General features: G+C 63.6%; 104 protein-coding genes, 5 tRNA genes and 2 pseudogenes (2 of these 111 running past the window's edge). 44 read left to right on the top strand and 67 right to left on the bottom strand.

What is annotated here, in order from left to right; all coding sequences use genetic code 11:
• From ubiA to PCE31107_RS06700, 6 genes are all read right to left on the bottom strand, one after another.
• A protein-coding gene (gene ubiA / locus PCE31107_RS06725; protein ID WP_150607324.1) for a 4-hydroxybenzoate octaprenyltransferase crosses the window boundary here: on the bottom strand, positions 1-601 show its 5' portion. 272 nt of this gene lie to the left of the window's left edge; the window shows 601 of its 873 coding nt (coding positions 1-601); its start codon is at positions 599-601; the stop codon falls past the left edge of the window.
• Positions 602-677: 76 nt separating this feature from the next.
• Positions 678-2,021 (bottom strand): 4Fe-4S binding protein, encoded by a 1,344-nt coding sequence (locus PCE31107_RS06720; RefSeq protein ID WP_130027952.1) that lies wholly within the window; start codon positions 2,019-2,021, stop codon positions 678-680.
• Between the two features lie 196 nt (positions 2,022-2,217).
• Complete coding sequence (locus tag PCE31107_RS06715) at positions 2,218-3,054, bottom strand: FTR1 family iron permease (protein ID WP_130026901.1); 837 nt, start codon at positions 3,052-3,054, stop codon at positions 2,218-2,220.
• A gap of 58 nt (positions 3,055-3,112) precedes the next feature.
• Positions 3,113-3,436 (bottom strand): cupredoxin domain-containing protein, encoded by a 324-nt coding sequence (locus PCE31107_RS06710; protein ID WP_246181757.1) that lies wholly within the window; start codon positions 3,434-3,436, stop codon positions 3,113-3,115.
• A 100-nt stretch (positions 3,437-3,536) separates the two neighbouring features.
• Positions 3,537-4,160 (bottom strand): iron transporter, encoded by a 624-nt coding sequence (locus PCE31107_RS06705; protein WP_150607320.1) that lies wholly within the window; start codon positions 4,158-4,160, stop codon positions 3,537-3,539.
• Between the two features lie 189 nt (positions 4,161-4,349).
• On the bottom strand, positions 4,350-4,811 hold the full coding sequence (locus PCE31107_RS06700) for an Lrp/AsnC family transcriptional regulator (RefSeq protein ID WP_017235837.1): 462 nt from the start codon (positions 4,809-4,811) through the stop codon (positions 4,350-4,352).
• A gap of 423 nt (positions 4,812-5,234) precedes the next feature.
• Here PCE31107_RS06700 and PCE31107_RS06695 point away from each other — a divergent pair, with 423 nt between their 5' ends.
• The 5 genes from PCE31107_RS06695 to PCE31107_RS23785 all read left to right on the top strand — a co-directional run bounded on the left by PCE31107_RS06695 (position 5,235) and on the right by PCE31107_RS23785 (position 8,871).
• A complete protein-coding gene (locus PCE31107_RS06695; protein ID WP_130026905.1) occupies positions 5,235-6,050 on the top strand; it encodes an amino acid ABC transporter permease in 816 nt (271 codons plus the stop codon).
• On the top strand, positions 6,047-6,700 hold the full coding sequence (locus PCE31107_RS06690) for an amino acid ABC transporter permease (protein WP_017232991.1): 654 nt from the start codon (positions 6,047-6,049) through the stop codon (positions 6,698-6,700). The genes PCE31107_RS06695 and PCE31107_RS06690 overlap by 4 nt, the downstream gene beginning before the upstream one ends.
• Positions 6,684-7,412, top strand: coding sequence for an amino acid ABC transporter ATP-binding protein (locus PCE31107_RS06685; protein WP_017232990.1), 729 nt, complete (start codon positions 6,684-6,686; stop codon positions 7,410-7,412). Before PCE31107_RS06690 ends, PCE31107_RS06685 begins: the two co-directional genes overlap by 17 nt.
• 43 nt (positions 7,413-7,455) lie before the next feature.
• The gene (locus PCE31107_RS06680) at positions 7,456-8,253 is read left to right on the top strand and encodes a transporter substrate-binding domain-containing protein (protein WP_150607318.1); all 798 of its coding nucleotides are present in this window, start codon (positions 7,456-7,458) and stop codon (positions 8,251-8,253) included.
• A 159-nt stretch (positions 8,254-8,412) separates the two neighbouring features.
• The gene (locus PCE31107_RS23785) at positions 8,413-8,871 is read left to right on the top strand and encodes a c-type cytochrome (RefSeq protein WP_281352557.1); all 459 of its coding nucleotides are present in this window, start codon (positions 8,413-8,415) and stop codon (positions 8,869-8,871) included.
• A 30-nt stretch (positions 8,872-8,901) separates the two neighbouring features.
• Here PCE31107_RS23785 and PCE31107_RS06670 read toward each other — a convergent pair whose 3' ends face one another.
• From PCE31107_RS06670 to PCE31107_RS06655, 4 genes are all read right to left on the bottom strand, one after another.
• Positions 8,902-10,389, bottom strand: coding sequence for a SulP family inorganic anion transporter (locus PCE31107_RS06670; RefSeq protein ID WP_150607316.1), 1,488 nt, complete (start codon positions 10,387-10,389; stop codon positions 8,902-8,904).
• A 73-nt stretch (positions 10,390-10,462) separates the two neighbouring features.
• Positions 10,463-11,812 (bottom strand): glucarate dehydratase, encoded by a 1,350-nt coding sequence (gudD, locus tag PCE31107_RS06665; RefSeq protein WP_130026907.1) that lies wholly within the window; start codon positions 11,810-11,812, stop codon positions 10,463-10,465.
• Positions 11,813-11,858: 46 nt separating this feature from the next.
• A complete protein-coding gene (locus tag PCE31107_RS06660; RefSeq protein WP_150607314.1) occupies positions 11,859-12,941 on the bottom strand; it encodes an SMP-30/gluconolactonase/LRE family protein in 1,083 nt (360 codons plus the stop codon).
• Positions 12,942-12,980: 39 nt separating this feature from the next.
• On the bottom strand, positions 12,981-14,402 hold the full coding sequence (locus PCE31107_RS06655) for an MFS transporter (protein WP_281352556.1): 1,422 nt from the start codon (positions 14,400-14,402) through the stop codon (positions 12,981-12,983).
• Positions 14,403-14,570: 168 nt separating this feature from the next.
• Between PCE31107_RS06655 and PCE31107_RS06650 the strand changes: the two genes are divergently transcribed.
• The 3 genes and pseudogenes from PCE31107_RS06650 (at position 14,571) to PCE31107_RS06640 (ending at position 16,275) form a co-directional block, all read left to right on the top strand.
• A complete protein-coding gene (locus PCE31107_RS06650; RefSeq protein WP_150607312.1) occupies positions 14,571-15,608 on the top strand; it encodes a LacI family DNA-binding transcriptional regulator in 1,038 nt (345 codons plus the stop codon).
• A gap of 58 nt (positions 15,609-15,666) precedes the next feature.
• Positions 15,667-15,753 (top strand): annotated as a pseudogene (locus PCE31107_RS06645) (LysR family transcriptional regulator); the annotation flags it as partial.
• 129 nt (positions 15,754-15,882) lie between these two features.
• Entirely contained in the window at positions 15,883-16,275 is a 393-nt protein-coding gene (locus PCE31107_RS06640) for a hypothetical protein (protein WP_150607310.1), read from the top strand.
• Positions 16,276-16,310: 35 nt separating this feature from the next.
• Here the strand turns inward: PCE31107_RS06640 and PCE31107_RS06635 are convergent, their stop codons facing one another.
• Positions 16,311-17,084: a hypothetical protein gene (locus PCE31107_RS06635; protein WP_150607634.1), complete on the bottom strand. Its 774-nt coding sequence runs from the start codon at positions 17,082-17,084 to the stop codon at positions 16,311-16,313.
• A gap of 123 nt (positions 17,085-17,207) precedes the next feature.
• The gene (locus PCE31107_RS06630; RefSeq protein ID WP_130026916.1) at positions 17,208-18,269 is read right to left on the bottom strand and encodes a DMT family transporter; all 1,062 of its coding nucleotides are present in this window, start codon (positions 18,267-18,269) and stop codon (positions 17,208-17,210) included.
• 129 nt (positions 18,270-18,398) lie between these two features.
• On the opposite strand from PCE31107_RS06630, the gene PCE31107_RS06625 reads away from it, so the two are divergent.
• Positions 18,399-19,379 (top strand): chromate resistance protein ChrB domain-containing protein, encoded by a 981-nt coding sequence (locus PCE31107_RS06625; RefSeq protein WP_150607308.1) that lies wholly within the window; start codon positions 18,399-18,401, stop codon positions 19,377-19,379.
• Positions 19,376-20,560, top strand: coding sequence for a chromate transporter (locus PCE31107_RS06620; protein WP_130026917.1), 1,185 nt, complete (start codon positions 19,376-19,378; stop codon positions 20,558-20,560). The genes PCE31107_RS06625 and PCE31107_RS06620 overlap by 4 nt, the downstream gene beginning before the upstream one ends.
• A 48-nt stretch (positions 20,561-20,608) precedes the next feature.
• Here PCE31107_RS06620 and katG read toward each other — a convergent pair whose 3' ends face one another.
• On the bottom strand, positions 20,609-22,783 hold the full coding sequence (gene katG / locus PCE31107_RS06615) for a catalase/peroxidase HPI (protein ID WP_130026918.1): 2,175 nt from the start codon (positions 22,781-22,783) through the stop codon (positions 20,609-20,611).
• Between the two features lie 525 nt (positions 22,784-23,308).
• Here katG and pdeR point away from each other — a divergent pair.
• A complete protein-coding gene (pdeR, locus tag PCE31107_RS06610) occupies positions 23,309-25,312 on the top strand; it encodes a cyclic di-GMP phosphodiesterase (protein ID WP_150607306.1) in 2,004 nt (667 codons plus the stop codon).
• Between the two features lie 40 nt (positions 25,313-25,352).
• Here pdeR and PCE31107_RS06605 read toward each other — a convergent pair whose 3' ends face one another.
• Entirely contained in the window at positions 25,353-26,222 is an 870-nt protein-coding gene (locus tag PCE31107_RS06605) for a crotonase/enoyl-CoA hydratase family protein (RefSeq protein ID WP_150607304.1), read from the bottom strand.
• A gap of 470 nt (positions 26,223-26,692) precedes the next feature.
• Between PCE31107_RS06605 and PCE31107_RS06600 the strand changes: the two genes are divergently transcribed.
• Positions 26,693-27,304 (top strand): DUF2239 family protein, encoded by a 612-nt coding sequence (locus tag PCE31107_RS06600; RefSeq protein WP_150607302.1) that lies wholly within the window; start codon positions 26,693-26,695, stop codon positions 27,302-27,304.
• A 360-nt stretch (positions 27,305-27,664) separates the two neighbouring features.
• Here the strand turns inward: PCE31107_RS06600 and PCE31107_RS06595 are convergent.
• A tRNA-Leu gene (locus PCE31107_RS06595) sits at positions 27,665-27,749 on the bottom strand.
• Positions 27,750-27,842: 93 nt separating this feature from the next.
• Here PCE31107_RS06595 and PCE31107_RS06590 point away from each other — a divergent pair.
• From PCE31107_RS06590 to PCE31107_RS06575, 4 genes are all read left to right on the top strand, one after another.
• Complete coding sequence (locus PCE31107_RS06590; protein ID WP_150607300.1) at positions 27,843-28,046, top strand: hypothetical protein; 204 nt, start codon at positions 27,843-27,845, stop codon at positions 28,044-28,046.
• A 227-nt stretch (positions 28,047-28,273) separates the two neighbouring features.
• Positions 28,274-29,482 (top strand): ergothioneine biosynthesis protein EgtB, encoded by a 1,209-nt coding sequence (egtB, locus tag PCE31107_RS06585; RefSeq protein WP_150607632.1) that lies wholly within the window; start codon positions 28,274-28,276, stop codon positions 29,480-29,482.
• Positions 29,482-30,465: an L-histidine N(alpha)-methyltransferase gene (egtD, locus tag PCE31107_RS06580; RefSeq protein ID WP_150607298.1), complete on the top strand. Its 984-nt coding sequence runs from the start codon at positions 29,482-29,484 to the stop codon at positions 30,463-30,465. Before egtB ends, egtD begins: the two co-directional genes overlap by 1 nt.
• Before the next feature lie 434 nt (positions 30,466-30,899).
• Positions 30,900-31,727 carry a DUF4088 family protein gene (locus PCE31107_RS06575; protein ID WP_150607296.1) on the top strand — a complete coding sequence of 276 codons (828 nt, stop codon included), beginning with the start codon at positions 30,900-30,902 and terminating at the stop codon, positions 31,725-31,727.
• A gap of 48 nt (positions 31,728-31,775) precedes the next feature.
• Here PCE31107_RS06575 and PCE31107_RS06570 read toward each other — a convergent pair whose 3' ends face one another.
• Both PCE31107_RS06570 and PCE31107_RS06565 read right to left on the bottom strand, forming a co-directional pair.
• Entirely contained in the window at positions 31,776-32,669 is an 894-nt protein-coding gene (locus PCE31107_RS06570; RefSeq protein ID WP_150607294.1) for a DMT family transporter, read from the bottom strand.
• A 102-nt stretch (positions 32,670-32,771) separates the two neighbouring features.
• Positions 32,772-33,752, bottom strand: coding sequence for a hypothetical protein (locus PCE31107_RS06565; RefSeq protein ID WP_150607292.1), 981 nt, complete (start codon positions 33,750-33,752; stop codon positions 32,772-32,774).
• Positions 33,753-34,534: 782 nt separating this feature from the next.
• Here PCE31107_RS06565 and PCE31107_RS06560 point away from each other — a divergent pair.
• On the top strand, positions 34,535-35,011 hold the full coding sequence (locus tag PCE31107_RS06560; RefSeq protein WP_150607290.1) for a nitrate reductase associated protein: 477 nt from the start codon (positions 34,535-34,537) through the stop codon (positions 35,009-35,011).
• A gap of 17 nt (positions 35,012-35,028) precedes the next feature.
• Here PCE31107_RS06560 and garD read toward each other — a convergent pair whose 3' ends face one another.
• On the bottom strand, positions 35,029-36,636 hold the full coding sequence (gene garD, locus PCE31107_RS06555; RefSeq protein WP_150607630.1) for a galactarate dehydratase: 1,608 nt from the start codon (positions 36,634-36,636) through the stop codon (positions 35,029-35,031).
• 386 nt (positions 36,637-37,022) lie between these two features.
• Between garD and kdgD the strand changes: the two genes are divergently transcribed.
• Together kdgD and PCE31107_RS06545 are read left to right on the top strand one after the other, a co-directional pair.
• On the top strand, positions 37,023-37,934 hold the full coding sequence (gene kdgD, locus PCE31107_RS06550; protein ID WP_017232956.1) for a 5-dehydro-4-deoxyglucarate dehydratase: 912 nt from the start codon (positions 37,023-37,025) through the stop codon (positions 37,932-37,934).
• An 11-nt stretch (positions 37,935-37,945) separates the two neighbouring features.
• On the top strand, positions 37,946-39,520 hold the full coding sequence (locus PCE31107_RS06545; RefSeq protein WP_150607288.1) for an aldehyde dehydrogenase (NADP(+)): 1,575 nt from the start codon (positions 37,946-37,948) through the stop codon (positions 39,518-39,520).
• 144 nt (positions 39,521-39,664) lie between these two features.
• Here PCE31107_RS06545 and PCE31107_RS06540 read toward each other — a convergent pair whose 3' ends face one another.
• The 7 genes from PCE31107_RS06540 to PCE31107_RS06510 all read right to left on the bottom strand — a co-directional run bounded on the left by PCE31107_RS06540 (position 39,665) and on the right by PCE31107_RS06510 (position 46,121).
• Positions 39,665-40,660 carry an anti-sigma factor gene (locus PCE31107_RS06540; protein ID WP_174966567.1) on the bottom strand — a complete coding sequence of 332 codons (996 nt, stop codon included), beginning with the start codon at positions 40,658-40,660 and terminating at the stop codon, positions 39,665-39,667.
• Positions 40,660-41,223: an RNA polymerase sigma factor gene (locus PCE31107_RS06535; protein WP_130026927.1), complete on the bottom strand. Its 564-nt coding sequence runs from the start codon at positions 41,221-41,223 to the stop codon at positions 40,660-40,662. The genes PCE31107_RS06540 and PCE31107_RS06535 overlap by 1 nt, the downstream gene beginning before the upstream one ends.
• A gap of 176 nt (positions 41,224-41,399) precedes the next feature.
• A complete protein-coding gene (locus tag PCE31107_RS06530; RefSeq protein WP_240756055.1) occupies positions 41,400-41,792 on the bottom strand; it encodes a COG4315 family predicted lipoprotein in 393 nt (130 codons plus the stop codon).
• Positions 41,793-42,010: 218 nt separating this feature from the next.
• Positions 42,011-42,853 (bottom strand): ABC transporter permease, encoded by an 843-nt coding sequence (locus PCE31107_RS06525; RefSeq protein ID WP_240756333.1) that lies wholly within the window; start codon positions 42,851-42,853, stop codon positions 42,011-42,013.
• A 110-nt stretch (positions 42,854-42,963) separates the two neighbouring features.
• Positions 42,964-43,845, bottom strand: coding sequence for an ABC transporter permease (locus PCE31107_RS06520; RefSeq protein ID WP_150607286.1), 882 nt, complete (start codon positions 43,843-43,845; stop codon positions 42,964-42,966).
• Entirely contained in the window at positions 43,842-44,924 is a 1,083-nt protein-coding gene (locus PCE31107_RS06515) for an ABC transporter ATP-binding protein (protein WP_150607284.1), read from the bottom strand. Before PCE31107_RS06515 ends, PCE31107_RS06520 begins: the two co-directional genes overlap by 4 nt.
• 21 nt (positions 44,925-44,945) lie before the next feature.
• Complete coding sequence (locus PCE31107_RS06510) at positions 44,946-46,121, bottom strand: ABC transporter substrate-binding protein (RefSeq protein WP_150607282.1); 1,176 nt, start codon at positions 46,119-46,121, stop codon at positions 44,946-44,948.
• Positions 46,122-46,432: 311 nt separating this feature from the next.
• Between PCE31107_RS06510 and PCE31107_RS06505 the strand changes: the two genes are divergently transcribed.
• From PCE31107_RS06505 to PCE31107_RS06495, 3 genes are all read left to right on the top strand, one after another.
• A complete protein-coding gene (locus PCE31107_RS06505) occupies positions 46,433-47,716 on the top strand; it encodes a glucarate dehydratase family protein (RefSeq protein ID WP_150607280.1) in 1,284 nt (427 codons plus the stop codon).
• 66 nt (positions 47,717-47,782) lie between these two features.
• Positions 47,783-48,958: a porin gene (locus tag PCE31107_RS06500; protein ID WP_246181739.1), complete on the top strand. Its 1,176-nt coding sequence runs from the start codon at positions 47,783-47,785 to the stop codon at positions 48,956-48,958.
• Between the two features lie 237 nt (positions 48,959-49,195).
• On the top strand, positions 49,196-49,942 hold the full coding sequence (locus PCE31107_RS06495; RefSeq protein WP_130026933.1) for a FadR/GntR family transcriptional regulator: 747 nt from the start codon (positions 49,196-49,198) through the stop codon (positions 49,940-49,942).
• Between the two features lie 251 nt (positions 49,943-50,193).
• Here the strand turns inward: PCE31107_RS06495 and PCE31107_RS06490 are convergent, their stop codons facing one another.
• Together PCE31107_RS06490 and PCE31107_RS06485 are read right to left on the bottom strand one after the other, a co-directional pair.
• On the bottom strand, positions 50,194-50,838 hold the full coding sequence (locus tag PCE31107_RS06490) for a trimeric intracellular cation channel family protein (RefSeq protein WP_150607278.1): 645 nt from the start codon (positions 50,836-50,838) through the stop codon (positions 50,194-50,196).
• The gene (locus PCE31107_RS06485; RefSeq protein ID WP_150607276.1) at positions 50,835-52,103 is read right to left on the bottom strand and encodes a M20 family metallopeptidase; all 1,269 of its coding nucleotides are present in this window, start codon (positions 52,101-52,103) and stop codon (positions 50,835-50,837) included. The genes PCE31107_RS06490 and PCE31107_RS06485 overlap by 4 nt, the downstream gene beginning before the upstream one ends.
• Before the next feature lie 319 nt (positions 52,104-52,422).
• On the opposite strand from PCE31107_RS06485, the gene PCE31107_RS06480 reads away from it, so the two are divergent.
• Positions 52,423-53,628: an MFS transporter gene (locus PCE31107_RS06480; RefSeq protein WP_150607274.1), complete on the top strand. Its 1,206-nt coding sequence runs from the start codon at positions 52,423-52,425 to the stop codon at positions 53,626-53,628.
• Between the two features lie 92 nt (positions 53,629-53,720).
• Here the strand turns inward: PCE31107_RS06480 and dctA are convergent, their stop codons facing one another.
• Positions 53,721-55,037: a C4-dicarboxylate transporter DctA gene (gene dctA, locus PCE31107_RS06475; RefSeq protein ID WP_150607272.1), complete on the bottom strand. Its 1,317-nt coding sequence runs from the start codon at positions 55,035-55,037 to the stop codon at positions 53,721-53,723.
• Between the two features lie 159 nt (positions 55,038-55,196).
• Complete coding sequence (locus tag PCE31107_RS06470; protein WP_150607270.1) at positions 55,197-56,363, bottom strand: mandelate racemase/muconate lactonizing enzyme family protein; 1,167 nt, start codon at positions 56,361-56,363, stop codon at positions 55,197-55,199.
• 116 nt (positions 56,364-56,479) lie between these two features.
• On the opposite strand from PCE31107_RS06470, the gene PCE31107_RS06465 reads away from it, so the two are divergent.
• Positions 56,480-57,385 carry a LysR family transcriptional regulator gene (locus PCE31107_RS06465; protein ID WP_150607268.1) on the top strand — a complete coding sequence of 302 codons (906 nt, stop codon included), beginning with the start codon at positions 56,480-56,482 and terminating at the stop codon, positions 57,383-57,385.
• Between the two features lie 96 nt (positions 57,386-57,481).
• Here PCE31107_RS06465 and PCE31107_RS06460 read toward each other — a convergent pair whose 3' ends face one another.
• A complete protein-coding gene (locus PCE31107_RS06460) occupies positions 57,482-58,447 on the bottom strand; it encodes a GlxA family transcriptional regulator (RefSeq protein WP_150607266.1) in 966 nt (321 codons plus the stop codon).
• Between the two features lie 233 nt (positions 58,448-58,680).
• Here PCE31107_RS06460 and PCE31107_RS06455 point away from each other — a divergent pair, with 233 nt between their 5' ends.
• The 4 genes from PCE31107_RS06455 to PCE31107_RS06440 are packed head-to-tail and all read left to right on the top strand — an operon-like array spanning position 58,681 to position 61,832.
• Positions 58,681-59,340, top strand: a complete 660-nt coding sequence (locus tag PCE31107_RS06455; protein WP_130027960.1) for an HD domain-containing protein — start codon at positions 58,681-58,683, stop codon at positions 59,338-59,340.
• 38 nt (positions 59,341-59,378) lie between these two features.
• Positions 59,379-60,074, top strand: a complete 696-nt coding sequence (locus PCE31107_RS06450) for an alpha/beta fold hydrolase (RefSeq protein ID WP_150607264.1) — start codon at positions 59,379-59,381, stop codon at positions 60,072-60,074.
• Between the two features lie 52 nt (positions 60,075-60,126).
• Positions 60,127-61,029, top strand: coding sequence for an alpha/beta fold hydrolase (locus tag PCE31107_RS06445; protein ID WP_150607262.1), 903 nt, complete (start codon positions 60,127-60,129; stop codon positions 61,027-61,029).
• Between the two features lie 41 nt (positions 61,030-61,070).
• A complete protein-coding gene (locus PCE31107_RS06440) occupies positions 61,071-61,832 on the top strand; it encodes an MBL fold metallo-hydrolase (protein WP_150607260.1) in 762 nt (253 codons plus the stop codon).
• Positions 61,833-61,967: 135 nt separating this feature from the next.
• Here PCE31107_RS06440 and PCE31107_RS06435 read toward each other — a convergent pair whose 3' ends face one another.
• The 4 genes from PCE31107_RS06435 to pgsA form a co-directional block, all read right to left on the bottom strand.
• On the bottom strand, positions 61,968-62,621 hold the full coding sequence (locus tag PCE31107_RS06435; protein WP_150607626.1) for a glutathione S-transferase family protein: 654 nt from the start codon (positions 62,619-62,621) through the stop codon (positions 61,968-61,970).
• 199 nt (positions 62,622-62,820) lie between these two features.
• A tRNA-Cys gene (locus PCE31107_RS06430) sits at positions 62,821-62,894 on the bottom strand.
• A 113-nt stretch (positions 62,895-63,007) separates the two neighbouring features.
• Positions 63,008-63,083: transfer RNA gene (locus PCE31107_RS06425), tRNA-Gly, on the bottom strand.
• A 177-nt stretch (positions 63,084-63,260) separates the two neighbouring features.
• Entirely contained in the window at positions 63,261-63,854 is a 594-nt protein-coding gene (gene pgsA / locus PCE31107_RS06420) for a CDP-diacylglycerol--glycerol-3-phosphate 3-phosphatidyltransferase (protein ID WP_026131696.1), read from the bottom strand.
• Between the two features lie 194 nt (positions 63,855-64,048).
• Here pgsA and kch point away from each other — a divergent pair, with 194 nt between their 5' ends.
• Complete coding sequence (gene kch / locus PCE31107_RS06415; RefSeq protein ID WP_150607624.1) at positions 64,049-65,257, top strand: voltage-gated potassium channel protein; 1,209 nt, start codon at positions 64,049-64,051, stop codon at positions 65,255-65,257.
• Positions 65,258-65,270: 13 nt separating this feature from the next.
• Here kch and uvrC read toward each other — a convergent pair whose 3' ends face one another.
• Positions 65,271-67,490, bottom strand: a complete 2,220-nt coding sequence (gene uvrC, locus PCE31107_RS06410; RefSeq protein WP_240756058.1) for an excinuclease ABC subunit UvrC — start codon at positions 67,488-67,490, stop codon at positions 65,271-65,273.
• 151 nt (positions 67,491-67,641) lie between these two features.
• Here uvrC and earP point away from each other — a divergent pair, with 151 nt between their 5' ends.
• Both earP and efp read left to right on the top strand, forming a co-directional pair.
• Entirely contained in the window at positions 67,642-68,877 is a 1,236-nt protein-coding gene (earP, locus tag PCE31107_RS06405; RefSeq protein ID WP_425494714.1) for an elongation factor P maturation arginine rhamnosyltransferase EarP, read from the top strand.
• A 139-nt stretch (positions 68,878-69,016) separates the two neighbouring features.
• Positions 69,017-69,574, top strand: a complete 558-nt coding sequence (efp, locus tag PCE31107_RS06400; RefSeq protein WP_017232520.1) for an elongation factor P — start codon at positions 69,017-69,019, stop codon at positions 69,572-69,574.
• Positions 69,575-69,697: 123 nt separating this feature from the next.
• Here the strand turns inward: efp and nagZ are convergent, their stop codons facing one another.
• From nagZ to PCE31107_RS06295, 21 genes and pseudogenes are all read right to left on the bottom strand, one after another.
• Complete coding sequence (gene nagZ, locus PCE31107_RS06395) at positions 69,698-70,732, bottom strand: beta-N-acetylhexosaminidase (protein WP_130026944.1); 1,035 nt, start codon at positions 70,730-70,732, stop codon at positions 69,698-69,700.
• On the bottom strand, positions 70,729-71,247 hold the full coding sequence (gene acpS / locus PCE31107_RS06390) for a holo-ACP synthase (protein WP_281352555.1): 519 nt from the start codon (positions 71,245-71,247) through the stop codon (positions 70,729-70,731). Before acpS ends, nagZ begins: the two co-directional genes overlap by 4 nt.
• 37 nt (positions 71,248-71,284) lie before the next feature.
• The gene (pdxJ, locus tag PCE31107_RS06385) at positions 71,285-72,046 is read right to left on the bottom strand and encodes a pyridoxine 5'-phosphate synthase (protein ID WP_150607256.1); all 762 of its coding nucleotides are present in this window, start codon (positions 72,044-72,046) and stop codon (positions 71,285-71,287) included.
• The gene (gene recO, locus PCE31107_RS06380) at positions 72,043-73,056 is read right to left on the bottom strand and encodes a DNA repair protein RecO (protein ID WP_150607254.1); all 1,014 of its coding nucleotides are present in this window, start codon (positions 73,054-73,056) and stop codon (positions 72,043-72,045) included. Before recO ends, pdxJ begins: the two co-directional genes overlap by 4 nt.
• A complete protein-coding gene (era, locus tag PCE31107_RS06375; RefSeq protein ID WP_130026946.1) occupies positions 73,043-73,936 on the bottom strand; it encodes a GTPase Era in 894 nt (297 codons plus the stop codon). The genes recO and era overlap by 14 nt, the downstream gene beginning before the upstream one ends.
• A 59-nt stretch (positions 73,937-73,995) precedes the next feature.
• A pseudogene (gene rnc / locus PCE31107_RS06370) lies at positions 73,996-74,922 on the bottom strand (ribonuclease III); the annotation flags it as partial.
• A 279-nt stretch (positions 74,923-75,201) separates the two neighbouring features.
• Positions 75,202-76,116, bottom strand: coding sequence for a signal peptidase I (gene lepB / locus PCE31107_RS06365; protein ID WP_017232513.1), 915 nt, complete (start codon positions 76,114-76,116; stop codon positions 75,202-75,204).
• 18 nt (positions 76,117-76,134) lie between these two features.
• Entirely contained in the window at positions 76,135-77,940 is a 1,806-nt protein-coding gene (gene lepA, locus PCE31107_RS06360; RefSeq protein ID WP_130026949.1) for a translation elongation factor 4, read from the bottom strand.
• A gap of 199 nt (positions 77,941-78,139) precedes the next feature.
• Complete coding sequence (locus tag PCE31107_RS06355) at positions 78,140-78,385, bottom strand: glutaredoxin family protein (RefSeq protein WP_150607250.1); 246 nt, start codon at positions 78,383-78,385, stop codon at positions 78,140-78,142.
• 12 nt (positions 78,386-78,397) lie between these two features.
• Positions 78,398-79,885 (bottom strand): DegQ family serine endoprotease, encoded by a 1,488-nt coding sequence (locus PCE31107_RS06350; protein ID WP_150607248.1) that lies wholly within the window; start codon positions 79,883-79,885, stop codon positions 78,398-78,400.
• 130 nt (positions 79,886-80,015) lie between these two features.
• A complete protein-coding gene (locus tag PCE31107_RS06345) occupies positions 80,016-81,074 on the bottom strand; it encodes a MucB/RseB C-terminal domain-containing protein (RefSeq protein WP_150607246.1) in 1,059 nt (352 codons plus the stop codon).
• Positions 81,075-81,770, bottom strand: a complete 696-nt coding sequence (locus PCE31107_RS06340) for a sigma-E factor negative regulatory protein (protein WP_017232508.1) — start codon at positions 81,768-81,770, stop codon at positions 81,075-81,077.
• A 38-nt stretch (positions 81,771-81,808) separates the two neighbouring features.
• Positions 81,809-82,408, bottom strand: coding sequence for an RNA polymerase sigma factor RpoE (gene rpoE / locus PCE31107_RS06335; RefSeq protein WP_017232507.1), 600 nt, complete (start codon positions 82,406-82,408; stop codon positions 81,809-81,811).
• 167 nt (positions 82,409-82,575) lie between these two features.
• Positions 82,576-83,814, bottom strand: a complete 1,239-nt coding sequence (gene fabF / locus PCE31107_RS06330) for a beta-ketoacyl-ACP synthase II (RefSeq protein ID WP_150607244.1) — start codon at positions 83,812-83,814, stop codon at positions 82,576-82,578.
• A 147-nt stretch (positions 83,815-83,961) separates the two neighbouring features.
• Complete coding sequence (gene acpP / locus PCE31107_RS06325) at positions 83,962-84,201, bottom strand: acyl carrier protein (RefSeq protein ID WP_017232505.1); 240 nt, start codon at positions 84,199-84,201, stop codon at positions 83,962-83,964.
• Positions 84,202-84,337: 136 nt separating this feature from the next.
• Entirely contained in the window at positions 84,338-85,087 is a 750-nt protein-coding gene (fabG, locus tag PCE31107_RS06320; protein WP_017232504.1) for a 3-oxoacyl-ACP reductase FabG, read from the bottom strand.
• A 24-nt stretch (positions 85,088-85,111) separates the two neighbouring features.
• Positions 85,112-86,041, bottom strand: coding sequence for an ACP S-malonyltransferase (gene fabD, locus PCE31107_RS06315; protein WP_130026954.1), 930 nt, complete (start codon positions 86,039-86,041; stop codon positions 85,112-85,114).
• 140 nt (positions 86,042-86,181) lie between these two features.
• Positions 86,182-87,171, bottom strand: coding sequence for a beta-ketoacyl-ACP synthase III (locus PCE31107_RS06310; RefSeq protein WP_130026955.1), 990 nt, complete (start codon positions 87,169-87,171; stop codon positions 86,182-86,184).
• Positions 87,172-87,210: 39 nt separating this feature from the next.
• Entirely contained in the window at positions 87,211-88,263 is a 1,053-nt protein-coding gene (gene plsX, locus PCE31107_RS06305) for a phosphate acyltransferase PlsX (RefSeq protein ID WP_150607242.1), read from the bottom strand.
• A gap of 120 nt (positions 88,264-88,383) precedes the next feature.
• Positions 88,384-88,563, bottom strand: a complete 180-nt coding sequence (gene rpmF / locus PCE31107_RS06300; RefSeq protein ID WP_017232500.1) for a 50S ribosomal protein L32 — start codon at positions 88,561-88,563, stop codon at positions 88,384-88,386.
• A gap of 128 nt (positions 88,564-88,691) precedes the next feature.
• Positions 88,692-89,294, bottom strand: a complete 603-nt coding sequence (locus PCE31107_RS06295) for a YceD family protein (RefSeq protein WP_150607240.1) — start codon at positions 89,292-89,294, stop codon at positions 88,692-88,694.
• Between the two features lie 179 nt (positions 89,295-89,473).
• Here PCE31107_RS06295 and PCE31107_RS06290 point away from each other — a divergent pair, with 179 nt between their 5' ends.
• Both PCE31107_RS06290 and PCE31107_RS06285 read left to right on the top strand, forming a co-directional pair.
• Complete coding sequence (locus PCE31107_RS06290; protein ID WP_150607238.1) at positions 89,474-90,100, top strand: Maf-like protein; 627 nt, start codon at positions 89,474-89,476, stop codon at positions 90,098-90,100.
• Positions 90,097-90,813, top strand: a complete 717-nt coding sequence (locus PCE31107_RS06285; RefSeq protein ID WP_150607236.1) for an SAM-dependent methyltransferase — start codon at positions 90,097-90,099, stop codon at positions 90,811-90,813. The genes PCE31107_RS06290 and PCE31107_RS06285 overlap by 4 nt, the downstream gene beginning before the upstream one ends.
• 90 nt (positions 90,814-90,903) lie before the next feature.
• Here the strand turns inward: PCE31107_RS06285 and PCE31107_RS06280 are convergent, their stop codons facing one another.
• The 4 genes from PCE31107_RS06280 to PCE31107_RS06265 form a co-directional block, all read right to left on the bottom strand.
• Positions 90,904-91,959 (bottom strand): S49 family peptidase, encoded by a 1,056-nt coding sequence (locus PCE31107_RS06280; RefSeq protein ID WP_150607234.1) that lies wholly within the window; start codon positions 91,957-91,959, stop codon positions 90,904-90,906.
• A gap of 76 nt (positions 91,960-92,035) precedes the next feature.
• Positions 92,036-92,452 (bottom strand): Rieske (2Fe-2S) protein, encoded by a 417-nt coding sequence (locus PCE31107_RS06275; protein WP_150607232.1) that lies wholly within the window; start codon positions 92,450-92,452, stop codon positions 92,036-92,038.
• A complete protein-coding gene (locus tag PCE31107_RS06270; protein ID WP_017232494.1) occupies positions 92,449-93,111 on the bottom strand; it encodes an HAD family hydrolase in 663 nt (220 codons plus the stop codon). The genes PCE31107_RS06275 and PCE31107_RS06270 overlap by 4 nt, the downstream gene beginning before the upstream one ends.
• Positions 93,098-94,102, bottom strand: coding sequence for an RluA family pseudouridine synthase (locus tag PCE31107_RS06265; protein WP_130027968.1), 1,005 nt, complete (start codon positions 94,100-94,102; stop codon positions 93,098-93,100). The genes PCE31107_RS06270 and PCE31107_RS06265 overlap by 14 nt, the downstream gene beginning before the upstream one ends.
• A gap of 621 nt (positions 94,103-94,723) precedes the next feature.
• Between PCE31107_RS06265 and PCE31107_RS06260 the strand changes: the two genes are divergently transcribed.
• The 7 genes from PCE31107_RS06260 to PCE31107_RS06230 all read left to right on the top strand — a co-directional run bounded on the left by PCE31107_RS06260 (position 94,724) and on the right by PCE31107_RS06230 (position 103,419).
• Positions 94,724-97,975 (top strand): Rne/Rng family ribonuclease, encoded by a 3,252-nt coding sequence (locus tag PCE31107_RS06260; protein ID WP_150607230.1) that lies wholly within the window; start codon positions 94,724-94,726, stop codon positions 97,973-97,975.
• Between the two features lie 297 nt (positions 97,976-98,272).
• A complete protein-coding gene (moaA, locus tag PCE31107_RS06255) occupies positions 98,273-99,400 on the top strand; it encodes a GTP 3',8-cyclase MoaA (RefSeq protein ID WP_150607228.1) in 1,128 nt (375 codons plus the stop codon).
• A 193-nt stretch (positions 99,401-99,593) separates the two neighbouring features.
• On the top strand, positions 99,594-100,352 hold the full coding sequence (locus PCE31107_RS06250; protein WP_150607226.1) for a hypothetical protein: 759 nt from the start codon (positions 99,594-99,596) through the stop codon (positions 100,350-100,352).
• A 41-nt stretch (positions 100,353-100,393) separates the two neighbouring features.
• The gene (gene mobA, locus PCE31107_RS06245; RefSeq protein WP_150607224.1) at positions 100,394-101,041 is read left to right on the top strand and encodes a molybdenum cofactor guanylyltransferase MobA; all 648 of its coding nucleotides are present in this window, start codon (positions 100,394-100,396) and stop codon (positions 101,039-101,041) included.
• 86 nt (positions 101,042-101,127) lie between these two features.
• Positions 101,128-102,411: a molybdopterin molybdotransferase MoeA gene (gene moeA / locus PCE31107_RS06240; RefSeq protein ID WP_150607222.1), complete on the top strand. Its 1,284-nt coding sequence runs from the start codon at positions 101,128-101,130 to the stop codon at positions 102,409-102,411.
• Between the two features lie 102 nt (positions 102,412-102,513).
• The gene (locus tag PCE31107_RS06235; protein ID WP_150607221.1) at positions 102,514-102,798 is read left to right on the top strand and encodes a hypothetical protein; all 285 of its coding nucleotides are present in this window, start codon (positions 102,514-102,516) and stop codon (positions 102,796-102,798) included.
• Between the two features lie 114 nt (positions 102,799-102,912).
• Complete coding sequence (locus PCE31107_RS06230; RefSeq protein ID WP_150607220.1) at positions 102,913-103,419, top strand: GNAT family N-acetyltransferase; 507 nt, start codon at positions 102,913-102,915, stop codon at positions 103,417-103,419.
• 118 nt (positions 103,420-103,537) lie between these two features.
• Here the strand turns inward: PCE31107_RS06230 and PCE31107_RS06225 are convergent, their stop codons facing one another.
• From PCE31107_RS06225 to pncB, 5 genes are all read right to left on the bottom strand, one after another.
• Positions 103,538-104,992: a DNA recombination protein RmuC gene (locus tag PCE31107_RS06225; protein ID WP_150607622.1), complete on the bottom strand. Its 1,455-nt coding sequence runs from the start codon at positions 104,990-104,992 to the stop codon at positions 103,538-103,540.
• A gap of 87 nt (positions 104,993-105,079) precedes the next feature.
• The gene (locus PCE31107_RS06220) at positions 105,080-106,072 is read right to left on the bottom strand and encodes a 2-hydroxyacid dehydrogenase (RefSeq protein ID WP_150607218.1); all 993 of its coding nucleotides are present in this window, start codon (positions 106,070-106,072) and stop codon (positions 105,080-105,082) included.
• A gap of 38 nt (positions 106,073-106,110) precedes the next feature.
• On the bottom strand, positions 106,111-107,529 hold the full coding sequence (locus PCE31107_RS06215) for a sodium:proton antiporter (RefSeq protein ID WP_150607216.1): 1,419 nt from the start codon (positions 107,527-107,529) through the stop codon (positions 106,111-106,113).
• 246 nt (positions 107,530-107,775) lie between these two features.
• Complete coding sequence (locus tag PCE31107_RS06210) at positions 107,776-108,438, bottom strand: LutC/YkgG family protein (RefSeq protein WP_150607214.1); 663 nt, start codon at positions 108,436-108,438, stop codon at positions 107,776-107,778.
• 190 nt (positions 108,439-108,628) lie between these two features.
• Positions 108,629-109,822 (bottom strand): nicotinate phosphoribosyltransferase, encoded by a 1,194-nt coding sequence (gene pncB / locus PCE31107_RS06205; RefSeq protein ID WP_150607212.1) that lies wholly within the window; start codon positions 109,820-109,822, stop codon positions 108,629-108,631.
• A 262-nt stretch (positions 109,823-110,084) separates the two neighbouring features.
• Between pncB and fdxA the strand changes: the two genes are divergently transcribed.
• The 3 genes from fdxA to PCE31107_RS06190 all read left to right on the top strand — a co-directional run bounded on the left by fdxA (position 110,085) and on the right by PCE31107_RS06190 (position 110,749).
• Positions 110,085-110,408 carry a ferredoxin FdxA gene (gene fdxA, locus PCE31107_RS06200; RefSeq protein ID WP_130026966.1) on the top strand — a complete coding sequence of 108 codons (324 nt, stop codon included), beginning with the start codon at positions 110,085-110,087 and terminating at the stop codon, positions 110,406-110,408.
• Positions 110,409-110,511: 103 nt separating this feature from the next.
• Positions 110,512-110,587 (top strand) — tRNA-Asn (locus PCE31107_RS06195).
• A gap of 86 nt (positions 110,588-110,673) precedes the next feature.
• Positions 110,674-110,749: transfer RNA gene (locus tag PCE31107_RS06190), tRNA-Asn, on the top strand.
• A 154-nt stretch (positions 110,750-110,903) separates the two neighbouring features.
• Here the strand turns inward: PCE31107_RS06190 and oxlT are convergent.
• Together oxlT and PCE31107_RS06180 are read right to left on the bottom strand one after the other, a co-directional pair.
• Positions 110,904-112,229 (bottom strand): oxalate/formate MFS antiporter, encoded by a 1,326-nt coding sequence (gene oxlT / locus PCE31107_RS06185; RefSeq protein ID WP_130026967.1) that lies wholly within the window; start codon positions 112,227-112,229, stop codon positions 110,904-110,906.
• 994 nt (positions 112,230-113,223) lie between these two features.
• Complete coding sequence (locus PCE31107_RS06180; protein ID WP_165385359.1) at positions 113,224-114,030, bottom strand: FadR/GntR family transcriptional regulator; 807 nt, start codon at positions 114,028-114,030, stop codon at positions 113,224-113,226.
• 368 nt (positions 114,031-114,398) lie between these two features.
• Here PCE31107_RS06180 and PCE31107_RS06175 point away from each other — a divergent pair, with 368 nt between their 5' ends.
• Positions 114,399-114,887, top strand: the start of a protein-coding gene (locus PCE31107_RS06175) for an FAD-linked oxidase C-terminal domain-containing protein (RefSeq protein ID WP_150607210.1). 1,008 nt of this gene lie beyond the right edge of the window; the window shows 489 of its 1,497 coding nt (coding positions 1-489); the start codon lies at positions 114,399-114,401; its stop codon lies beyond the right edge, outside the window.

Genomic DNA, 114,887 nt, shown 5'->3' with positions numbered 1-114,887 from the left:
CCGACGTCTTGATGCCGATCTTCAGATCGTCGTCGCGATCGACCATCGCGTATTCGGTGTCGTAGGCGACCGACCAGAACACATTCGAGAGTAGCAGCACCCACGCGATAACCGGCACCTGGTCCTGTACCGCGGCGAAGGCCATTGGAATACCGAAACCGAAGGCCACGCCGAGATATGCTTGCGGAATCGCCAGAAAGCGCTTGGTGAACGGATAGGTGCCCGCCACGAACAAGGCCGGGATCGAGAGCCACTTGGTCAGCGCGTTGAGCGGCAGGATCAGCAAAAAGCTCGCCAGCGCAAGCGTGGCCGCCACGGCCACTGCTTCCCAGGCACGAATGCGTCCCGACGTGATCGGCCGCTCCTTCGTGCGTTTGACGTACCTGTCGAAGTCGCGGTCGGCGTAATCGTTGATGGCGCAACCCGCCGAGCGCATGAGGAAGGTGCCCAGTGTAAAGATCGCGAGCAGCCAGAGGTCGGGATGCCCATTCGACGCGATCCACAGCGCCGCAAGCGTTGGCCACAGCAGCAGCACGGTGCCGATCGGCTTATCGAGACGAACGAGGCGGAAATACAGCGGGAGACGTTGAGCGAGCAACATGAGCGTTACACAGAAAGACCGGTGGCGCCATTGTAGGCCACCGACCTGAGGCGCGACAATCGACGCGCCCCGGGCGTCACCAGATCCAGAACATCAACAGCCAGAGCCAGTTGACCAGCGCCAGTGCCGCCACGACACCCGCCATTCCGGCCAGACGCCGCCCCAGCGAGCGCGCATGCCGCCCGGTCACGCGCCAGCCAAGCCACAGGCTCCACAACGTGGTCGCGGCGAGGATCGCAGCGCGCACATCGTTCGCCCAGTACACCGGCAGATGCTCGGCGCGCAGCAGGCTGATCGTCGTGGCCGACAGACCGATGAACACCCCGGCCCCGGCAATCGGAATCAGCGACTGCACCAGGTGATTGAATCGCGACGTCTGCCACGGCCCCATCGCCCGGTTTGCCAGCGCGAAGATCGTCGTGAAGGCCAAGCCCAGCAGCAGGCCGTTGCCGAGGATGTACGTGACGACCATGCCTCCGTCGAGCCACGAGAAGACGTCGCTCTGCGCCGGGTAGTTGGTAAAGACGAACCACGGCGCGTTCGTCGCGAACGGCCACATGATGTCGCGGTCGATGAGCCACGTGGCGAGCATTGTCTTGGTCGCCACGAACCACGGATTCACCGTCCAGTGGAAGGCGCCGATGGCCACGCCAAGCAGGCCATACATGACGAGCACGCTGTCCCACACACTGTTGTTCTCCGTCGCGCCGAACTTCACGATCTCGTCGCTCGGCGAGCGGCCCGTGAGCGCGATGGCGTCGCGATGCCCGGCGCAGCGCCCGCACATATGGCATTGCGCGCCGCCCTTCATGTTGCGCAGCGGCACGAGCGGCGCGCAATTGACCGGGATGATCTTGTGGCCGTTGGTGTGATACGAGCGACGCCACGCGTCTTCGTCGACCTTGAAGTGGAACGGCGCCAGACGCGCGAGCAGCGAGAACACGCCGTTGACCGGGCACAGGTACTTGCACCACACGCGTTTGTCGCGTCCGTAGAAATAGCCGATCACCATCGCACCGAGGGTGGAACCGCCGAGCACCAGCAACACGGCCTTCGGATATTGGTAGACGCTGACCATCTGGCCGTAGAGCGTGGTGCCCGCAAAGGCCACGAACGGCCAGCCGCCCCAGCGCATCCAGCGCGGAATGGCGCGACCGCGTCCGTGACGGCTCGCGAATTCCGAGAGCGTGCCTTCCGGGCACAGCACCCCGCACCATACGCGGCCCATCAAGACCATGCTGATGAGCACGAACGGCCACCAGATGCCCCAGAAAGTGAACTGCGCGAAGACCGTGAGGTTATTGAGGATGTGCGCCGTCTCGTCGGGCAGCGGCAACATGACCGGCACCCCGATGAGGAACACGTACACGAGCACGATGCCCCACTGCACGCCACGAATCAGCTTGCCGTGGCGTTGCATCCAAAGCCCTGCGCGGGCCAGTCGGTTCGGGACAGGTATGGCGATGCTCATGCTCAACTCGTACGTCGGGAGAACAACCTTGTCAGGCTGGCGGATCTTGCGAATGCCGGGGCGCTTGTGACGCCGGCATCGGCCTGTCCAAACAGGCCGTTGTCGTGCACCGGCGAGATTTGCGCCGCCGATGCCTGCGGCCCGCTCAAGCGGGCTTGGCCTGCTTGAGCGGCCCGTCTGCCCGCTTGAGCAAGGCCCAGACGAACAGCCAATAGATGCCGTACACCAACAGATTCATGCCCGACGGATGGGCGCGATAGCCGGTCAACGTGGCGACGAGACTGCCGAACGGGCTGGTGTCGTCGAGCAGTGCCGAGGTATCCCACAGTTGATCGACCAGCGTCGGCACCAGTTCGAGCGAGATCAGGCGATCGAGCCCGGACTCCAGCAGCCCGGCGGCGAGGAACAGCAGCATGATTTCGGTCACGCGAAAGAACAGGCGCCACGAGAAGATCTTCCCGCCCAGTTGCAGCAGCCAGAACGTGGCGAGTGCCAGGGCGAAGCCGATCAGCACCGCGAGCCACATCGATGGCGGCACGCTGCCTTGCTGGCCGAAGCCAATGCCGTACAGGAAGATGGTCGTCTCGCTGCCTTCGCGGGCAATGGCCAGCGCCACCAGCACGAGCACGCCCCACCAGGTGCCCTGATCCTGGTTCTTGCGCAGCGACGATTCCATGTCGCGTTTGAGCGTTCGCCCGTGGCGCTTCATCCAGAAGACCATCTGCACGATCAGCACGCAGGCGACCAGCACCATGGCCGTCTGGAAGTAGTCCTGCGCGTCGCCCGAGAGAACCTCGGTAAAACCAACGAGAGCGCCGCCCAGCGCCACGGCCGCCGCAATCCCGAGCGCCACACCGCCCCACAGATAAGGCAGTCCGCGCCTGGCACCGTGCTCCGGGTTGGCCAGCCAGGCATGGAGAATGCCGACAACCAGCAATGCCTCGACGCTTTCGCGCCAGACGATGAACATGACCTGACCCATCGTTTGATTCCTCTCGTGATGCGTGTCTTACCGACTATCCAGAACGACTTCCGCCCGCTTACCTGGCAACGATCACGCCTTGTGCCTGCGGGTGAAAATCGTCGAAAAACTTATACTCGCCCGGCTGCAGCGGCGCGATCACCACGAACGATTGCGCGCCCGGTGCCAACACCTTTTCCTTGCGAAGTTGCAGACTCTCGAACTCGACAGCGTTCGTGCCGGTGTTGTGCACTTCAATCTTGATGCGCTTGCCGGCCGGCACCTCGATGCGCGCCGGGTTGAGCTTGCCGTTGTTCATTTCCAGCCTGAAGGTTGGCAAGTCGTCCGCGCGAGCGAGCGACGGCCCCGCCAGCACGAACAAAGTCGCCACCACGGCTGTCATCGTGGCCAGCAGGCGCGCGATGCGCTGATTCATTCTTCCGCTCCAAACGAAAACAGCGCCGGCCCGCAGGCCAACGCCGAGTCAAATTCATGCGGGCGACTCAGTACCCGCCCTTCTTGCCAATTCCCGAGAAAGTGAAATCCACTTCCTTGGTCACCGGCTTGAACCACGGACCCACGCCGGTTTCCTTGTCGACGTGACGGCCAAAGCACCACGGCCCCATGCCACCGTGTGACGCATGGGCGTCGGCGGCAGGCATGCCGCGCATCTTGCAGCCGAACGCCTGCAGCGTGCCCGGTGCGTTGACGACCATCGTCAGCTTGTACTTGCCGACACCGGCCAGCTTGACGTTATCGCCGTAGTGCGGACCATCGCTTGCGACCATCGGCATCATCAACCCTTCGATGGATGCGCCCTCGGGGGTCTTGCCGTCGCTCTTCATCTTTTGCAGCTTGTACGTGATTTCCAGACCGGGAATCCAGTCGCCTTCGGCGTAACCGTTCGGGTTCTTGGCAATCGCATGAATATCCGCTTCGAGGTGGATGTCCGACTTCGCAGCGTCGCGCATCATGCCGGCCGGTTCCATCGAGATCGGCTGGAGATACACCGTGTTGATCTCCATGCCCGCCACATTCAGCGGCTTACCAATGGGAAATTCGGCGGCATTCGCCAGGGTGGCCGCACCGACGAACAGCGCCGCGGCGACGAGGGATTTCACGCGCATACACACTCCAGATTGACAAAGAAGTTAATGCAAACAATTCTCAGTAATTTTAGCACTAACGCATTCGTCAGACAAACCACGAAGTCAAGGCAAGACGGGGATGAACGGGAAATTCGGGCACCGCGCGAGCGCCGGCGGGCGCGCGGCGCGATTCTTGGCCGACGTTTACGAAAAATTACCGGGGGATGCTCAGGGCAGCACGCCCCCCCGGTCGATCTTGCGGGCGAGCACGACCGACGTTGTCGTCCGGGTGACGCCGTCGATCTCGCCGATGGTGTCGAGCAGCGCGTCGAGCTGGTCTGCCGACGCCGCGTGCAGCCATGCCACGTAATCGAACTCGCCGCTGACGGTGCACAGCAGGTGAATCTCGGGCATCTTGTTCAGGCGCCGTAGCACGTCGCGCCCGGAGCGCGGTTGCACGCTGATGCCGACACAGGCCTGTAACCCGCCTCCGGCGGCGTCTTGCCCGAGTCGTACCGTATAGCCGGCGATCACGCCCGCCTGCTCAAGCCGCGCCAGGCGGGCCACCACGGTCGTGCGCGCCACGCCAAGACGGCGCGCCAGGTTGGCCGTACTCTCGCGCGCATTGACCCGCAGCAGGGCGAGCAGGTTACGGTCGAGTTCGTCGAGGGCGGTCGCGGACAGCGTCATCGGATTTCGCCTTGAATGTCACGGTCGGAATGGCAATGCGCGATTATAGAACCAGGAACCGCGCCGCCGCGCCCGGCGCCTCCCTACTGCCCAGCTGTCCGATGCCCCCCCCCGACAGAAAGAGATACGATGACACGCAGAAAAAATCCGTCCTCATCAACCCGTCGTTGAGGCCACCTCACACCGCGTGCGGCGCCTTACCCAACCGGCCAGAATCCCCTTTAACCCTTGCCCCGACAGGGCGATAGCCAAGGGTATCCCCCCAATCCTCCACTCTTGACAACGTCGAGCCGCGATGCGCAAAATCGCATCACTTATATGACGACGTACAAGAAAGACCCACCACAGTGATTGCGGGTGTCATGGCCGCGATGGACTGCCTGGCGCGTCGGCCCCGAACGTCACCGGAGACAGGCGCTCGCCATGCATTTCTCGTTGAATTTCGCCCCGCTGCTCCCCTATTGGCCAGTGTTTCTGGACGGCGCGTGGCTCACGCTGAAGATGACGGTGATTTCAGTTGTCCTCGGCACCGTCGTCGGCACGCTCGTGGCCTTTGCCAAGCGCAGCCGCCACCGCTGGCTCTCCCGCCTGTGCGGCATCTATATCGAAGCGGTGCGCAACACACCGTTCCTCGTCCAGATCTTTCTGCTGTATTTCGGCCTGGCCAGCGTGGGCGTACACATGCCGACGTTCGCCGCGTCGGTCATTGCGATGGTGATCAACATCGGCGCGTACGCGGCGGAGATCATTCGCGCGGGGCTCGAATCGGTGCCGCGCGGTCAGATCGAGGCCGCCGAGTGCCTGGGGCTGCCGAAATGGCGCATCGCGTGGCACGTCATGCTGCAACCGTCCATCGAAAAGGTCTATCCGGCGCTGACCACCCAGTTCATTTTGATGATGCAGGCCTCGGCCATGGCGTCGCAGATTTCCGCCGAGGAACTGACGGCCGTGGCGAATACCGTGCAGTCGGACACGTTCCGCTCGCTCGAAACCTATATCGTCGTGGCCGCCCTCTACCTGTGCCTCTCGCTGCTGGTCAAGCTCGTGGCGTGGGCCGCCGGCGAGTACTTCTTCAAGCGCCGCCGCATCGTGCGACGCGCCGCCGCGCAGACCGCTCAGGCCGCACGCCGTCGGGCGGCCGCGTCGCGCGCCGCCGGCCTGAACGCCCCGGGCAACGCCGGCACGCCGGGCGCTTCAGGCAAATCCGGTACCAACGCCGCGCAACGGAGCGCCTCATGATGGGCAATTTTTCCTGGACCTATTTCAACTATCTGGTGCAGTCCATCGGCTGGACACTCGTACTCTCGCTCATCGCATTCGTCCTCGGCAGTGCGGGCGGCTTTGTCGTGATGCTCGGACGCATCTCGCCGCGCCGGTGGCTGCGCTTGCCTGCGCAAGTGTTCATCGAGGCGATTCAGGGCATTCCGCTGCTGATCCTGCTGTTCATCGTCTACTTCGGCCTGTCGGTGTATGGCTTCGAGTTACCGGCCATCGTGGCAGCCGCGCTGGCATTGATGGTGTACACCAGCGCCTACCTGGGCGACATCTGGCGCGGTTGCGTCGAAGCGATGCCGCGGGCGCAGTGGGAGGCCGCGGAGTGCCTGTCGCTCTCGCGCTGGCAGACGCTGCGTCTGGTCATCATTCCGCAGGCGGTGCGCCTGTCGTTGCCGCCGACCATCGGCTTCCTGGTGCAGATCATCAAGATGACGTCGCTCGCGTCGGTGATCGGCTTCGTGGAGCTCACGCGCGCCGGACAGATCATCAACAACTCGATTTTCCAACCCTTCCTCGTGTTCTCGCTGGTCGGGGTGTTTTATTTCGTGCTGTGCTACCCGCTCTCGCGCTGGAGCGCATCACTGGAGGACAAGCTCAATGTCGGCAATCGTTAAGGTCAACCAGATTCACAAGCGCTTCGGCGACAACCCGGTGCTCAAGGGCGTGTCATTCGAAGTGGAGCGCGGCCAGATGGTGGCGGTCATCGGCGCCAGCGGCTCGGGCAAGAGTACGGCCCTGCGCTGCATCGATCGTCTGGAGACCATCGACGAAGGCTCCATCGAAGTGTGCGGCATTCGCGTGGAAGATCCGCACATCGACCTGCATCAATTGCGCCGCGAAGTCGGCATCGTCTTCCAGAGCTACAACCTGTTCCCGCACCTGAACGTGCGCGAAAACATCATGCTCGCGCTGCGGCACGTCAAGCGCATGGCGCGCAGCGAAGCGCAAGACGTCGCCAAGCGCGTGCTCGATCAGGTGGGACTGTCGGACAAAGCCGAGAGCTATCCCGAGCAACTCTCGGGCGGCCAGCAGCAGCGCGTGGCCATTGCGCGCTCGCTCGCCATGTCGCCGAAGGTCATGCTGTTCGACGAAGTGACGTCGGCGCTCGACCCGCAGCTCACGGGCGAGGTGCTGCGCGTCATGGAAGACCTCGCGGCGAACGGCATGACGATGGTGCTCGTCACGCACGAAATGGCATTCGCCAAGCGCGTCGCCGACCAGATCATCTACATGCATCAGGGCAAGGTGTGGGAAGTCGGTCCGGGCGACATGCTCGACAACCCGCAAACGCCCGAACTGCGCGCGTTCCTCGCCAACGGCCTGTAGTCCGGCCACGCAAGACAATCCATTACTCCAAGGAGACATCCGCATGAAACTCAAGACGTTCCTCACCCAAGCTTGCGCCGCCGCTCTGCTCGGCGCCGTGGCGCACGCTGCCCTCGCCGACCAGCTCGACGACATCAAGAAGGCAGGCAAGATCCGCGTCGCCATCGCCATGGGCACGCCGCTGTACTCGTACGCCGACGCCAACCTGCAACCGGTGGGCTCGGACGTCGAAACGGCCAAGCTGCTGGCACAGGATCTGGGGGTGAAGCTCGACATTGTGTCCGTGACGAACGCCGCGCGCATCCCCACGCTGCAGTCGAACCGCGCCGATATCGTGGTGGCCGATCTCGCGATCTCGCCGGAGCGTGAGAAGGTGATCGATTTTTCGATGCCGTACGCGGTCATCTCGATCATCGTCGGCGGCCCCAAGAGCATGGTCATCAAGGGCTATGACGACCTGAACGGCAAGCGCATCGGCCTTACGCGCGCGACCGTGAACGACACGCTCACCACGCAACACGCCAAGGGCGCGCAGATCGTGCGCTACGAAGACGACGCGACGCTCATTACGTCGATGGTGACCGGTCAGGTCGACATCTTCTCGAGCACGCCGTCGAATCTCGGCGAGATGCAAAAGCGCGCCCCGGACAAGAACCTCGAACTGAAGTTCGCGCAGACGGAATTCAATCTGGGCATCGCGCTCAACAAGAATCAGCCGGCGCTCAAGGATTGGATCAACAATTGGGTGAAGGCCAATCTGAAGAACGGCAAGCTCAACGCGATCTACAAGAAGTACCACGGTCGCGATCTGCCGGAGAGCGTGATCAAGGGCGCGGCGTAAGACCGCTGCCGCCCGCGGCGAATGACCGTCGATGCCCTGGCGTCGACGGCCGCGACACGATGTCGCACCGCCTTCGCACGGGAATCGCTGGTCGCGCCGGAGGGAACGCGGTAAGTTAGCGGCTTGCCTTCGACCCGTTCCCCGGCTGCACGCCCTCCGATGACTGCCCGCTCCGCTTTCCCGATCTTCGCTGTCCCGCGTGTCGTACGACTCGCGCCACTCCCGCTTGTCGCCCGCCGACGCCGCGTTGCGCCAACGCTCGCGCTGCTCGGCGCGCTGAGCGCGCTCGCATCGCCCGCCATGGCCGCTGGCGACGTGGAAGCCGGCAAGGCAATGTTTGCGGCACGCTGTGCGTCGTGCCATGCGGTCGGCCCCATGGCGACGTCGGGCTTCGGCCCGCAACTCAACCGCGTTGTCAACCGCCGCGCGGGCAGCCTGCCGGACTACGATTACTCGACGGCGATGAAGCAGTCCGGCATTGTCTGGGACGACAAGGCACTCGCCACCTTCATTGCCAATCCAGGCAAAACCGTGCCGGGAACGAAGATGCGCTTCTGGGGCATCGGAAATGAGCGCAAGGTGGCCGACTTGCTGGCCTACCTGCACACGTTCAAGTAACGCGCGACGGCCATAGCCCGCAAGCGTGCCTCAGGCCTCGACGAGGTTCACACCGGCTCGTTCCAGCAGGCGTTGATTGCGCGACGAAAGGTTGACGAAGCGCACGTTTCGACCCGACGTCCGATAACGCTCCCTGAGCGTCTCGAACGCCACGATGGCCGAGTGATCCGCCACATGCAGCGACCGGCAATCCACAACGATCCGGCGGACATCTGACAACGGCTGGAACAGGTCCTGGAAATTGGCGGTCGACGCAAAGAACAGCGTGCCATGAAGCACATAGGTACGGGCGTCGTCGCCGTTCTCTTGCACTTCGGCACGAATATCGCGGGCATGCTGCCAGGCGAAATTGAGTGCAGCGATAACAATGCCACACATCACCGCGACGGCCAGATCCGTGAACACGGTGATGACCGTCACCGCGACGATCACAAGAGCGTCGTTTCGAGGCACTTTGCCGAGTACGCGAAGTGAGCCCCAGGCGAACGTCTGCTGGGCGACGACGAACATCACCCCGACGAGCGCGGCCAGCGGAATGCGCTCGATGAGCGGTGACAGGCAAAGCACGAACAGCAGGATCATGATGCCAGCCGTCGCTCCCGAGACGCGGCTGCGCCCGCCCGAACTCAGGTTAATCATGGTCTGCCCGATCATGGCGCAACCGCCCATGCCCCCGAACATTCCAGATACGACATTCGACACGCCGAGCGCGAGGCATTCTCGATTCGGACGGCCGCGCGTTTGCGTGATCTCGTCGGTGAGATTAAAGGTGAGCAGCGTCTCCAGCAAACCGACCATCGCCATGAGCGAAGCGTAGGGGAAGACGATCCGCAACGTCTCCAGATCGAAAGGCACTTGCGGCAGATGGAGCGACGGGAGTGTCCCGGCAATGTGCGCCATGTCGCCGAGCGTACGCGTGGGCAGGTGCAGTCCTTGGCTGAAGAGCCCGACGCCAACGATGGCGACGAGCGCGGGCGGCACGGCCTTCGTGAGGCGTGGCAGCCCATAGACGATCAGCATCGTGAGCGCAACCAGCGCGCACATGATTGCCAGCGGTGTGCCTTGCAGCCAGACGTCGCCTTGCGGCGTGGCGCGCTTGAAATGTTCCAGTTGCGCCATGGCGATGACAATCGCGAGCCCATTCACGAAACCGATCATCACCGGGTGCGGCACCATGCGAATCAGCTTGCCGAGACGCAACAGGCCGAAGAGCATCATGAGCACGCCGCCCAGAACGACGGTCGCCAGCAGATATTGCACGCCGTGTTGGACGACGAGTGCGACGATGACCACCGCCATCGATCCGGCGGCCCCCGAGATCATGCCGGGACGACCGCCGAAGATGGCGGTGAGCGCGCACATGATGAAGGCCCCGTAGAGGCCCATGAGCGGATTGACTTGAGCGACCAGCGCGAAGGCGATGCACTCGGGCACTAGCGCGAACGCCGTGGTCAGACCGGCAAGTACATTACCGGGGAGATTCGGGAGCCACTGCTCCCGAAGTGTTTGAGACTTCATAAAATAGCGTTCCGCATGGGACGCGCATTTTACCAGCCTCTGATGTTTTCCACCGATGCTCGAGCGAAGTGCCTCAGCGCACGAGGCACGGACGCTTGTTGTCGAACGTCCAGTTCGGAATCAGGTACTGCATCGCGACCCCGTCGTCGCGCGCACCGAGGCCATGCTGCTGATACAGCGCGTGCGCCTTCTCGACTTCATCCATGTCGAGTTCGACACCGAGGCCCGGCACTTCCGGCACCTTCACTTTGCCACCGACGATCTGCAACGGATCGCGCGTGAGGCGCTGGCCGTCCTGCCAGATCCAGTGCGTATCTATCGCGGTGATCTTGCCGGGCGCGGCGGCGGCAACGTGCGTGAACATGGCCAGCGACACGTCGAAGTGATTGTTCGAGTGCGAGCCCCACGTGAGGCCCCAGTCGTTGCACATCTGCGCAACACGCACCGAGCCCTGCATCGTCCAGAAATGCGGGTCGGCCAGCGGAATGTCGACAGATTGCAGTTGAATCGCATGGCCCATCTGACGCCAGTCGGTCGCGATCATGTTGGTCGCGGTCGGCAGGCCGGTCGCTCGACGGAACTCGGCCATCACTTCGCGGCCGGAATAACCATTTTCCGCACCGCATGGGTCTTCTGCATAGGCGAGAACGTCGTGCTTGTCACGACACAGACGGATCGCTTCGGCGAGCGACCAGGCGCCGTTTGGATCGAGCGTCACGCGCGCTTCCGGGAAGCACTCCGCGAGCGCGGTGGCCGCTTCCATTTCCGCGTCGCCTGAGAGCACGCCGCCCTTGAGCTTGAAATCGTTGAAGCCATAACGCGCCTTCGCGGCCTGCGCCAGACGCACCACCGCTTCCGGCGTCAGTGCGACTTCCGTGCGCAGACGCTCCCAATCGTCGCGCCCTTGCGCACCCGAGGCATACGGTAGATCGGTCTTGTTACGATCGCCGACGTAGAACAGGTAGCCGAGCATCTCCACCTCGTCGCGTTGCTGGCCTTCGCCGAGCAAGGCGGCGACCGGCACGCCAAGATGCTGGCCGAGCAGGTCGAGCAGCGCCGCTTCGAGCGCGGTGACGGCGTGGATCGTGGTGCGCAGGTCGAAAGTCTGCAGACCGCGACCGCCCGCGTCGCGATCGGCGAACGCGGTACGCACGCGGTTCAGAATCGCCTGCAGGTTGCCGATCGATTGACCGACGACGTAGGCACGCGCATCGTCGATCGTCTTGCGGATGGTCTCGCCGCCCGGCACTTCGCCGACCCCCGTGTGCCCCGCGCTGTCCGTCAGGATCACGATATTGCGCGTGAAGAACGGGCCGTGCGCGCCCGAAAGATTCATCAGCATGCTGTCGCGCCCGGCGACGGGAATGACGCGCAGTTCGGTGACGGTAGGCGTGGCGTTGACGCGAGTGAGAGTCGTGGACATAAACGAAGTACCAGTAGTTGAGGGAAGCAGGCGAGCGTCGTGACGATCAGACGGCGCCCTCGGCTTCCACGTAAAGCGAATAAAGCGAATGCGAACTTGCCATATACAGCCGGTTGTTCTTCGGGCCGCCGAACGTCAAGTTCGCGCAGCGTTCCGGCAATCGGATAAAACCGATCGGCTGGCCGTTCGGGTTGAAAACCTTCACCCCGTCGAGGTCGGCGGAACTGACACCGGCGCGTCCGTCAGAGCCCCAGCCGCACCACAGGTTGCCGTCCGTATCGACCGCGAAGCCGTCGAGGGCGCCGGCACCGTCGGCATCGAACAGCTTTGTCTTGTTCGACAACGTGACGCCGTTTGCGCCGACGTCGTATTGCCACATGACACGGCTCGGCGTCGCCCGGCTATCGATCACATAGAGCTTCGACTCGTCTGGTGAGAACGCCAGGCCGTTCGGCCCGGCGAGGTCGGTGATCATCGCCTGCAACTCTCCGCCCGGCGAAAGACGATAGACCGATGGCGGCAGTTCGGGCGTCGCCTTCTCGCCTTCCCAGTGCCCGGCAATGCCGAAGGGCGGATCGGTAAACCAGATGGCGCCGTTCGACTGGCAGACGACATCGTTTGGCGAGTTCAGGCGCTTGCCCTGATAGCCGTGCGCGAGCACCGTGATCTTGCCGCTGTGCTCCGTTCGCGTGACGCGCCGCGTAAGATGCTCGCACGTGACGAGTCGCCCTTGCCGGTCGCGGGTGTTCCCGTTGCTCTGATTCGACGGCTGGCGAAAGACACCCCAATGCCCGGTCACTTCGTCATAGCGCATCATGCGATTGTTGGGGATGTCGCTCAAGACGAGGTAGCGTGCTGCGGGGAAGTACACGGGCCCTTCGGCCCAGCGCATCCCGGTCCCCAACTGCTCGACCGCGCTGCTGTAGAGCCGGTATTTCGCGAAGCTCGGATCGAGAATTTCGATGGCGACGTCCGGGTAGCGCGTGCTCGGCTCGAATGCCACCCGATGTGCATCGGGCGACCCGCCGAGCGGCTGCGCACCGGCGAAGGCGTCGGCCGTCGCCATGGCGCTCGACGATGCGGCCTCGATGAACGAACCTTGCTCGTGCAATCCGCGGGCGGTATTCAATCGAATCTCCTTGCGATGGGACCGGTAGCCAGATACGTGTTACGCCGCCAGCTCGAAGCGCTCGATCTTGCCCACGACGAACAGATAGCACACGATTGCAATCAGCGCATTGGCGCTCACGAAGACCAGTGCCGCCGCGAACGACCCCGTGTCTTGCACGAGATATCCGATCACGATCGGTGTCGTGATACCTGCCGTGTTACCGAACGTATTGAAGAGGCCCGCGCACAGTCCACTTGCTTGCTTCGGCGCCGTATCCGACACAACGGCCCAGCCCAGCGCGCCGATGCCCTTGCCGAAGAACGCCGCCGCCATGATGCCGACCACGACCCATTGGTTGTCCACGTAGTTGCAGGCGATCATGCAAGTCGACAGCAGCAGCCCGACGACAATGGGCACCTTGCGCGCGGTCGACGTCGAGAAACCATGCTTCATCATCCGGTCCGACACCACGCCGCCGAGCAAGCCGCCGAGGAAGCCGGCGATCGCCGGGATCGACGACACGAAGCCCGCCTTCAGGATCGACATATGGCGCTCCTGCACGAGGTAGATCGGGAACCACGTCAGGAAGAAATAGGTGAGCGTCGTGATGCAGTATTGCGCGATGAACACGCCAAGCATCATGCGGCTCTTTAGCAGTTGCCTGAAAATCTTGCGCCCCTGCATCCCGTCGTTCGAACCCGCCGTCGCGACGCGACGCTGCGCGACGACTTGTTTGTCTTCGAGGTCGATCATCGCGCCGTGATCGGCAATGAAGCGGACTTCCGCGTCGTTCGCGAGCGGGTGTTGGCGCGGCGCATAGATGGTCTTCAGCCAGACGCCAGTGAGCACAATGCCCAGCGCGCCCATCACATAGAACACGTACTGCCAACCGTACGCATGCGTGATCCAGCCCATGAGCGGCGTGAACAGCACGGCGGCGAAATACTGCGACGAATTGAAGATGGCCGACGCCGTGCCCCGCTCGGCCGTCGGGAACCACGTGGCGGTCATGCGCGAATTGCCCGGGAATGCTGGCGCCTCGGCCGCCCCGACGAGAAAGCGCAGCGCGAACAGCGTGATGACCGCCATCGCGATCGGCAAACCCGCGACCAATCCCTGCAGCGCCGTCACCAGCGACCAGAAGAAGATACTGCAGGCATAGACCCGCTTGGTACCGAAGCGATCGAGCAGCCAGCCACCGGGAATCTGCGCGGCGACATAGGCCCATGCGAACGACGAGAACAGGTAGCCCATCGCGACCGGCGAAATGCCAAGTTGGTGCTGTATGGCCGTGCCCGTAATGGAGAGCGTTCCCCGATCGGCGTAGTTGACCGTCGTGATCAGGAAAAGCATGAAAACGACCAGGTAGCGCGCCTTGCTTTGCCCCGCATAACGGCCATCGACGCCGCCGGCCGTCACAGCCGCCGCGCCAAGCGCCTCATCCCGAGCCAGGGCCGCCCGCGTTACGCCATTTTCCATCATCGTCTCCGAAATGTTGTGTGATGTCCTATGTGTTGGAAGCATATGTTAGCGCAAACAGTCCGGAAATTCGGGTTTTCCCGGGATTTATACATACGACGTCGTATGTCATTGAGTCCTCTAATCGCGTTCTCTTATCGATAGAATGGATGAACACAGGGAGCCGCGATGGAAGAGCACTACAGGCCGACCGCCAGTCGGCCGCCTCAGACGAACGACAACGTGACGTTGGAAGACGTTGCACGCCTGGCCGGCGTTACGGCGATGACGGTGTCACGCACGCTGAAGCGACCCGAACTCGTGCGCGAAACAACGCGGCAACGGGTGCTCGACGCCGTTCGCGTGACCGGCTACGTGCCAAACCTGCTGGCGGGCGCGCTTGCCACGAACCGGAGCCACCTCGTGGCGTTGCTATTGCCGACAATTGCGACATCGATCTTCACGGAACTGGTGCAGACGATGATGTCGACGCTGGCGGCGTCGGGCTATGAAACGCTGCTGGGGCTAACGGACTACCGTCGCGAGCGTGAAGAGCAACTCGTGCACACCTTGCTCGGCCGTCGACCGGATGCGATCGTCCTGACCGGCACAGACCACTCCCGCGTCACACGCGAGCGATTGCTCAAGACGAACGTGCCGATCGTGGAAGTGTGGGACCTGGCCGACGACCCCATCGACATGCTGGTCGGTTTCTCGCACGAAGCCGTTGGCCGCGCGGTGGTCAGTCACCTGCTGAAGAAATCGTACCGGCGGTTCGCCCTGATGTCAGCCGACGATCCGCGCGGAATGCGCCGTAGTATCAGCATCGTGGAGGCATTGAAGGCGCACGGAATGGACGACGTGCCGTTGGAAGTCCTGCCCGCGCCGGCAACACTGCAAGCAGGGCGTGAAGGCTTTGTACGCTTGCTCGACAAAGGATTGCCGGACGTGATTGTGTGCAGCACTGACATGCTTGCGCAGGGCATTCTCGCCGAGGCGGCAAGTCGCGGCATCGGCGTTCCGCAGCAGGTGGCGGTGATGGGTTTCGGCGATCTGAGCACCGCCGCCCACGTCCATCCGTCCTTGTCGACGGTCCGCATCGACGGGGCGATGATCGGACGCCTTGCCGCCGAGGCCCTGCTGCAGCGACTGGACGGGACCCCGCCCTTCAAAGAAACGCTGCGTGTCGATACAGGGTTCACGATCATCGATCGAGAGAGCACGTGAGCAGCGCGTTATCCAATCGCCTGATGCGCCCGACTCACCGGACGTTAGGAAAGTCGACATGAATTTCAGGTCCTTGCAGTGTTTCGTCGTTCTTGCCGAGGAGCTGAACTTCAGCCGCGCGGCGGAGCGCTTGCATATCGCGCAAGGTTGCTTCGACCGCTCGTGGGTCGCTGACCAGCGTGACCGAATGATGAACGGCTGACAGCTTGCCGAACCCAGGCGAACGCGCGCATGATGGCGCGTTCGCCGCCTCATCGACACGACAATACCCACCATGCCCGCCCCTCTGGACACCGCCACCCTGATCGATCTTGCACGACGCGCGCAAGCCAAGACTCCCGGTCCGTGTGCGTGCACGAAAACGCCGCTCGACGGCTGGCAATCCCAGCCGGTTTCCCTCGACGAAACGCTATTGCGGGAGATCGGCACCTTGCTCGCGGAAGATGCTCCGGAACCGACCGTTGCCGAATACCTGCCGGGCAAGTCGACGTACTGGGCGGACGATGCGCCGATCGCCCCGCGCTACTTCCCATACAACCGCTGCAGCGTGTGGGAATGCACGTCGTGCGCTCGGCTGTATCTGCGCTACACGGAAGGCGGTGGTTATTTCGTCGATCGACGGATTCGCGCACTGCGTCTGGCCTTGATCGAAGACGTCCCGCTATAGGCAGCGCTGGCGCGCAGCAGCCGACCCCGTTGGCATCATCGAATGCCGTCGGTCAACGCGTGACCCGATGCGTCCGCGCGGCGCCACTGACCTGATTCCGGGCAGACCTCGACCCTGTCGCCATGGCGCCGCACTTGCTCGTCATTGACCGTCGTCGGGCCCGATGGGTCGACGTCGAAGGCGACGCGCAGGGCGCGTGCGACATCGGGATCCTCGATCGGAAATTCCCAGGTCAGGAATACCTGCGTGCCATCTTGATCTGCGGGGAAGTCGTCGGCATCGAAGGCGTGGCGGCCGCGTTGAATCACCCCGTGCGGCTGGCAGGTGTCGAATATCAGCACCGTCCCACGGGTCAAAGGAATGCGAAGGTCCAATCTGGGGAAATGAACGTCCTGCCCCTTGTCTTCGCTCAGGAACAAATTGCAGAAGGCCGCACCGCCGTACTGTTCTCCGTCGTGGTGATACCTCGCACCACGGCAGGCCATAAGCGCGACGTCCTTCGACGCGAGCGACCCGGGCAAGCCAAGCGTGTTCGTCCAATCGGACGCGGCCTGCACAAAGTGCGAGTAGTTCGGCCAGCGCGCACGCGCGCGCGCCAGCGGCATCACATCGACATCCCCGGCGCCCAGCGTCATGCGCAACGATAACTCCCGCGTCCAATCGGCGAGCAGGCGCGTTGGCAGCTCAGGTACGTCGACAGTGCCCGACAGCACAACGTCGCTCACACCCCGGCTGCGGATGGCATCACCACTCCAAAAGTACGAAGTGAGGTGGTTTGGGGTGTGAGGTTGCGGAGCGTTTCGGCGCATCGTCAAGGTAATGAAGAAAAGGACCGGAATGCGCCGCGCACCGGACGGCCGCTTCCACAACATGCATGGCGCGATCCCGAGGTGTCGCTGCATGTTGCCCCGACTTCGGACTGACCCCGCCGGCTAGTGTCGATGCCGGTGATGGATGTCGGGAAAATGCGCATGCGAATGCGTGATGGGTAGATGTGCGTGCGCGTGCGTGTGCGGCGCATCGCCGGCATAAGGAAAGTCGTGTTCGTGCTGATGATGTTCGTCATGGCGGTGACGATGCGTATGCTCGAGCCGCTCGTGCGTATGCGCATGTTCGTGCCGCTCACGCACATGCAGCCAGATACCGACCGCCATGAGTCCGGCAGCCAACGAAAAAGTCAGATCAGGCCATGCGGGCCAGATGATCAGAGAAAGTATGACGCCGAACAGCGGCGCCACCGAAAAGTAAGCCCCGGTACGCGCGGTCCCGAGATTGCGCAGCGCGACCACGAACAGCACGAGACTGATTCCGTAACCGGCAAGCCCTGTCGCCATGGCCGCGGCCACTGTCCCTGGCGACGGCAGCGAAGCACCCGCCGCGAACGCAATGCCAAGATTCACCGGACCGGCCGCCACTCCTTTCAGACATGCGATCACCATCGCGTCGTTTGCCGAGACCTTGCGCGTGAGGTTGTTGTCGATAGCCCAGCACGTACACGCACCGACGATCAACAGCGCGCCCACCGGCAAACCCACCCCGCCAGGGTGCCATGAGAGAAGCACGCCGCCCGCGACGATCGCCACCATGCCGAGCAAAACCTGGAGGTCCACGTTTTCCCGGAAAACCACCCAGGCAATGACGGCCGTCAGCACGCCCTCGAGGTTCAACAGCAGCGAACTCGTTGCCGCCGGGGTGCTCGACAGCCCGAGCATCAGCAACGCGGGGCCCGCGACACCCCCCATCGCAATCGCGCCGATCAGCCACGGCAGCTCGCCCCGCTGGATGTGATGGTCCCTGCGGGCATGACGCCCACGCCCGCTCCACGCCCGCCACGCGATCCCGACGCCCAGCCCCAGGCCGCTCCCCAGATAAAACAGCCCGGCCAGCATGAATGGACTGACGGCGCCGAGCATCGCTTTGGCGAGTGGTGTCGCGGCGCCAAAAAGCGCCGCGGCAGCCAAAGCGGTGAATACCGCGCTGTATCGGGATTTCACGGTCGTCAAACCTCGCATCATCTATTGGGGGAAGTGTACTGGCCCCCAGCCGGCTCGGCGGACAAAACCTGGCCAATCACACGAAAAGTAAACTTGTAGAATATGCTACGTTAACGTAATGTCATCTACATGACACAAATTTCCACCTGGTCGCTGCTAGTGCTGTCACTGCCGACGGAAAATGCCACCGCGCGCATGCGGTACTGGCGCGCATTGAAAGCCCGGGGCTGTGCCGTTCTGCGAGACGGCGTTTATCTGCTGCCCTACAACGCCGAGCGTGAAGGCATGCTGCGCGAGCTTGCCGAATCCATCGGCGACAGCGGCGGCACCGCGCATCTGCTGCGCACCCCAAGCCTCGACGCGGCGCAGGAGGCGTACTTTCGCGGGCTGTTCGACCGCTCCGACGACTACGACAACGTCGTCCAATCGCTCGCCGAGGCGCGCAAGGCGATGTCTGCGCAGTCGCCTGCCGAGTTGGCCCGGTTGCAGCGGCGGCTGCAAAAGGACTATGAGAGCGTTGCCGCAATCGATTACTTTCCCACCGAGGCGGCCGCCCGCGCGGCAGCCGCGTGGGGGGACTTCGTCTCTCATATCGAGACGGTCCTGTCGCCGGGCGAGCCGCATGCGGCCCACCAGCCCATCGCCCCCCTCAAGCGCGAGGACTATCAGCGGCGAATCTGGGCGACACGTCGTCGCCTGTGGGTAGACCGGGTAGCGAGCGCATGGCTGATTGGTCGGTTTATCGATCTCGAGGCTCGGTTTGTGTGGCTCGAGTCGCCCAAGGCGTGTCCCGCAGACGCGCTCGGCTTCGATTTCGATGGAGCCGCCTTCACGCACGTCGACGAGCGGGTGACTTTCGAGGTTTTGCTCGCGACGTTCGGTCTCGATCACGACGCGGCGCTGCTGCGCCTTGGGCAACTGGTTCACGCCCTGGATGTCGGCGGCGAGTCCGTGCCGGAGGCCAGCGGCTTCGAAGCCGTGTTGGCCGGCACGCGCGAGGGCGCGCCCGACGATGATCAGTTGCTCGACGCGATGATGCCGGTTCTCGACGCGCTCTATGCGCACTTTGCCGCCAGCACGAAGCACAAGGAAAGCAGGAGACGCTCATGAGCACGACAACCGCCTCCGCACCAGGCTATACGCTGGGTCAGATGGTGCTTTACATGCTGCGGCTTGGCACCTTCGGTTTCGGCGGTCCCGTGGCACTGGTCGGGTACATGCATCGCGATCTTGTCGATGGGCGCGGCTGGATTACCGACGCGGACTACCGCGAGGGCTTGGCACTGGCGCAGATGATGCCCGGCCCGCTCGCCGCGCAGCTCGGCATCTATCTTGGCTACGTCCACTATCGTGTGGTCGGCGCGACGCTCGCTGGCATCGCCTTCGTCCTGCCGTCGTTTGCGATGGTGGTTCTGCTCGGATGGGCTTACGCGCACTTTGGCGGTCTGCCCTGGATGCAGGCGGTCTTCTACGGCGTCGGTGCGGCCGTCGTCGGCATCATTGCCATGAGCGCGTACAAGCTCACCACAAAGACGGTGGGCAGACACCGGCTCCTACTCGCGATCTACCTGACGCTGGCGGCCGTCACGGTGGTCACCGAATCGGAGATCGCGTGGCTTTTCATTGCGGGAGGTGTCATCAACTGGCTGGTTAAGGCACCGCCCAAATGGCTGGGCAAAGGCGGCATCAACGCAGTCGCGTTGGCGCAGTTGCCGCCGGCAAGCGGCGTAATCAGCGGTCTCGATTGGCCACTGCTTGGCCAACTCGGTCTGTTCTTCACAAAGGCCGGCGCCTTCGTGTTCGGCTCGGGGCTCGCTATCGTGCCGTTTCTATATGGCGGGGTGGTCACCGAGCACCACTGGCTCAACGACAAGCAGTTCGTCGACGCGGTCGCGGTGGCGATGATCACGCCGGGCCCCGTTGTCATTACCGTCGGCTTTATCGGGTATCTCGTGGCCGGATTGACGGGGGCGTGCGTTGCCGCGCTCGGCACATTTCTCCCCTGCTACCTCTTTACCATTCTGCCGGCGCCGTACTTCAAGAAATATGGCAAGCTGCCCGCGATCCGGGCCTTCGTCGACGGCATCACCGCGGCGGCCGTGGGCGCGATCACGGGGTCGGTCATTGTCATCGCGCGCCGCTCGATCGTCGACTGGCCCACGCTGCTGATAGCGGTCGTGACCATCGCCTTGTTATGGCGCTTCAAACGTCTGCAGGAGCCGGTGGTTGTCGTGGCGGCTGCGATCATTGGCGTGCTGATTTATCCGCTCATCCGCTCGCACGGTGTCTGAACGCCCCCCGCAGCCGTGCCCGCGCTGCGGGGGATTCCCCATCGGAAATTACGCCAAGTCGAACCGATCGGCGTTCATGACCTTCGTCCAGGCGGCGACGAAGTCCTGCACAAACTTCTCGTTGTTGTCGTCCTGTGCGTAGACCTCCGCATAGGCCCGCAGCACCGAGTTCGAGCCGAAGACCAGATCGACACGCGTGGCCGTCCATTTCACGTCGCCGGACTTGCGATCGCGGATTTCGTACAAATTGTTGTCCGCGGGCTTCCAGATGTTCGCCATGTCGGTCAGATTGACGAAGAAATCATTCGTCAATACGCCAACGCGGTTCGTAAGCACGCCATGCCGGGTGCCCGCGTGGTTGGTGCCCAGTACGCGCATGCCGCCCATCAAGGCCGTCATTTCGCACGCCGTCAGCCGCATCAACTGGGCTCGATCGAGCAGCAGTTCCTCCGGGCTCACCACATATGCCTGCTTCAGCCAATTGCGGAAACCATCCGCCACAGGCTCCAGGACGTCGAACGACGCCACATCGGTTTGCGCTTGCGTGGCATCGCCACGCCCCGGTGCAAAAGGCACGGTGACATGAGCCCCTGCCGCCTTGGCCGCCTGCTCCACACCGACGTTACCGGCCAGCACGATCACATCGGCCACGCTCGCGCCCGTCTCGGCCGCGATCTTCTCCAGCACGGCCAGCACGTTGGCCAGACGCACCGGCTCGTTGCCTTCCCAATCCTTCTGCGGTGCCAGACGGATGCGTGCGCCGTTGGCACCGCCGCGCTTGTCGGAACCTCGGAAGGTGCGCGCGCTGTCCCACGCCGTCGCCACCATATCGGCGATGCCGAGGCCGCTGGCGACGATTTTTGCCTTCACCGCAGCCACGTCGTAGTCCTTGCGGCCCGCGGGAACCGGGTCTTGCCAGATCAAGTCCTCCTTCGGTACATCCGGGCCGAGGTAGCGGGACTTCGGGCCCATGTCGCGGTGCGTCAGCTTGAACCACGCGCGGGCGAAGACTTCCGAGAAATACGCCTGATCCTGGTGGAACCGTTCCGAGATTTTCCGGTATGCCGGATCCATCTTCATGGCCATGTCGGCGTCGGTCATGATTGGCTTGTGGCGGATCGACGGATCTTCGACATCCACGGGCATGGCGTCTTCCTTGATGTCGACCGGCTCCCACTGCCAGGCACCGGCCGGCGACTTCTGCAACGCCCACTCATGGCCGAGCAGCATATCGAAATAGCCACCGTCCCACGTCGTCGGGTGCGTGGTCCAGGCCCCTTCGATGCCACTGGTGACCGTGTCGCGCCCCACACCACGGCTGACCGCGTTGATCCAGCCCAGCCCCTGCGCGTCGACATCCGCACCCTCCGGCGCCGGGCCGAGATTGGCGGCGTTGCCATTGCCATGCGTCTTGCCAACAGTGTGGCCCCCTGCGGTCAGGGCGACCGTTTCCTCGTCGTTCATCGCCATGCGCGCGAAGGTCTCGCGCACGTCACGGGCGGTCTTCAGCGGATCGGGCTTGCCATCGACGCCCTCCGGGTTCACATAGATCAACCCCATCATGACTGCCGCCAGCGGGTTTTCCAGATCACGTTCGCCGGAGTAGCGGCTGTTCGGGTTGTCGGTGGGCGCGAGCCACGCCTTTTCGGATCCCCAATAGATATCCTTTTCCGGGTGCCAGATATCTTCACGTCCGAAGCCGAAGCCGAAGGTCTTCAACCCCATCGATTCGTAAGCCAGCGTGCCGGCGAGAATGATCAGGTCCGCCCAACTCAGCTTGTTGCCGTACTTCTTCTTGATCGGCCACAGCAGACGGCGGGCTTTGTCGAGATTGGCATTGTCCGGCCAGGAATTTAGCGGCGCGAATCGCTGGTTGCCCGTGCCGCCGCCGCCTCGCCCGTCGGCGATGCGATAGGTGCCCGCCGAGTGCCAGGCCATGCGGATCATCAGGCCGCCGTAGTGCCCCCAGTCCGCCGGCCACCAGTCCTGACTGTCGGTCATCAGGGCCTTGAGATCCTTTTTGAGCGCATCGACGTCGAGCGTCTTGACGGCGTCCCGATAGTGGAACGATGCCCCCATCGGGTTGGTCTTGCTGTCGTGCTGATGCAGGATGTCGAGGTTCAGCGCCTTGGGCCACCAATCCATGTTGGACATCCCCGCCGACGTGGCGCTGCCATGCATCACCGGGCACTTGCCAGAAGCACTCGCGCTTTTGCTTTCCATTTCTCGCTCCATACGTTGCATGAAATCAGACGATCGGATCTGCATCCGGGCGCAGATACCCAAAAGTACCAGATTCGGCGAAGGTCGGCGCGGCAGCGGTTCCGGGCGCTGCGCGAAGGCGTCATGCAACACGTGGGACCGTGACGTAAGACATCACAACGGGTGAAGCAAAGCAGTACTCGCTGACGTGCGTTTGAAATACGACTTCCACCCGATCGGCGTTCGGGTTCGATAATGTCCGTTCATTGCCGACGATGAGCGGGGAAGCGCACCGACCGCACGCGAACGTCACTTGTTCCGTATGAACATTGAAACCCATAGTCATCTTTTGATAAGATGACCGACACGTAATCGTTCAATGCACCCCATGCGACCGCCCGGTCGGCGCAAGCCGGGACGCCAGCCGGCGAGAACAGATGCGCATCGCGCTTTGCCGCGAAGGGCGCAACGTATGGCGAGGCGCGTCGATGGGCATCTGTCATGGAGCGCCGTCTCACTTATGCAGTTTAAAGGCGGGTCTCGTCCATGCATGACGAAAACGACAGTGAAGTCCTCGAAGTCCACCTAGGCACGCAGAGCCCATACTGGCGCCTGGGCTTTGACAGCAACGCACTCGAGCTCTGCGCGGTTCGCGGCTTGACGAACATCGGCATCGCACTCGATGCCGCGCAGGCTGCCACGATTCGCAGCCTCACTGGCGTCACTTCGTCCTTCGAACTTGAGATCGCCCTGTTCGGCCATCCGTTGCGCCTGCACATGGTTGGCAAGAAGGTCGATGCGACCACTTGGGCCGGCACCGCGTCCGCATACTCGGACACTCGCTCTGTCGCACGCGACCTCGCGCACGGTCTCGCCTTTGCCGAACAGGTCGTCTCCGAAGTCAATTCGCTCGTCGTGGTCCTCAACCGTCAGGGCATCCTCCAGCGCTTCAATCGCCTCGCAGAAGAGGTGCTGGGCAAACGCGAGGAAGACGTCATCGGCAGGAGCGCCTTCGAACTGTTCATGACCGAAGAGCAAGGCCGGAAGTCGAGCACGAACATCACGGGCTTCTTCGAAAACGACAAGCCATTCGCTGTCGAGCGCTACATCAATACGGTCAACGGCCCGCGCCTGTATCAGTTTCGCAATAAGTTCGTGCAGAGCGGCAGCGGGCTCGACGAGCGGTTTCTGATCTGCTCGGGCGTCGACATCACCGAGGAGCGCAACGCGCAGCAGCGCCTGACCGAGCTTGCGAATACCGACGTGCTGACCGGGCTGCCGAACCGGCATGCCGTCACCGAGATGATCCGCGCCGCCCTCGCCGGCGGACCGGACGAGACGCCGCGGCAGGTCGGCATCCTGTTTCTCGATCTCGACAACTTCAAGCATGTGAACGATCACTATGGACATGTGACCGGCGACCGTCTATTGACCCAAGTGTCCGCGATCGTCAGGAACTGCCTGCCCGAATGTGCGACGCTCGCGCGTCTCGGTGGCGATGAATTCCTGGTGCTGTTCGAGCACGCAACGCTCGACATGCTCGAAGACACTGCGAAGACGATCATCGACCGGTTCGAGACGTCGGTTCGCCTGGACGTGATGGAGGTCTACACCAGTTGCTCGATCGGCATCACGCTGCATCCGCAGCATGGCGACACCATGGAAACGCTGATCCGCAACGCAGATACGGCAATGTACGTTGCGAAGGAAGCTGGAAAGCGGACGTATCGGGTGTTCACGCAGGAGATGAACCAGAAGGTCGCGAAGGCGATGTGGCTCGATACCAATCTTCGCAAGGCGCTCGAGGAAAAGCAGTTCGTATTGCACTATCAGCCGCTCGTCGACATCGCGACGGGGGATATCCAAAGTGTCGAGGCCTTGATCCGCTGGCAATCGCCGGAGCGCGGGCTGGTCGGGCCCGTTGAATTCATTCGCCATGCCGAGGAGTTCGGCCTGATCGGATCGCTCGGACGCTGGGTCATGGAAGCGGCAGCGAAACAGGCCGTTCAGTGGCAAGCGAAGGGCCTGAACATGCGCATATCGATCAATGTGTCCGCGCGTCAATTGGCCGACCTGAATGTCGCCAATCACTTCGGCGAGATTTGCGACAGCGTCGGTTTGAAACCAGGCCTGCTCGACATCGAATTGACAGAAAGCTGCTTCATCGAGGACGAGGGCCGCGTGCGCAGCCTGATGGAGCAGTTCCGAAAGCTCGGCGCACGGATTTACCTCGACGATTTCGGCACCGGCTATTCGTCACTTGCGCAGCTCGCGCGGCTGCCGTTCGATGTGATCAAGCTCGACCGCAGTTTCGTGACCAGCGTCGACAGCGACACGAATGCCCAGGCGCTCGTGTCGTCAGTATTCACGTTGGCCAAGGCGTTGGGGTTCTCGGTGGTGGCGGAAGGGGTCGAGACCGACGCTCAAGCGGCATTCCTGCGGCAAGCCGGGATCGACCGCGCGCAAGGCTATCTCTACGCGAAACCGATGCCCGCACACGATCTCGAGGCGTGGATCAACGATAAAAGAAAGCTCAGGCTTATCGCCTGAGCTTTCCCGATTCGTTACCTCACCTTACCGCCGCCGTGCCTCACGATACCACCGTGCGGAGCTTGGAAACGCGGCGGTTCTGCATCATCACCAGACGCTCCATATAGGCGAGATCCTTCGTCTCGATCGTAAACGTCGAGCGCACCCAGTCTTCGGTAATGTCCATCAGCTCCGAGCGATCCAAGGGCAGCACGCGTTGGCGCGCGCGGATCAGCGCGCGAATCCCATTCAGCTTCGGCCGGATCACGTCGATAAACGTGCGTGTCGCGAGGAACGCGTCGCCGGGCTCGAATAGCTGGTCGACAAGCCCCTTTTCCGTGAACCACTCGGCCACGTGCGACTCTCCGGTGCTGATCAGTTCCTCCGCCACGCGCATGCCGGCTCGGCGGGCGACGAGCGAATATCCGCCCATGCCGGGGAACAGATTGAACGCGATCTCCGGAAAGCCGAGCTTCACGCCTTTCTGCGCAAGGACGAAGTGATGCGCGAGCGCTGCCTCGAGTCCGCCGCCGAGCGCGCTGCCCTCGACCATCGCGATCGAGAGGGCGCCAGTGCCGTAGCCGTTGTACATCTCCCAGATGCAATCGATGCATGACCGCGCATACGCCATCAGCATGTCACGCTTGCCGGAGCGGATCGCATCGACAAAGAAGCTAAGGTCGCCGCCAACGTTGAAAAGCTCGGGCACCAGCGATCCCGTGACCCAAAAATCGATGCGCAGCCCGGATTCCCGCGCCGTACGGGCAAGGTGCATGATCTCGGTGAGAAGCCCCTGATTGAAGCACGGGCGAGGGGCGGCACGGAGCATCATCCACATGATGTTTCGGCCTTCCTCATAAAATGCGGCCATTTGCGACATGTCCCCGGCTTCGTAGAAAGGCCTGCATGACGGGTGGTTTTGGAGTTGCATGTTTTTTCCTGTGTAGCTGTGGTTTGCGGTTGAATGCCGTCGCGACAAGCCATTCGGAAACGTTGCCGAAGTGGCCGCACGGCACCGCTATTCTTGCGCGCGCACAACTATCAGAAATGCGGATTCTTTAAATTTTCGATACCTAAAAAAGTCAGCCCGCGTTGCGCAGGCTCGACCGGCAGCGGTCGAAACCGGGACACTCCCCGGACGGTCGGCTTGAGCGCCCCCACGCGTGACGCCCGCCCCACGCGACCGGATCAGGTCAACGCCCCCAACCTGCCGCTCAGGCCAATGCTTTGCGCGCCTGTGACCTGCCGCTCGGATAGCCGCCGACAGGCGTCTCATGGTCGGCATCGCCTGCGCGTACCGCTGCCTTCGATTGGCGGTCAGCACCATATTTATACCCGGATAATATTGACAATAATTTTATCCGGGTATAAATTGCAATCCTCACTCTCCGGCGGGATACCATGACACCTTCGACGCTTCCCTCCCACATCGCCTTCGTGGGTCAACGACGCATTGCCTCCGGCTCGCTTGCTGCCGTCGCACTTTCGGTAAAGCGTGCCGTGGAAAAGGCGCCTCGGACGCCGGTGCTGATCTTCGACAACGCGACTGGGCGCTCGATCGACATCGACACGCGCGGCACTGACGACGAAGTCACCGCGCGCTTCACGCAGGCGGTATCCGACGCGCCACCCGGCGACGACACCGACGGCGCAGCACCGCAGAGCGAAGCACGTGGCCGAGGGCGTCCGAAGCTCGGCGTCGTCGCGCGTGAGGTCACGCTGTTGCCTCGCCACTGGGATTGGCTCGCGACGCAGCCAGGCGGTGCATCGGTCGCGCTGCGAAAGCTGGTTGAAGACGCACGTCGCGCCAACGCCCAACGTGACGATCGCCGCGCCTCACAAGAGCGCGCCTACCACTTCATGTCGGCGCTGGCTGGCGATCTGCCCGGCTTCGAGGAAGCGGCGCGAGCGTTGTTCGCAGACGATCGTGCGCGTTTTGGGGAACGGGTCGCCGGCTGGCCGGCTGATGTGCGCGATCATGCATTCGCGCTGGGCTTTGGCGACGCATCGTGAGCGACGTTGGTTGCACAGATGGCACGGATGAATTTCACGCCGCTGAATACCGGCGCCATTGCACCGCTTACGCGCGGCCGCGACCTCGTCACGTTGCGGGTGACGGGAATGATGGGCCGGGAACGATGAGCTGGGTGTCGTGCCGCCACGGTAGGCCACGACGACAGACGATGGAGGGTTACGGTGCTGCGCGTCTCGACATGCGGCGCGGCCGCGCTCCATGCACATGATGCCGCGTCCGAGCCGGACGCCACCGTGCGTTTGCCCACGCGAATCAACGGACGCCCGCGAGTGACCGACCGAGGACGAGTGCGGAAACGTACAACTCGGCTCGCGCTTTCAGCGAAACGGATGCATGACTGGTGCCGGGGACCGGACTTGAACCGGTAAGCCCGAAGGCGGCGGATTTTAAGTCCGCTATGTTTACCAATTTCATCACCCCGGCAAGGGCACGCATTCTAACATTCCCACCGAGATACGTCAGTTGGGTATCATAGGGTCACGCACGCACTCGCTGCGCGCTAACGGAGATCGCCCCATGCTGGAGAATCTCGACCGTATCGCCCTGTCGCTCGACGCCATCGAAGCCGCCGCTCACGACCTCGCCCTGCAATCCCCCCAGAACGCACAAGCGCTGTACACCGCGCTCATGGAAATTCGCAACGCCATCGCGCTCGTTGCCCAGGAGGTCGTGCGTATCGAGCACGAACTCCGCAGCGCCACCGGCAACGGGCAATCGTGACGTTGCAAACATGGCCTTGCCCCCATGACTCACGTCAGGCACGTTAGGCTTGTCGGGTACGGCGGGCTCGCAACCGGTCTACAATAGGCAGCACGTTTCACAACACGGCGCGTCCCCCCATGGCCCTCCCCTGTTGTACGTCGCAAGCCGAGTCGCCTTCCGGCACCTCCGCCAGTCTCCCCCGCCCGCGCACCGAACGCGACGGCACTACGGGTCTCGTAGCGACCATGCCGGCATCGCTGCACGCGCGTTATGACGCCGTGCGCGCCGCCTCGGTCGCCTTTGCCCAAGGCCTGTCCGACGCCGACGCCACCGTGCAGTCGATGCCCGACGCCAGCCCCATCAAGTGGCATCTCGCCCACACCACATGGTTCTTCGAAACCTTCTTGCTGAGCGAGTCCGGCGCCCTGTCGGGCAACCGCTACCACTCCTACGATCCGCGCTTCGCCTATCTCTTCAATTCATATTACGAGGCCGCCGGTCCGCGCCATCCGCGCCCGCAACGAGGCTTGCTCTCCCGCCCCACGCTCGATGACGTGCTGCGCTATCGCCGCCATGTCGACGCCGCCATGCACGAGCGCCTGCTGCATGCCGATCTCCCGCCCGACATTCATGCACTCGTTACCCTCGGCCTGCATCACGAGGAACAGCATCAGGAGTTGATGCACACCGACTTGCTGCATCTGTTCGCGCAAAATCCGTTGCGTCCCGCGCATCGCCAGCCGGCCTGCGCCGGCGATATCGCCGGACCCCTGCAATGGATCGCCCACAGCGGCGGGCAGCATCGCGTCGGGCACGAAGGCGAATCGAGCGGACCCTTTGCGTTCGACTGCGAAACGCCGGCCCACGACATCCTGCTACGCCCTTTCGCGATCGCCTCGCGCGTGGTGACGAACGGGGAGTGGCGCGCGTTCATCGACGACGGCGGCTATCGCACGGCGGGACTCTGGCTGTCCGACGGCTGGGCGACGGTGCAACGTGAGGGGTGGGGACATCCGCTGTACTGGGAGCTGCACAACGGCGAATGGCAGTCGATGACGCTCGCCGGCATGCAACCGATCGACGACGACGCGCCCGTGCGGCACGTGAGCTATTTCGAAGCCGACGCCTTCGCGCGATGGGCCGGCAAGCGTCTGCCGACCGAATACGAGTGGGAGGTCGCGGCCACCGTGTCGCCCGCGTCGCAACCCGCCATGGCGCAACGCTTCGGCCCGGTATGGCAATGGACGGCCAGCCCTTACGTCGCCTATCCGGGATTCCGGCCGGCGGCCGGGGCCGTCGGCGAATACAACGGCAAATTCATGTGCGGACAATTCGTGCTGCGCGGGGGATCGCTCGCCACGCCGCCGGGACATGCCCGCGCCACCTATCGCAACTTCTTTTACCCGCATCAGCGCTGGCAGTTCTGCGGCCTGAGGCTCGCGGAGGATCGTTGATGTCGCAAGCCCCCCAAGCCACGCCGTTCGTTTGTCCGTCGTTGCCGGAGAATGCGTTCGCGGCGGACGTGCTCGCCGGTCTCGGCCACACGCCCAAGTCGCTGCCCAGCATCTGGCTTTACGACCGGCTCGGCAGCGAACTATTCGAAGCGATCACCGGCCTCGACGAGTATTACCAGACACGCACCGAAACGGCGCTGCTCGGCGAATGCGCCGCCGCGATTGCCGACGTCATCGGCCCGGACGCCGTCGTCGTCGAATTCGGTAGCGGCTCGAGTCGCAAGACGCCGCTGCTGCTCGACGCGCTGGTCACGCCGCGCGCCTATGTGCCCGTCGACATTGCCGACGACTTCCTCGACGACGCCGTCGCCACGCTGGCCCGCCGCTGCCCGGGCATCCCCATGCTGCCGGTGCGCGCCGACTTCACCCGGCCGTTTCGCCTGCCGCCGCAGTTGCCGACCACGCAAGGGCCGCGCCTGGGCTTCTTTCCCGGCTCGACGATCGGCAATTTCGCGCCCGGACAGGCCGCCGCCTTTCTTGCCCACGTCGGCAAGATGCTCGGGCCGCGCCGCCGGATGGTCGTCGGCGTGGATGCCTGCAAGGACCCCGCCGTGCTGCTGCCCGCCTACGACGACGCGCGCGGCGTCACCGCGCAGTTCGATCTGAACTTGCTCACGCGCATCAACCGCGAACTCGACGGCGACCTGCCGCTCGACGCCTTCCGTCACGAAGCCCGCTTCAACGCCGCCGCCAGCCGGATCGAAATGCATCTCGTTGCCCAGCGCCCTTTCCGCGCGAGCGTGCTGGGCCATCGCTTCGACTTCATGACAGGCGAGTCCATTCACACCGAGAACTCGTACAAATACGGTCAGACGGAGTTCCGTGCCCTGGCAAGCTCCGCGGGGTGGGATGTCGAGCGCGTCTGGCTCGATGCCCGCGCGCGCTTCGCCGTCTATCTGCTGCGCCCCGCAGTGGGAAGCTGAGCCGCGCACGACGCCGCGCAAAAAATCCAACCCTTATCGCTAAAGTTTTGACGTCACCATGCCGTTGATGCATGCAGACGCCTGCTGTCCGCCATGCGAAATGTGAATTTCCTGGGGAGACGGTGGAGACGCGGGGATCGCCAGCCAGGATTAGGCTAGCATTGCCGCCATGAACGCCATGGGATCCGACACGCCGGGACGTCCGCCTGTGTGTCCCCTCAAGGGCCATCTTCACAGCGCGCGGCCATGACCGCGGCGCACCGTTGACACGTATCGCTGCACATGACTTCACGCGCAATGGGGATGCACGTGGCACGAGCTTCGGCAGTAGCACCTGCGGCTCGCGGCACTGGCACAGACACTCGACTGGCTAACGCGCACCCGCTCGCGCGTCGGCTTTGCGTCGTCGCGACGGCGCCTTGGGGTCGGTCACGATGAGCCGCATTTCGCTAACCCTCTCCGACATCGCGCTGGCGGATCTGAAGAAAGACTTCGACGCGTTCGTGCGCATCTCCGCCGCCGTCGACCGTCACTTCACGCCACCGCCCTTCGACGACTTCCTGCGCGCCCGCCTGCTCGACAGCACCGTTCCGCTCACCGAAGCCGCCGTCGCACAATTGCTCGCCGGGGGGCATTACGCGTGGGCCAAGCGCACGTTCGACAAGCAGTTCCCGGACGTCGTCTCGATCATCCTGAACCAGGCGCGTCAACACGGCTTTTATTTCGTCTCTCGCCCCGAATGGACGCGCGAGGACATGTCGCGTCAAGCGAGCCGCTGGGCCGAGGGTATCGTGCGCGAAGCGAAGGGCGAGGAACGCATCGTGGAATCGCTCGCGGGCCAGATTGTCAGTTCGGCGCAAGACCTGCGCGCACTGGAAGCCGCCTTGCAGACGCCCGCTTGGCGCGCCGCCTCCGTGCTGCGCGAGCGCGTGTTCGATGCCAAGCGCAGCGTGGAGACCGCCCGTTCACTGCAAGCGCGCGAGCGACTCGGCGAACTGCGTGCACTCCTCGATCTGGCGGTGATCTACGGATCGGTTGGTGCTCAGGAGGCCGAACAGATTCTCGACTACCTGCGAGTCCTGCGCCCCGAGTTGTTCAACGACGATCCAGGCATCTTCGAGCGGCTTGCGGCCTGGCTGCGGCGTTTGCTGACGCCAGACCTGCCTCGCCCGGCCGTTGCGCCGCAAGCACCGCCGTCCGGCATGACGACCGACGCATCGCGTCAGCATTCCGACCCCCTGCAACCGCCCCTCACGCGCTGACCGCGAGGCGGCACCTGAGCCGCTCGCCGCATTGGCGCCCGTCTCCGCTCACCGGTTGAAGATCAACGCGACGCCCGCGCTCGCGATCAGCGCACCCCACCAGGCGCCTGCCGCCGGACGCTGCCGGGTGCGAATCCACATCAGCGGCAACACCACGACCGGCGTGGTCGCCGAGAGCGTCGCAATGACGCCGGTGTTGCCGTGCCCCATGCCGTAGAGCAGCAGCGTCATGCCGACGGCCACGCCGACGAAGCCCGACGCCGCCGTGAGCGCGAGCGTGCCCGGCGTGAAGGCCGAGAAGAGGTCACGCCCGCGGCGCGCGGCGAGCATCGTCAGCCCTAGCGCCGACACCCCCACACGCACCGCCGACGCGCTCACCGGATCGACGCCGGCGGCCATGACCGGTTTGGCGATGAGCGTTCCCACGGAGTGACACAGCGCCGCCACCAGGCCGATGGCGACGCCCACGCGCACATCGCCACGCACGGACTCCCAGTGATGGGCATCCTCGCGACGGCCACCGAACGCGACGGCGAGTGCCACGCCCGTCGTGACCAGCGCCACCCCGATCACCGCACGCCAGCCCAGTGCCTCGCCGAGCCAAACATAGCCGAGCACGGCGGTCATCGGGGCGTTCGTCGCGAAGATGATGGAGTTGCGGCGGGGCCCGAGACGGCCGAGCGACGTGTAGAGAATCGTGTCGCCCACGAGAATGCCGATCAGCCCCGACGCCGTGAGTCGCAGCCACTGTTCCAGCGTTAGCGACGGCCAGCCACGCTGCACCGCCACCGCGATGAGCAGCATCGCGAAGACGAGCAGCATGCGGGCGTAATTGAACGGGAAGGAACCGGCCCGGCGCACGGGCGTAATGGCGATCATGCCGCTGAAGGCCCAACAAAGGGCGGCACCGAGCGCGGCAAGGTAGGCGAGTTGGGTTGTCATGGTCAGGGGGCAGACGGCTCGCAGGCACCACCGCCCCGCGCCGTTCGGACGCCATTATACGAGTCGCATGCCCCATTCGGGGGCATGGCCCGCGCGCCGACCTCAGATATCGTCGTCCAGATGATGCAACGTGTCGAACATGACCCGATAGGCCGCCGCCACACCGTGCGCCCCGCGCAGCATGCGCAAGCGCGACGCCGCATCGGGCTCGCCCGCCTCCTCCACCCATTGCGCGAGCAACGAGGTCCCGCCGCAGACACTCGCGTCTTGCCGCGCGTGCGCTCCGACGGCCGCGAACCCTTCGGCGGCCGACGGATACCGCTGCGCGAGCGCGTCGAACTGCGCCTCGATCTCGCTGGCCGCACGCACCGCTGCCGGCGCCTGACTGAGCGCGCAACACCCCACGTAGGCGGACATGTCGCCCGCCGCGCCAATGATGAAGTCGATGAGCGCATGCGTCGCATCGAACGCACCGCTGTCGAGGAAGGTGCGGGCCGCCGGGCCACAGCGAAGGAGGCCGGCGGCAAGCATCGTCGCCTGTCCGCGCTGCTCGCGATACTGGCGCAACAGCATCGGTCGCAGCGCCGCGTCGGTGCAGCGCTCGACCGCCATGCGATTGTGCACATCCGCCCCCGCCGCGCGATGGTAGTGCTGCGCGAGAAACGCCAGCACCTGGACGTCGCTCGATTCGCCTGCCAGGAAGCGGGCCCAGAATGGCGCGGCGAAAATGCCGCGCACCCAATCGTCGCAAATGCGCCCGAACGCCGGCACGAAATTGCCCTGCGTGGCGGGCAACACCTGCACCAGCGCTTCGTCGATCAGCATCGCGAGCCAGGTGCCCGGCAACGGCGCCTCGGCGAGCAGCACACCGTGCCGCATACGATCCAGCCACATCGCGGTTTCGGCGAGCGCGCCGTGCAACGTGCACGACACCTCGTGCGACGACACGACGACGGCCTGCGCCTCGACCGTCCACCGCGCATGCGGCGACGCGATGACCCATACCGCCGTGTCGTACGCCGCCAACGCGACCGGCGCGGCCGGCAGAGGAGTGGCGACCGGTGACGCGATCGGGGCACTCATCGGACGATCGCCCCCAGCAGCGCCACCCCCGCGGGATCGATGCGCCTGACGACCTCCACGCGGAGCGTCGCCCCCCCATCGCCCAGCGACAGCCCCGGCACGTTCTGCACGGCGCCCAAACGACGGCGGGACGGGGTTCGCCCTTTGCCACGTGGCGTGTCCGGCGCGCCGCGCGCCAGCCGACGTGACGCCGGCTCAGGCATGCAGGCGGTCCCGTCGGGCGGAGACATCGCGCGACCTTGCGCCCCGACGGGCGACTCCAGGACGACGGGAAGAAAAGGAAACGGTGACGGCGGCGCATTGGACGGCATGTCGGCTCCTTTCGAAAATCGGATGGCGCGGACGCCCGCGCCTCGTGCAAGACTGCCGCGCAAGCCGCGCATGCCATGCCGGGCATGAACGCAGGCGCCTGCGGGCCAAACATCTACCATAGGAATCCCTTAGGGATACGAAAAAGAACGGAGGCTCTAGAAGTGCGCAAACCACGTAGTTCCATCGCCCTCCGGCCTCCCCGCGGGTGCGGCGTGAACGACCGTGCGCGCCCCGAGGGATGACGACGATTCGACGTCGGTCGCCATCGTGAACGGCAAATGCGGACAACGTCGCTCAATCACGCAAATTCAAGACTTTTCCCAAGAACCTAGGGGATTGATGTCGGAATGCGACGTTCCGCCGGCACGCCTTCCTCGTAGCGACGCGGGCGGCACAGCGCAGCGCACGAGAGTGCGCCCACTTGAAGTACCATGATTGTTTCCGATGCCGTGCCCCGGGGAGCGACTCTCATGCATCTTTATCAGCGTCTGCCGATCTTCGTTTTCGAGATCGAGGCCTGCGAGAACCTGACGTTCATCACGATGGCGATTCGCTTCAATCTGGATCGCAACGGTCAACATCTATCGTTGGCCGACTGGCAACGCTTGCCCGAAGCGGCACGCGAGGCGCTGGCCTCATGCAGGCCCGGCGACGAGGACTTTGCCGCGCGTCTCGACGAGATGGCGAACCAGTATCTCGGGCAAGCGGTGGCGCGCAGCGTCGACCCTGCGCCTACCGCCTGGCAGGATACGAACGCGTTGCCGCCGGGACTGCTCAAGCAGTGCGAACTGGCCGACCTGCTGCCGCCCGCGGTGGGCGACTGGGCCGCGCTCACGCCGTTCCGTCGCTATGTGCTCGCGAAGCTCTCACGGCGCGACACGCTCAATCATTGCTTTGTCCCGGCCATGCTCGAGTTCGGGCTGGCGCAAACGCCGGCCGATCTCTGAAGTGCCCCCCCCCGGGGTCAGGTCACGGGCGCCGGGTTAAAGAGGACTAGCGCGTTGTGCAGGCCCCAGCGTTCCGCCCAGGTCTTCTCGCCGCTCGCCACGGCGAGCATCAGGTGAAAGAGCTGCCAGCCGACGTCTTCGATGGTGGCTTCGCCCGTGGCGATGCGCCCGGCGTCGACATCCATCAGGTCATGCCAGCGACGGGCCAGATCGGAGCGCGTCGCCACCTTGACGACGGGCACCTCGGCCAGCCCGTAAGGCGTGCCGCGTCCGGTCGTGAAGACGTGCATGTTGATCCCCGCCGCGAGTTGCAGCGTGCCGCAGACGAAATCGCTCGCTGGCGTGGCGGCGTAAATCAGCCCGCGCTGGCGCGAGCGGTCAAGCTTGGCCCCCGGCGCGATCACGCCGTGAATCGGCCCCGTGCCGGACTTCACGATCGACCCCATCGCCTTTTCCACAATGTTCGACAACCCGCCGCGCTTGTTGCCCGGCGTGGTGTTGGCGCTGCGGTCGACGCGGCCGCGCTCGAGATAGGCGTCGTACCAGGCCATCTCGCGAATCATCGCGTCGGCCACTTCCGGGGTCGCCGCGCGTGACGTAAGTTGATCGATCCCATCGCGCACCTCGGTGACTTCGGAGAACATGACCGTCGCGCCCGCGCGCACGAGCAAATCCGTGGCGAAGCCCACCGCCGGGTTCGCCGTCACCCCGGAGAACGCGTCGCTGCCGCCGCACTGCACGCCCACCACCAGCTCCGACGCCGGCACCGTCTCGCGCTGGCGCGCGTTAAGACGCTCCAGATGCGTGCGTGCCGTTGCCAGGATCGAGTCGATCATCGACAGGAAGCCGACGTGCGCGTCGTCTTGCAGACAGACGGTATCGGGCTTGCCATCCGCATTGGCGCTGCCGATCGGAATACTGCCCGCCGGCAAGAGGCGCTCGGGCTGAAGCTTCTCGCAACCGAGGCTCACGACCATCACTTCGCCGCCGAAATTCGGGTTCGTGGAGATGTTGCGCAGCGTACGGATCGGCACGTCGGCGTCCGGCGCATCGATGGCCACGCCGCAGCCGTAGGTGTGTTCCAGCCCGACAACGTCGTCGACGTTCGGATACTGAGGCAGCAACGTCTCCTTGATCCGCTTGACGGCAAATTCGACCACGCCGGCCACGCACTGCACCGTGGTCGTGATTGCCAGGATGTTGCGGGTACCGACCGATCCGTCGGCATTGCGATAGCCCTGAAACGTGAAGCCCTCGAGCGGCGGCAGTGACGCGGGCACCCGCGTGCTGATCGGCAGGCGATCCAGCGAAGGCGCCTCGGGCATGACCAGATTGCGCTCGTTGACCCAGCTGCCCGCGGGCAGCGCACGCGCCGCATAGCCGATCACCACACCGTAGCGAATCACCGGCGCCCCTTCGGCCAGATCGCTCAGCGCGACCTTATGCCCCTGGGGCACGGCGTCCACGAGCGTGAGTCCGTCGGCAAACCGGCGACCGGCGGACAAACCGCCGTCGTTCACGACGATGGCGACATTGTCGTCCGGCTGCATCCGAATATAGCGCGGCACATCCTTCGTCCCAGACCCGCCTTCACCCGCGGCGTCCGTGCGCCCCGCGTCCGTCATTGATGCCATGTTGCTCACTCCTTCCTGTTTTCCGATGAGATGCGGCGCCTGCACGGGTTCACACATGCGATACGCCATCGACGCTGAAGACTCTCTCGGCCAGCGCGCATAACGGCGTCGAATTTCGACGTTGTCGCGCATGCCGCCACTCATGCGTCATCATACATCTAGATTCGCGCTGTGCGTACCCCTGAAGTCTGGCGGATAAATCGGGGAAATCCCCCTTCCAAGCTTTGTACGGGTTAATCCCACTGCCATTCTTTTCAACAGCCTCTTGTTCGATTTCATTACATGTTATACGATGACATATAACTCAGCGCCGAGCGCTGGTTGAGCTTCTTTCTTCCTTATCGAAAACGGCCCCGTGGCCGACAGGAACTCTTGACATGACCGCACCTCAAGAACTCAAGCAGATCGTCTCCGACGGCTTGTTGTCTTTCCCCGTCACCGACTTCGACGCGAACGGCGACTTCAACGCGCGTGGTTACGCGGCCCGACTTGAGTGGCTGGCGCCGTTCGGTGCGACGGCGCTTTTCGCGGCGGGCGGCACGGGCGAATTCTTCTCGCTTACCCCGCGCGATTACAGCGCCGTGATCAAGACGGCCGTCGACACCTGCGCAGGCAAGGTGCCGATTCTGGCAGGCGCCGGCGGCCCGACGCGTCTGGCTATCGAATACGCTCAGGAAGCCGAGCGTCTTGGCGCCAAGGGCGTGCTGCTCATGCCCCACTACCTGACCGAAGCGAGCCTGGACGGGATCGCCGCTCACGTCGAACAGGTCTGCCGTTCGGTCAACATCGGCGTGATCGTCTACAACCGTGCCAATTCGAAACTCGGCGCCGACCAACTCGAGCGACTTGCCGAGACGTGCCCGAACCTGATCGGCTTCAAGGACGGCGTGGGCGATATCGAACGCATGGTGCAGATCCGTCGCCGCATGGGCGACCGCTTCTCTTATCTGGGTGGTCTGCCGACGGCCGAAGTCTATGCCGCAGCCTACCGCGCGCTGGGCGTGCCGGTGTACTCATCGGCGGTCTTCAACTTCATTCCGAAGACGGCCATGGCGTTCTATCACGCCGTGTGCGAGAACGACGAGGCCACGATCGGCCGCCTGCTCGACACATTCTTCCTGCCGTACCTGGAAATCCGCAACCGCCGCGCGGGCTACGCCGTGAGTATCGTCAAGGCGGGCGCGAAGCTCGTCGGTCGCGATGCCGGCCCGGTGCGCGCGCCGCTGACCGACCTGCTGCCGAACGAACTCGAGATGCTCGACGCGCTGATCAAGAAGGTTGAAGGCTAAGGAGCCCACGCATGCAAATTACCGGTGAGATGTTGATCGGCCACGCCAACGTGCGGGGCAACGCGGGAACGCTCGAAGCGTTCGATCCGTCGCGCGGCGAGCAGCTGACGCCCGCGTTCGGCGCGGGCAGCGCGCAAGACGTCGAACGCGCTTGCGAGCTGGCTCGCGCCGCGTTCGACCCGTTCCGCGCATTGCCGCTCGCCAAGCGTGCCGAGTTCCTGGAGGCCGTCGCACAGGCCATTCTCGATCTGGGCGACGCACTTATCGAGCGTGCTCACGCCGAGACCGGATTGCCTGCCGCCCGCCTGCAAGGCGAGCGTGGGCGCACCGTTGGCCAACTGCGCATGTTCGCCCGCGTGGTGCGTGACGGCCACTTCCTCGACGCCATCGTCGACCCGGCGCAGCCGGCGCGCGAGCCGCTGCCGCGCAGCGACTTGCGTCTGGCCAAGATCGGCCTCGGTCCCGTGGCCGTGTTCGGCGCGAGCAACTTCCCGCTGGCGTTTTCGGTGGCGGGCGGCGACACGGCGTCGGCGTTTGCCGCGGGTTGCCCGGTGATCGTCAAGGCACATTCGGCGCACCTGGGAACATCGGAACTCGTGGCCCGCGCCATCCGCTCGGCAGTGCAGGCGCTTGGCCTGCCGGAAGGGGTGTTCTCGCTGCTCGTGGGCGAACGCGCCGTGGGCGAGGCGCTCGTCGCGCATCCGGCGATTGCCGCCGTGGGCTTTACCGGGTCACGCACCGGCGGCCTCGCGCTGCAACGCATTGCGCAGTCGCGTGCCGTACCGATTCCGGTCTATGCCGAAATGAGCAGTATCAATCCGGTGTATTTGCTGCCCGAGGCGCTGAACGCGCGCGGCGAAGCGATCGCCAAGGGTTTCGTCGACTCGCTCACGATGGGCGTCGGTCAGTTCTGCACCAACCCGGGGATGGTGCTGGGCATCGCAGGTGAAGCGCTCGATCGCTTCTGCCGCACGGCCACCGAAGCGCTCGGCGCGAAAGCCGCCGGCACGATGCTGACGCCGGGCATTCATCAGGCCTACGACAAGGGCGTGACGCGACTGGTCGACGAACCGAACGTGACGCTGCTCGCGCGCGGTCAGGCAGGGGGGGCATGCCAGGGCCAAGCCGCCCTCTTCCGCACGAGCGCCGCCGAATTCCTCGCTACGCCGGCACTGCATGAGGAAGTCTTCGGCCCGGCATCGGTCGTGATTGCCTGCGATACCGTCGAAGAGATGATCGCGATCACCGAGCGTCTGGAAGGACAGCTCACGGCGACGCTGCAACTCGACGCCGGCGATACCGAGGCAGCGCGCCGCTTGCTGCCGAGTCTGGAGCGTCGCGCCGGACGCATTCTCGCCAACGGCTTCCCGACCGGCGTCGAGGTGTGTCATGCGATGGTCCACGGCGGTCCGTTCCCGGCGACGTCGAACGCAATGTTCACGTCGGTGGGCGCCACGGCCATCGATCGGTTCCTGCGTCCGGTCTGCTATCAGGACCTGCCCGACACGCTGTTGCCCGAAGCCCTGCGCGAAGGCAATCCGCTCGGCCTGTGGCGACTTCGCGACGGCGCAATGTCGCAGGCATGACACGCCGCCCCCACGCGTAGCAAACGTCACTGCTGCAAAGACAAACGCCCTCGATTTCGAGGGCGTTTGTCTTGGGGACGACGCGTTGGGTGTGTTGAATGCGCGCGTTGAATGCGGCGCATGCGATAGATGCGCTGACCACCGCTACGACGCCGCGGGCACCTGCGTGTGCGTCGGCAACGTCACCAGACCGTACAGCGGCGCGACCTGTCCCTGAGAAAGCCCCCTGGCGACCGCCTTCAGGTTGATTGCCCCCGGCGCGCCGATCAGCGCGTAACCAAGCTGTCCCTTGCGCCACGTCACCACGCCCATCCGGTCGATCTGCTGCTCCGCCACGTCCTGATCCGGACGCGGGTCGCGCACCACGCAAAGGGCGACGGGGTCGCCCGTCTCCGGCAAGTACACCATCTGCACCAGCGTTCGATCCTGCCAGCGCAGGCGTTGAACGCTCTTGAACGTAAGCCCCTGCGAGCGCAGATCGGGCACGCTGATATCGAGTTTGTCGTCGTGACGGATATCGCCGACGGTGCGTGCGATGTCGCCATCGTCCACCCGCACCGACGCGACCGTGTCGCGTACATAGAGCTGCTGGTATTCGGCGGCGGCGCGCACCCACGTGGTGCCTTGCGGCGACTTCGGCGGCGCCGTCACCGAGGCGGTCATGAGTGCCCCGCCCCCCGTGCCCAACCGGCTCAGCGCGCCCGGCAACCAGGGCAAGGTGATCGCTGTGGCCGCTACGCCAGCCGCAAATGCGGCGAGCAGCCACCCCGCGCGCACGCGGCGGGCGGCGGGCGCATCGTTCGCCGCGGGCGGACTGAGGGACGCATCGACGGATACGGACGCGGCCGGCGACAGCGGGGTCAACGGCTTCATGGCATCGGCACCGTCTTGCGGCGTCGACATCTGCCGCTGCGCATGCGCGCGCAGCAATGCCTCTAGATGGGCGCTCAGGCTGGCAGGCACGGGCGGGATCACTTGTGCGGCGAACGTCTCCCGATACGGCAGGCGCGACGCGCGCAACGCCTCGACCGCGTCGGCCAATTCGGGCGACGCGCCAATGGCCGCTTCCACCTCGGCCCGCTCGGCGGCGGGGAGTGTGTCGTCGACGTACGCGAGCAGGCGGATATCGTCTTCGTTCATCACGCATCCTCCTCACGTGCGCCGGCGTCAGGGCCGACGTTGTCGGCACGGCGGGGTTGCCCCTTGGATTGACGGAACTGGTCGCCGACGGTGCGGCGTGCGCGTGACAAGCGGCTCATGACAGTACCGATGGGCACGTCGAGCACGAGCGCCGCCTCCTGGTAGCTCAGACCTTCGACCGCGACGAGCAGTACCACGAGCCGCTGCGCTTCGGGCAGACGGTCGACGGCGCCAAACACCTGGTGATAACTGGCCAGGTCTTCGGGCGACGACGCCTGAAGATCGGGAATCGCCTCGACGTCGGCGTCGTCCCAGGCCAGACTGCCGCGCGAGCGGACGCGACGCGCACGGATCTCGTTGATCCACGTGGTGTGCACGATGCGGTACATCCAGCTCAATGCCGAGGTACCGGGCTGCCACTGATGCACGCGCTCGAGCGCGTGCAGGCAGGCACGTTGCACGAGATCCTCGGCGTCGTGGCGATCGCCCGTGATGCGCAGGGCGAACGCCCAGAGGCGCGGCAACAAGCCAGGGAGCAAGCTGGGCAAATCCTGACCGGTCATCGGCAAATGTCCTGGCGGAGGGTGCCTGGCGTCAAGCCAGTCCGAAGCAGCGCCGGCGACGACCGTCGGCGCTTGCCGCGAAATTATACTGAGCCGCCGCGACTTTGCACTACGCCGCGTGGCCGGCCAGACCGCCAACACCCTGTACTCCCCGCCGGATCTGCGTGCGCTCCCGCTCAGGGCTTGACCACGTGCCACACGTCCTTGAAGCCGTTGCCCTTCATGTCGCCCTGGGCAGTGTCCTTCGAGAAGCGATACATCGGCTTGCCCTTGTAGGCCCATTGCATCGTGCCGTCGTCGCGCGTCACGACGGTGTAATCGCCCTCGGCCTTCGCTCCCGGCGCGGCCATCACGGGCGGCCAGGCGGCGGCACACGGGCCGTTACAGGTGCTCTTGCCGCTGCCGGCCACATCTTTGTCGAACGTGTAGACGGTACGGTTCTGGCTATCGACCATCATGCCGCCCATCGCCTTGAGCGGGGCTTCGGCATGGGCAGCGGCAGCGGCGAACAGACCGGCGGCCGCCACGATTGCGGTGAGAACGGAGGACATCGATTGACGTTGGTTCATGACATTGGCTCCTGAATGAAATGTCGGGGACGACACTCTCAGAACGCCCGGTCGCGACGCTTTATTCCGTCCGATGTCAGTGATTTTTTTGGTGCACCGCAATGCAGTGCGGTGCGAAGAAGAGAACAGCGGGGGACGGCAGTGCCATGGCAGCGTAAGCGGCACGTGCCGCACATCCCCCCGGACCCTCCCAAGGCGACGGCGGCACCCTAAACGACCTACTCTCCCTTCGGCGCTTCCTTGACGCGGCTCACGAGCTGCGTCGGACTCACGAATTGCAGCGCGATGAGCACCCACAACAGCGTGATCGCCATATAGATCATGGCCATGGCGTCGATCGACTGCGGCGCCCGCACACCGGTCGAGAACACCGCGTAGTACAGCGCGACGACGAGCGTCTGCGTGTCGGGACCCGCCGTGAAGAACGTGAGCTCGAACATCCCGATGGTGCGTACGAGCACCAGCAACCCGGCCGCGAGAATGCCCGGCACCAGCAGCGGCAGCAACACGTAGCGGAAATACTTCAGCGTGTTGGCCCCGAAGATGCGCGCGGCGGCTTCGAGATTCGGATCGATCTGCTCGATGAACGGTGTCATCACGAGAATCACGAACGGCAGCGACGGCACGAGGTTCGCAAGAATCACCCCCGCGAGCGTGCCCCCCAGCCCGACCTTGTAGAGCACCGTCGCCATCGGAATGCCGTATGTGACCGGCGGCACCATCAACGGAAGCAGGAACACCAGCATCGCGAGCTTCTTGCCGGGGAACTGCGCACGCGCCAGCGCATACGCTGCAGGCACGCCCAGCGCGATCGACAGCAGCACGACCGCACCCACGACCTCCATGGTGACCCAGAGCACATCGGCAAGCTGGAAATCGCGCCATGCCTGTGCGTACCAATGCAGCGTGAAGCCTTGCGGCAGCGGCGTGCCGAACCAGCGGGTGGCCAGCGAGTTCATCGCGACGGTGGCGATCATCAACCCCACGTTCACGAGGAAGAAGATCATCGCGCCCCACACCAGCACACGCCACAGACGCGAGCCCGGTCCTTCACGGCGCATCTTGCGTCGTGCCGTGGGGGCAGCCGCCAGCGAACTCACGGGCGAAGGCGTGGTCATGAAATCTCCGTTTTGCGCGGCCAGGGGTCCGGCCAAATGCTTGTTGGTGGCGCTCATCCCTTGCCTCCCGTGGTCGGACCGCTATAGAAGGCCCGGCGCGCGCCGAGCATCCCTGCCACGATCAGCAATTGCACGAAGCCCATCACGATCGCCACGCACGACGCCAGCGAGTAGTCGTAGCTCTCGAACGCGGCTTCATACGCTGCAATCGACACCACGCGTGTGGCCCCGGCCGGTACCCCGAGCAGCACCGCCGACGGGAACACCGAGAACGCCTGCACGAACGACAGGCACGCCGCCATCGTCAGTCCCGGCACCAGCAGCGGCAGATAGATCAGCCGGAACTGTTGCCACGGCCCGGCGCCAAGCGTGCCGGCCGCACGCGCGAGCGTCGGATCGATACCGGTTACGTACGACAGAATCAGCAGGAACGCGAACGGGAAGCCAGAGATCACCAGCGAGATCAGCACGCCCCAATAGTTGTGCGTCAGACGGACTTCGTCGCTGTAGAGATGCAGCGCATGCAATGCCTGCGGGAACCAGCCGTTCGGTCCATAGTACGTCAGCATGCCGTCGGCGATCAGTACCGTGCCGAGCGTGACGGGCACGACCAGCAGCATCGTCACGAACTTCGACGCGCGCGTACTCTTGCGCAGCGCGAACGCCGCCGGAATCGACGCGCCGACGTTGATCAACGTGGCCGGCACGGCGAGCTTGAGCGTGATGAGTACCGTCGGCCACAGCGTTGGGTCGGTGAAGAACTTCACGTAATTCGCGAAGACGCCGCCCTCCATCGGCTGAAACGACAGGAACAGACCGTAGGCGAACGGGTACACGAACATCGCGAGCAGGCACACGAGCGCCGGGGCGACGAGCCAGCCACGGCCGTCGAAGCGCGCGGCCGGCGTGAGCGACGGGGATGCGGTGGCACTCATGCGCGCTCTCCGGCGTAGACGAGCGTGCGCTCGGCCGGCACGCAAAGCGGCACGCGCTCGCCAACGGCATAGTCGCCGGGCAGGCGCGCATACAACGGACCAAAGGGCGACGCCACCCGCAACAACGAATCGCGGCCACCGTATTCGACGGTCTCCACGACCGTATCGAAAGCGTTGTCATTGGCGGCCTGTGCACGCTCAAAGTCATCGGGACGAATCGCCACGCTGACCTTGCCTTCGTTGCCGGGCGACTCCATGAGCACGCCGTCGAACGACGCACCACCGCTCGACACACGGGCGCGATCGCCCTGCGCCGACGTGATCGACACGTCGAACACGTTGCGATAGCCCATGAAGCGCGCCACATGCAGATTGCGCGGACGGCAATAAACATCGCGCGGCACACCGATCTGCTGCACGACGCCTTCCTTCATCACCACGATGCGATCGGCCATCGAGAGCGCTTCGTCCTGATCGTGCGTTACGTAGATCGTGGCGCGGTCGAGTTCGCCGTGAATGCGGCGAATTTCGGCGCGCATCTCGATGCGCAACTTCGCATCGAGGTTCGAGAGCGGCTCGTCCATCAGCACGACGGGCGGCTCGATCACGATTGCGCGAGCGATGGCCACGCGCTGCTGCTGCCCGCCCGAGAGCTGGCCCGGCAGCTTGCGCTCGTGCCCCACGAGCTGCACGAGTTGCAACGCCGCACGGGCTCGCTTCTCGATTTCCGCACGCGGCATGCCGCGCATACGCAGGCCGAAGCCCACGTTATCAAGCACGCTCATGTGTGGGAACAGCGCGTAGTTCTGAAAGACCATGCCGAAGCCGCGCTTCTCGCTCGGCAACACGTCAATGCGCTCTTCGTCGAGCCAGATCGCGCCGCCGGTCAGCGGCGTGAGTCCGGCAATACAGTTGAGCGCGGTGGATTTACCGCATCCCGAAGGCCCCAGCAGCGCGATGAATTCGCCTCGCTCGATGGTCAGGTCCAGGCCGTTCAAGGCGGCCACGGACTGACCTTCCGCGTTGGTGAAGGCGCGCGCAACGTTATCGAGGCGCAGGTGTTGAAAGTTGTGCTTCATGGACGACTCCGATCACTCCGGTCACTTCGATTTCCGCGCGCCGATCTCGGCATCCCACTTCTGGAATGCGGCGACCATCGCGGTCGCATCGAGCGGCACGGCATGCGGGAAGTCGGCGATGAGCTTCGCGTATTCCGGACGGCCATACTTCGCGATTACTTCCTGGCTCTTCGCCGGCGCGGCGGACAGCGGCACATCCTTCACGGCGGGGCCCGGGTAGAAGTAGCCGTCGTCGTAGGCGAGCGCCTGTTGCGCAGGCTCGAGCATGAAGTTGATCAGCTTGAGAATGACATCCATCTTCTCTTTGGCGACGCCCTTGGGCACGACGATGTAATGCGCATCATTGACCCACGTGAACTTGTCGAAGGCCTGCACCTTGAAGCTTGCCGGCACGATGCCCAAGGCGCGCGGGTTGATGTCCCAACCCGTCATGGTCACGGTCATGTCGCGACTGCCCTCACCCAGTTCCTTCATCACCGCCGACGTGCCGCCCGGGTAATAGGGAATGCACGTATCGAGCTCCTTCAGGAACGCCCACGTCTTGTCCCAGCCCTTGATCGGATCGTGCGGGTCCTTGTCGCCCAGCAGATACGGCAACCCCATGAGGAATGCGCGGCCCGGGCCCGAGTTGGCAGGACGTGCATAAATCAGCTTTCCAGGATTGGCCTTGCACCACGAGAGCAGTTCGGCGGCCGTCTTCGGCGGATGACTGACCTTGGCCGGGTTGTATTCAATGAGCGGTCCGGCCGGACTATACGTCACGGTAAGGCCGTAGCCCTTTGAGAGTTCCTGCATCGCACGCACGTTCGGCGAGTACTTGTCGAGCACGCCCGGCAACTTTGCGCTGTAGTCAGGCAACAGACGCTGCCAGAGGTTTTGCTGAATACCGGCGGCAAGCGCATCGGTACCCGTGAGCACGATGTCGATGTCGGAACGACCCGCTGCTTGCATGGCCTTGATCTTGCCCGGCAGTTGCGGGGCCGGCGCGTTGGTGAACGTGATCTTGGAGACGAGATCCGGATATTTGTCGCGGAAGGCCTCGAAGCCCTTCTGCGTGAGTGCGAGATTGCCTGCGACGTCCACGATGTTCAGTGCGACCGGCGCAGCGGTTGCGGTATTCGCGATGCTTCCCAATGCGGCCGCACATGCGAGTGCGCCGAGTGTGCGTTGCCAGAATCCTCTGCGGCTGAAGGCCATGCTGTCTCCTCTTCGTGTTGAATTTCTCGTAAGTCATCATATGACTTGAGTATTGAATTTGCAATCAGAAGACACCTCGAAACGTCTCAGAGATTTCCCTTAGAGATTCCTATGCGTTTGTTTATTTGCGCATTTTCAGGCGATTATAAAGGGATCTCTTGCCGTTTCTCAGGGATTTCACCGATAGAGAGACGTCCCGTCCGTCACCTAAATTACGGCCAGTCATACGATGACGTAAAAGTAGTCCATAAAACGCAATTTGCGTTTCCGTCCCTTGCCCTGCTCCCCCTGGAGCCGGAGGATGAGTCGCTGTGAAAATTCACCGCATCACGATCACCCCCATCGCCTTTCGCGACCCACCGTTGCTTAACGCGGCCGGCATTCACGAGCCGTATGCGCTGCGTTCGATCATCGAGATCGAGACCGATAACGGTCACGTGGGCCTCGGCGAAACGTACGGCGACGCGCCGGTACTGGCGTTGCTTGACAGCACCCGAGCGCACCTTATCGGCATGGATCCGTTCGACACCAACGGCTTGCGCGCGCGCGTCGCGGCGGTAGTGCGTCAGGGCGTGCGCGGTGAGCGCGTGGAATACGAACTCGCGCCGGGCACCGATCCGCGCAAGGACGCCGAGAAGATCTACGCCGCGTTCGAGGTGCCCTTCCTCGATCTGCAGGCGCGGCATCTCGGCATTCCGCTGGTCGAACTGCTCGGCGGCGCAGTCCGTCCCGAGGTGCCTTACAGCGCGTATCTGTTCTTCAAGTACGCGCAGCACATCGACATGCCGGCGACCGGCTATCCGCTCGACCCTTGGGGCGAAACGCTCAACGCCGAGCAACTCGTTGCCCAGGCGCGCACGATGATCGACGCCCACGGCTTCGGCAGCATCAAGCTCAAGGCCGGGGTGCTCGAACCGTCGGAAGAGGTGAAGTGCATCAAGGCGCTCAAGCGCGCTTTCCCGGACAAGCCGTTGCGCATCGATCCGAACGGCAACTGGTCGCTCGCCACCGCGATTGCGATGGGCCGCGAACTCGCGGGCGATCTCGAGTACTACGAAGATCCTACGCCCACGCTGGAAGGCATGGCGGAACTGCATCGCGCCACGGGCATGCCGCTCGCCACGAACATGGTCGTGACCGACCTGCGGCAGTTCCGCGAGAACGTGCGGCTCAATGGCGCGCAGATCATCCTGTCCGACCATCACTACTGGGGCGGCTTGCGCGACACGCAATTGCTCGCGCGCATGTGCGAGACGTTCGATCTCGGGCTGTCGATGCATTCCAACTCCCACCTCGGCATCAGCTTGATGGCCATGACCCATCTGGCTGCCAGCGTGCCGCGCCTGTCGTACGCCTGCGATACGCATTACCCGTGGCAAGCGCCGGACGAGGAAGTCGTGCGCGGCGGCAAGATCGCCATTCGCAATGGCGCAGTCGCCGTGACGCAGGCCCCTGGGCTTGGTCTCGAGATCGATCAGGACCAGTTAGCCAAGTTGCATGAGCAGTTTCTGCGTTGCGGAGTGCGCACTCGCAACGACGCCATTCAGATGCGCAAATACCAACCCGACTGGAGCGGCAGAGCCCCCCGTTTTTAGTTCCCCGTGAGCATGCAACAACGTTTCAAGCGAAGTCCAAGAAAACACACCACAAAAGGAGAAGTCGTGAGACATTCGAAATTGTTTGCCGGGCTTGTATTGGCCGGTCTCACCGCCGGTGCCGTACCGGCGTTCGCGCAGTCGAACGTGACGCTGTACGGGATCGTCGACGATGCCATGGCCTATAGCAGCAACCAGAACGGCAAGTCGAACACCTATCTGCGCAGCGGCAATCTGGCGGGGAGTCGCTGGGGCCTGCGCGGCACCGAAGATCTTGGCGGCGGCACCAAGGCGCTGTTCCAGTTGGAGAACGGGTTCGACATCAACAACGGCGCATTCGGCTCGTCGGGCCAGATGTTCAATCGTCAAGCCTTCGTCGGCCTGAAGAACGACCGGCTCGGCACGGTGACCATCGGCCGTCAATACACACCGTACTACCTGATGGTCGGCACCATCGGCCCGACCACCTACGTGACGGGCGCGACCGGCGCACACCCTGGCGATATCGACGGTCTCGACACCACCATCCGCATCAACAACTCGGTCACATACACGTCGCCGGTGATGTGGGGCGTGACGGCCAGCCTGCAATACGGCTTTGGCGGTCAGGCCGGTGCGTTCAGCAAGGGCAACACGTACTCCGGCGCGCTGCGCTACGACGGTGGCCCGCTCTCGCTGGCCGCCGGCTACCTGCGCCTGAACAACGTGGGCGGCGGCGGGGCGACGTGGAATGGTGCGTCGACCGGCACACCGGGTACGTCTTCCCTCAACCAGGGCTATGTCACCGCCGACGTGCTGCAGCACATCGCCGTGGCCGGCATCTACACCATCGGCAGCGTGACGCTGGGCGCGACCTACAGCAACGTGCAGTACAAGCCGGGCGCGGCGTCGCTCTTCCATGACACCGCCATCTTCAACACGGCCGGCGTACATGCGTCATGGGTCGTGTCGCCGCAGTGGCGTCTGGCGGCGGCGTACAGCTACACGGCGGCCTCGAAGGCGAACGGCATCACCGATGCCGCCACCTACCATCAGGTCTCGCTTGCGCAAGTGTATTCGCTCTCGAAGCGCACCTCGCTGTACGCGCTCGAAGCCTGGCAGCACGCCAACGGCAAGTCGCTCTCGGCCAATGCGGCGAGCATCATCAATGCCGGCCCGGCGGTTGGCGACTCGCAGAACAGCACGCCATCGGCGACGAGTTCGCAGGTCGTCGGCATGCTGGGGATCCGCGTCGATTTCTGACGCGGGTTCGTCCGTAGGAAAGCTGTCCGGGCTGTCGCCGTGCGCGTGCCGGCCCAGGCAGTCATGAGTGGTCGCGAGAAGTCGCACGAGGTGGTACTTTCGGCCGCCAATGCCTGATGCCGATTAGGGAATGGCGTTGGTGGTCGATTCTTATCGGTTGTCGTATGTATGCGACCGGCGATAAGGTAAACTGGGGGCGTTCTGTCGTCACCCATTACTCCAACCAACGCCATGTCCATGACCAGCCCGTTGCCCGCACGTCCTCGCCGCAAGTCTCGCAGCCTCACGGAAGAGGTAGTGAGCGCCTTGTCCGAGCAGATCCGCAGCGGAACGTTCCGCCCGGGCGACAAGCTGCCGACCGAGTCGGCCATCATGGAAAGCCTGGGCGTGAGCCGCACCGTGGTCCGCGAAGCGATCTCGCGACTGCAAGCCGCGCAACTGGTGGAAACGCGCCACGGCATCGGCACCTTCGTGCTCGAAGCGCCGCGCGAGAATTCATTGCAGGTCGACACCAACCGCATCCTCACGATGCTCGACGTGATGGCGATCCTGGAGCTGCGTATTTCGCTGGAAACGGAAGCGGCCGGGCTGGCGGCGAATCGCCGTACCGACACGCAGCTCAAGCTGATGCGCCAGGCGCTGGACGACTTCGAGATGCACGTGCGCCAACGCACGGGCAATGCGGTGACGGCCGACGTCGCGTTCCATCTGCAAGTGGCCAACGCTACCGGCAACCGCTATTTCCACGACATTCTCGAGCAGCTCGGCAACACGATCATTCCGCGTACGCGCGTGAATTCCGCCGAGCTCGCCGACGACGACCAGGTGTCGTATCTCAATCGCGTGAATCGCGAGCACGAAGACATCTACAACGCCATTGCGCGACACGATCCGGAAGCGGCGCGCGCGGCCATGCGCACGCACCTCACCAACAGCCGCGAGCGTCTGCGTCGCGCGCAGGAATCGGCCGGTCCGCAAGGGTAATGCCGCAGCCCGGCACGCGGCCGCGGCGCCTTTGACAGTCGACGTTTGACGTTTGACGTTCGACGTTTGACGTTTGACGTTCGACGTTTGACGTTTGACGTTCGACGTTCGACGTTCGACGTTCGACGTTTGACGTTTGACGTTTGACGTTCGACGTTCGACGTTCGACGTTCGACGTTTGACGTTTGACGTTTGACGTTCGACGTTTGACGGCCAGTTGTGTTTCGCGGTCCTGCCTGCCGGCAGCCCCGCTACTTTCCGTCGGGGCCGTCGATCACGCGCGGCTTGCCGAATACCGGCAGCCCCCAGCCGAAACGAAGTGACGCGAGACGCAGCGCGACGCAGGCAAACGTGGCAAACCACGGCGTCCACCAATCCGTCCATCCCGCATAGAAGAAACCGACTTGCACGCCCGCGCCGACAAGCGCCGCCGAGGCATAAATCTCCCGGTCCAGAATGGATGGCACGCGCGATAGCAGCACGTCGCGCATGACGCCGCCACCGACCGCGCTCACGATCCCCAGAAGAATCGCCAGTTCGGCGCTGTGACTGAAGGCCAGTGCCTTCTGCGCGCCCGAGACCGCAAACAGGCCGAGCCCGATCGCGTCGAAGAAGAGCACTGGCTGGTGCATCCGGCGCACCGGCGCGTAGGCGGCAATCACGACGGCGGATGCCAGCAACGACACCGCCAGATAGCGCCAGTTCGAGAGCCCGGTAGGCGGAATAGCGCCGATACAGAGATCGCGGATGATGCCGCCGCCGCAAGCCACCATGAACGAAACCGCCGCAATGCCGAAGAGGTCGAGGCGCCGTTGACGCGCCGCGACCGCGCCGCTGAGCGCGAAGGCGAAGGTGCCGATCAGGTCGAGAACGAGATAGACCGTGTGGGAATTCATGCCGCTGCATCGTGTTGGGCGAGCCATACGCCGGCGGCGCACAGCATGGCCTCCAACCCGGTGCGCAGCGTTGGCTCGATCACCGGCGCGAATTTCGGCGAATGATTGCTCGGAATCTCGTTGATCCGCTTCGCCGCCACGGCGCGCCGAAAGACCTCGGGATCGGTGCCGCCGACGAACCAGAAGGCATAAGGCACGTTCCATTCACGGCCGAACACGCTGAAGTCCTCGCTGGCCGCTGCGGGCTGCGTTTCATACACGCGCTCGCCGAAATGGGCTTCGAAGGCGGCAAGCAGGCGCTCGTGGGTCGCGGCATCGTTGACCGTGAGCGGGTAGCTCGACAGCGTTGTGAATTCGGGCTCGCGCGGGGCGTTTGAGGCAGCGCACTCCGCACAGCAGATACGACGGATCGCACCGAGCATGTACTCGCGCACGTCTTCGTCGAATGTGCGCACATTGAGCTTGAGCGTGGCGTCGTCGGGGATGATGTTTTCCTTCGTTCCCGCCTGCAGGGCGCCGACGGTCAACACCGCACTGTCGCGTGGCGAAATTTCGCGCGACACGATCGTCTGCAGGCGCAGCGTCGTGGACGCCGCCATGATGACCGGATCGATCGACGTCTGGGGCTGCGACCCATGCGAGCCGCGGCCGAACAGCTTGACCTTGAGACTGTCGCCGGCGGAGAGAATCGTGCCGCTTCGATAGCCGACCGTGCCCGCCGCGCCAACCATCACATGCTGGCCGAGAATCACGTCGGGCTTCGGAAAGCGCTGGGTCATCCCATCGTCCATCATGCTGCGCGCGCCGCGGGCGACTTCTTCTCCAGGCTGGAAGACGGCCATCAGGGTGCCATGCCAGGCGTCGCGATGTTCGGCCATCAGTCGCGCGATGCCCATCAGCCAGGTCACGTGCATATCGTGACCGCACGAGTGCGCGACACCGACCTCGACGCCGTCTTCATCCTTCGCGCTCACCGTGCTGGCATAGGGCAGTCCGGTGGCTTCGGCCATCGGCAGCGCGTCCATGTCGGCACGCAGCATCACCGTCGGCCCGGCGCCGTTGCGCAGCACGGCCACCACCCCGGTCACGCCCACGTTGCGCGCGACTTCATAGCCGAGCTTCTCGACGTAGTCCGCCACGATCCGTGCGGTGCGCACTTCCTGCATCGACAGTTCCGGATGCTGGTGAAGGTCCTTGTAGATCGCCTCGAGTTCCGGCAGTAGGCCGTCGATCTCGTCCGTCATCGTTTCGATCAGTGTCGACATGGTTGCCTTCCTGGGTTGCCGGCGTTCGCCGGCACAGCCGGCGGGCTCGCAAGCCGATGTTCGGTTTCGGCTTCGAGTGCGGGATTTCATTGTAGAGAAGAGTTCCGGCGCTTTCCAGCCGGCACGCGCGCACACGTCGTTCCTCGGTCGGACCCCCGGCAGGGCGACGATGCACAGCAGCAGTCGCTCCGGCGGCACGGCGATTCCGACAATTGTAATAGCCGAAAACGTGCCTGCCAGCTAACCTGCAGGTGGTTTACCCTGTGGGGGGGCAAGATCAAGCCCCCCACGCGATTCCGCCGCCCCTCGGAAATGTTCGATGTCAGCCAACCCGCGAACGAAGGTACTGCAACAGATCCCGCGAAGCGTGTGGATACTCGGTTTCGTCAGTCTGTTCATGGACATTTCATCCGAGATCATCCACAGCCTCCTGCCGATGTTTCTGATGGCAAGTCTCGGCGCGAGCGCGACGACGATCGGCCTGATCGAAGGGATCGCCGAAGCCACGGCCCCGATCGTGAAAGTGTTTTCCGGAACGCTCAGCGATTATTTGCGTAATCGCAAGTGGCTTGCGGTCCTGGGATACGGTCTCGGTGCGATCAGCAAACCGTTGTTCGCCATCGCGCCCACGATCGGGGTTGTCGTGACCGCGCGCGTGCTCGATCGTGTTGGCAAGGGCGTACGCGGTGCCCCGCGCGATGCGCTGGTGGCTGACATTACGCCCCCCCATCTACGCGGCGCGGCGTTCGGCTTGCGACAGGCACTGGACACGGTGGGCGCGTTCCTGGGACCGTTGCTGGCGGTTGTCATCATGCTCGCAGGATCGGACAACTTTCGGCTGGCCTTCTGGCTGGCCATGATCCCCGGTGTGATCGCCGTGGCGCTGCTCACGCTGGGCATTGAAGAACCCGCTCACGATCGCGGGGCCAAGCGGGTCAACCCGATTCGCTGGGAGAATGCAAAACGGCTCGGACGCGACTATTGGTGGGTCGTCGGCGTGGGCGGTGTATTTGCGCTGGCGCGATTCAGCGAAGCATTCCTGGTGCTGCGGGCCATGGACAGCGGCGTGCCTGTCGCATGGGTGCCGCTGGTGATGGTGGCGATGAACGCCGTCTATGCGCTGTCGGCCTATCCCTTCGGAAAGCTCGCCGACCAGATGAGCCACACCCGATTGCTCATCGCGGGCCTTGTGATGTTGTTCGCGGCCGACATCGTGCTCGCGCACGGCAACCATTGGACGGTACTGCTCGTAGGTGTCGCCCTTTGGGGATTGCATATGGGCATGACCCAGGGGCTGCTGGCCACGATGGTCGCCCAGACGGCGCCGGCCCAATTGCGGGGGACGGCCTTTGGTGTTTTCAACCTGGTGAGCGGCATCGTCACGCTCGGGTCGAGCGTCATTGCCGGCATGCTGTGGGATCGGGTCGGCGCCATGGCGACGTTTTACGCAGGCGCCATTTTTTGCGTGCTGACGGTGCTGTTGCTGTTGTCACGACGGGTCACCCCACGCCCCTCCATCGGTTGACGCAATGGCGGGGGAGGGAAAGCGACGTTGCTGGCCGATGCCGGTCGGTCCGCACCGGCCGCCCGTCCCTTCCGCCTCCCCTTAACGTTAGATCATGCGTGCCCTTTCACCAGACGGGCCTCGTCTGGCACCCGGTCGTCAGGCGCATCCCGATTCAGCACTGCGCGGGCCCGGTTCATGTCAAGCGCCCCCTCCCAACGCGCGACCACGATAGTGGCCACACCATTGCCGATGAGGTTCGTCACCGCGCGCGCTTCGTTCAGGAATCGGTCGACGCCGAGCAAGAGGACCAGCCCGGACACCGGAATCTTATGCATGGTCGCCAGCGTCGCGGCCAGTGCGACAAAGCCCGCGCCTGCCACGCCGGCGGACCCCTTCGACGTGAGTAGCAACACGCCGAGCAAGAGCAGTTGGTCCCAGATCGTCAAGTGCACGTTCACGGCCTGTGCCACGAAGATTGCCGCCATCGTGAGGTAAATGGCCGTGCCGTCGGCGTTGAACGTGTAGCCGGTCGGCAGCACCATCCCCACCACAGGGCGCGAACAACCGAGCTTCTCCATCTTGAAGAGCATTTGCGGCAGAACCGCTTCCGTCGACGCCGTACCCAGCGTGATCAACAGTTCGTCTTTGATGTATCGGAGATACTTCCACAGCGACAGACCACACAGACGCATCACACTGCCCAGCACGACGACAACGAACACGACCGACGTGAGATACAGGCACAACATCAGTTCGCCGAACGACGACAACGTACCGATTCCGTACTTGCCGACGGTAAAGGCCATGCCGCCGAAGGCACCGATCGGGGCGACATACATCACGATGCGAACCACGCCAAACATGCCCTGAAGGAACATGTCGAGCACATCGACGAACGGCGCCGTGCGGGGGCCGAGTTTCGCCAGCGAAATCGCGAAAAGGACCGAGAAGAAGATGATGGGCAGCATCTCGCCGTTGGCGAATGCCCCAACCACGCTGTTCGGAACGATGTTCATGAAGAAGTCGAGCATCGAATGTTGCTGCGCCGCGTGCGTGTAATTGGCGATCGCCTTGCCATCCAGGCTCGCGGGATCGATATTCATGCCCGAGCCGGGTTTGAGGAGATTGACCACCGCGAGCCCGATCAACAACGCGAAGGTCGACGCCACCTCGAAATACATGACGGCCTTGACGCCAACGCGCCCCGCCTCATGAAGGTCGGTCATGCGCGCAATGCCGACGACAACCGATGCAAAAATGATCGGTGCGAGCAGCATGCGAATCAGCTTGATGAAGAGATCTCCGAGCGGCTTGAGGTGGCTGCCGATGTCGGGGAAAAAATGCCCGACAACAACACCGGCGAGAATGCCGATCAATACTTGTACGTAGAGCCGGGACAGGTACTTCCCAATCCTTGATGCACGCATGGTTGTCTCCTGTGCGCGATAACTGCTGGATGGCATCACGCCGCTGGCCGGCTGCGGCATGCCGCGGCGGTGCAGTGCGATGTCGACGATTGTTCTGTTGGTGGATTGCACGGGCCGCGCCTTCCCTCCCGTGATGGCGCGGCGTGTGCCTCGCGAGAGTTATGCAGACAGCTTCTGCATTTCTGCATAGAGATCGGCCTTGCCTTCGAACCCAATGCCCGGCAAGTCCGGCATCGTGACGTAGCCGTTGTCGACGCGCACGCCATCGGGGAAGCCGCCGTAGGGCTGAAACAGGTCGGGGTATGACTCGTTACCGCCGAGTCCGAGTCCGGCCGCGATGTTCAGCGACATCTGGTGGCCGCCGTGCGGGATGCATCGGCTCGGCGACCATCCGTGTTCGCGCAGCATGTCGAGCGTGCGCAGGTATTCGACCAGGCCGTAGCTCAACGCGCAGTCGAATTGCAGCCAATCGCGATCGGCACGCATGCCGCCGTAACGAATCAGATTGCGGGCGTCCTGCATCGAGAACAGATCCTCGCCCGTGGCCATCGGCTTATCGTAGTAATTGCGCAACGTGGCCTGCAGCTCGAAATCCAGGGGATCGCCCGGCTCTTCATACCAGAACAAATCGTATTGCGAGAGCGCCTTGGCATAGGTCACCGCCGTATCGAGATCGAATCGACCGTTTGCGTCGACCGCCAGCTTTTGACCATCACCGAGCACGCTCAGGATCGAATCGATACGACGCAGATCCTCATCGAGCGATGCGCCGCCAATCTTCTTCTTCACGACGGTGTAGCCACGGTCGAGATAGCTGCGCATTTCGTCTTTCAGCTTCTGGTGGTCCTGCCCTGGGTAGTAATAGCCACCGGCGGCGTAGACGAAGATCTTGCGGTCCGGATGGCCGTTGCCGTAGCGATCCGCAAGCAGCTGGAACAGCGGCTTCCCCTCGATCTTCGCAACGGCGTCCCACACCGCCATGTCGATGGTGCCGATCGCCACCGAACGCTCGCCGTGCCCACCCGGTTTCTCATTGGTAAACATCGTGGCCCAGATCTTGTGGGGATCCAGGTTGTCGCCGGCGTCATTCACCAGTGACGCCGGGTCGGCTTCGAGCAAGCGGGGGATGAAGCGCTCACGCATCAACTTGCCCTGCCCGTAGCGGCCGTTGGAGTTGAAGCCATAGCCGACGACAGGTTTGCCGTCGCGGATAACGTCGGTCACGACGGCGACGAGACTCAGCGTCATCTTGCTGAAGTCGATATAGGCGTTACGGATGGGGGAGCTGATAGGTACGGTCTTTTCGCGGATATCAACGATTCTCATGGTGTCTCCTCTAGGCGCATGGCGCGTTGCGACGGCAACGTGCTGATCGAGGCGTCAGCTTATGCGTCCGCGACTAGGTTAAGATTCACCAAAAATCACATCTTTATTTACTTACAGTGAAGAATGACATCGCATCGCCGCTTGAATTCTTTGTGCTGCTGGCCCGGCACGGCAGCTTGACGGCAGCGGCGCGCGAGTTGGACCTGACGCCCCCGGCCGCCACGAAACGGCTGGCGCAGCTCGAAGCGAGACTGGGGGTGCGGCTGGTCAATCGCACGACGCGAAGCATCAGCCTGACGACGGAAGGCGAAACTTACCTGCACCATGCGACGCGCATCCTGGCCGAGATTCGAGAGATGGAGGATGCGGTATCGTCGAGCCGTTCAGTGCCGCGAGGCCTGTTGCGCGTCAACGCGCCCATGGGGTTCGGGCGCACCGTGATTGCGCCGCTCCTTTCCGAATTCGCCAAGCGGCACCCCCACGTGGAAGTGCAATTGGACGTGACGGATCGGCCGGTGGATCTCGTGGAGAGCGGGATGGATCTCGCGATCCGTTTTGGCACGCTGCCGGACAAGCGCTTGATCGCGCGACGCATCATGGTCAATCGACGATTTCTGTGTGCTTCACCGCGCTATCTGGAGCTGCACGGCACGCCGCAAAGTTTAGCCGATCTTGCGCATCACAACTGCATCGTGCATCGTCAGAACGACGATGCTTACGGCGTCTGGCGTCTCGTGTGCGACGGGCGCAACGAGGCGATGAAAGTGCACGGAACGATGTCGAGCAACGATGGTGACATCGTGTTGGGATGGGCGCTCGACGGCCATGGCATCTTGATTCGCTCCGAATGGGACCTGGCGAAATATGTTGAGAGCGGGCGACTGCGGGTGGTACTCCCCGAACACGTTCAGCCGGATGCCGATTTGTTCGTCTACTACCCGAACAAACTGAATCAGTCGGCACGCGCACGCGCGTTCATTGATTTTCTCGTTGAACGCTTTGGTCACCACGCGCTTAGGTAGTCGCGCGCCTCGGCGCGGCGACATGAGTGTTGCGCGAAACTGCCGACTAGTGAGCCGTTCAACAACGAAGGCTCAACTTCACCGGGGCAAATGCTTCTACACGGTTTTGAAGCTTCCTCGATATTGCTGAGGCGTGACGTTGAGTCGCCGCTGAAACGCGCTGCGCATATGGTCGGGACTGGTAAAACCACAGTCGAAAGCGATGGTCTTGAGGGCCGCCTCGGTGGATTCCAGAAGTTTGCGAGCTTGATCCAGGCGAACCCCTTCCACGAATTCATGCGGGGTTACGCTCAGCTCACTCACGAAGAGCCGCGCAATACTACGCGGGCTTACACCGCCGATATCAGCAAGCCGCTCGACCGGGAACGCTTCGCGGATATGTTCCATGACATAGGTTTGCACCTTGCCCAGCGGGGTTTCCGGGTCACGGGCCGAGATCAGCAGTGGGCTGAACTGAGATTGGCCTCCCTGGCGCTGCGCGATAACAACGAGCGCCTTGGCGCATGCGAGAGAAAGCGCAGGTCCGTGATCTTCGCCAACCAGAGAGAGGCTGAGGTCAATGCCCGCCGTCACGCCCGCGGAGGTCACCAAGCGATCGTCACGAGAATAGATCCGGTCATGCTCCACCCGCGCTGCAGGGAACTGCGTTGCGAGCTGCTCTGAACAAATCCAATGCGTCGTGACGGTTCGGTCATCGAGCAGTCCGGCATGGCCTAGCGCAAAAGCGCCCGTGCAAATCGAGCCATATCGCTGGGCTGCGACACCCCATCGCCTCAGCCACGCCGACAAGGCATCGTCGGGTGGACTTGCGGGAAGGTGCGGGCCGCCTGCCACCAGCACCGTGTCAAAAGCGCGGTTTGCCTGATCGAAGCTCAGATCAGCCATCATCCACATTCCGTTGGAACTGCGCAGGCGCTGTGTGCTGCTTGCCACCAGGACACATTGGTAATGGTCCTGTTCCGGCAAGAAGCCATTGGCTGCCGTGAAGACATCAAGCGGGCCGGCTACGTCAAGCGCTTGAACGCCGTCGAATATGACGACTGCAACTTCTCTCTTTGCCATCGGTACCCGTGTCCTCGCGCCAAGAATGATCCGTTTTTCGGACGCCAATTTGCCCGAAACGCCGCTGGCAGTTTATCACTCACGCTTGGCAGTTTTCCGCAGGCCAATGCAATTGCCGCCAAACCGGATTGTCGCGATGATGATTGGACCGGCTGCAAGGTCCTCATCGGGCCCCCGCCAAACCCCGCATTCATCCGATACCCGCCAAGTTCGCTACCTACGGAGAACCCATCTTGACCCACCATCATCCTGCAACGCCGGCCATCAATGGCATTGCCATTCCCGACAGCGCCTTGGCCCGGGCGATCACCGAATTTGTGCGCGATACCGAGACCGAGCTGCTCTTCAACCATTCGAGCCGGGTCTATTTCTTCGGCGCCCTCGCCGGGCAGCAACGCGGGCTGACCTTCAATCCGGAGCTGCTTTACGCGGCGACGATGTTTCACGATGTTGGTCTGATGCCGTCGCACAGCAGCGCCGACCTGCGCTTCGAAGTGGATGGGGCGAACGCCGCCCGCGACTTCCTGCAAAGCTACAAGCTCGACCCCGCCGACATTGAAAAGGTGTGGACCGGCATTGCGCTGCACACCACGCCGGGCGTACCCGAATTCATGCATCCGGTGATCGCTCTTACCACCGCAGGCGTTGAGATGGACGTGCTGGGCCTGACCTATGACCGCTATCCCGCGGACATCCGTGAGGCCGTGGTCGCCGCCTTTCCACGCACCCCCGCCTTCAAGGAAGACATCATCCAGGCCTTCTACGACGGCATCAAGCATAAGCCCGACACCACATTCGGCAACGTCAAGGCAGATGTGATCGCCGACAAGGCGCCGCATTTCCATCGCGGAAATTTCTGCTCCGTCATCCGCTGCTCACACTGGCACGGCTAAGCCGCTTCCCCCAAACCCTTTATTCAAGGAGAAATACGATGACTGTCTCTGTATCCAACTCGATCTCTAACGTAATCCTCGTTCACGGCGCCTGGGCCGATGGCTCCAGCTGGGCCAAGATCATTCCTCTGCTGGCCGCCAAGGGCATGGCCGTGACTGCCGTCCAGCTTCCGCTCACCAGTTTCGAGGCCGATGTCGCGGCGGTTGACCGTGCCATCGCGCTGGCGCAGGGCGATGTGGTGCTGGTGGGCCACAGCTATGCGGGCGCCGTGATCGGGCAAGCAGGCAACGATCCCAAGGTCAAACGGCTCGTGTACATCGACGCCTTTGCGCCCGATGCGGGGGAATCAGCCGGCTCGCTCTTCGCCCAGTTCGAAGCCGCCCCGCTCAACGACGAAATCAGGCCCGACGCGCAAGGGTTCCTGTCGCTCACCGCCAAAGGCGTCGCCACCTTGTTCGCACAAGACCTCGACTCCGCCGAGCAGACAGTCGTCCATGCCACGCAAGGCCCGATCAACGGCGCGGCGCTCGGCGGCACGCTGACACAGGCCGCATGGCGCAGTCGTCCCACGTTCTATCTGATTGGCGAAGACGATCAGGCCATCCTGCGCGTCGATCAGGAACGCATGGCCGCGCGCATGAATGCAACGGTCAAGCGTGTTGCTTCCAGCCATGTGCCGATGTTGTCGCATCCCGTTGTCGTCGCTGACTTCATCCTTCAGGCCGCCGCCTGAGATCACCACAGCCGCAATATCCGCGCTGCCAGCCTGTTTCAGGAGCCGTTTCATGAACACCTTTTCGGACACCGTCCAACTCCATGTCGAGGATCTCGGGATCAACGCGCCGGCGCTCGTGTTCCTGCATTACTGGGGCGGGTCGTCGCGCACGTGGCGGCATGTTACGCAGCGCCTCAGGCCCGCTTTTCGCACCATCGCGCTCGATCAGCGCGGCTGGGGCCAGTCGGACAAACCACCCAGCGGTTATACGCTAGCGACTCTGGCCGACGATGCCCAACGGCTGATCGAAAGTCTCGGCCTCGATCATTACCTCTTGGTCGGGCATTCGATGGGCGGCAAAGTCGCGCAACTGCTGGCATCGCGCCACCCGGCAGGACTGGCGGGACTGGTACTGGTAGCGCCATCGCCGCCATCGCCGATGCGCGTGCCGCTCGCCGTCAGGCAAGACATGGTCGGCGCCTACGATAGCCGGGAAAGCATCCTGGCCACCGTCCGGCAGATGCTGGCAGCCAGTCCGCTTCAGCCGGACGATCTGGAAACCATCGTGCAGGACAGCCTGCGCGGAGCGCCCGCTGCCAAAGTGGCATGGCCGCTGGCCGCCAGCCAGGAAGACATCAGCGCGCAAGCCGCACTGATTCGCGTTCCCACGCTCGTCATTTCAGGCGAAAAAGATCAGGTCGATCCCCCTGCCGTGCTGCAGCAGGAGTTGATGACGCGCATACCGCACGCCACTTTGCATATTTTGTCGGGCATCGGCCATCTCTCGCCCCTGGAAGCACCGGGCGACCTCTCAGACCTGATCCGGGACTTTGCCACGCCGTTGCTGGCTGCAACGCCCGCGCTGATCGAGCCTGCGGAAGCGCCTCCTGCCGACCACAACGTGATCGCGGGCACCGGGCAACGCGTCGCACCGCATCGCAGCGATGACGAAGACTTCGCCACGACACCATAGACCGCATGTCACCGTCTACTTGCCTATCCAAGGATTACGCCATGTTTCAGCCCCAGATCATTACCATTCCGATCTTGCCTTTCGGTATGGTCAACGCCCACCTCATCCGCAGCGAGGCCGGTTGTGTACTCATTGACACCGGCATTCCCGGGTCGGAGCTCAAGATCGGCAAGGTGCTCGCCGAACACGGCCTGACGTTTCGCGACATCAAGTTGATCGTTGTCACGCATGCGCATACCGATCACGCCGGCAGCGCGGCACGTGTGCGCGCATTGTCGGGCGCGCCCATTCTGGCACATCAGAATGACGCGGATTTTTACAGCCGCAAGGAGCCGATGACCTACTGCACGACGAGTTGGGTCGGCAAGCTGTTTATCAAGACGCCCGTTCCGCATGAACCGTACGACGGCTTTGTCCCGGACATCATGATGACCAACGGCCACACGGTGAACCTGCTCGACTTCGGGGTTGATGGCATCGTGCGGCATACGGGCGGCCATACGCCCGGTTCGATTGCCGTGGAGTTGTCGTCCCAGGACATGATGGTTGGCGACTTGATCGCCTCGGGCATCCTTATCGGTGGCGTGATTCGAAAGGGGCGAGCCATTCGACCGCCGTTCGAAGATGATCCCGCCACGGTGTCGCGTGAACTGATTGGGATGGTGCAGCGCGGCGGCAAGCGGTTCCACATGGGTCACGGTGGGCCTTTGGAGGTTCGCGAGGTGCTGCGCCATGCCCAAGCGCTTGCGAAGCTGGCGGGCAATCCGTGCGTGTCTGGCCAATGCGAACACCTGCATCACTAGCCCTTTCCAGCATCGGCAATGCGTGCTCGTCGAAAATGCGCTCATGCCACCGGTTCCCATGTCCACGACCGGCTGTGGATTCAACCGGGGGCCGTTCATCTTGAACGGGGACGGACAGCCACGCGATGCGTTAGCTCACACGAACGGGGCGGCGATTCCTTCCGTGTTGAGCACGCGCTGGATCGCTGGCCGCGTGAGCATTCGTTGCAAGTACTGACCGAGCGGCGGCCACTCGCGTGCCGGTTTCGCGAAGCCCCTTGTCCATCGGCAGAGCATCCATGCATAGGGATCAAGGATCGAGTATTGATCCCCCAGCAACCAAGGGCCACCGCTCGATTGAAGTTGCACCGCCAACTGTTCAAGCAACGTGCCCACCTTCGATTCAGCGTGCGTCCGCACTTGGTCCGCGCCTGCAACATTGCCGGCGTCCACCCAACGGTCCGGGTAGAAATAGATAATCAACGCTGTCTGAAGCGTATTCGTCAACCACATGAGCCACTTGTAAAACTGAGCACGTTGCGGCGTGGCCATTTTGGGTGCCATCGCGCTTTCAGGATATGCGTCTGCCAAGTGCAGGCAAATGGCGGCCGTCTCATACAGCACCATGTCGCCATCAACCAACACCGGAATCAATCCGTTGGGGTTCAGGCGCAGATAATCCGCAGATTTGTGTTCGTCGTGTTTGCGATCAACAAGCACCAATTCGAATGGCCGGCCGATTTCCTCCAGAACGATATGCGGGGCCATGCTTGCGTTGCTCGGGTAATAAAACAGTTTCGGGACGGTCATGTCTTTCATCGATATCCGATGCCGGGGTTCATTCTCAGAATATTAATGCGGCAATGCTCAACGGACCATGGTGCTGACATGGGTGAGCCGTGCGACGCTGCGAACGAGCGGCACTTGGCAGCGCACAAGCATTTGCATGGACGCGCCGGATCAACGGCGGAAAAAGAAAAAGCCCTGACAAGTCAGGGCTTTTGAATTTTGGAGGCGGGAGTCGGAATCGAACCGGCGTACACGGCTTTGCAGGCCGCTGCATGACCACTCTGCCATCCCGCCATTGGGATATGCCGCATTGTAACCGCTCGCTGTTGCCATCGAGGGCGCCCTTCGGATCGATCGCCGCGGGCTTTTCGGCAAATAAAAAGGGAAGCCAGGCTTCCCTCTGGATTTGGAGCGGGAGACGAGTCTCGAACTCGCGACCTCAACCTTGGCAAGGTTGCGCTCTACCAACTGAGCTACTCCCGCATTGTCATGCGTACTACCAATCCAACCGTTTCTTAAAACTTCGCTGCTGGGCTAGCGCCGTAGCAGCGAGAAGGAGATTATGTCTAAACCGTGATTCAGTGTCAAGCATCTGCACCGAAAATTTGTGAAGATTATTCTCTCCGACCGCGCAAATCCCGCGTCTTCAGGGAATTGCACTCACATCTTGCCCGCGCCTCGCTCTCGAATCTGCGGCCACGCGCGGCGCAGATAATACATCATCGACCACAACGTGAGAATCGCCGCCACGTAGATCAGCCATGTCCCCCAGAACCGTGAGTCGAAGTGCCACGCCCCCCAGACGACCGTGCCGTTGAACAGCAACAGCGGAATCGCCACCATCTGCGCCGCTGTCTTGACCTTGCCCAACTGATGCACCGCCACGCTGCGCGACGCGCCAATCTGCGCCATCCACTCACGCAACGCCGAAATCGTGATCTCGCGGCCAATGATGATCAACGCCACCAACGCATTGATCCGCCCCATCTGCAACAGCATCAGCAGCGCCGCCGCGACCATCAGCTTGTCCGCCACCGGGTCCAGGAACGCGCCGAACGCCGACGTCTGGTTCCAGCGCCGTGCGAGAAAGCCATCGAACCAGTCGGTCAGCGCCGCCAGCACAAACACGCCGCAGGCCACCCAATTCATCTCGACCGGCGACAACCAGGTTGGCGGCACGTAATAGACGCCGACCACCAGCGGGATCAGCACGATCCGGAGCCAGGTCAGTAATATCGGAACGTTAAAGGGCATGGCAGCATGAGTTCGGCAAACGGCGGTCGACACACGGCGCCCTCGGCAGCCGTACCAGACCCGCATTGTGCCGTGTCTGCCCCGTAGCGACAAGGCCGAGCCGCCGCGCAACGGTTGACATGTGCGTCGGTGTGCCCCTATCTTGCTTGCAACCCTCCGCCAATAGCACCGATCTCGTGAAACCGCCCTGGCCCTTGCCCACACTACGACGACCGCTGCTCTCACCCCACATCCTCATCGCGGCACTGGTCGGGATCGACGGTCTGCTGCTCGTCGCCTCCGTGCTGCTGCGCGTGCCCGGTTCACTGCTCATCGATCTCTTCGTGCGCGGCGACCTCTCGGCGCTCGAGCGCATCGAAGCCAGCCACCTGCCGCGGTTGCTCTTCGGCTTGAACGCCATCGAGCGCATCGACTTCTCGCATCTGCCCCGTGCGCTCGCCGGCCTGTCGCTCATCGCGCTCGCCTGCGGACTCGTCATCCGCGCGCGCACCGCCTGGGCCTTCACGCTCGTCATGCTCGTGCTGGCCGCCGCCATCAATTTCCACCTGAACATTCGCTTCGACCTGACGTTCGCGCTCTCGCTCGCCTGCATTGCGCTATTGCTCTGGTACTGGCGGGAATTCGACCGCGCCAGCTTCGCGGCGGCCACGCTCTACACGCTCGTCGCCGTGTTCGCGCTGCTCGTCTACGCCACGTTCGGCACCATGTATCTCGGCCACGAGTTCGCGCCGCCTGTCACCGACCTGGCCACGGCGTTCTACTTCGCCATCGTCACGATGACGACCGTCGGCTACGGCGACATCGTGCCGCACAGCGTCGACGCACGCCTGTTCACCGCCTCGGTCATCGTCTTCGGGATCAGTGTCTTCGCAACGTCGCTGACCGTCGTCATCGGCCCGCTCGTCGGCGGCAACCTAAAGAAAATTCTCTCGGGGAGGTTCACTCACGTGATACGAAAGAACCACTTCATCGTGGCCGGCGCATCGCCGCTCGCGATCAACGTGCACCACGAACTCACCAAGCGCGGCTGGCCGGTCACGGTCATCATCGCGAGCGGGAGCGATAACCCGTATCCCGAGGAGGCGGATGTCATGCACGGCGATGCCAGCGACAACACCGTGCTCACCCACGCCGGCATCGAACACGCCAAGGCCGTGCTCGCTCTGCGGGCCGACGACTCGGAGAATGCCTTCATCGTGCTCGCCGCGAAAGAGATCGCGCCAACGGTGCGCACCATCGCGTCCGTCAACGACAGCAAGCACCTGAGCAAACTCAAACGTGTTCAACCCGACATGATTTTCGCGCCCCCCGTCGTCGGCGGCGAGCTGCTCGCCCGCACGCTGTCCGGCGAGACCGTCGACAACGAGACCGTCATGCGCCTGCTGTTCCACGGCGATACGTAACGCGCGGCGCGCGTCAGTGCAGTTGGCGATAGATCTGCTCGGCGAGCGTTGTCGAAATGCCGTCGACACTGGCCAGTTCGTCCACGCTGGCCGACGCCACCCCTTGCAACCCGCCGAACCGCATCAGCAGGCGCTGACGGCGCTTCGCTCCGATGCCCTCGATCTCCTCGAGCCGTGACGTCTGGCGCGCCTTCGCGCGCTTGGCCCGCATGCCCGTGATCGCAAAACGGTGCGCCTCGTCACGAATCTGCGCGATCAGCATCAGCACAGCACTCTCGCGCCCCAATTCCAGCGGCGCACGCCCATCGGCAAAGATCAGCGTCTCAAGCCCCACTTTTCGGCCCTCGCCCTTCGCCACGCCGACCAATCGACCAATGTCGATCCCCAGTTCGACGAACACCTGGCGCGCCACCTCGACCTGCCCCTTGCCGCCGTCGATCAGCACCAGTTGCGGCAGATTGGCTTCCCCGTCGGACGCTTCGGGTGCGGCCGATGCGCCGCTAGTATCGGCAGACCCGTCGGCTTGCAGCGACGCCCCGTCGTCCGGCAGCACCCGCGTCTCGGCTTCGGCGCGCGCCACGTCCGCGGCCACGGAGGACGGATCGGCCGCATCGCTCACATGAGCGGCCGCCTCCATCAAGCGACCATACCGCCGCGTGAGCACCTGGCGCATTGCCGCATAGTCGTCGCCCGGCGTAATGCCCGCGATGTTGTAGCGCCGGTATTCGCTCGTCTGCATCTTGTGATGATGGAACACCACGCACGACGCCTGCGTCGCCTCGCCTTGCGTGTGGCTGATGTCGAAGCACTCCACCCGCAGCCGCGCCGGATCGTCGATATCGAGTCCGATGGTTTGCACCAGCTCGCGCGTGCGGGCCTGCTGACTCCCCTGCTCCGTCAACAAACGCGTGAGCGCGAGCTGTGCCCCCTGTTGCGCCATGTCGAGCCACGCGCGCCGTTGCCCCTGCGGCTGACGCACCATCGCAATGCGTCGGCCCGCCTGCTCGGACAACGCGGCGAGCAACTCGTCGCTCGGCAACGCATGGCTCACGACCAGCACCGGTGGTACCGACTGTCCCAGGTAGTGCTGCGCGACGAACGCTTCGAGCAAACGCGATTCGAGCGATGCCAACGGGGTATCCGACGGCATGTCGTTGGCGATCTCGCGCGCCTGTGTGGCGGCATCGTCCGCGTTGGCCTCGGACGTTTCCGGCGCGAGCGCCTCGTCCGGCTCGAATTCGTCGGCAATCCCGCCTTCGACACCGCGCTCCACGTGCGCCGGGAAATACGCCTTGTCGCCAAGGTGGCGTCCACCGCGCACCATCGCGAGATTCACACACGCGCGCCCGCCCGCATAGGCGACCGCGAGGATATCGGCATCGACGTCCCCGGCCGTCTCGACGGACTGCTGCTGAAGCACGCCCGAGAGCGCCTGCATCTGATTGCGCACCACGGCGGCCTGCTCGAACTGGAGCGCCTCGGCATACGTCATCATTTTCGCTTCGAGCGCACTCAGCACTTCGCTCTGACGTCCCGAGAGAAATGCCGCCGCGTTGTTCACATCGCGTGCGTAGTCTTCATCCTGAATGGCGCCCACGCAAGGCGCGCTGCACCGCGCGATCTGATGCAGCAGGCACGGCCGCGTGCGATTCGTGAAGACGGAGTCCTCGCAGGTGCGCAACTGGAAGACTTTCTGCAGGATCTGAATGCTCTCGCGCACGGCCCACGCGCTGGGGAACGGTCCGAAGTACTGTCCACGGCGATCCACCGAGCCACGGTAGTAGGCCATGCGCGGATACTTGTGCTGAGTGAGCTTGAGAAACGGATACGACTTGTCGTCGCGAAACAGGATGTTGTAACGCGGATGCAACGCCTTGATCAGATTGTTCTCAAGCAGCAGCGCTTCGGTCTCCGAGCGCGTGACAGTCGTCTCGAGCTTCGCGATGCGCGCAACCATGAGCGCAATGCGTGGGGAAAGCTGCGTCTTGTTGAAGTAGCTCGACACGCGCTTCTTCAGATTGCGAGCCTTGCCGACGTACAGCACGCTGCCCGCTGCGTCGTAGTAGCGATAGACGCCGGGCAGGTTCGGCAACTGGGCAAGCACCGTGCGGGCGTCGAACGCCTCGGTGCAGGGCTGAGCGGCATCCGCCGTCGTGGCGACCGCGGGGGCCTTGGCGGATTTGGCTTTGCGGGACTTGCGCGGCGGCGTGACGTCGTGGGCGTCTTCAGTCATGAACTCAGGCATCGGAGCGTCCCCGGGGGCGAAACCGTGCGATCGCGGCGGCACGCAAATTGTGTGCGACGGCATCGTCACGCGTCGCCAGCAGGCGCAGGGACTAGAATCCGAAGTTTAGACCAATCCGCGTTGCCGCCTCTCAATGTCCCTGCCCACTACGTTCTCGCCCGCCGCCAGTACCCTGCCTCTGGTGCCGCGCTGCGATCTGTTCTGCACTGTCGTCGACAATTTCGGCGACATCGGCGTGTGCTGGCGGCTCGCGCGGCAACTCGTGCGCGAACACGGCTGGTCGGTGCGGCTGTGGGTGGACGATCTCGCGAGCTTCCGTCATCTGCGCCCCGACATCGATCCCTCGCTGGCCCGGCAACGCTGCGACGGCGTGGACGTACGCCGCTGGGATGCCGACTTCGGCCCGATCACCGACGACAATGCACCCGGCGATATCGTCATCGAAGCGTTTGCCTGCCAGATTCCCGACGCCTGCGTTCAGGCGATGCATGTGCGCAAACAGGCGGGACACGCGCCTGTGTGGATCAACCTCGAGTACCTGAGCGCCGAAGACTGGGTCGAGGGATGTCATCTGCAAAAGTCGATACACCCGCAACTGGGGCTCGTCAAAACGTTCTTCTTCCCGGGCTTCACGGAACGCACGGGTGGGCTCGCGCGCGAACGGGAGCTGTTCTCGCGGCGGGACGCCTTTCTTGCGTCCCCCGAGCTTCGCGACGCCTGGTGGCAGCGCACGGTCGGGCTGCCCGCCGCACCGGATAACGCGTTGGTCATATCGCTCTTCGCGTATGAAAATGTCGCGCTCCCGGCGTTGCTTGCGCAGTGGGCCGCCAGCGAGACGCCCATCGTCTGCCTGGTTCCGCCAGGTCGGATCGCACCATCGGTCGGTGCCTGGCTCGGCCGGGAGGCGCTTGCGCCACGCGAATGCGCAACGCAAGGCGCGCTGACGGTGTACGGGCTGCCGTTCGTTCCGCAATCCGAGTTCGATACGCTGCTGTGGGCGTGCGATCTCAATTTCGTGCGTGGGGAAGATTCGTTCGTGCGTGCGCAATGGGCGGCGAAACCGCTCGTCTGGCATATCTACCCGCAAGACGACAACGCGCACCACGTGAAACTCGACGCGTTTCTCGACCGCTATCTGAGCGATCCGAGCGCCGACTCGCCGGCAACCGGCGCCTTGGGACACGACGCACGCGAGGCGCTGCGCACTTTCTGGCATCTCTGGAACGGCTACGCCAGCACCCCGCCCGACTGGCCGGCACTGGCCGCCGTCCTGCCCGAGCTGAATCGCCATGCACGCGAGTGGGCAAGCAGGCAGGCGGCCCTCCCCGACCTCGCGCGACAGTTGGCAAGCTTCACCGAAAATCAGGTAAAATAGCTGGTTTTTCAACGCTTTGCTGCTGAACCTGCTGCACCGGACCGTTTCCAGGCGGGCGCGGGAATCAAGCGGCGAGTGGGCGTATGGAAGCGCTCAACAAGCGGCAAATCGCTTATTTCGTCACAGGATCTCGTTTTTTATGAAAACCGCTCAAGAACTCCGCGTCGGTAACGTCGTCATGATCGACGGTGAGCCCAATGTCGTGCTGAAGACCGAATACGTCAAGTCGGGCCGCAACTCCAGCGTCGTCAAGATGAAGTACAAGAAGTTGATGGGCGAAGGCCGTGGCGAATTCGCCTACAAGGCCGACGACAAGTTCGACGTCGTTGTGCTCGACAAGAAGGAAGTGACCTACTCGTACTTCGCCGACCCGATGTACGTGTTCATGGACGCCGACTACAACCAGTACGAAGTCGAAGCCGAAAACATGGGCGACGCGATCAAGTACCTCGAAGACGGCATGAAGTGCGAAGTCGTTTTCTACAATGAAAAGGCCATCTCGGTCGACCTGCCGACCTCGCTCGTGCGCGTTGTGGAATACACCGAGCCGGCCGTCAAGGGCGATACGTCGTCGGGCCGCGTGCTGAAGAACGCCAAGATCAACGATCTGCTGGAAATCCAGGTACCGCTGTTCGTCAACACTGGCGACAAGATCGAAATCGATACGCGTACCGACGAGTACCGCAGCCGCGTCTAAGCGATTGCGACTCGGCCCGCGCCGTCCACGGACGACGCGGCACGATCCGCGACCGTCAGGCAACAAAAAAAGCGCTCTTCCCGTCAGGGTTGAGCGCTTTTTTGTTTGGCGGGCGTGTCTCGCTTACGCGCCGAACGTCTCCGTGATCAGACGCTTTGCCGCCTGATATTCCGGCTGCGCGAGCATCTTTTCCCAGCCGTGCACCTTGCCGCGGCCCTGCAGATGCTTGATGCGGCGCTGAGACGCGGTATCGGGCACCGACTTCATTTCATGCAGCAATCGGTCCGCCTTTTCCGGACTGTTGCAGATGAGGACCATGTCGCAGCCGGCGGCCATGGCGGCGTGCGCCGCCGTCACGACATCGCCGGCAGCGCTCGCCCCCTGCATCGACAGGTCGTCGCTGAAAATCACTCCGTCGAACGCGTACTTGCCGCGCAGGATTTCCTTGAGCCACTTGGCCGAGAATCCGGCGGGGTTCGGATCGACCTGCGGGTAAATCACGTGCGCCGGCATGACCGCCGCCAGCGACATGCCGAGCCAGTCATACGGTTGCGCATCGACGCTGAGGATCTCGTCGAGCGAGCGCTCGTCGACCGGAATTTCGTGGTGCGAGTCGGCCGCCACGAAACCATGCCCCGGGAAGTGCTTGCCGCAGTTCGCCATCCCGGCGAGCAGCAGGCCGTGATTGAGGCTCTTGGCCAGCATGGCCACCACGCGCGGGTCGGCGTCAAACGCACGATCGCCGATGACCGCCGACGTTCCGTAGTCCAGGTCCAGCACGGGCGTGAAGCTCAGGTCGATATCGCACGCGCGCAATTCGGACGCCAGCACATAGCCGACGGCCGTCGCCACGCGCGTAGCCTTGAACACGTCGTCGTGCCAGAGCTTGCCCAGCTTGCCCATGGCCGGCAGGTGCGTGAAGCCATCGGTACGAAAGCGCTGCACGCGCCCGCCCTCATGATCGACAGCGATCACGATGTCGTCGCGCAGGTCGCGAATCTGCTTCGTGAGCGCACACAGTTGCGCGCGATCGTCAAAGTTGCGGGCGAACAGGATCACCCCTCCGGTCAACGGATGGTCGATGCGACGGACGTCGTCTTCGCTGAGGGTCAGCCCGACGACGTCCAGCATCACCGGGCCCGGCCTGCGCTTCGTCATTGCGTTTTCTCCGATGCAATATTGCGAATGTTGCCTACATTACGTGATGCGATCGCAAAGGCGACCGCATACTCTTTCTCGTCCGTGATCGAAATCTCGATCGACAGTTGCCGCTCGGCCAGCCACTGCACCAACTCGCCCGACGCCACCACGACCGGCTTGCCAGATGGCGCATTGAGCGTTTGCACGGCACGCCACGTCATCGGCCACCGCATACCCAGCCCGATGGCCTTCGACACGGCCTCTTTCGCCGCGAAGCGCGTGCACAGATACGCGAGTCCGCGCACGGCGGACCGGCTCTGACGCGCGTGATAAACCTTGAGTTCCTCGGGCCCCAGCACGCGCTCGGCGAACCGCCCGTGGGTGCGCGTCATGACGCCGACAACACGGCTGATCTGGAGGATGTCCGTGCCTACGCCGTAAATCACCGTGCCCCCGGACTCAGGGCCAGCGGCACGCTCGCCTGGCGGCGGCACGTCGGGGGACGAAGGCGACGGCATCGTCGGATCGCTCATGGGCAGCGCCTGATGGTGGGAGGAAAGGCGTCGTGACTCAGCCGCGCGCCGCAATGCGGCTGGCGACCATGATGGCCTTCATCTCGCGCACGGCGTTCTCCCAGCCCGCGAAGAGGGCGTGGGCGACGATCGCGTGTCCGATGTTCAGTTCGGAAATGCCTTCAATCGCGGCGATCGGCTGCACATTTTCATAATGCAAGCCATGTCCGGCGTTGACGCGCAGGCCCAACGACAGACCGAGTGCGACGGCACGTTCGATGCGAGCGAACTCGGCCTCGCGCGTGGCCTCGTCGTGCGCCTCCGCGTAGCGGCCGGTGTGCAGCTCGACCACCGGCGCGCCCATGCGCGCCGCCGCGCGGATCGGCGCTTCGTCCGGATCGATGAACAGCGACACACGGCTACCCGCTTCGCCGAGTTGCTGCGTCGCGGCAGCCACACGGTCGTACTGACCGACTACGTCCAGCCCGCCTTCGGTCGTCAGTTCCTGACGACGCTCCGGCACCAGGCAAACGTCGTGCGGCTTGGTGCGGCATGCGATCGCCAGCATCTCGTCCGTCACGGCACACTCGAGGTTCATCCGCGTGAGCAGCTTGTCGCGCAGATTCGCCACATCGCTGTCGCGAATATGACGACGGTCTTCACGCAGGTGCAGCGTGATGACATCGGCGCCCGCCGCTTCAGCCAGCAATGCCGCCCTGACCGGGTCGGGGTAGGCCGTACCGCGCGCGTTGCGCACCGTGGCGACGTGATCGATGTTCACCCCGAGGTCGATGGGGTTGCCGTGGAAGAAGAGGCTCATAGTTTTTGCAGGTCGAGCAGGATCTGCCGCGTGTTGAGCGGAACGCCGCCCAAGTGGTGGTTGAGAAGAAAGCGCATGAGCAGCTTGCTTTGCTGTACGGTCTGCACCCGGGAATAATCGTCTTGCTCCATGTCGAGCAACGTCTGCCCGATGACGACCGGCCAGTCCGACGGTTCATCGCCGCCCGCTGGGCGTACCCCCCGGTCGGGATGAAACACGTAGCGGCGCTCGGGCGCGACCTTGCCGCGCGTCTGCGTGCAGCGGTCGAACGCCACGGCGTAACCGGTCTCACGCAGCAGCACGCGCTCGAATGCCCGCAGGATGATGCCCGCCGGCTCGCCATGCGCGAGATGATGCAGCGTGGTCAGATAGTGCTGGAAGAGTTTGTCATGCGGATCGTCGCGCGCGCAGAACTTCACCAGCAATTCGTTCAGGTAGAACCCGCTGAGCAGCGCATCGCCTTCAAGCGGACGCAATCCGCCAACCCACTCGGCCTTGGTCAGCGTACGCAGCTCTGCCTTGCCAAGCCAGGCGAGCGAGAGCGGCTGAAACGTCTGGAGTACGCCACGCAGCGCCGAGTGCGGACGTTTGGCACCCTTCGCCACGAGCGCAACACGTCCGTGGTCGCGCGTGAGCACGTCGATGATCAGGCTGGTTTCGCGGTAGGGATAGCTGTGCAGCACAAAGCCGGGCTGCTCGGTCACGCGGCTTTGCTCGCGCTCGGCCGCCCGGGCGGGCGATGGCGCACGGCGCACGCGTTTCGCTTCGCGCTTGACGGTATCGGTGGCGGCTTCAGCGTGCTGGAACGCATCCGACGCATCGTCGTCGACAGTCCGTGCGCGCGCGCTGCGCGCCTGGCGAGCCGGTCGCGCCCCAATCGCCCCGGCGTGCGAGGCACGAAGGACAGACGTCAGCGGCGCACCGGCAGCCGACACACTGCTTGCCGCCAGCGTCACATCGTCCGGCGGTGCAATATCGTCACGTAAGGTGTCAGGTTCACTCGTAGCCATACGCCCGCAGGCCGGCCTCGTTGTCGGCCCAGCCACCCTTCACCTTGATCCAGACTTCCAGGTACACGGGCCCGTCGAAGAGCTTCGCCATATCGAGACGGGCATCGGTGGAAATCTGTTTGAGCTTCGCCCCCTTGTTGCCGATGATCATCGCCTTGTGGCTGTCGCGATCGACCAGAATCGTTGCGAACACGCGGCGCAGATCCCCTTCCTGCTCGAATTTGTCGATGATCACCGTGCTTGTGTAGGGCAGCTCGTCGCCCGTCCAGCGGAACACCTTCTCACGCAGAATCTCGGCCGCCATGAACCGCTCGCTTCGGTCGGTGAGATCGTCTTCGCCATAGATCGGCTCGCCTTCGAGCAGGTACGGACGCAACACCCCGAGCAACCGATGGGTGTCATCCGGACGCTTCGCGGACAGCGGCACGATCTCGCGGAAGTCGCGCAGGTCGCCCACCCTTTTCAGGAACGGCAGAATTTCCGCTCGGTCGGCAATACGATCGAACTTGTTGACGATGAGCAGCACCGGGGTGTTGTCGGGCAGCAGCTTGAGCACCTTCTCGTCGTCCGGGCCGAAGTTGCCCGCTTCAATGACGAACATGACGACATCGACGCTGGAAAGCGTGGAGGTCACGGCGCGATTGAGCGATCGGTTCAGCGCGGTGGCGTGACGCGTCTGAAATCCCGGTGTGTCGACGAAGATGTATTGCGCATCGTCCGTGGTGCAAATGCCGGTAATGCGATGCCGCGTCGTCTGCGCCTTGCGCGAGGTGATGCTGATCTTCTGACCGACGAGGGCGTTGAGCAGTGTCGATTTGCCGACGTTCGGACGCCCGACGATCGCCACGGTCCCGCAGCGAAAATCCGTCTTATCGTTCATGTTTGGAAACTCTCTTGAAAGGGGGCGGCGCATCGCGCTCTCCCCCTGAATGGGGCTCAGGCGGCGGCCGGGGGTTGCTTGGCGGCGTCCGACTTCTCGGCTGCAGGTTTTTCGGCGGACTTGTCGATGGGCTTATCCGCGGGCGCTGTCGGCGTGCGAGCGGCACCGTTGCCAACGGGCGCCGTCATGGCCGGCGCAGCGCGCATCTGCCCGACGCTCTCCGCCATTTTTGCCTCGGATGCCGCAGCCTTCGCCGCCCGCTTCTTCGCGGCCTTGGCGCTCTTCTCGGCCTTCGGTTTGGCCAGCGCCGGCATCTTCTGCACTTCCTCCAGCGCCTTCTTGGCGGCCGCCTGCTCGGCCGCGCGTCGGCTCGCGCCCGATCCGCCGGCCTTGATGTCGAGCTTCGGCACCGTGCACTCCACCTCGAACTGCTGGTTGTGCGCGGCGCCGTGCGTGGCGGTCACCGTGTACTGCGGCAGCGCAATCTTGTGGCCTTGCAGGTATTCCTGGAGCAGCGTCTTGGCGTCCTTGCCGAGCGTTTTCGGATCGACATGTTCAAGCACGGGCGTGTACAAGCGCTCGATCACGGCATACGCCGCCTCGAACCCGCCATCGAGATACATTGCCCCGAACAGCGCTTCGAGGGTATCGGCCAGAATCGACGGGCGACGGAAACCACCGCTCTTGAGTTCGCCCTCGCCCAGGCGCAGAAATTCGGAGACGCCCAGTGTCTGCGCGATTTCGTACAAGGATTGCTGCTTGACGAGATTGGCGCGCACACGCGAGAGGTCGCCTTCGTCGAGCTTGCCGTAGCGACGGAACAGGATCGCTGCGACCGAACAGTTGAGGATGGAATCGCCAAGAAACTCCAACCGCTCATTATTGGCGGCACTATGGCTACGGTGCGTCAGTGCTTGGCAAAGCAATTCCGCATCGTGGAAGCGGTACTGGAGACGTTCTTCCAGTGAGTTCAGAGATTGAGGCATGGCGCAAGTATAGCGCGACGCTCCCGCCCCGGCGCGCGCCGTCGCCAAGAAACGACGGGCCGGACCGCCTTGCGGCGGGCTTTTCGGACTCGCGAGAGGGGGGTGGGATCGGACATTTCCGGGGTGACGAAACGTCGATCTCCCCCGTGCCCTCTGCCCGTCGCAACAATTAATTCTAAATTAAAAATAATAATGCGGAAATCAGCTTTTTATTGCCAATTTCCGCATCAATCGAACCATCGCCCCGGGGGGCGGTGGTCTCCCCGTCGATCGGCAAGCTTACTGGAAGCCGCCCAAGCGCTTGAGGTTCGAGAAATTCATCCAGATGAAGAAGGCCCGGCCCACGATGTTTTGCTCGGGCACGAAGCCCCAGTAGCGGCTGTCCGCGCTATTGTCGCGGTTATCGCCCATCATGAAGTAGTTGCCCTCCGGCACCTTGCAGATCACGCCTTGGCTGTTGTACTGGCAGTTCTGCTTGTTCGGAAAGTCGTCGGCGCCCAGGATATACGGCGGCACGTTCGGGTCGTTCAGAATGCGGTGCTTCACGCCGCCCACCGTCTCTTCGAACTGCTTGAAGTAGGCGATGTGCTCCTCGTCGAAGTAGTCCGGCATGGCGGTCTCCGACACTGGCTGGCCGTTCACCGTGAGCTTCTTGTTCTCGTAGGCCACCACGTCGCCCGGCAGGCCGATCACGCGCTTGATGTAGTCCATCGACTCATCTTTCGGGTAGCGAAACACCATCACGTCGCCCCGCTTGGGTTCACCGATCGAGATGATCTTCTTGTTGACCACCGGCAGGCGAATACCGTAGTCGAACTTGTTCACGAGGATGAAGTCGCCCACGAGCAGCGTCGGAATCATGGAGCCCGACGGAATCTTGAACGGTTCGACCACGAACGAGCGCAGCACGAACACCGCGAGAATCACGGGGAAGAAGCTCGCCGAATACTCGAGCCACCATGGCTGACGCAGCTTGTCGTCGCGCACTTTCGCACGCGCACTTGCGATCACGCCGCTATCCTGTGAGCCGGAGCCCTGGATGCCAGACCCCTGCGTGGCAAGCTGCTGTTGATCGAATTGCGCCAAGGCGTCCTGTGCTGCCCGGCGGCGCGCCGGTTGAAACACCAACTTGTCGGCCAACCAGGCCACCCCGGTCACCAGCACCAGGACAAAAAGAATCAGGGCGAAATTCATGCGGGACCTGTCGCTTCGTTATTTGTCTTCGACTTGCAAAATGGCAAGGAACGCTTCCTGAGGAATCTCGACACTCCCCACCTGCTTCATGCGCTTCTTACCTTCCTTCTGTTTCTCAAGCAGCTTCTTCTTGCGCGAGATGTCGCCACCATAGCACTTGGCCAGCACGTTCTTGCGCAAAGCCTTGATGTTCTCACGGGCAATGATGTTTGCGCCGATGGCCGCCTGAATCGCCACATCGTACATCTGGCGCGGAATGATTTCGCGCATCTTCGACGCGACCTGCGCGCCGCGACGGCGGCTCTCCGAACGGTGCACGATGATCGACAGTGCGTCGATCTTGTCGCCGTTGATCAGCATGTCGACCTTGACGACGTCCGACGTGCGGTACTCCTTGAACTCATAGTCCATCGACGCGTAACCGCGCGACACCGACTTCAGACGATCGAAGAAGTCGAGCACGATCTCGGCCATCGGAATTTCGTAAATGAGGCGCACCTGACGGCCGTGGTATTGCATATCGATCTGCACGCCGCGCTTTTGCTGACACAGCGTCACCACCGAGCCGACATACTCCTGCGGCATGTACAGGTTGACCGTGACGATCGGCTCGCGCACTTCTTCAATGCGGCCCGGATCCGGCATCTTCGACGGGTTTTCCACCGTGGTCACCGTGCCATCGCGCTCGACCACCTCATAGATCACGGTCGGCGCCGTGGTGATGAGGTCCATGTCGAACTCGCGCTCCAGGCGCTCCTGCACGATTTCCATGTGCAGCAGACCCAGGAAGCCGCAACGGAAACCGAATCCCAGTGCCTGCGAAACTTCCGGTTCGTATTGCAGCGAGGCGTCGTTGAGCTTGAGCTTTTCGAGCGATTCGCGCAGCGCGTCGTACTGGTTTGCCTCGACCGGGTAGAGGCCGGCGAACACCTGCGGCTTGACTTCCTTGAAGCCCGGAAGCGCCTCGGGCGCCGGCTTGGTCGTGGTCGTCAGCGCATGCGTGACGGTATCGCCGACCTTCGCGGCGCCCAGTTCCTTGATGCCCGAGATGATGAAGCCCACCTGGCCGGCCGACAGCGACGGGCGTGGCTGCGACTTCGGCGTGAAGACCCCCACTTGCTCGACCGGGTAGGTCGCGCCCGTGGCCATCAACTGAATTTTTTCCTTCGGCTTGAGCGTGCCGTTGACGATGCGCACCAGCATGACCACGCCCACGTAGTTATCGAACCACGAGTCGATGATCAACGCTTGCAGCGGAGCGGCGGCATCGCCCTTGGGCGGCGGAACCTTGGCGATGAGCGCTTCGAGCACCTCTTCCACGCCGAAGCCGGTTTTCGCGGAGCAGCGCACGGCGTCGGTTGCCTCGATACCGATCACGTCCTCGATCTCCTGGATCGCGTTCTCCGGTTCGGCCGATGGCAGGTCAATCTTGTTGAGCACCGGCACGACTTCCACGCCCAGCTCGATCGCCGTGTAGCAGTTCGCCACGGTCTGCGCTTCCACGCCCTGAGAGGCATCCACCACGAGCAGTGCGCCCTCGCATGCGGAGAGCGAGCGGCTCACCTCGTAAGAGAAGTCGACGTGGCCCGGCGTATCGATGAGGTTCAGGTTGTACACCTTGCCGTCACGCGCCTTGTATTCCAGGGCAGCCGTTTGTGCCTTGATGGTGATGCCACGCTCTCGCTCGAGATCCATCGAGTCGAGGACCCGGGATTCCATTTCACGATCGGACAGACCGCCGCTCAACTGGATGATGCGATCGGCCAGGGTCGATTTCCCGTGGTCGATGTGGGCGATGATCGAAAAATTGCGGATATGGTCCATGAGGCGAGGCTAGAGAAGAGTCGGTGCCATCGGATTCGGCTCGGCAGCGACTTTCGAGAGAATCGGCAAACACGATATTTTAGCCGAAAGCGTGGCGATGCCGTCCGGAATCGCATGCATCACGGCAGTCCATCGGAATTGGCGGGAAGCTTGGGACGATCGGGCGTCGTTCGAGGCAGGGATGGGATAGAGCGAAACGTCAACCTGAGCGCAATGCGGCGGTGACCGCCGCTGCGTCGAAACGATACCGGCACAACTCGCGCTCGCCGAGCGCAAGCACCGGCACGATCTCGTCGTATTGCGCTTCCAGCGCCGGGTCACTGTCGACATCGATGACGGTGACGGAGAAATTCCACGCCGGACGCATCGCTTCGAGCGCCGCAAGCATGTCATCGCAAAGATGACACCACTTGCGGCCATAGAGCGTCAGCGCCGGCGCGTGCATGAGACAGCGATGTTACTTGCCGGGCGTGCGCGGACGCAGCGGCACGAATTGCGTGGCATCGCCGCGACGCACGAGGATCGGCACGAGGCGCTTCGGATCGAGCGCCTTGACCACCTCCTCAAATTGCTTCGCGCTGACGATGTCTGCATCGCCCACGCGCAGGATGATGTCACCCTGCTGCAAACCGGCCCGCCCTGCGGAACCTTCGGCCAGTTCGACCTGCACGCCACCGCGCAGCTTCATGTCCTTCTTCTGCGATTCGGTCAGGTCGGAGACCACCAGGCCCAGCGCATTCGGGTGGGGCGTGTCGGCACTCCCGCTCTGCGCCTTGGACGCCTTCGGCGTATCCGTATCGGCTTCCGCGACGGTGATGCGCAAGTCCTGATTCTTGCCCTTGCGCAGCACCTGCAGCATCGCGCTCGACCCGGGCTTGGTCTCGCCGACCATGCGCGGCAGGTCGGTCGCATGATCAACGGCCCGGCCCTCGAACTTCATGATGATGTCACCCGGCTGCACCCCCGCCTTCTCGGCCGGACTACCCGGCTCGATGCTGCGCACCAGCGCGCCTTGCGCCCGCGGCAGCCCCAGCGAATCGGCAACCTCCTTGCTGACCTCGCTGATCGCCACGCCGATCCGGCCGCGCACGACCTTGCCGCTCTTCTTGAGCTGGTCGGCTACGCGCATGACTTCATCGATCGGGATCGCGAACGAAATGCCCATGAAGCCACCGGTCTGGCTATAGATCATCGAGTTGATGCCGACCACCTCGCCGCGCATGTTGATGAGCGGCCCCCCCGAATTGCCCGGGTTCACGGCCACGTCCGTCTGAATGAACGGCAGGTAATCGCCGGTATCGCGGCCCTTGGCCGATACGATGCCCGCCGTTACCGTATTGTCGAGACCGAACGGCGAACCGATCGCCACCACCCATTCGCCAACGCGCAGTTTGTTCGAGTCGCCTACCGGCACGGTCGGCAGGTCCTTGGCGTCGACCTTGACCACGGCGACGTCGGTGCGCTTGTCCGCACCCATCAGCTTCGCCTTGAACTCGCGCTTGTCGGTGAGGGTAACGTAGATACTTTCGGCGCCATCGACCACGTGCGCGTTGGTCAGGATGTAGCCGTCGGCCGAGACGATGAAGCCCGATCCGACGCCGCTGTTCTGCTCTTCATCCGGCTGCGGCTGGCCGCGTCGGGGCGTACCGCCTTTCGGGCCCGGCTGCTGCGGCAGGGGCACACCGAAGAAGCGGCGGAACAGCTCGGCCATGTCGCCGTCCATGCCGGGCGGCAAGCCGCTCTGACTGCGGCTGACGCGCTCGGTCGTCCGAATGTTCACGACGGCCGGGCCGACCCGGTCAACCAACTGGGTGAAATCGGGAAGATTACTGACGAGTGGCGCCGCCGACCCTGAGGCCGGGGCGGCAAAAGCAGCAGGTGCCCCCGCCAATTGCGCGGCAATGGCGCCGCCAAGGATGACACGAAGCAGGAAGGTCTTCTTCATTGGAAGATCGTGGTGCGCGATAGTCTCGGAATGCTTGAAGGCAGCCCGGCCCCCCGACAGGGCATTGCGTCTGTCGGTGCCTCGCTGCCCGGACCGCACCGTCACCGGTTGCGGCCCACCCGACAGCCGGTCACTTCGCCGGCTGTTTGTACTCGATGCTGGAGGCGAACTGCTGCAAGGTTGCCTGCGGCACTTCGCCAAGCAAGGTCAGCCAGTAGTCACCGAAGCGCTTGATCAGAATGTTCGTCGCGCCGGCGCTGCCGTGGCCTTCCTTGCGCTCTCGCGTGGCCGGTTCGATAAATACCGAAAGTCCGGCCATGCCGTCTGAATATACCACCTGCTGGACTTCCAGCGGTTTGCCGTCGGCCGTCGATCGCATGGTGCGGCGCACTTCGCGCACCGCCTTGAACCCCGGCACCTTCTTGTCGACGTCGATGCTCCAGCCGGCATCGGACAGATGCATCGGCACGATTTGCGGCTTGATGACGTGCCAGCCGTGCGTTGCCTGGATGGCGTGCACGATGCGCGCCTTCTCACTCGGCACACCGATCGAGATCTGCGAGAATGCCGCCTGCTCGAGCAAATGGCCTTCGGCGTCGAGGGTCTGGGCGCGCAGCAACAGGCCGGTGTTGCGATCGGCCCACAACCGGTAGCCGAAGCGGTACTCGTCCTTTGGCGTGAGTTCGATCACCATGCAGTCAAAGCCCGCCATGCGCTCATTCGGCAGCAGCTTCGGTGCGTAGTAGTCGAGCACGTCGCGATTGGGCGTGGCGAGCAAGGCAGGGAACGAGTCCTTGCTCTCGCGCTTTTCCAGAAACACGGTCTTCTGCTCGGGAATGAGCGTGTAGACATCGTCGTTCTGTCGAAGAATGCGGCGCTGGCGTCCGTCCAGCGTCTCAAGCGCTTCGTACTCGTTACCCTTCTCGGCGAAGTGACTGATCTTCGACGAGCGCATGGTCGAACCACGCTGATAAACGAACGTACCGATGTAGTTCTGCGTCTGCGCCGCGCGGTGGATCTTGTTGAGCCACGCGCCGACTTCGCGCCGCTCGATCAGCGGGTCGTTCGTCGGCGCGGCAGCCTGGGCCCACGCCTGCGATTGCAGCGTGGTCGCCAGCAGCAAGGCGAACAGGAAGAAGGTGCGCCCGAGGGGCGCACGCGGCAAGGATTCGATACTCAGGCGCTGCATTTATTCGTCCGCTTGCGCCGAGGCTCGCATATAAGGGGAAACGCCCTGGCCGATCGGCGTCGGGGCATATTGCTGATGTGCCGCCAGATACTGGTCAAGCCGCGCATCGCGCAACACGATCAGATCGTTCGGTGCCCCCGCACTCGCCCCGTTGGCCGCCACGGCGGCTTGCGACGGTTGCGACAGCGTAACGCGCGTGAGGTTACTTCCGCCAGCGGCCGGCGTTGCGGCTTGAGCCAACACCTGCGGCTGCGTGCCGCCGGCGGGGTGATCCTGTAGGCGCGGCACCACAACCCATGACAGCGCCGCCACGGCCGCCGCGGCAGCCGCCGTTGGCAGCACGCGGCGTACGCGCAGGAATGGATTGATACGGGTGACGCGCGAGCCCGCGGTCTTGGCGCCCTGTGCGGCGCTTGCCTGGGCGTCGGCCAGTGCGGCCGGCGCGAGGAGGTGAGGCTCGGTTTCGAGGCGCGCCGAGAAGGCCGCCATGAAGGCCGACTCCGACCGCGGCAACGTCAACTCATCGGAACGCAGGGCGTCTCCAATCAAGTGGTAGTCGTCCCACAAAGGCCGGCCGGAAGCGTCAGCCTCATCCAGCAGGGCAGCCAGCTCGTCCGAATCGAATTCCCCGTCCACCAACGCGGAAATTCGCTCGGCTTGCAGCCCCCGCTGCGTTTGCACCGTCGCTGATCCCATGATATCCCCTAACGAAAATAACTTCCCCGGCGGCGCGCTCACCAGCGCTTGCCGTCAGGCGTGTCCAGCAGCGGCCTGAGCCGGCTGGCAATCGCTTCACGCGCCCGGAAAATTCGCGAACGGACCGTTCCGATCGGGCACCCCATGGCTTCGGCGATCTCTTCGTAGCTCAACCCCTCGATTTCCCGCAGGGTAATGGCCGTTCGAAGCTCATCGGGCAAAGCCTCCATCGCCGCGTTGACCGTTTGAGCAATCTGCTTGCTCATCAGCAACGACTCAGGCGTGTTGATATCCCTTAGTTGATCAGCCTCGGCAAAAGTTTCCGCTTCTTCAGCGTTCGCTTCAGTCGAAGTCGGTGCACGGCGTCCCTGCGTTGCCAGGTGGTTCTTTGCCGTGTTGACAGCAATACGATACAGCCAGGTATAGAACGCCGACTCGCCGCGAAACTGCGGCAAGGCACGGTAGGCCTTGATGAAGGCCTCCTGCGTCACATCCTCGACCTCGGCGGCGTCGCGCACGAGCCGCGATACGAGGCGGATGATCTTGCGGTGATATTTCGCGACCAGCAGCTCGAAGGCGGCTTTGTCGCCTTTTTGCACGCGCTCGACGAGCGCCTGGTCGATTTCTCGTTCACTCACCTGATTGGGATCCGTATTTTCTCTGGCGGCCAGGCCCCGGTCGGGCCTGATGGCTCCACGGCAGCACGGGCCACCGCGGCGGGAAGTGTCTGTTACGCCGCACGCCCGGGCACACTCACCGGAGCGTGGGTCAGCGGAACGGGACGCCTGCGCGGCGTCCCGCGAACCTAGACTCGCTGGAAGACCAGCGTGCCGTTAGTCCCGCCGAATCCGAAAGAGTTCTTCAATGCGACATCAATTTTCAGATCGCGCGCCACGTTTGCGCAGTAATCCAGGTCGCAAGCGGGGTCCTGATTGAAGATGTTGATCGTCGGCGGCGACTTCTGGTGATGAACGGCCAGCACGGTAAACACCGACTCCAGGCCGCCCGCGCCCCCCAACAGATGACCGGTCATCGACTTGGTCGAGTTCACCACGACCTGCTTGGCGGCATCGCCCATCAGGCGCTTGACGGCAACCGTCTCGGCGATATCGCCCAGCGGGGTCGACGTGCCGTGCGCGTTCACATAGTTCACGGTATCGGCATTGATGCCGGCATCGCGCAGCGCGTTGGTCATGGCGCGCAGGGCGCCGTCGCCGTCCTCGCACGGAGCGGTCATGTGATACGCGTCGGCACTCATGCCGAAGCCCTTCAGCTCGGCGTAGATCTTCGCGCCGCGCGCCTTGGCGTGCTCGTACTCTTCGACCATCATCACGCCAGCGCCCTCGCCCAGCACGAAGCCGTCGCGATCCTTGTCCCACGGACGGCTCGCCGTCGCCGGGTCGTCGTTGCGCGTCGACAGCGCGGTCATCGCGGCAAAACCGCCGATCCCCAGCGGCGACACCGTCGATTCGGCGCCACCGGCAAGCACCGCATCGGCATCGCCGTACTGGATCATGCGCGCAGCCTGACCGATACAGTGCAGACCGGTCGTGCAGGCGGTGACGATCGCGAGGTTCGGCCCCTTCAGGCCGTACTTGATCGACAGGTGGCCCGAGATCATGTTGATGATCGAGCCCGGCACGAAGAACGGGGAAATCTTGCGCGGGCCGCCTTTGAGCAAATCGTCATGCGTGTCTTCGATCATCGGCAGACCGCCAATGCCCGAACCGACCAGCACGCCAATACGTTCCGCGTTTGCTTCAGTGACGGTGAGGCCACTGTCTTCGAACGCCTGAATGCCTGCGGCGAGGCCGTAATGGATAAACGTATCCATGCGGCGCGCTTCTTTGGCCGACAAATACTCTTCGGTCTTGAAGTTTTTCACTTCGCCGGCGAATTGCACTTTGAATTCGCTCGCATCGAACTTCGTGATGTTGGCGATGCCCGAACGGCCTGCGACCAGATTCTCCCAACCCTCGGCAACAGTGTTGCCGACCGGCGAGATCAGGCCCAGACCGGTAATGACGACGCGACGACGACTCACGATACTCCCCTTCTTCTGCTGGGTCTTACAAAACAAAAGCCACAGAGGCGACAGGGATCGACCCTGTGCTCCCTGCGGCTGACAGGCATGCCTGGCGCCGGGAACCGGTCGGCACCCCGGCCGTCCAGGCGATCCTCCGCGGGCCTCTTAGGCCTTGGAATTGCCTTGAACGTAATCGATGGCTTGCTGCACCGTGGTGATCTTTTCGGCTTGCTCGTCCGGGATTTCCGTCTCGAACTCTTCTTCCAGTGCCATCACCAGCTCAACCGTGTCGAGCGAGTCGGCGCCGAGATCGTTCACAAAGCTGGATTCGTTCTTGACGTCAGCTTCGTTCACACCAAGTTGTTCGGCGACGATCTTCTTGACGCGTTGCTCAATGTTATCCATTCAAACCCTCCGGGGTAGTTAGTTCAGACAAGTGCGCGCATTTTAACAGGTTTGCCAAGCAAAGTTAGCCTGCGCCAAATAATGTTCAATATCGCTCAAAATTGCGCATTATCAGCACAATTCCCACGAAATTCCCTTAATTCATGAACATGCCACCGTTCACGTGCAGCGTCGTCCCGGTGATGTAACCCGCCTGCGGCGACGCGAGAAACGCCACGGCATTGGCGATGTCTTCCGGCGCGCCGAGGCGGCCCAGCGGAATCCGTGCCTTGAGCGCCTCGTGCTGCGCTTCGCCCAGCGCCTTGGTCATATCGGTGTCGATGAAGCCCGGGGCGACACAGTTGACGGTGATGTTTCGGCTGCCGATCTCGGCGGCCAGCGAACGAGCCATCCCGGCAACGCCCGCCTTGGCGGCCGCGTAATTGGCCTGCCCCGGGTTGCCCGCCGAACCGACGACCGACGTCACGTTGATGATGCGGCCGCTGCGCGCCTTCATCATCGGCTTGATGACCGCTCGCGACAGACGGAAGATCGCCTTGAGGTTCGTGTCGATCACGTCGTCCCACTCGTCGTCCTTCATCCGCATGGCGAGATTATCGCGCGTGATGCCGGCGTTATTGACGAGGACGTCGAGCTTGCCGTACTGCTTGAGGATGTCGTCGAGTGCCGCAGCCACGCCTTCGGCGTCGGTCACATTCAGGACGATGCCTTTGCCCGTCACACCGGCCTCGCTGAAGTACGCGGTAATGCCCTGCGCACCGGCTTCGCTGGTGGCGGTGCCCACAACCGTCGCGCCCTGGCGAGCGAGTTCGAGGGCAATGGCACGACCGATGCCGCGCGAAGCGCCGGTCACCAGCGCCACGTGGTTATCGAGTTGCTTGCTCATGAGAGAGATACCCTTGACTGTGTCTTACGAGAGTTGCACGCGCACGTCGCCGAGCGACGCCGGATCGGTGATCGCCAGCCCGGTGAGCGTGCCGTCGATGCGCTTGGTCAGGCCGCTCAACACCTTGCCCGGACCGCACTCGACGACTTGGGTCACCCCCTGCGCCGCGAGCCACTTGACGGATTCGACCCAGCGCACCGGGGCCGCGGCCTGACGCACCAATGCGTCCTTGATGCGGGCCACGTCGGTTTCGACGGCGACATCGACGTTGTTGACGAGCGGAATCTGCGGCGCGCTGAACGTCACGTCGGCCAGATATTCACGCAGACGATCCGACGCCGGCTTGAGCAGCGACGAGTGGAACGGCGCCGACACCGGCAGCACGAGCGCGCGCTTTGCCCCGGCGGCCTTCGCCAGTTCGCAGGCTTTCTCCACGCCCGCCTTCGCACCGGCGATCACGACCTGTGCCGGGGCGTTGAAATTGACGGCCTCAACGACGCCCGCGGCCGATGCTTCGGCGCAGACGTTGCGAACGGTGTCGTCATCCAGTCCCAGAATGGCCGCCATGCCCCCTTGCCCGACGGGCACGGCCTCCTGCATCGCTTGCGCGCGAAAACGAACGAGCGGCACGGCATCCTTGAACGCGATTACGCCCGCGGCGACCAGCGCCGTGTATTCACCTAGGCTGTGGCCTGCAACGAACGCGGGCTTGGCACCGCCCTCGGCCAACCATGCGCGGTACATCGCGTAGGCGGCGGTGAGCATCACCGGCTGAGTGTTGGTCGTCAGATTGAGGTCTTCGGCCGGGCCGGCGGCGATCAGCTTGCCCATATCCTGCCCAAGGGCATCCGAAGCTTCGGCAAGGGTCTCGCGCACTACCGCGTTGTCCGCGAAGGCATCGAGCATGCCCACCGATTGGGAACCTTGTCCCGGGAAAACGAAAGCGAATGTCATAGCGCCTGGTTTTGCAGTCAGATTCAGAAACATTGCGGCACCCTGTCGCGCACCGATCTGGCGGCGTGGGGCGCACTACCCCACGCGGCGCCCTGAAGGCCCATCGTCAGGTCCGCGTGGCGCCTTGGCGCCGGGTCCACTTACATGCGGAACAGCACGGCGCCCCACGTAAAGCCGCCGCCCACGCCTTCGATCATGACGTTCTGGCCCGGCTTGATGCGCCCGTCACGAACCGCGACGTCGAGCGCCAGCGGAATCGACGCGGCAGACGTATTGCCGTGCTGGTCGACGGTCACGACCATCTTCTCTTCCGGCAGTCCAAGCTTGCGGGCCGTGCTCGTCATGATGCGCAGGTTGGCCTGGTGCGGAATCAGCCAGTCGATCGCCGACGCCGCCAAACCGGCCTTCTCGAGGGCTTCGAGGGCTACTTTTTCCAGCACGCGCACCGCCAGCTTGAACACGGCCTGGCCATCCATATAGAGGAACGCTTCGCCCTGCACCGCGCCGCCGCTCACATTACCCGGCACGCACAGAATGTTCGCGTGGCTGCCGTCCGCATGCAGCGCGCTTGCCAGAATGCCCGGCTCGCTGGACGCCTGCAACACGACCGCGCCCGCACCGTCGCCGAACAGCACGCAGGTCGTACGGTCCGTGAAATCGAGAATGCGCGAGAAGGTCTCGGCACCGATCACGAGGACGTTGCGGTACGCACCGGTGCGAATGAAGTTGTCGGCCGTCGCCATGGCGTAGGCAAAGCCGGAGCAAACCGCCTGAATGTCGAACGCCGCGCAGCCGTTGTCGATGCCGAGCTTGTTCTGCACGAGGCAGGCGGTGCTCGGAAACACGAAATCCGGCGTCGACGTGGCGACGATGATGAGGTCGAGCTGGTTGGCGCTCAGGCCGGCCATGTCGAGCGCGCGCCTGGCGGCTTCCACCGCCATGTCGCTGCTCGTTTGATCGGGCGCGGCGAAATGGCGGGCCTGGATACCGGTGCGAGCAACGATCCACTCGTCGCTCGTCTCGATGCCACGGGTGGCCAGCTCGTCGGCCAACTGCTGATTGGTCACGCGGCGCGCCGGCAGGTAGCTGCCGGTACCAACGACGCGGGAATGAATCGCGGACTGAGTCATCTTATGATCGGTTAGAGCGCCGGAGCGAGGCCGCCGGCGTCAGAGCGCCGGAATGGCGCCCACCGGCTTGTTGTCCTGGAGCTGGGTCTGATTCTCATGCATGGCGCGCGACAAACGGTCGAGCACGCCGTTGCGAACTGCATCATAGCCGCGTTTGATGGCCCATTCAAACGAGTAGGCATCGGCGGAGCCATGGCTCTTGATCACGAGCGCACGCAACCCGAGCAATGCTGCCCCGTTGTAACGGCGATGATCGACGCGGCTTTTGAAGCGGGAGAGAATCGGCAGCGCAACGACAGCGATCACCTTCGTCCACCACGTACGGGTGAATTCTTCGCGGATCATGTCGCCGAGCATTTGTGCCAGGCCTTCGGAAGTCTTGAGGGCAACATTGCCCACGAATCCGTCGCACACGACGATGTCGGTCGTGCCGCGATAGATATCGTTGCCCTCCACGTTGCCGTAGAAGTTCAGCGTGGAGCCGCGCAGCAGCTCGCCCGCCTGCCGGATGACGTCGTTGCCCTTGATGACTTCTTCGCCAATATTGAGCAGGCCGATCGACGGACGCTCCTTGCCATCGACCGCCGCGACGAGCGCATGGCCCATCTCGGCGAATTGCAGCAAGTGGGTTGGCTCGCAATCGACGTTCGCGCCGAGATCGAGCATGGTGGTGTAACCACCCTTCTGGTTCGGCAGCACGGTGGCGATGGCGGGCCGCTCGATGCCCGGCAGCGTCTTGAGCACATAGCGCGAGACGGCCATCAACGCGCCGGTATTGCCGGCGGATACGCAGGCTTGCGCGCGCGCGTCCTTGACCAGGTTGAGCGCCACACGCATCGAGGAGTCTTTCTTCCTGCGCAGGGCGGTCTCGACGGAGTCGTCCATCGCGACCACTTCGGTCGCGTTGACCACGGACAGGCGCGGGTGATCCGTCGCGCGCAACTTTGCGAGTTGCGCGTTAATGATCTCCTGCTGTCCGACCAGCACAAGTTCGACATCGTCGGTGGACTGCACGAAGCGAACCGCGGCCGGCACCGTCACCGATGGGCCGTGATCTCCGCCCATGCAATCGATCGTCAGGGTGACTGTCATGTCGACGTGATTGGCTTGCGGTACAGGTAACAAAAAAAGCGGCAGGATAAGTGCCGCTTTTGCCACATCGGACGATCAAACAGCGCCATGATGGGCGCGTATCGCCTGGAGGGCCGAGTTTTAGTCGTTCTTGGTCTTGATGACCTTGCGACCACGGTAGAAACCGTTCGGCGAGATGTGGTGACGCATATGCGTCTCACCCGACGTCGGCTCGACGGCGGTCGCCGGCGCGGTCAGGAAATCGTGCGAACGGTGCATGCCGCGCTTCGACGGCGACTTCTTGTTCTGTTGAACGGCCATGATAACTCCTCAAAATATCGCGAAATTTTAACACAGTTCGAGCGCCGCCCTACGGTGTCGGCCTGTCGGCCCGACCTGTGCGACTAACGCAAACTTGTACTTTGGTGCGCCGGAGACCCGGCCGCACGTTACTTTCCGTCCTTGTCCGGCGAGCGCTTGAGCGCTGCCAGCGCCGCGAACGGAGACGGCTTATCCTCCTCTTCGGGCGGCGGCGCGGGTTCGGTCAACCCGTCGTCGCCCGTGGCCAGACTTTCGTGCACATTCGGACACACCTCATGCTTGGGCACGATCGGCAAAGCCAACAGCAATTCTTCCTCGATCAGCTCGCGCAAATCGAAATGTTTGGAGCCGACCAACGCCTCGAACTCATCTTCATCGAGGGGCCGGGCTTCCGCGGCTGCTTCGTCACGCACAACCTCGAAGGTCGTCTCCGAATCGAGCGGCTCCTGGTACGGCGTGAGACATCGCTGGCATTCGAGCCACATCGGGCCTTCGACCGACAGCGTCAGGAACTGCGCCACCGTGGGCTTCCCGTCGGCACGCAGCACCTGCTTCTCGACGCCTTCGGCGCGCCAGTGGAACACGCCCTGGGCGCGCCCCGACGCCGAGACTTCGGCAGGCACTTCGGTTACCATGCGCGGCAATGCCGCAAGTTGCACGTCACCTTCCGCCACCCGGCCGGTACGCGCGAATTCGAACAGATCGACGATATATTCGTTCATCACGCTCATCCTTGCCTTAGGCGCATCTGAGCGCGTTTTCAACGTCCCCTGCCACTCGCAGCGCCTTGATCCAACACCGTTTCCGGACGTTTGGACCCGTACCGCGCAGACTGGCGGGACCGAGCGCCAGATTGCAAAAGCCGTGAATTCTAAATAGTTTTTCGTTTCTCGTCAAACACTTAAACCTGATGACCGCACACCCCCCGCCACCCGTGATCCTGGCCTCCGGATCGCGCTATCGACGTGAGTTGCTCGAGCGCCTGCGCGTGCCCTTTACGGTCGACGTCCCGGACATTGACGAAACGCCCGCCCCCGGCGAGACGCCGCGCGATACCTCGCTGCGCCTGGCCCGTCAGAAGGCCCAGGCGGTGGCCGGGCGCCGACCGGGCGCCATCGTCATCGGCGCCGACCAGGTCGCGACGTTCGAAGGCCGCCAGATCGGCAAACCCGGCAATTTCGAGAACGCCATGACACAGTTGCGCGACATGCGCGGCAAGGTCGTCGAGTTTCACTCCGCCCTGTGCGTGCACGATGCCCGCAACGGCGAAAGTCAGGCCAAAGATGTCGTGACACGGGTGAAGTTCCGCAATCTGCCCGACGAGGTGCTCGCCGCCTATCTTCATGCAGAGACACCCTACGACTGCGCCGGCGCCGCCAAATCCGAAGGGCTGGGCATCATGCTGCTCGAAACCATCGAGAATGACGACCCGACCGCGCTCATCGGCTTGCCGCTGATTGCGCTCACGACCATGTTGATGAACACCGGCATTCGCTTGCCAGGCCCCGGCCCCAGCGCAGCAGGAGCGCCAGCATGAGCGGCACGCTGTATCTGATCCCGAATACGCTCGGCACGAACACCCGCGGCGGCCTGCCGGCGGTATTGCCTGAAGACGTCCGCAACGTGACGGCCGGCCTGACGTATTTTGTCGGCGAACAGGCCAAGAGCACGCGAGCATTCCTCAAATTGGTCGGAGTGTCCACGCCGATTCAGGAAATCGATATTCGCGAGTTGAACGTCAACACGCCGGCAGCGGCCATCGATGCGCTCCTCGCGCCGATGCTCGCCGGTGTCGATGGCGGCCTCGTCTCGGAGGCCGGCTGCCCGGCCGTGGCGGACCCGGGTGCGCTGCTGGTGCGACGGGCGCACGAGAAAGGGGTGCGCGTGGTGCCGTTCGTCGGCCCGAGTTCGATCCTGCTCGCCTTGATGGCCAGCGGACTGAACGGGCAGAGTTTCGCCTTCCACGGCTACCTGCCAACGGACGCGGCCGATCGTGCGAAGCGCTTGCGCGAACTCGAACAACGCTCGCGCAAGGAGAAGCAGACGCAAATCTTCATCGAGACGCCCTATCGCAACAAGGCCATGCTCGACGCGCTGCTGCAGACCTGCGACGCCTCCACCCTGCTGTGCGTCGCGGTCGACGTCACGCAGGACGGCGAGCAGATTGTCACGCACCGGATCAAGGGATGGCCTCAGGCGAGTATCGATCTGCACAAGCGCCCCGCCATTTTCCTATTTCTGGGCCAGTAACGCCTGATATCGGCCTCAGTAAAAGACAACGCCACGGAGAGCTTCCGTGGCGTTATCGCTTGCGTGCTTGCGTTCCGCGGTGCGTCGGCGTTACTTGAGCGAGAGGGTCGCGCCCATCATCATCGTCTTCATCGCCGCGGCACCCACGGCCGCACCGAAACGTCGCGCCACGCGCTCAGGCAAGTTTTCCTTGACGGTGTAGTCGACGAGATTCGGCGCCTTGAGTACGTCGCGGGCCACCGAATCGACCGTCCCGAGGCCGTCCGACAAACCCAGCTCGATCGAACGCTGGCCGGTCCAGAAAAGACCGCTGAACAGATCCGGGTCGTCCTTCAGTCGATTGCCGCGCCCCCTCTTCACCGCGCCGATGAACTGCTGATGGACCTGCTCGAGCATATCGAGGGCATACGTCTTCTGTTGATCCGTCTGCGGCGAGAATGGGTCAAGGAACCCCTTGTTACGCCCTGCCGTCAGCAATCGCCGCTCGATGCCGAGCTTGTCCATCAACCCGGTGAAACCGAAGCCATCCATCAACACGCCGATGGAACCGACGATGCTCGCCTTGTCGACGTAGATCTTGTCGGCGGCCGCCGCAACGTAGTAGCCACCCGAGGCACAAATCTCTTCGACCACGACATACAGCGGCTTCTTCGGGTACTTCGCCCGCAAACGCATGATGTCGTCATAGATCATCCCGGCCTGAACCGGGCTGCCGCCAGGGCTGTTGATGCGCAGAATCACGCCCGCCGCCGACGAGTCTTCGAACGCCGATTCGAGCGCCGCGTTGATCTTCCGGGCACTCGCCTGACCGTCGGGTGCGATCTCGCCGCTCAGCGTGACCAGCGCGGTATGTCTGCCGGAGCCGGCGCCGACCGTCGCCGTACCGCCATCGAAATCGGAAATCGACCAGATGACAAGCGCGACGATCGCCAGCACCAGCAGCCGGAAGAAGATTTTCCAGCGGCGCGACGCGCGTTGCTCGCGAATGCCGGCCATCAACACCTTTTCCAGCATTTCGCGCTCCCAGAGCTTCACCTCGCCCGGATCGCGGCCCGCGCCGCCCCCCGCTGCCGACGACGACCGCCCACCGGGCGGAGGAAAACCAGGTTCGGTGCGGGGTGAATCAGGCGGCAGGGCGTCAGCCATAAAGTATCCAGAGAACTTGGGGTAAAAGGCGAAAACTGCGGGCGAAAACGGCGATTGAAACCAGGATGTCGTGTCGTCAGTGTGCCGACGGTCCGGGCGCTTCGATGTACGCATCGGGCCACCAGACGACGGTCGTGTGAGCGGCATCGCCCCCGTTCGGGTCAGCCGACCGCTCCTCCACGCGCACGGGCTGCAGCGCACCGCCGCGACACGGGCCGCCAACGCAATGCCCCGTATCGGGCTCATAGGTTGCGCCGTGCGTCGCGCACATCAAGTATAAGCCGGACGTTTCGAAGAACTGCCCCTCAGACCAGTCGAGTTCCATCGGCACATGGGCGCACTGATTGAGATAGGCGTAGACGTGCCCGCCATAGCGAATCACGAACGCCGGAGTACGACGACCGCTCACGCATACCTCGAAACGCACGCCGCGCCCCCCATCCTCGAGCGCGGCGCCCGCGCAGATCGGCAGCGGCACGACGGACTCGCTCACACGCGCTCCAGCAGCCAGTCGCGCAGCTCGGCCACGCTCCCGGCGCAATACGCGGGCTCCAGCGCCACCAGTTGCTCGCGCGGATGCGCACCGCCGTAAGCCACGGCCACGGCGGACGTTCCTGCACTGTGCGCCATCTGCAAATCGTGCGTGGTATCGCCGATCATGACCGTGCGACGCAGGTCCTGACCGAGTTCGCGCGTCAGCTCTTGCAGCATGGCCGGATGCGGTTTCGAAAATGTCTCATCGGCGCAACGCGTTGCGTCGAACATCCGCATCAGCCCGGCGGCTTCGAGCGCGCGGTTCAGACCGACACGCGACTTGCCCGTCGCCACGGCGAGAAAACGGCCACGCGCGCGCAAGGCTTCGAGCAACTCACGGATTCCGGTGAACAACACGGTCTCCTTGTCGCCTATCAAATAATGAAAACGATAGCGCTCAGACAGGCGCGGATAGTGCGCAGGGTCGAGGGATGGCACGGCCATTTGCAGGGCATCGCGCAGGCCGAGGCCGATCACGTGGCTCGCGATCTCGTCGGACGGCACGGGCAGCCCCAGATCGCGGCAGGCGGCCTGGATGCAGCGGGTAATGGTGGGCGTCGAGTCCATCAACGTCCCGTCCCAGTCGAACACGACCAGGTCGAACTCAGGGCTTGGCATCGGCAGAAGCGCCTCGAAGTTGGTTCAGAAATTGCTGACATTCTGGCGGTAACGCTGCTTCCAACGCAATCGGCGTATCTAAAACCGGATGGTTGAACTTCAGCCGCCACGCGTGCAGAAACATCCGCTTGATGCCGGGACGGGTGCCGGGACGGGCCAATGTCTTGTTCAGCGTGAAGTCGCCGTACTTGTCGTCACCGACGATCGGCGTACCGCAATGCGCCAGGTGAACGCGAATCTGATGGGTCCGCCCCGTTTTCAGTTCCGCTTCGAGCAACGTATAGGGCGGATGCGACTCCATCATGCGAAATACGGTGTGCGATGCCTGACCGTCTTCCTGCACACGCACGCGACGCTCGCCCTCTGCCGTCACATACTTATACAGCGGGGCTTTGACCGCACGCTGACGGTCTCGCCATTCGCCCGTGACGCAGGCCAGATAACGCTTGTCCATCCGGTTGTGCCGAATCTGCTCGTGCATGCCGACGAGCGCCGAGCGCTTTTTCGCGAGCAGCAGGATCCCGGATGTTTCTCGGTCGAGACGGTGCACCAGCTCGAGAAACTTCAGGTGCGGCAGGGCGCGGCGCAGTTGCTCGATCACCCCAAACGACACGCCGCTACCGCCATGCACCGCCACCCCGGCCGGCTTGTCGATTGCCATGAGGTAATCGTCTTCAAACAACACGGGGAAGGTAGCGGCGGGAACGTAGGCCGGCGCTTCGGCAGCCGGCGCGGCAACGCGAACCGGCGGAATGCGGATGATATCGCCAAGAACAAGGCGATAGGTAGCGTCTATTCTTCCTTTATTTACGCGCACTTCACCGCTACGCAAAATGCGGTAAATGTGACTTTTCGGCACACCTTTGCACTCGCGCAAGAGGAAATTATCGATCCGCTGGCCGGCCGAGCCGTCGTCGACCTCGACGAGCCGAACCTGCGGCGCAGACGCCGGCGAAACCATTTTCTGCCGATTTTTGCCTAACTCATTCATTATGAATATAATTTGCCCAACGGAGGTGGTGGTAGCGGGAATCATGCCAAATCCCCACCTCTGTCGGTGCTGACCTCAAAACGGTATTTTACTTGCACCCCGGGCAGGCTGCTCGTCCGGTGACCCTGGAGCAGCGAGCGCACGCACATCACGCAGCGTCGGCAGGAAGTGGGCCCATAGGCCGCTTCGGTCGCAGCGCGCGTGATGCGGATAGAGTTGGTGGTTATAGAATTTTTTGGTGGTCAGCCCGGGTTTGATTGTCTGGGCTGATCGCTTTGCTGAGTATCGTTCGCGCAAGAGTCTTGGTGAGGCGCCGTCACAAGAAGAAAAAGTGTCGGCAGGCGCCCCGAGAAAACGCTGATGAAGTTTCTCGTCCAGTATCTCTTGGTAGGGACTGCAAGCCCGAAGTGATCCGCGCCGGGCCGGAATTTTCCGGTGCCTCGGCGGATCCGGGTGAGCGCGATAACGTATTCGCTGGCGCCATTGCGTCCGTTGGCCTCATCGCCCGGACCCCCCGGCAATTCTTCCACCCCCGGCTCGAACCTCGCGTGTTGGATAACTCGAGTGATACGTGCCCGACGCACTGCACATTGGCAACTGCGGCGGGTGGGAGTCGTTTTCATGAAACGCATGTTGTTCAACGCCACGCAGCAGGAAGAACTGCGCGTGGCAATTGTCGATGGGCAGAAACTCATCGATATCGATATCGAGACGGCCGGCCGCGAACAGCGCAAAGGCAATATCTACAAGGGTATTATTACCCGTATCGAACCCTCCCTCGAAGCCTGCTTCGTCAACTACGGCGAAGGCCGTCACGGCTTCCTGCCGTTCAAGGAAGTCGCCCGCGCGTACTTCCGCGAAGGTGCCGATGTGCGCAATGCGCGCATCCAGGACGCCCTCTCCGAAGGCCAGGAACTCATCGTTCAGGTCGAAAAGGAAGAGCGCGGCAACAAGGGCGCCGCCCTCACGACCTTCATTTCGCTGGCCGGCCGTTACCTCGTGCTGATGCCGAACAACCCGCGTGGCGGTGGCGTGTCGCGCCGCATCGAGGGTGAAGACCGCCAGGAACTGCGCGAGACGATGGGTCAGCTCGAACTGCCGGAAGGCATGAGCATCATCGCCCGCACCGCAGGCATCGGTCGCTCGGCCGAAGAGCTGCAGTGGGACTTGAACTACCTGCTGCAACTCTGGCGCGCCGTCGAAGGCGCCGCCACCAACATCGAACTGCCGCGCGACTCGGCGCTGATCTATCTCGAGTCGAGCCTCGTCATTCGCGCCATCCGCGATTATTTCCAACCCGATATCGGTGAAATCCTCATCGATACGGAAGAAATCTCCGAGCAAGCGCGTAACTTCATGCAGGTGGTCATGCCCGATCACCTCAATCGCGTGAAGCAATATCGCGACGACGTGCCGCTGTTCTCGCGTTTCCAGATCGAGCATCAGATCGAAACGGCGTACGCACGCCAAGTGCCGCTGCCTTCGGGCGGCGCGATCGTGATCGATCACACCGAAGCGCTCGTGTCGATCGACGTGAACTCGGCGCGCGCCACCAAGGGTGCCGACATCGAGGAAACGGCGCTTCGCACCAACCTGGAAGCGGCCGATGAAGTGGCGCGCCAGTTGCGTCTGCGCGACTTGGGCGGCCTGATCGTGATCGACTTCATCGACATGGAGTCGGCCAAGAGCCAGCGTGAAGTCGAACAACGTGTGAAGGACTCGCTCAAGCACGATCGCGCGCGCGTTCAGATGGGCAAGATCTCACGTTTCGGCTTGATGGAACTGTCGCGCCAGCGTCTGCGTCCGTCGCTGTCGGAAGGCACGCACGTAACCTGCCCGCGCTGCAATGGCACCGGCCACATCCGCGACGCTGAATCGTCGGCCCTGCAAGTCCTGCGCATCATCCAGGAAGAGGCGATGAAGGAGCACACGGCAGCCATCCACTGCCAGGTGCCGGTCGAAGTCTCCGCGTTCCTGCTCAACGAAAAGCGCCAGGAAATCAACAAGATCGAAGCACGCTTCAAGGTCGGCGTGCTGCTGATCCCGAACAAGCATCTCGAAACGCCGCACTATAAGCTCGAGCGCCTGCGCTTCGACGATCCGCGTCTGGATACCCCGAGGGCCAGCTACGTCCTCGCCGAAGAGGCAGCGCGTGCCCTGGAAGAGGATCCGGCGGCTTACAGCAAGAAGAAGGAAGACGTGCGCCCGCGCCAGGAAGCCGCCGTCAAGGGCATTACGCCTGAACAGCCGGCACCGGCCGCGCAATCGCGTCCTGCGCCCGTCGCGGCGACCGCACCCGCGCCTGCAGTCCCCGCACGCAGCGGTGGCTTCATCGGCTTTGTGAAGCGCCTGCTGGGCCTCGAGCCTGCAGCACCCGCACCGGTCCAGGCCGAAGAACCGGCCAAGCCCAACGCTCGTCCGCCGCGCGAGCGCCACGAACGTCCGCATCAGCAAAACCGCAACCGTCGTGGCAATGCTCGCGACGACAGCAAGTCCGGCAAGGACAACGCCGGCCAACCGGCGCGTGAAGGTCGTGAAGGTCGTGAGGGCCGCGAGGGTCGTGAGGGCCGCGAGGGTCGTGAGGGCCGTGAAGGTCGTGAGGGTCGCGCCGCCCGTCCGGAACGTGCCGAGCGCAACGAACGCGGTGATCGCAATGAGCGTCAGGAAGGCCGTGACAAGCGTGAGCGCGACGAAGCGCAGCCGCGTCAACCGGCTCAGGACGTGCGTGCCGAGGAAGGTCGCGAGCCGCGCGAAGGCCGCGAACGCGGCAATCGTCGCGACCGCAACGAGCGTCGTGATCGTCGTCAGCCCGAAGGGGAAGACGGCCAGCAAGCCACGCCGCAACGCGTCGCCCAAGCCGCCCCGCTCGTCGCAGAGCAGGAAGATCTCGAACAGGATCGTCTGACGGCGCAGGTTGAAGGCGCACCGCTTCTCGCGGGCGAGGAAGGCGAGCAAGGGGGTGAAGAGCGCCGCCGCAGCCGTCGTCGCGGTCGCCGCGGTGGCCGTCGCGAGCGTGAGGCCAATGAGCAGCAACTCCATGGCGAAGGCGATCAGGCCGAAGGCGCGATATCGACCGGCGAGGAAGGTGTGCAAGCCCCAGTGCTGACGCACGAAGCCGTCGACACCACCGCGACCGATGTCCCGGTTCGTGCGGCAGCGCCCGTCATTGCGGCAGAGACTGTCACGGCGGCCGATGTGCCGACGGTGCAGGTCGAATCGACGCCCGCCCCGGTTCACGTCGAGCCGGCGGAAGTCCCGGCGGCACACGTGACCGAAGCCGCGCCGTTAGCGCTGCCGGAAGTCGCGTCGCCGGTCATCGCCGAACCGATCGCCCCGGTCAACGTGGCACCGCTACCTGCAGTGGAAGTCGCCGCACCGGTGGTCCCGCCGGTCAGCGCGCCGTTGCCTGCAGCCACGCCGAGCCCGGCGCAGCCTATCGTCCCGGCCGAGGCCCTGACCGAGATCGCCGCCACGGCAGCCATCGCCAGCACCCCGGCGGACGTCAGCCCCGCGCCGATGGCATCCGCCGCACCGTCGACGCCGCTCGAGATCGTCGAAACGGCGAAACCGGTGCAAACGCCGGCACCGACCGCACCGGTAGCCACCGTTGCCGCGACGGAAGTCGCGACGACTCGGCCGGCCCCGGCCGCCGTAGCGCCTGCGCTGGAAAGCAACGCGCTGGAGTCGTCGCTGGCAAGTGTGGGTCTGGTCTGGGTCCACACGGACGCCGACAAGCACCGCGCCGCCAGGGAGGCCGCAGCGCAAGCTGCACCGGCACCGCACGTGCCGCGCGAGCGCCGTCCGTCCAAGCCGGCCAGCAGTGGCCCGATGGAGCAAGTGGAAACGCGCGGCTCGTCGGATCACGTGGCCTAACGTGCCGTAGCGAGACACTCAGGCGGCGGCACCCGTTCCGCTGGCGACCATCCGCCTGACGTGATGTTGGAAAAGGAGGCTTCGGCCTCCTTTTTTGCCATTGGGGATCGCTTTTCGCCTTGCGACCCCACGTTGTCCCGACTTGTGCCCGCCCGGCCCGCCCCGTATCGTGTCGCTCAGAACAGGTTTGACGTCCCGCAGCGAATGCCTGGGTCCCGATATCCGATGCTTATTTCGTCGGCGTCGGCGGCCAACAGGCCAATTCGTTAGAATGGAGACGCAAGCCAAGGCCCCACCATGACCGAAACGATCATCCGACTTACCGATCTGCGTAGCGACGCGCGTTATGCGACGTATTCCCCGCAAGCGCCCGCGCAAGTGCGCGCTGCCACCGGCCATCTCGAAGATGCGCTGGCGCGGCCACTGCACGACCTGCGAATCTCGGTGACGGATCGTTGCAACTTCCGTTGTGTCTACTGCATGCCGAAGGACGTGTTCGGCAAGGACTATGCATTCCTCCCGCAATCCTCCCTGTTGTCGTTCGAAGAAATCGAGCGGGCCGCGCGCCTGTTCGTCGAACATGGCGTGGAGAAGCTGCGCCTCACGGGGGGCGAGCCGCTGTTGCGCAAACACATCGAGCGTCTGATCGAGATGCTCGCCCGCCTGCGCACACCGTCGGGCAAACCGCTCGACATCACGCTCACAACCAACGGGTCTCTGCTGGCGCGCCGGGCGCAATCGCTCAAGGATGCCGGGCTCACGCGCGTGACGGTCAGCCTGGATAGCCTCGACGATACGATTTTCCGGCAGATGAACGACGTCGACTTTCCGGTCGACACAGTGCTCGAAGGCATTGCGCAAGCCCAACGCGTCGGTCTGGGCCCGGTCAAGGTCAACATGGTCGTCAAACGAGGCACCAACGATGGCGACATCGTGCCCATGGCGCGGCATTTTCACGGCAGCGGCGTGATGTTGCGGTTCATCGAGTACATGGACGTCGGCACGTCGAACGGCTGGCGAATGGACGAAGTGCTGCCGTCGGCCGACGTCATCGCCCGGTTGAACGACGCCTTGCCGCTCGAGGCGCTCGAGCCGAACTATCCCGGCGAGACGGCCCAGCGTTGGCGGTATCGCGACGGCGGCGGCGAAGTCGGTGTCATTTCGTCGGTCACGCGCGCTTTTTGCGGCACTTGTTCGCGCGCACGCCTGTCTACGGAAGGCAAGTTGTATCTATGCCTGTTCGCGAGCGCCGGTTACGACCTGCGCACGCTGCTACGCAACGGCGCGAGCGACGCGCAGATCTCGACCGTCATCGGCGACATCTGGCAGGGTCGCACCGACCGTTACTCCGCCTTGCGCACGGCGGCGACTGGCCTGCCCGAAAACGCCCCTCCGAAAGTGGAGATGTCCTACATCGGCGGTTGAACGGTCCGGGCACGGTGCCCGTCCGCTCGTCCGCATGCTTTCGTAATATCGAACTCTCACTCGACTCATGATTTTTGACGCCCCGGACGCCCATTGCGTCCGAGACTCCCTGAAGATTTCCCGGCGTGTCTCGCCCCCGAGCGCTCGCCTTGCGGCCCGACGTTTCGTCGCCGTCAGCCTGAGCGCTCTGACAGTGTTGTTGGCCGCCCTCGCGCCCGCGATGGCGCGCGCCGATTGCGACCCCGCCGGCCGCGACTTCGCAAATCGTGTGATGACCTACACCGGCCAGCTCGGCGAGCGCAATCCGTTGCGGCTCGTGCTGCGTCCGTCGTTCGGCGGCAAGCTCGAGGGCCGTTATGCCAATGCGTCGTCGCTGGGCGACACGTACCTCACGGGCAAGCTGGAGAACAAGTCGCGCCTGCATCTGACCGAGTTCGACGCGGGCGGCATGCCGCGAGCGACCTTCGACGGCGATTTCGCCGCCAACGACGAGGCTGACCGCCAACGCGGTGTGTCGTCCAGTTGCGAGGTCATTTCCGGTCAATGGAAGGATCTTCGCAATGGGCGCTCGGTGCCGTTCGAGCTGGCGCTCGCCAGCGTTCAGAACGGTAAGCTCGATCACCTCTACGGCGTTGCCGGCGTGGACGACGACGAAACGGTCAATCGTGCTGCCACGCAGTTCCGCAAGGGGGTTCTCGACGACCGGCGCGACGTGGTTGCTCAATCGATTCGCTATCCATTGCGCGTGTCGTTGCGCGGCAAGACGATGATGCTTCGGAACCCGAAATCGCTGCTCGCGCGCTACAACGAGATATTCACCGACGGTTACGTGCGCACCATCGGCGCGGCCGTGCCCCGCCTGATGTTCGCCCGCGATCAGGGCGTGATGCTGGGCAACGGCGCCGTCTGGTTCGATGCGTCCGGGCGCGTCATCGCGCTCAATCGGTCCTGACCGGTCCGCCGCCCGCCCATCGCCCTGGCATTCTGCCCCCCATGACTACCGCGCCGATCCCTCGTAGCGCTATAACCGGCCTGGTCCTCGCAGGGGGGCGAGGCCAACGCATGGGCGGACGCGACAAAGGCTTGCAACGATTCGCCAGCCGAACGCTGGTCGAGCACGTCCTCGAACGAATGCGGCCACAGGTCGCGACGTTGCTGATTAGCGCCAATCGACATCACGATGCCTATGCGGCGTTCGGCGCGCAAGTGGTGAGCGACGAGACGCCAGACTTTGCCGGCCCTCTCGCCGGCATGCTGGCCGGTCTGCGGGCAACGCGCTCGGACTACCTCCTCACCGCACCGTGCGACTCGCCCTACCTCCCCGAGGATCTTGGCGAACGGCTGGCGGCCGCGTTGAGCGCCGCTCGCGCCGACGCCGCCGCACCGCCTCTGGCGGCCTATGCCGTCACGGCACAGGGGCCGCATCCGGTCTTCGCCCTCTTGCATCGCACGCTCGCCGACGATCTTGCCGTCACGCTCGCGGCCGGGGAACATCGCGTCAGGGCGTGGCTGGCACGCCACAAGGCCGTACAAGTTCACTTCGGCGACGAGCGTCCGTTTTACAATGTCAACACGCTGGACGACCTCCAACCCGATACCTCCGATAGGCCCGATACGTCCGACACGCCGCGCGCGCCCTGATATTGCGGACACCGACGCGGCCCGATCTGTCGCCACCGCATTGACGGGATGCATGCCGGGGACTTGCCGGATGACGACGCCACACCATGACTACACTTGACGAAGCCCTGGCCGGCTTGCCGGACTACGACCCCAACCATATGACGGTCGAATCGGCGCGCGCCATCATTGCGCGCACCGCGCGTCCGGTGTCCGCCATCGAGCAGGTCGCCGTGCGCAGCGCGCTGGGCCGTGTGCTGGGTCGCGACGTCACGTCGCCGCTCGACGTTCCCGCTTTCGAGAATGCCGCCATGGACGGCTATGCCTTCGCCGGCAGCGTGCTGGCCGCCGGGGGCGACGTACGCCTGCGCGTGGCCGGCCGCTCGTTCGCCGGCCATCCGTTCGACGGCGTGGCAGCGCCCGGCGAATGCGTGCGCATCATGACCGGCGCCTTGCTGCCCGCCGGCTGCGACACCGTCATCCCCCAGGAACAGGTGCGGCGCGAAGGCGATACCGACATCGTCACCTTTGCGGCCAACGCTGTCACGCCCGGGCGCCACGTGCGTCACGTTGGCGAGGATCTGGCTGCCGGCCACACGGCGCTGCATGCGGGCAAGCGGATTCGCCCGGCCGCGCTCGGCCTGCTCGCCTCACTGGGGATTGGCGAAGTGCCGGTGCGCCGCCGCATTCGCGTCGCGTTCTTCTCGACGGGCGACGAACTCCGCTCGGTGGGCGAGCCACTCGCGCCGGGCAATCTCTACGACAGTAACCGCTACACGCTGTTCGGCATGCTGCAACGTCTGGGTGCCGAGGTGCTCGACCTGGGCGTCGTGCGCGACGACCCGCAAGCGATCGAGGACACCCTGCGCACCGCTTGCCGCGACGCCGACGCCGTCATCACGTCGGGGGGGGTCTCCGTTGGCGAGGCCGATTTCACCCGCGAGATGATGACGCGCCTGGGCAATGTCGTCTTCTGGAAGATGGCGATGCGCCCGGGCCGACCGTTCGCCTTCGGCGAACTCGAGACCGACGGCCATCGCGCGCTGCTCTTCGGCTTGCCGGGCAACCCGGCCGCTGTGATGGCGTCGTTCTACCACCTGGTTCGAGACGGCCTGTTCGCGCTGATGGGCGCCGAACCGCAAGTCACGCCCAACCTGCCGGTGCCGACGACAACGGCCATTGCCAAGCGTCCCGGCCGGACCGAATTCCTGCGCGGCGTGCTCGCCGCTGACGCGCAAGGCTGCTGGCGGGTGACGGTGGCCGATGCCCAAAGCGCCGGCATTCTGCGCACGATGAGCGAAGCGAACTGCTTCGTCACGCTAGGCACCGCTCGCGGCGATGTCGCGGCGGGCGAATTGGTCGACGTCATCGCGTTCGACGGGTTGGTTTAGCGCGAGCCTCTCGAATTCCCCTAAAGCGAAGCAGCGAAATTGCGATATATTGCCGGCGTCGGCGCTTCGACGATGTCGGCACCCAACCGAAAGCACACGTCAATGACAACAAAAAAGCAAATCACGTATATCAGTCCGGGCCAGACGGCCAAAGCGCTGGTGCTGGTCTATCTCACTTTCAGTATCCCGATGGTGCTCCTCGCGTTCCTCGCAGCGTTTTACCGCTACGGTGAACTGCCGGGTCTCGCATTCATTTCCGCGCTGGTCCTGAACGCCATCGTCGGTTTCGTGCTGCTCTGGATCGCCTGTCACGCCTACAACTGGGTGGCAGAGCGCTTCGGCGGCATCGAAGTTGCCCTGGGCGACATCCCCGAAGAAGAGCGCTGACCGCCACACCGGCGACGATTTGATCCTGGCGCGTCGAATGCATCGGGGGCATCCAAGGCACATGCCCCCGGCGCCGCGCGCCGTCAACCGTACCGCTTCTGATTTCCCTGCCCCATGTCCCTGACCCTATGTACCGCCAAGGCCGACGACGTCGGCGCGATTTACGGCCTGATGCGAGAGCTGGCCGTGTATGAAAAGTTGCTGGATATTTTCGAAGCAACGCCGCAGAGCGTGCACGAGGCGCTGTTCGGGCCGGCGCCGGCAGCCGAGTGCCTGATGGCGAAGTGGGATGGCGAGGCGGTCGGCTACGCGCTGTACTTCCACAACTTCTCGACCTTCCTCGGACGGCGCGGTCTGTACCTTGAAGACGTCTACGTACAGCCGTCGATGCGCGGCAAGGGCGTAGGACAGGCGCTCATGCGTCAATTGGCCGGCATCGCCGTCGAACGAGGTTGCGGACGCTTCGAGTGGACGGTGCTCGACTGGAATCAGCCGGCGATCGACTTCTATACCTCGCAAGGCGCGACGGTGCTGCCCGACTGGCGCGTGGTGCGCATGACGGGCGAGGCACTCGAGCGGTTCGCCAATCGCGGCGAATCTCCCGCGTCCCGAGCGTTCTGAGCACGCCACGGGTTGGGACATTCGGGAACGCTGCGAACGTCATCCAAGTCGGGACTGTCAGGCGCGTCGTGAACGTCCCGCGTCCGCAGGCGCCTGCGCGCGACTCCCCCCCGGGCGCTCACGCCTCGTCGTCGGCCTCCATCTCCACACCGAGCAGTTCGACCGCCTGTTCACCGGGCAAGGCTTCCACGGACTTGAGCTGACGCGCCATTGCGCGCGTTCGCACCTCGGCCCTGTCGATCGAACGGGTCACCGTCTCCAGTTGGGCCTTGGTCTTCGCAAGCACATCACCGAACTTGGTGAACTCCGTTTTCACCGCGCCGAGCACCTGCCAGACCTCACTGGAACGGCGTTCGATCGCGAGCGTGCGGAAGCCCATCTGCAGGCTGTTGAGCAGCGCGGTCAACGTTGTCGGGCCCGCCACGGTCACGCGATAGTCGCGCTGCAACAGATCCGAGAGTCCCGGACGCCGCAGCACTTCGGCGTAAAGCCCTTCCGTCGGCAGGAACAACAGCGCGAAGTCGGTCGTGTGGGGCGGCGCGAGATATTTGTCCGCGATGGATTTCGCTTCCAAGCGGATGCGCGTCTCCAATGCCTTCGATGCCTCTTCCACCGCCGCCAAATCGGCACGCTCCTGCGCGTCGAGCAGGCGCTCGTAATCCTCGCGCGGGAATTTGGCGTCGATCGGCAGCCAGACCGGCGTGTTGCTGTCGCCGTTCTGTCCCGGCAGCGCAATCGCGAACTCTACCCGCTCAGCACTTCCCGGCTTGGTCGCAACGTTCTTGGCGAACTGGTCGGGCGTCAGCAGTTGCTCCAGCAACGCCTGCAATTGCACTTCCCCCCAGATGCCTCGCGTCTTCACATTGGTCAGCACGCGCTTGAGATCGCCCACGCCGGCGGCGAGCGTCTGCATCTCGCCCAGGCCGCGATGCACCTGCTCCAGCCGGTCCGAGACCAGCTTGAACGACTCGCCGAGTCGCTGCTCCAGCGTGGCATGGAGCTTCTCATCGACCGTGCGGCGCATTTCTTCGAGCTTCGCCGCGTTGTTGACCTCGATGTCCTTGAGCTTCTGTTCGAGTGTGGCGCGCACTTCGGCCAGGCGCCGCTCGTTGCCCTCGGCCAATTGTGTGAGTTGTTCATGCTGCGCCTCACCGAAGCGGCGCAACGTCGACGACTGCTCTTCGCGCATCTGCTGTCCGTTGAGCACCAGGCTCTGACGCACCGCATCGAGCTGGGCAGCATTCGTCTCGGTGAGCTTCGCCAACTGTTGGGCAAACGCGTCGATCTGGTTGTTCTGCACTGTGGCCACGCTCGTCATCTGCGCGGCCAGCGTCTGCTGGAACTGTGCCATCTGCGCGCTTTGCTCGCCGCGTGCGGCACGCGCCGTTTCCGCGAACTCCTGGCGCAGGCCACGTTCGCTGCGATCGGCGGCCTGAAGCAAATCATCCCGGACATGGGCCAGCGCGTCGACAAGCGTCTCGCGCAACGTCGAATCGCCGCCGCGCTGCCAGACCTTCACCGCAATCGCGATCATCAACAACAAGTTCAGCGCTGCCAGCGCCACCCACCCCATCTCTACCATCGCGTTGCGACTCCCGTTGATGCCCTTCGATCCTGCTGCCGATGCCAGCCCATACCTGCCGATGCCTGCATGGTGCCGCTACGACTGGCGCGCCGCCGGGTTCAGCAGGCACGGCGGCTTGCCCGCCGCCGCCCCGAATCCCAACGCCGCAATCAGATTGTCGGCCGCCAGACTGGCCATGCCGCGACGCGTCGCCACCGAGGCACTCGCGATATGCGGCGTCAGCACGACATTCGGCACCTTGAGCAAATCGGGATGCACCTTCGGCTCGCCCTCGAAGACGTCGAGGCCCGCGGCGGCAATCTGCCGGCCCGCAAGGGCGGCCGCGAGCGCCGCGTCATCGACAATGCCCCCGCGCGCCAGATTAACCAGCGTTGCCGTCGACTTCATGACGGCCAGCTCGGCGGCGCCGATCGTATGATGCGTTGCGCCCGAATATGGCAGCACAAGGATCACGTGATCCGCCGTGCGCAACAGCGTGTCCTTGTCGACGAAGCTCGCCTTGCAGGCGGCTTCCGTTGCGGCATCGAGACGCGACCGGTTGTGATACACGACACGCATGTTGAAGCCCATCGCGCGGCGCGCAATCGCCTGCCCGATACGGCCCATGCCGATGATGCCCAGCGTGCTGCCGTGCACGTCGGCGCCGAGAAACATATCGTAGGCCCACTTATCCCAATGCCCTTCGCGCAACCACCGCTCGGACTCGGTCACGCGACGGGCCGTCGCCATCAACAGCGCCCAGCCGAAGTCGGCCGTCGTCTCGTTGAGCACGTCGGGAGTGTTCGTCGCCATGACGCCGGCGGCGGTCATCGCCTCGATATCGAAGTTGTTGTAGCCCACGGCCATATTGGCCACCACACGCAGATGCGGCGCACCGGCGAGCACCGATGCGTCGATGCGCTCGCTCGCCGTGGTGATCGCGCCGGCCTTGTCGGCCAGACGTGCGCGCAATTCGTCGCTCGAATACACGGTATCGGCGTCGTTGCGCTCGACCTCGAAATACTGCGCCAGACGCTCGATCACGTCGGGAAAAATAGCGCGGGCTACCAGGATCTTCGGTTTCACCAGTTATCTCGCAAAGGTTGAGCGCGTCACACAAGCGCGGCTCAGAAGAATATCAGGGTCGTCACTACGAACAGCGGCAGCAATATCGCACCCGACCACAGCATATAGCCAAAGAAGCTCGGCATGCGAATGCCGCGTTGCTCCGCGATGGCTTTCACCATGAAGTTCGGCGCGTTACCGATGTATGTGTTCGCGCCCATGAATACCGCACCGGCCGAAATCGCCGCGAGCGTTGCCGCACCGGTGGTCATCAGCGTTGCGGCATCGCCGCCAGCGGTATTGAAGAACACGAGATACGTCGGCGCATTGTCGAGGAACGACGAGAGCAGGCCCGTCGCCCAGAAGTACATGACGTTGTCCGGCGCACCGCCCGGCCCCGTGACAAGACGAATGACCCAGCCAAGCGCGCCGGCTTCTCCCGCGCGCAGAATGGCGACCACCGGGATGATGGTCAGGAAGATGCCGGCGAACAGCTTGGCGACCTCCTTCATCGGCTCCCAATTGAAGTCGTTACCCTCGCGCGCCGTGCGCGGCGTGATCGCCAGCGACATCAACGTCACCACGATCAGCCCGACGTCACGCGCGAGGTTCTGCAAGGCGACCGGCGTACCGAAGATGTCGAACTCGACGCCCGGCTTCCAGATCCCGCTCATCAGCACGAGCCCCACAGCAGCGGCAAGCAGCACGAAGTTGCGCTTGCCTTCGAGTCGCAGCGGCGCGGAATACGGCGTCGGGTCCATTGCCTCGATCCGAGGCTCGCTCTTCTGCCGGAAGTAGTAGCTATCGATCAGGAAGAACAGCACCAGCAGCATCGCGCAGATGAACAGCGTCTCAGGCCAGATGTGCGCGGTCGTCCAGAAGAAGTCGACCCCTTGCAGGAAGCCAAGGAACAGCGGCGGATCGCCCAGCGGCGTCAGCGAGCCTCCGGCGTTCGCCACAAGGAAGATGAAAAACACGACGACGTGCACGTTGTGTTTGCGGTTGTCGTTCGCGCGGATGAGCGGGCGGATCAGCAGCATCGCCGCGCCCGTCGTGCCCATGATGCTGGCCAGCACGGTACCCAGCGTCAGCAGTCCGGTGTTGAGCCACGGCCCGCCGCGCAGGTTGCCATGCACGCAGATGCCGCCAGCGGCGGTGAACAGCGCCGTAAGCAGAACGACAAACGGAATGTACTCCGCGACAACGGCATGCACTGCGCCATACCAGGCCGCCCCCACGCCGAACACCAATGCGAATGGCACCAGGAATGCCGCGCCCCAGAACGCCGCGATCTTGCCGAAATGGTGATGCCAGAAAGCCGGCGCCAGCAGCGGCCCAATGGCGATCGAGAGCAGCAGTCCGGCAAACGGCACGCCCCACCAGGCGACGAGTTGTGCGCCGTCCGGCCCGGCAGCAAACGCCGCGGGGCTTGCCAATGTCAGCCCCGCCGCCCCCAATGCGCTCCATATCCCCTTGTGCATTGTTCTTGGTTCCTATTGATTGATAGTCGACGACGTACGAGTCGCCCGCGAAGCAGGAGTGCCCGAAGTGGCGCAACCTTGGGAAATATCTCAAACCAAGGTCCCACACAGCCCGGCGGATCAAATACCGAAGCGGGCGGGTGATTCTCGAAAGCCTTCCCCCCATCGCGTATCGGCATTCGCGCTGGTGCAACGAGTCATTTGGTGTTGGCCCGCGGTCGCAGGCCGATGGGACGGCGTCGTGCCTTAGGCACCGTCGACGATGATGAGGTGCACTCGGTAGGGACCGTGGGCGCCCAGCACCAGCGTCTGTTCGATGTCGGCTGTACGCGACGGGCCCGCGATGAAGTTCGTGGCGCGAGAGAGTTGACCGCGCTCACTACGCATGAGCGCGAAGCCGTCCTCATGGCCGGCAACGATGCGCGACGCGGGCACGACCGCGATATGCGTTTCGGGCAACAGGGTGGCCGACGCAAATGTCTCGGGGCCCGACATCATCATCAGCGCGCCGGTTTCCGCGATGGCGCAGAAGCAACCAGTGATGCCGACCAGATCGTCGCCCTGCGGCTTGCGGAATTCCACGCGACACCCGGCACCCGCCCAATCGAGTTCGCGCAAGGTCGGCCACGCCACCGCCTCGACGGTGAGGCCGTTGGCCTGCAGGTACGTCGCGGCCGCGGGCGGCACGTCGCTCATGCCCGGCACGCGCGCGATCGTGGTCGAGAGCGCCTGCGCCTTGTCGATGAACGTGGCGATGAGATCGTCCGACATGGCCGGACGCGGTCCCTGCGGATGCCGTGCCAGGTAGTCCTCTGCCGCCGCCTGCTCGTTCGCGCGCGCAGCATCGGGACGATGCTGAGCATTGCGGATGCGGGCAAAGATGCGATTGCGGGCGTCGGAGGTATCCATGGGCTGTCCTGTGAAGCCGACGTGCCGGTGTGCGGCCAACGTCGTCGCTTATCGTCTCTCGAAAGGCCACCGTTGCAAGTTCGGCGGGCGATGCGCAATTATAACGGCTGCCCTTGCCGGCGCGACGCACGTTCGCGCACTATCGGAATGCTCTGGCGCGGCGCTCGGACCAGGCGGCAGGCATCGAACGTCACGCGCCGGCCGCTGACGCCGGCGCGATCTCGAATACCTGACGCAGATACGCCAGATAAGCATCGTCGTTGCACATATTCTTGCCCGGTGAATCCGAGAGCTTCGCCACCGGCTGGCCATTGCAGCGCACCATCTTGATGACGATCTGCAACGGTTGATAGCCCAGATCGTTGGTGAGGTTCGTCCCCACGCCGAAGGCGAGCTTGCAGCGGTCGCGGAACCGCTCGAAAAGCTGAAGGACCTTCGGAATATCGAGGCCGTCCGAGAAGATCATGGTTTTCGTATGCGCGTCGACGCGATTCTCTGCGTAGTGCGCCAGCAGGCGCTCACCCCAGACGAACGGATCGCCGGAATCATGACGCGCACCGTCGAACAGCTTGCAGAAATACATATCGAAGTCACGCAGGAAGGCGGACATGCCGTAGACATCGGACAGCGCGATGCCGAGGTCGCCGCGATACTCCTTCGCCCACGTCTCGAAGCCGAAGATCTGCGAGTCGCGCAGACGCGGCCCGAGCGCCTGACATGCCTGAAGGTATTCGTGGGCCATCGTGCCGAGTGGCGTGAGCCGGAGCTTGAGCGCGTAGTACACGTTGCTCGTGCCCGCGAACTGTTCGCCCAGTTCGTCGCGCAGCGTGAGAATCACTTCCTCATGCCACTCCTTCGAGAAGCGGCGTCGCGTGCCGTAATCGGCGATCTTGCAGTCGCGATAATCGACGCGGCCCGCGAGCATGCCGATCTTGTCCTTGAGCCGCTGACGGCCTTCGTCGTAGGCCGGCTTGCGCTGTGTGTTGCGGAAATACACTTCGTTGACGATGGCGAGCACCGGGATCTCGAAGAGGATCGTATGCAGCCACGGCCCGCGAATCGTGATGTCGATCTCGCCGTTGCCCTTTGGCGAGGGCTGCACCGTGATGTACTTCTCGTTCAGATGGAACAGGTCGAGAAAGTCGATGAAATCGCTCTTGATGAAGCGCATCGCACCTAGGTAACGGAGTTCGGACTCGGTAAAGCGCAGCCCGCACAGCAGGCGGATCTCGTCGCGAATCTCGTCGACATACGGCGTGAGGTCCACACCTTCGGTGCGACACTTGAAGCGGTATTCGACTTGCGCTGCGGGAAAATGATGCAGCACCACTTGCATCATCGTGAACTTGTAGAGATCGGTATCGAGCAGCGACGTGATGATCATGACGACAGACTTCGCAAGGAACACGCAACAGAAAGCAGCGCACGCCGCCGATCGGCAAGACAGCCACGAGGCGGCGCACGGGAAGAGCAGTCATCGTACCGCAAAGCGGCGTCACGCATGACATGCGCGCGGGGTGCGGGGTGACGCCGCAGCGTGCGCGCGAAGCGCTTCGGCTCTCGCACCTGCCGTCCCCGGCTGCGTTACAATAACGGCTTTAACGGCCGTTCGAAGCCGTTTCGCGCCCTACTCTGGAGTTGTTGGCATGACGCACGTTGTCACCGAAAGCTGCATCAAATGTAAATACACCGATTGCGTGGACGTCTGCCCCGTGGACTGCTTCCGCGAAGGTCCGAACTTCCTGTCCATCGATCCGGACGAGTGCATCGATTGCGCCGTCTGTGTGGCCGAGTGCCCGGTGAACGCCATTTATGCCGAAGAGGACGTGCCGGGCGACCAGCAAGCCTTCATCGCCTTGAACGTGGAACTGTCCCCGAACTGGCCGAGCATCACGAAGACCAAGCCGTCCCTGCCCGACGCGGATCAGTGGAAGGACGTCACCGACAAGCTTCATTTGCTCGAGCGCTAAGCCTCGGGCGACTTGGGCGGACGTCGCGCGCCAGGCGCAGAAAAATGCGCACCCGGTGTTGACAGTGTGCAAACGCCGCCCCTATAATCTCTTTCTCTTTTGATCCCCGATAGCTCAGTTGGTAGAGCGCCGGACTGTTAATCCGTAGGTCCCTGGTTCGAGCCCAGGTCGGGGAGCCAAGCATTTCAAAGCGATGGCCTCGCGCACGCGAGGCTTTTGTTTTAGTCGACGCGCCGTGACAGCGGTGTGCGGCACCCAAGTTTGATCCTCGATAGCTCAGTTGGTAGAGCGCCGGACTGTTAATCCGTAGGTCCCTGGTTCGAGCCCAGGTCGAGGAGCCAGAACACAGAAAGCCTCGCCGATCGGCGAGGCTTTTTTGTTTTCGGCGACAGGCCGCAGCATCGGTCGAACGTGCCCCCCCCTCCCGCCGAGCGCGCAAACAAAAACGGGGCGCCGTCTCCGGCACCCCGCTCTCCGACTTCCTGAACAACGCGCTTACTCGCTTGCGGGCGCCCCCATCGCGACCGAGCGATTCGCCGAGGCCTGCACCTCGTTGCTGTTCACGCTTTCAATCCAGCGTCGGCGCATCGGCGCGAGCACGAACTTCGCGCCCACGGCCGCGGCGATACTGATGATCGCCGCGGCGATAAACACACGATCCCAGTGACCGCCGACGGCGAGCACCGATGCCAGCGGCACCAGCAACGATGCCGTGCCCTTGGCCGTGTACAGCGTGCCTGCGTTGGACGCCGCATTCTTGCTACCGAACGTGTCCGCACACAGCGCCGGGAAGATCGAGAAGATCTCGCCCCAGCACAGGAAGGTCATCGCGGCGAAGAACACGAACATGTACGGGTTCTGACCGAAGTGCATCAAACCCAGCATGGCCAACCCTTCCCCCAGGAAGATGATGAACATGGCATTCTCACGTCCGATCTTGTCAGAGACGAAGCCGCACAACGGGCGCGTAAAGCCGTTGCACAGATTGTCGATCGACAGCGTCATCGTGAGCAGCGGCAGCGTCGCGCCGAAGAGGGTCATCGGCATCGAAGCAATGCCGAAATCCTTCGCGATCGGGCCGATCTGTGCCGTCGCCATCAGACCGCCAGCGGCCACAGCAACGAAGCAAACGTAGATCACCCAGAACACCGGCGTACGAATCATCTGACCCGAGCTGTAGTCCACCTTCGTCGACAGAACGCGGCGCGACACGGTCACCCCCTTCGGCGCGCGCGGCTTCACGAGCAACAGCGCGAGGATGAAGATCGCCACGCCCTGCACGATGCCGAAGTTGAAGAACGCTGCCTCGTAACCCGACCCGCGGATCATATTGGCAATCGGAATCACGGTGATCGCGGCACCGGCGCCGAACCCGGCGGCGGTCAGGCCGGCGGCCAGACCGCGCTTGTCCGGGAACCACTTCAGTGCGTTACCCACGCAGGTGCCATACACGCACCCAGCGCCAATACCCGCGATTACGGCCGCCGTGTACAGCACGGCGAGCGATTCGGCGTACGAGTACATGATCCACGAAAGGCCGACGCAAATCGCGCCGCCCGCCACCACCGGCCGAGGCCCGAAGCGATCAACCAGCCAGCCTTCGATCGGCACGAGCCAGGTTTCCACCACGATGAAGATCGAGAACGCCACCTGAATGGCCGCGACGCCCCAGTGATGCTTCGCCTGCATCGGCTCGACGAACAACGTCCACGAATATTGCAGATTGGCCACCAGGCCCATACAGATGATGCCGATCACCAGTTGTGACCAGCGCCCTCCCAGAAAAGAGGTCTTCTCCTCCGGTTGTCCATTTGCTTGCATGACTTGCCTCCTGTTCCTGTCAGACGATTGACGCCGGCCCGCGCTTCGTTGTGCGGTACCCGCCGTCATCGCGTGCCGTCTCGCGCCCCAACGTGGGGGAATCGCGCATACGACACGCCTCCTGGCGCTACATGCGGCTCATGCGTGGCCGCTTGATCACGGAACGCTGCCTGGCGGCGCGCTCGCAGGGCTTGAGCCCCGGCTGACTGACTTTCGGAAGCGCCAAAGGACGCTTCCGGCCCCCACTTCGGCGCGGCGACGCAGGCTTTAGGCCCGCGCCGGCAAGTTGCCGGCTGCCGAAGGGTGACGGGTGAATCAATTCGAGTGGGAAACGGCCTGCGTTGTCAGCGGGTCGCGATGGATTCCCATGAGTCACATCGCAGGCCACGTCCCATCACTCAGGCGAGCGCGCCTCGCAGACGCGTGATCGCCGGATCGCCTGCCCACAACGGGCGGCAGGGAGATGAGGAAGACCGTAGCGCTGAACCACCAACTCAGACGCCAACGGCGGATACGACAGGGCAGCCGGTGCGGATAAACCGTCGCATGAAAGCTGCCCGAAAGGAAATGCGTGCTTACCCAACGAATGTCTCCAGAAAATACGGCGTCAATTCAGCCCTTGCCCGAAGGAATTCTCGAGTCTTATCAGGACCATTTTGGCGCCCTTCATCTGATATACAAGATTCAATATATCGAATTAAGTATTTTTATGGTTCCAAAAGTAGTCCATGGCCGGGGCACTGTCAACCCGAGAGCGCCCGCATTCCGGTTGCCGTCGCCCCCCATTCGGACGCCTGGACGGCGTCGGGGTAAGCGCCCGATAACCGGCAAACGTACGGAAATCGGGGCCTTGCAGGACATTGCGCGCCGGAACGAGGCGTGACACCCCCTCGGGCGGTATCGCATCGCCGGGTGCAGGCTCAGGGAAAACGATGATGTTTTAAGGGGGGCCGCCAACCCTCGGCGCGGCGACTCGCCGGCGAGAAAAATGGCGTTAGACCGGCTCGACGTCGCCTGAGTGGTTGCGAATGAAGGTGAGATGTTCGCGCAACGAACGCTGCGCAACGGTGGCATCGCGCGACGCCACGGCGGTGAAGATGCGGCGGTGCTGTTCGATCAGCTCGGCCAGATCCGCACCATGGCCGACGATGGCGCGGTAGTTGTCGACCACCGAGCCGCGCAGCAGCTCGAAGATCGCATGCATCAGGTGCACCAGTACAAGGTTGTGCGTGGCTTCCGCCAGCGCCAGATGGAAATGCGCATCGAGTTCGGGCACGCGGGTAAGCAGCGTCTGCCCCTTGGCATCACCCTCGCCATCCAGACCATCGCGCCCTGCGGCATAGGCCGCTTCGAGCGCTTCAAGCGCTTGTGCGAGTCGTGCGATGTCCTCGGGCGTTGCGCGGGCGGCCGCCAGCTCTACCGCCTTGGCTTCGAGCACTTCGCGCATTTCCAGCACGTCGTCGACGGTCTTGCTGTGTCGCGACATCAATTGAGACAACGGTTCGGCGAGCAGCGGCTGGCTGGCGTTGGCGACCAGATACCCGCCACCGGCACGGCCGACGATCAGGCCACGCGACTCCAGCCGCAGCAGCGCTTCGCGAAGGGACGGGCGCGACACGCCCATCTGCTGGGCCAGATCGCGCTCGGACGGCAGCGCCGAGCCCGGGGCGAGCCGGCCTTCGACGACCATCGTCTCCAGTTGCTCGTACACCATGTCGGACAGACGCAGACGCGGCGGCGGCGTGACCGGCGCAAAACTCGCGGCGGTACCGGAAGCTTCGCTGGCAGGGTAGGAAGACATAGGCAAGGACGACTGGTTGGACGACATGTCGGCTTCGGTTCTCGACGGAAAAATCACAGACACGACGATACAGGATGACGCTTCGTTCAGGGCAGGCGCACGGCCGAATGACCGGCACCGCTCAGGAATGCCCCTTGAAACAAGGGTTAACCCTGTAGTCGAAATCGGATCATTCCCTTTACGATAGCATCATTCAATAACTGGTCGACCAGTCTACCAGTAGACCAGCAATCTGCGAAACGCCACCACACGTTAACGATTGTCCGAGAGCCCGCCTGATGACATCGAATGCGTTGCCCCCGTCTCCCTCTGCGCCGCTGAGTCCGCAGCGCCCGCTCCCGTCGTTGCCGGCTTCGCCGCCGGTTCCCATGCGCGTCGACGACGAGCCCGTCTTCGAGACGATTGACGACGCCACACGCGCCGCCCGGCTCGCGGCACTGCGTGCCGCCGTGCCCGACGCCCAGTGGCTGACCGACCGCGAACAGATCACGCCGTACGAATGCGATGGCTTGGCTGCCTACCGCAAGCTCCCGCTTGCCGTGGTACTACCTGCCGACGAGGATCAGGTTTGCCGCATCTTGCGGGCCTGCCACGCGCACAACGTGCCCGTCGTGCCGCGCGGCGCCGGCACGGGGCTTTCCGGCGGCGCCATGCCGATTACCGACGGCATCGTGCTCTCGCTCGCCCGATTCAAACGCATTCTCGAAGTCGATCCTTACGCGCGCACCGCCACCGTGCAGCCCGGCGTGCGCAACCTCGCCGTCTCCGAAGCGGCCGCGCCTTATGGGCTTTACTACGCACCGGATCCGTCGTCGCAGATCGCCTGCACGATCGGTGGCAATGTTTCGGAGAACTCC

The organism is Pandoraea cepalis (assembly GCF_902459625.1).
Taxonomy (GTDB): domain Bacteria; phylum Pseudomonadota; class Gammaproteobacteria; order Burkholderiales; family Burkholderiaceae; genus Pandoraea; species Pandoraea cepalis.
This window is presented reverse-complemented; position numbering and strand designations above follow the sequence as displayed.

Coding starts and splice junctions, on each gene's coding strand:
- PCE31107_RS06565 (WP_150607292.1), bottom strand. CDS start 33,752: ATGAGTGCCCCGATCGCGTCACCGGTCGCCACTCCTCTGCCGGCCGCG.
- PCE31107_RS06485 (WP_150607276.1), bottom strand. CDS start 52,103: ATGTCGACACTGATCGAAACGATGACGGACGAGATCGACGGCCTACTG.
- acpS (WP_281352555.1), bottom strand. CDS start 71,247: ATGAGCGATCCGACGATGCCGTCGCCTTCGTCCCCCGACGTGCCGCCG.
- PCE31107_RS06270 (WP_017232494.1), bottom strand. CDS start 93,111: ATGCCAAGCCCTGAGTTCGACCTGGTCGTGTTCGACTGGGACGGGACG.
- PCE31107_RS06650 (WP_150607312.1), top strand. CDS start 14,571: ATGGAAGAGCACTACAGGCCGACCGCCAGTCGGCCGCCTCAGACGAAC.
- moaA (WP_150607228.1), top strand. CDS start 98,273: ATGACCGAAACGATCATCCGACTTACCGATCTGCGTAGCGACGCGCGT.
- PCE31107_RS06575 (WP_150607296.1), top strand. CDS start 30,900: ATGAGCCGCATTTCGCTAACCCTCTCCGACATCGCGCTGGCGGATCTG.
- egtB (WP_150607632.1), top strand. CDS start 28,274: ATGCCGGCATCGCTGCACGCGCGTTATGACGCCGTGCGCGCCGCCTCG.
- kdgD (WP_017232956.1), top strand. CDS start 37,023: ATGACCGCACCTCAAGAACTCAAGCAGATCGTCTCCGACGGCTTGTTG.
- PCE31107_RS06180 (WP_165385359.1), bottom strand. CDS start 114,030: ATGTCTTCCTACCCTGCCAGCGAAGCTTCCGGTACCGCCGCGAGTTTT.
- PCE31107_RS06230 (WP_150607220.1), top strand. CDS start 102,913: ATGTCCCTGACCCTATGTACCGCCAAGGCCGACGACGTCGGCGCGATT.
- oxlT (WP_130026967.1), bottom strand. CDS start 112,229: ATGCAAGCAAATGGACAACCGGAGGAGAAGACCTCTTTTCTGGGAGGG.
- PCE31107_RS06450 (WP_150607264.1), top strand. CDS start 59,379: ATGACTGTCTCTGTATCCAACTCGATCTCTAACGTAATCCTCGTTCAC.
- garD (WP_150607630.1), bottom strand. CDS start 36,636: ATGACGGACGCGGGGCGCACGGACGCCGCGGGTGAAGGCGGGTCTGGG.
- PCE31107_RS06490 (WP_150607278.1), bottom strand. CDS start 50,838: ATGAATTCCCACACGGTCTATCTCGTTCTCGACCTGATCGGCACCTTC.
- PCE31107_RS06340 (WP_017232508.1), bottom strand. CDS start 81,770: ATGGGATCAGCGACGGTGCAAACGCAGCGGGGGCTGCAAGCCGAGCGA.
- PCE31107_RS06715 (WP_130026901.1), bottom strand. CDS start 3,054: ATGGGTCAGGTCATGTTCATCGTCTGGCGCGAAAGCGTCGAGGCATTG.
- PCE31107_RS06290 (WP_150607238.1), top strand. CDS start 89,474: ATGACCGCACACCCCCCGCCACCCGTGATCCTGGCCTCCGGATCGCGC.
- PCE31107_RS06495 (WP_130026933.1), top strand. CDS start 49,196: ATGACCAGCCCGTTGCCCGCACGTCCTCGCCGCAAGTCTCGCAGCCTC.
- PCE31107_RS06605 (WP_150607304.1), bottom strand. CDS start 26,222: ATGCAACTCCAAAACCACCCGTCATGCAGGCCTTTCTACGAAGCCGGG.
- PCE31107_RS06225 (WP_150607622.1), bottom strand. CDS start 104,992: ATGGGGTGGGTGGCGCTGGCAGCGCTGAACTTGTTGTTGATGATCGCG.
- lepB (WP_017232513.1), bottom strand. CDS start 76,116: ATGAATTTCGCCCTGATTCTTTTTGTCCTGGTGCTGGTGACCGGGGTG.
- PCE31107_RS06435 (WP_150607626.1), bottom strand. CDS start 62,621: ATGACCGTCCCGAAACTGTTTTATTACCCGAGCAACGCAAGCATGGCC.
- PCE31107_RS06210 (WP_150607214.1), bottom strand. CDS start 108,438: ATGGATACCTCCGACGCCCGCAATCGCATCTTTGCCCGCATCCGCAAT.
- PCE31107_RS06260 (WP_150607230.1), top strand. CDS start 94,724: ATGAAACGCATGTTGTTCAACGCCACGCAGCAGGAAGAACTGCGCGTG.
- PCE31107_RS06560 (WP_150607290.1), top strand. CDS start 34,535: ATGCATCTTTATCAGCGTCTGCCGATCTTCGTTTTCGAGATCGAGGCC.
- PCE31107_RS06265 (WP_130027968.1), bottom strand. CDS start 94,102: ATGAATGAGTTAGGCAAAAATCGGCAGAAAATGGTTTCGCCGGCGTCT.
- PCE31107_RS06545 (WP_150607288.1), top strand. CDS start 37,946: ATGCAAATTACCGGTGAGATGTTGATCGGCCACGCCAACGTGCGGGGC.
- PCE31107_RS23785 (WP_281352557.1), top strand. CDS start 8,413: ATGACTGCCCGCTCCGCTTTCCCGATCTTCGCTGTCCCGCGTGTCGTA.
- nagZ (WP_130026944.1), bottom strand. CDS start 70,732: ATGACGAAGCGCAGGCCGGGCCCGGTGATGCTGGACGTCGTCGGGCTG.
- PCE31107_RS06460 (WP_150607266.1), bottom strand. CDS start 58,447: ATGGCAAAGAGAGAAGTTGCAGTCGTCATATTCGACGGCGTTCAAGCG.
- PCE31107_RS06480 (WP_150607274.1), top strand. CDS start 52,423: ATGTCAGCCAACCCGCGAACGAAGGTACTGCAACAGATCCCGCGAAGC.
- pncB (WP_150607212.1), bottom strand. CDS start 109,822: ATGATCATCACGTCGCTGCTCGATACCGATCTCTACAAGTTCACGATG.
- pgsA (WP_026131696.1), bottom strand. CDS start 63,854: ATGCCCTTTAACGTTCCGATATTACTGACCTGGCTCCGGATCGTGCTG.
- PCE31107_RS06355 (WP_150607250.1), bottom strand. CDS start 78,385: ATGCACGCGCCGGCGCTGACGCTCTATGGCCGCAAGTGGTGTCATCTT.
- dctA (WP_150607272.1), bottom strand. CDS start 55,037: ATGCGTGCATCAAGGATTGGGAAGTACCTGTCCCGGCTCTACGTACAA.
- PCE31107_RS06600 (WP_150607302.1), top strand. CDS start 26,693: ATGACACCTTCGACGCTTCCCTCCCACATCGCCTTCGTGGGTCAACGA.
- PCE31107_RS06570 (WP_150607294.1), bottom strand. CDS start 32,669: ATGACAACCCAACTCGCCTACCTTGCCGCGCTCGGTGCCGCCCTTTGT.
- PCE31107_RS06525 (WP_240756333.1), bottom strand. CDS start 42,853: ATGCGCCGTGAAGGACCGGGCTCGCGTCTGTGGCGTGTGCTGGTGTGG.
- PCE31107_RS06635 (WP_150607634.1), bottom strand. CDS start 17,084: ATGCGCCGAAACGCTCCGCAACCTCACACCCCAAACCACCTCACTTCG.
- egtD (WP_150607298.1), top strand. CDS start 29,482: ATGTCGCAAGCCCCCCAAGCCACGCCGTTCGTTTGTCCGTCGTTGCCG.
- PCE31107_RS06280 (WP_150607234.1), bottom strand. CDS start 91,959: ATGGCTGACGCCCTGCCGCCTGATTCACCCCGCACCGAACCTGGTTTT.
- rpmF (WP_017232500.1), bottom strand. CDS start 88,563: ATGGCCGTTCAACAGAACAAGAAGTCGCCGTCGAAGCGCGGCATGCAC.
- PCE31107_RS06700 (WP_017235837.1), bottom strand. CDS start 4,811: ATGACGCTGTCCGCGACCGCCCTCGACGAACTCGACCGTAACCTGCTC.
- PCE31107_RS06515 (WP_150607284.1), bottom strand. CDS start 44,924: ATGAAGCACAACTTTCAACACCTGCGCCTCGATAACGTTGCGCGCGCC.
- fdxA (WP_130026966.1), top strand. CDS start 110,085: ATGACGCACGTTGTCACCGAAAGCTGCATCAAATGTAAATACACCGAT.
- PCE31107_RS06510 (WP_150607282.1), bottom strand. CDS start 46,121: ATGGCCTTCAGCCGCAGAGGATTCTGGCAACGCACACTCGGCGCACTC.
- PCE31107_RS06705 (WP_150607320.1), bottom strand. CDS start 4,160: ATGCGCGTGAAATCCCTCGTCGCCGCGGCGCTGTTCGTCGGTGCGGCC.
- PCE31107_RS06345 (WP_150607246.1), bottom strand. CDS start 81,074: ATGCAGCGCCTGAGTATCGAATCCTTGCCGCGTGCGCCCCTCGGGCGC.
- fabG (WP_017232504.1), bottom strand. CDS start 85,087: ATGAGCAAGCAACTCGATAACCACGTGGCGCTGGTGACCGGCGCTTCG.
- PCE31107_RS06470 (WP_150607270.1), bottom strand. CDS start 56,363: ATGAGAATCGTTGATATCCGCGAAAAGACCGTACCTATCAGCTCCCCC.
- PCE31107_RS06625 (WP_150607308.1), top strand. CDS start 18,399: ATGACACAAATTTCCACCTGGTCGCTGCTAGTGCTGTCACTGCCGACG.
- PCE31107_RS06710 (WP_246181757.1), bottom strand. CDS start 3,436: ATGACAGCCGTGGTGGCGACTTTGTTCGTGCTGGCGGGGCCGTCGCTC.
- PCE31107_RS06590 (WP_150607300.1), top strand. CDS start 27,843: ATGCTGGAGAATCTCGACCGTATCGCCCTGTCGCTCGACGCCATCGAA.
- PCE31107_RS06690 (WP_017232991.1), top strand. CDS start 6,047: ATGATGGGCAATTTTTCCTGGACCTATTTCAACTATCTGGTGCAGTCC.
- PCE31107_RS06655 (WP_281352556.1), bottom strand. CDS start 14,402: ATGGAAAATGGCGTAACGCGGGCGGCCCTGGCTCGGGATGAGGCGCTT.
- PCE31107_RS06310 (WP_130026955.1), bottom strand. CDS start 87,171: ATGACTCAGTCCGCGATTCATTCCCGCGTCGTTGGTACCGGCAGCTAC.
- PCE31107_RS06680 (WP_150607318.1), top strand. CDS start 7,456: ATGAAACTCAAGACGTTCCTCACCCAAGCTTGCGCCGCCGCTCTGCTC.
- acpP (WP_017232505.1), bottom strand. CDS start 84,201: ATGGATAACATTGAGCAACGCGTCAAGAAGATCGTCGCCGAACAACTT.
- PCE31107_RS06350 (WP_150607248.1), bottom strand. CDS start 79,885: ATGAAGAAGACCTTCCTGCTTCGTGTCATCCTTGGCGGCGCCATTGCC.
- recO (WP_150607254.1), bottom strand. CDS start 73,056: ATGGCTACGAGTGAACCTGACACCTTACGTGACGATATTGCACCGCCG.
- gudD (WP_130026907.1), bottom strand. CDS start 11,812: ATGTCCACGACTCTCACTCGCGTCAACGCCACGCCTACCGTCACCGAA.
- PCE31107_RS06720 (WP_130027952.1), bottom strand. CDS start 2,021: ATGCAACGCCACGGCAAGCTGATTCGTGGCGTGCAGTGGGGCATCGTG.
- plsX (WP_150607242.1), bottom strand. CDS start 88,263: ATGACAGTCACCCTGACGATCGATTGCATGGGCGGAGATCACGGCCCA.
- PCE31107_RS06215 (WP_150607216.1), bottom strand. CDS start 107,529: ATGCACAAGGGGATATGGAGCGCATTGGGGGCGGCGGGGCTGACATTG.
- PCE31107_RS06235 (WP_150607221.1), top strand. CDS start 102,514: ATGACAACAAAAAAGCAAATCACGTATATCAGTCCGGGCCAGACGGCC.
- uvrC (WP_240756058.1), bottom strand. CDS start 67,490: ATGACTGAAGACGCCCACGACGTCACGCCGCCGCGCAAGTCCCGCAAA.
- moeA (WP_150607222.1), top strand. CDS start 101,128: ATGACTACACTTGACGAAGCCCTGGCCGGCTTGCCGGACTACGACCCC.
- PCE31107_RS06285 (WP_150607236.1), top strand. CDS start 90,097: ATGAGCGGCACGCTGTATCTGATCCCGAATACGCTCGGCACGAACACC.
- PCE31107_RS06445 (WP_150607262.1), top strand. CDS start 60,127: ATGAACACCTTTTCGGACACCGTCCAACTCCATGTCGAGGATCTCGGG.
- PCE31107_RS06640 (WP_150607310.1), top strand. CDS start 15,883: ATGCCCGCCCCTCTGGACACCGCCACCCTGATCGATCTTGCACGACGC.
- PCE31107_RS06530 (WP_240756055.1), bottom strand. CDS start 41,792: ATGAACCAACGTCAATCGATGTCCTCCGTTCTCACCGCAATCGTGGCG.
- pdeR (WP_150607306.1), top strand. CDS start 23,309: ATGCATGACGAAAACGACAGTGAAGTCCTCGAAGTCCACCTAGGCACG.
- PCE31107_RS06520 (WP_150607286.1), bottom strand. CDS start 43,845: ATGAGTGCCACCGCATCCCCGTCGCTCACGCCGGCCGCGCGCTTCGAC.
- efp (WP_017232520.1), top strand. CDS start 69,017: ATGAAAACCGCTCAAGAACTCCGCGTCGGTAACGTCGTCATGATCGAC.
- katG (WP_130026918.1), bottom strand. CDS start 22,783: ATGGAAAGCAAAAGCGCGAGTGCTTCTGGCAAGTGCCCGGTGATGCAT.
- PCE31107_RS06535 (WP_130026927.1), bottom strand. CDS start 41,223: ATGACCGGTCAGGATTTGCCCAGCTTGCTCCCTGGCTTGTTGCCGCGC.
- mobA (WP_150607224.1), top strand. CDS start 100,394: ATGACTACCGCGCCGATCCCTCGTAGCGCTATAACCGGCCTGGTCCTC.
- PCE31107_RS06295 (WP_150607240.1), bottom strand. CDS start 89,294: ATGAGCGTGATGAACGAATATATCGTCGATCTGTTCGAATTCGCGCGT.
- PCE31107_RS06440 (WP_150607260.1), top strand. CDS start 61,071: ATGTTTCAGCCCCAGATCATTACCATTCCGATCTTGCCTTTCGGTATG.
- PCE31107_RS06685 (WP_017232990.1), top strand. CDS start 6,684: ATGTCGGCAATCGTTAAGGTCAACCAGATTCACAAGCGCTTCGGCGAC.
- fabD (WP_130026954.1), bottom strand. CDS start 86,041: ATGACATTCGCTTTCGTTTTCCCGGGACAAGGTTCCCAATCGGTGGGC.
- PCE31107_RS06695 (WP_130026905.1), top strand. CDS start 5,235: ATGCATTTCTCGTTGAATTTCGCCCCGCTGCTCCCCTATTGGCCAGTG.
- era (WP_130026946.1), bottom strand. CDS start 73,936: ATGAACGATAAGACGGATTTTCGCTGCGGGACCGTGGCGATCGTCGGG.
- PCE31107_RS06540 (WP_174966567.1), bottom strand. CDS start 40,660: ATGAACGAAGACGATATCCGCCTGCTCGCGTACGTCGACGACACACTC.
- PCE31107_RS06620 (WP_130026917.1), top strand. CDS start 19,376: ATGAGCACGACAACCGCCTCCGCACCAGGCTATACGCTGGGTCAGATG.
- lepA (WP_130026949.1), bottom strand. CDS start 77,940: ATGGACCATATCCGCAATTTTTCGATCATCGCCCACATCGACCACGGG.
- pdxJ (WP_150607256.1), bottom strand. CDS start 72,046: ATGAGCCTCTTCTTCCACGGCAACCCCATCGACCTCGGGGTGAACATC.
- PCE31107_RS06670 (WP_150607316.1), bottom strand. CDS start 10,389: ATGAAGTCTCAAACACTTCGGGAGCAGTGGCTCCCGAATCTCCCCGGT.